General features: G+C 61.8%; 88 protein-coding genes and 1 tRNA gene. 54 read left to right on the top strand and 35 right to left on the bottom strand.

Translation table 11 applies throughout. The features are described 5' to 3' along the window. Nucleotides 1-365, top strand: a 365-nt coding sequence (locus HMPREF2734_RS11555) for an HNH endonuclease signature motif containing protein (RefSeq protein ID WP_141750432.1), incomplete at its 5' end; no start/stop codon positions are given. 23 nt (nucleotides 366-388) lie between these two features. Here the strand turns inward: HMPREF2734_RS11555 and HMPREF2734_RS05355 are convergent. The 5 genes from HMPREF2734_RS05355 to HMPREF2734_RS05375 all read right to left on the bottom strand — a co-directional run bounded on the left by HMPREF2734_RS05355 (nucleotide 389) and on the right by HMPREF2734_RS05375 (nucleotide 5,651). Continuing rightward, a complete protein-coding gene (locus tag HMPREF2734_RS05355; protein ID WP_083308094.1) occupies nucleotides 389-898 on the bottom strand; it encodes a GNAT family N-acetyltransferase in 510 nt (169 codons plus the stop codon). Continuing rightward, entirely contained in the window at nucleotides 888-1,862 is a 975-nt protein-coding gene (dapD, locus tag HMPREF2734_RS05360; RefSeq protein WP_070569796.1) for a 2,3,4,5-tetrahydropyridine-2,6-dicarboxylate N-succinyltransferase, read from the bottom strand. Before dapD ends, HMPREF2734_RS05355 begins: the two co-directional genes overlap by 11 nt. Nucleotides 1,863-1,867: 5 nt before the next feature. Then, nucleotides 1,868-3,226, bottom strand: a complete 1,359-nt coding sequence (locus HMPREF2734_RS05365; RefSeq protein ID WP_070569798.1) for an amino acid permease — start codon at nucleotides 3,224-3,226, stop codon at nucleotides 1,868-1,870. Then, nucleotides 3,226-4,647: an amino acid permease gene (locus tag HMPREF2734_RS05370; RefSeq protein WP_070569896.1), complete on the bottom strand. Its 1,422-nt coding sequence runs from the start codon at nucleotides 4,645-4,647 to the stop codon at nucleotides 3,226-3,228. Before HMPREF2734_RS05370 ends, HMPREF2734_RS05365 begins: the two co-directional genes overlap by 1 nt. Before the next feature lie 62 nt (nucleotides 4,648-4,709). Continuing rightward, entirely contained in the window at nucleotides 4,710-5,651 is a 942-nt protein-coding gene (locus HMPREF2734_RS05375) for a 2,3,4,5-tetrahydropyridine-2,6-dicarboxylate N-succinyltransferase (protein WP_070569898.1), read from the bottom strand. Nucleotides 5,652-5,680: 29 nt separating this feature from the next. Between HMPREF2734_RS05375 and dapE the strand changes: the two genes are divergently transcribed. From dapE to HMPREF2734_RS05410, 7 genes are read left to right on the top strand one after another with little or no spacing between them, the layout of a single operon-like run. Continuing rightward, nucleotides 5,681-6,769 carry a succinyl-diaminopimelate desuccinylase gene (gene dapE, locus HMPREF2734_RS05380; RefSeq protein ID WP_070569800.1) on the top strand — a complete coding sequence of 363 codons (1,089 nt, stop codon included), beginning with the start codon at nucleotides 5,681-5,683 and terminating at the stop codon, nucleotides 6,767-6,769. Nucleotides 6,770-6,774: 5 nt separating this feature from the next. Then, the gene (locus HMPREF2734_RS05385) at nucleotides 6,775-7,560 is read left to right on the top strand and encodes an LOG family protein (RefSeq protein WP_070569802.1); all 786 of its coding nucleotides are present in this window, start codon (nucleotides 6,775-6,777) and stop codon (nucleotides 7,558-7,560) included. A 4-nt stretch (nucleotides 7,561-7,564) separates the two neighbouring features. Beyond that, nucleotides 7,565-8,392, top strand: a complete 828-nt coding sequence (gene folP / locus HMPREF2734_RS05390; protein WP_070482826.1) for a dihydropteroate synthase — start codon at nucleotides 7,565-7,567, stop codon at nucleotides 8,390-8,392. Next, nucleotides 8,389-9,138 carry a glucosyl-3-phosphoglycerate synthase gene (locus tag HMPREF2734_RS05395; RefSeq protein WP_256375545.1) on the top strand — a complete coding sequence of 250 codons (750 nt, stop codon included), beginning with the start codon at nucleotides 8,389-8,391 and terminating at the stop codon, nucleotides 9,136-9,138. The genes folP and HMPREF2734_RS05395 overlap by 4 nt, the downstream gene beginning before the upstream one ends. Before the next feature lie 10 nt (nucleotides 9,139-9,148). Next, nucleotides 9,149-9,454 (top strand): hypothetical protein, encoded by a 306-nt coding sequence (locus HMPREF2734_RS05400; protein WP_070421784.1) that lies wholly within the window; start codon nucleotides 9,149-9,151, stop codon nucleotides 9,452-9,454. Between the two features lie 12 nt (nucleotides 9,455-9,466). After that, entirely contained in the window at nucleotides 9,467-9,637 is a 171-nt protein-coding gene (locus tag HMPREF2734_RS05405) for a DUF3117 domain-containing protein (protein ID WP_070421785.1), read from the top strand. 28 nt (nucleotides 9,638-9,665) lie between these two features. Further along, nucleotides 9,666-10,526 (top strand): methyltransferase domain-containing protein, encoded by an 861-nt coding sequence (locus tag HMPREF2734_RS05410; protein ID WP_070421786.1) that lies wholly within the window; start codon nucleotides 9,666-9,668, stop codon nucleotides 10,524-10,526. A gap of 106 nt (nucleotides 10,527-10,632) precedes the next feature. Here HMPREF2734_RS05410 and HMPREF2734_RS05415 read toward each other — a convergent pair whose 3' ends face one another. After that, nucleotides 10,633-12,057, bottom strand: a complete 1,425-nt coding sequence (locus HMPREF2734_RS05415) for a GH32 C-terminal domain-containing protein (RefSeq protein ID WP_070569806.1) — start codon at nucleotides 12,055-12,057, stop codon at nucleotides 10,633-10,635. Then, on the bottom strand, nucleotides 12,057-13,211 hold the full coding sequence (glgA, locus tag HMPREF2734_RS05420; protein ID WP_070569808.1) for a glycogen synthase: 1,155 nt from the start codon (nucleotides 13,209-13,211) through the stop codon (nucleotides 12,057-12,059). Before glgA ends, HMPREF2734_RS05415 begins: the two co-directional genes overlap by 1 nt. Before the next feature lie 67 nt (nucleotides 13,212-13,278). Between glgA and glgC the strand changes: the two genes are divergently transcribed. Beyond that, nucleotides 13,279-14,496 (top strand): glucose-1-phosphate adenylyltransferase, encoded by a 1,218-nt coding sequence (gene glgC, locus HMPREF2734_RS05425; RefSeq protein WP_070421858.1) that lies wholly within the window; start codon nucleotides 13,279-13,281, stop codon nucleotides 14,494-14,496. Here glgC and HMPREF2734_RS05430 read toward each other — a convergent pair. Next, nucleotides 14,493-15,146: an O-methyltransferase gene (locus tag HMPREF2734_RS05430; RefSeq protein ID WP_070421859.1), complete on the bottom strand. Its 654-nt coding sequence runs from the start codon at nucleotides 15,144-15,146 to the stop codon at nucleotides 14,493-14,495. The genes glgC and HMPREF2734_RS05430 overlap by 4 nt on opposite strands. 111 nt (nucleotides 15,147-15,257) lie before the next feature. On the opposite strand from HMPREF2734_RS05430, the gene sigE reads away from it, so the two are divergent. Genes sigE through tatB form a run of 3 tightly spaced genes read left to right on the top strand, consistent with a single transcriptional unit; the run spans nucleotide 15,258 to nucleotide 16,585 of the window. Then, nucleotides 15,258-15,848, top strand: a complete 591-nt coding sequence (gene sigE / locus HMPREF2734_RS05435) for an RNA polymerase sigma factor SigE (RefSeq protein WP_070569810.1) — start codon at nucleotides 15,258-15,260, stop codon at nucleotides 15,846-15,848. A gap of 19 nt (nucleotides 15,849-15,867) precedes the next feature. Then, nucleotides 15,868-16,188 carry an anti-sigma factor family protein gene (locus HMPREF2734_RS12340; RefSeq protein WP_070569812.1) on the top strand — a complete coding sequence of 107 codons (321 nt, stop codon included), beginning with the start codon at nucleotides 15,868-15,870 and terminating at the stop codon, nucleotides 16,186-16,188. A gap of 10 nt (nucleotides 16,189-16,198) precedes the next feature. Next, nucleotides 16,199-16,585, top strand: a complete 387-nt coding sequence (tatB, locus tag HMPREF2734_RS05445; protein ID WP_070569814.1) for a Sec-independent protein translocase protein TatB — start codon at nucleotides 16,199-16,201, stop codon at nucleotides 16,583-16,585. Here tatB and HMPREF2734_RS05450 read toward each other — a convergent pair. After that, nucleotides 16,578-17,714: an Mrp/NBP35 family ATP-binding protein gene (locus tag HMPREF2734_RS05450; protein ID WP_070569816.1), complete on the bottom strand. Its 1,137-nt coding sequence runs from the start codon at nucleotides 17,712-17,714 to the stop codon at nucleotides 16,578-16,580. The genes tatB and HMPREF2734_RS05450 overlap by 8 nt on opposite strands. 59 nt (nucleotides 17,715-17,773) lie before the next feature. Here HMPREF2734_RS05450 and HMPREF2734_RS05455 point away from each other — a divergent pair, with 59 nt between their 5' ends. After that, entirely contained in the window at nucleotides 17,774-18,301 is a 528-nt protein-coding gene (locus HMPREF2734_RS05455) for a YflT domain-containing protein (RefSeq protein ID WP_070421793.1), read from the top strand. Between the two features lie 6 nt (nucleotides 18,302-18,307). After that, nucleotides 18,308-19,018: a type 2 periplasmic-binding domain-containing protein gene (locus HMPREF2734_RS05460; protein WP_070421794.1), complete on the top strand. Its 711-nt coding sequence runs from the start codon at nucleotides 18,308-18,310 to the stop codon at nucleotides 19,016-19,018. Between the two features lie 63 nt (nucleotides 19,019-19,081). Here HMPREF2734_RS05460 and HMPREF2734_RS05465 read toward each other — a convergent pair whose 3' ends face one another. The 3 genes from HMPREF2734_RS05465 to HMPREF2734_RS05475 all read right to left on the bottom strand — a co-directional run bounded on the left by HMPREF2734_RS05465 (nucleotide 19,082) and on the right by HMPREF2734_RS05475 (nucleotide 27,458). Further along, nucleotides 19,082-22,816, bottom strand: a complete 3,735-nt coding sequence (locus tag HMPREF2734_RS05465) for a multifunctional oxoglutarate decarboxylase/oxoglutarate dehydrogenase thiamine pyrophosphate-binding subunit/dihydrolipoyllysine-residue succinyltransferase subunit (protein WP_070569818.1) — start codon at nucleotides 22,814-22,816, stop codon at nucleotides 19,082-19,084. A gap of 123 nt (nucleotides 22,817-22,939) precedes the next feature. Beyond that, nucleotides 22,940-26,566 (bottom strand): ABC transporter ATP-binding protein, encoded by a 3,627-nt coding sequence (locus HMPREF2734_RS05470; RefSeq protein WP_070569820.1) that lies wholly within the window; start codon nucleotides 26,564-26,566, stop codon nucleotides 22,940-22,942. Further along, nucleotides 26,553-27,458, bottom strand: a complete 906-nt coding sequence (locus tag HMPREF2734_RS05475; RefSeq protein ID WP_070569822.1) for a hypothetical protein — start codon at nucleotides 27,456-27,458, stop codon at nucleotides 26,553-26,555. The genes HMPREF2734_RS05470 and HMPREF2734_RS05475 overlap by 14 nt, the downstream gene beginning before the upstream one ends. Nucleotides 27,459-27,558: 100 nt before the next feature. Here HMPREF2734_RS05475 and HMPREF2734_RS05480 point away from each other — a divergent pair, with 100 nt between their 5' ends. Continuing rightward, nucleotides 27,559-29,088, top strand: a complete 1,530-nt coding sequence (locus tag HMPREF2734_RS05480; protein WP_070569823.1) for a carboxylesterase/lipase family protein — start codon at nucleotides 27,559-27,561, stop codon at nucleotides 29,086-29,088. Between the two features lie 88 nt (nucleotides 29,089-29,176). Then, entirely contained in the window at nucleotides 29,177-29,995 is an 819-nt protein-coding gene (locus tag HMPREF2734_RS05485) for a hypothetical protein (RefSeq protein ID WP_070569825.1), read from the top strand. Here HMPREF2734_RS05485 and HMPREF2734_RS12025 read toward each other — a convergent pair. Next, complete coding sequence (locus HMPREF2734_RS12025) at nucleotides 29,992-30,519, bottom strand: hypothetical protein (RefSeq protein ID WP_141740789.1); 528 nt, start codon at nucleotides 30,517-30,519, stop codon at nucleotides 29,992-29,994. The genes HMPREF2734_RS05485 and HMPREF2734_RS12025 overlap by 4 nt on opposite strands. 95 nt (nucleotides 30,520-30,614) lie before the next feature. On the opposite strand from HMPREF2734_RS12025, the gene HMPREF2734_RS05495 reads away from it, so the two are divergent. The 5 genes from HMPREF2734_RS05495 to HMPREF2734_RS05515 all read left to right on the top strand — a co-directional run bounded on the left by HMPREF2734_RS05495 (nucleotide 30,615) and on the right by HMPREF2734_RS05515 (nucleotide 35,575). Beyond that, nucleotides 30,615-31,814: an MFS transporter gene (locus tag HMPREF2734_RS05495; protein WP_070453095.1), complete on the top strand. Its 1,200-nt coding sequence runs from the start codon at nucleotides 30,615-30,617 to the stop codon at nucleotides 31,812-31,814. Continuing rightward, on the top strand, nucleotides 31,811-32,806 hold the full coding sequence (locus HMPREF2734_RS05500; RefSeq protein ID WP_070569827.1) for a nucleoside hydrolase: 996 nt from the start codon (nucleotides 31,811-31,813) through the stop codon (nucleotides 32,804-32,806). Before HMPREF2734_RS05495 ends, HMPREF2734_RS05500 begins: the two co-directional genes overlap by 4 nt. Before the next feature lie 91 nt (nucleotides 32,807-32,897). Continuing rightward, nucleotides 32,898-33,704, top strand: coding sequence for a glycosyl transferase family 9 (locus tag HMPREF2734_RS05505; RefSeq protein WP_070421802.1), 807 nt, complete (start codon nucleotides 32,898-32,900; stop codon nucleotides 33,702-33,704). Between the two features lie 39 nt (nucleotides 33,705-33,743). Beyond that, nucleotides 33,744-34,421 carry an energy-coupling factor transporter transmembrane component T family protein gene (locus HMPREF2734_RS05510; RefSeq protein WP_070569829.1) on the top strand — a complete coding sequence of 226 codons (678 nt, stop codon included), beginning with the start codon at nucleotides 33,744-33,746 and terminating at the stop codon, nucleotides 34,419-34,421. Continuing rightward, nucleotides 34,412-35,575, top strand: coding sequence for an ATP-binding cassette domain-containing protein (locus tag HMPREF2734_RS05515; RefSeq protein ID WP_168163604.1), 1,164 nt, complete (start codon nucleotides 34,412-34,414; stop codon nucleotides 35,573-35,575). The genes HMPREF2734_RS05510 and HMPREF2734_RS05515 overlap by 10 nt, the downstream gene beginning before the upstream one ends. On the opposite strand, the gene HMPREF2734_RS05520 is transcribed toward HMPREF2734_RS05515, so the two are convergent. From HMPREF2734_RS05520 to HMPREF2734_RS05535, 4 genes are read right to left on the bottom strand one after another with little or no spacing between them, the layout of a single operon-like run. Further along, on the bottom strand, nucleotides 35,553-36,455 hold the full coding sequence (locus HMPREF2734_RS05520; RefSeq protein ID WP_070569831.1) for a hypothetical protein: 903 nt from the start codon (nucleotides 36,453-36,455) through the stop codon (nucleotides 35,553-35,555). The two genes, HMPREF2734_RS05515 and HMPREF2734_RS05520, sit on opposite strands and share 23 nt — an antisense overlap. Before the next feature lie 33 nt (nucleotides 36,456-36,488). Continuing rightward, a complete protein-coding gene (locus HMPREF2734_RS05525) occupies nucleotides 36,489-39,617 on the bottom strand; it encodes a DEAD/DEAH box helicase (protein ID WP_070569833.1) in 3,129 nt (1,042 codons plus the stop codon). 7 nt (nucleotides 39,618-39,624) lie between these two features. Beyond that, the gene (locus HMPREF2734_RS05530; RefSeq protein ID WP_070569835.1) at nucleotides 39,625-40,020 is read right to left on the bottom strand and encodes a (deoxy)nucleoside triphosphate pyrophosphohydrolase; all 396 of its coding nucleotides are present in this window, start codon (nucleotides 40,018-40,020) and stop codon (nucleotides 39,625-39,627) included. A 52-nt stretch (nucleotides 40,021-40,072) separates the two neighbouring features. Next, entirely contained in the window at nucleotides 40,073-41,032 is a 960-nt protein-coding gene (locus HMPREF2734_RS05535) for an L-lactate dehydrogenase (RefSeq protein ID WP_070569837.1), read from the bottom strand. A 134-nt stretch (nucleotides 41,033-41,166) separates the two neighbouring features. On the opposite strand from HMPREF2734_RS05535, the gene hisD reads away from it, so the two are divergent. Further along, nucleotides 41,167-42,465: a histidinol dehydrogenase gene (hisD, locus tag HMPREF2734_RS05540; protein ID WP_070450196.1), complete on the top strand. Its 1,299-nt coding sequence runs from the start codon at nucleotides 41,167-41,169 to the stop codon at nucleotides 42,463-42,465. Between the two features lie 21 nt (nucleotides 42,466-42,486). On the opposite strand, the gene HMPREF2734_RS05545 is transcribed toward hisD, so the two are convergent. The 4 genes from HMPREF2734_RS05545 to HMPREF2734_RS05560 form a co-directional block, all read right to left on the bottom strand. Further along, a complete protein-coding gene (locus tag HMPREF2734_RS05545; protein WP_070569839.1) occupies nucleotides 42,487-43,896 on the bottom strand; it encodes an amino acid permease in 1,410 nt (469 codons plus the stop codon). A 413-nt stretch (nucleotides 43,897-44,309) separates the two neighbouring features. Continuing rightward, complete coding sequence (locus tag HMPREF2734_RS05550) at nucleotides 44,310-45,269, bottom strand: hypothetical protein (protein ID WP_070450190.1); 960 nt, start codon at nucleotides 45,267-45,269, stop codon at nucleotides 44,310-44,312. A gap of 40 nt (nucleotides 45,270-45,309) precedes the next feature. Beyond that, nucleotides 45,310-45,903 (bottom strand): hypothetical protein, encoded by a 594-nt coding sequence (locus HMPREF2734_RS05555; protein WP_070569841.1) that lies wholly within the window; start codon nucleotides 45,901-45,903, stop codon nucleotides 45,310-45,312. 13 nt (nucleotides 45,904-45,916) lie between these two features. Then, nucleotides 45,917-47,266 carry a CitMHS family transporter gene (locus HMPREF2734_RS05560; RefSeq protein WP_070569843.1) on the bottom strand — a complete coding sequence of 450 codons (1,350 nt, stop codon included), beginning with the start codon at nucleotides 47,264-47,266 and terminating at the stop codon, nucleotides 45,917-45,919. Nucleotides 47,267-47,365: 99 nt separating this feature from the next. On the opposite strand from HMPREF2734_RS05560, the gene HMPREF2734_RS05565 reads away from it, so the two are divergent. The 3 genes from HMPREF2734_RS05565 to HMPREF2734_RS05575 all read left to right on the top strand — a co-directional run bounded on the left by HMPREF2734_RS05565 (nucleotide 47,366) and on the right by HMPREF2734_RS05575 (nucleotide 51,559). Next, on the top strand, nucleotides 47,366-49,507 hold the full coding sequence (locus HMPREF2734_RS05565) for a DEAD/DEAH box helicase (RefSeq protein ID WP_070569845.1): 2,142 nt from the start codon (nucleotides 47,366-47,368) through the stop codon (nucleotides 49,505-49,507). A 109-nt stretch (nucleotides 49,508-49,616) separates the two neighbouring features. Beyond that, complete coding sequence (locus HMPREF2734_RS05570; RefSeq protein ID WP_070569847.1) at nucleotides 49,617-50,432, top strand: chymotrypsin family serine protease; 816 nt, start codon at nucleotides 49,617-49,619, stop codon at nucleotides 50,430-50,432. Between the two features lie 98 nt (nucleotides 50,433-50,530). Next, nucleotides 50,531-51,559 carry a chymotrypsin family serine protease gene (locus HMPREF2734_RS05575; protein ID WP_070569849.1) on the top strand — a complete coding sequence of 343 codons (1,029 nt, stop codon included), beginning with the start codon at nucleotides 50,531-50,533 and terminating at the stop codon, nucleotides 51,557-51,559. 70 nt (nucleotides 51,560-51,629) lie between these two features. On the opposite strand, the gene HMPREF2734_RS05580 is transcribed toward HMPREF2734_RS05575, so the two are convergent. Genes HMPREF2734_RS05580 through putP form a run of 3 tightly spaced genes read right to left on the bottom strand, consistent with a single transcriptional unit; the run spans nucleotide 51,630 to nucleotide 54,333 of the window. Continuing rightward, nucleotides 51,630-52,115: a DUF2269 family protein gene (locus tag HMPREF2734_RS05580; protein ID WP_070421817.1), complete on the bottom strand. Its 486-nt coding sequence runs from the start codon at nucleotides 52,113-52,115 to the stop codon at nucleotides 51,630-51,632. A 16-nt stretch (nucleotides 52,116-52,131) separates the two neighbouring features. Beyond that, complete coding sequence (locus HMPREF2734_RS05585) at nucleotides 52,132-52,752, bottom strand: HNH endonuclease family protein (protein WP_070569851.1); 621 nt, start codon at nucleotides 52,750-52,752, stop codon at nucleotides 52,132-52,134. Between the two features lie 6 nt (nucleotides 52,753-52,758). Then, entirely contained in the window at nucleotides 52,759-54,333 is a 1,575-nt protein-coding gene (gene putP / locus HMPREF2734_RS05590; RefSeq protein ID WP_070569853.1) for a sodium/proline symporter PutP, read from the bottom strand. 118 nt (nucleotides 54,334-54,451) lie between these two features. On the opposite strand from putP, the gene HMPREF2734_RS05595 reads away from it, so the two are divergent. The 6 genes from HMPREF2734_RS05595 to HMPREF2734_RS05620 all read left to right on the top strand — a co-directional run bounded on the left by HMPREF2734_RS05595 (nucleotide 54,452) and on the right by HMPREF2734_RS05620 (nucleotide 63,039). Continuing rightward, nucleotides 54,452-57,580 carry a DEAD/DEAH box helicase gene (locus HMPREF2734_RS05595; RefSeq protein ID WP_070569855.1) on the top strand — a complete coding sequence of 1,043 codons (3,129 nt, stop codon included), beginning with the start codon at nucleotides 54,452-54,454 and terminating at the stop codon, nucleotides 57,578-57,580. Beyond that, nucleotides 57,573-58,388: an SWIM zinc finger family protein gene (locus HMPREF2734_RS05600; protein WP_070569860.1), complete on the top strand. Its 816-nt coding sequence runs from the start codon at nucleotides 57,573-57,575 to the stop codon at nucleotides 58,386-58,388. The genes HMPREF2734_RS05595 and HMPREF2734_RS05600 overlap by 8 nt, the downstream gene beginning before the upstream one ends. Nucleotides 58,389-58,446: 58 nt before the next feature. Continuing rightward, nucleotides 58,447-59,595, top strand: a complete 1,149-nt coding sequence (locus tag HMPREF2734_RS05605) for a metallophosphoesterase family protein (RefSeq protein WP_070569862.1) — start codon at nucleotides 58,447-58,449, stop codon at nucleotides 59,593-59,595. 2 nt (nucleotides 59,596-59,597) lie between these two features. After that, nucleotides 59,598-62,267 carry an AAA family ATPase gene (locus HMPREF2734_RS05610; protein WP_070569865.1) on the top strand — a complete coding sequence of 890 codons (2,670 nt, stop codon included), beginning with the start codon at nucleotides 59,598-59,600 and terminating at the stop codon, nucleotides 62,265-62,267. An 11-nt stretch (nucleotides 62,268-62,278) separates the two neighbouring features. Further along, nucleotides 62,279-62,752 (top strand): MarR family winged helix-turn-helix transcriptional regulator, encoded by a 474-nt coding sequence (locus HMPREF2734_RS05615; RefSeq protein ID WP_070569867.1) that lies wholly within the window; start codon nucleotides 62,279-62,281, stop codon nucleotides 62,750-62,752. A 71-nt stretch (nucleotides 62,753-62,823) separates the two neighbouring features. Further along, the gene (locus HMPREF2734_RS05620) at nucleotides 62,824-63,039 is read left to right on the top strand and encodes a PspC domain-containing protein (RefSeq protein ID WP_070421825.1); all 216 of its coding nucleotides are present in this window, start codon (nucleotides 62,824-62,826) and stop codon (nucleotides 63,037-63,039) included. An 84-nt stretch (nucleotides 63,040-63,123) separates the two neighbouring features. On the opposite strand, the gene HMPREF2734_RS05625 is transcribed toward HMPREF2734_RS05620, so the two are convergent. The 10 genes from HMPREF2734_RS05625 to HMPREF2734_RS05670 form a co-directional block, all read right to left on the bottom strand. Further along, nucleotides 63,124-64,737, bottom strand: coding sequence for an alpha/beta fold hydrolase (locus HMPREF2734_RS05625; protein WP_070569871.1), 1,614 nt, complete (start codon nucleotides 64,735-64,737; stop codon nucleotides 63,124-63,126). Nucleotides 64,738-64,809: 72 nt separating this feature from the next. Next, entirely contained in the window at nucleotides 64,810-65,268 is a 459-nt protein-coding gene (locus HMPREF2734_RS05630; protein WP_070569873.1) for a hypothetical protein, read from the bottom strand. A gap of 17 nt (nucleotides 65,269-65,285) precedes the next feature. Then, the gene (locus HMPREF2734_RS05635; protein WP_070421828.1) at nucleotides 65,286-65,819 is read right to left on the bottom strand and encodes a YceI family protein; all 534 of its coding nucleotides are present in this window, start codon (nucleotides 65,817-65,819) and stop codon (nucleotides 65,286-65,288) included. 63 nt (nucleotides 65,820-65,882) lie between these two features. Then, nucleotides 65,883-66,689 (bottom strand): CPBP family intramembrane glutamic endopeptidase, encoded by an 807-nt coding sequence (locus HMPREF2734_RS05640; RefSeq protein WP_070482763.1) that lies wholly within the window; start codon nucleotides 66,687-66,689, stop codon nucleotides 65,883-65,885. Between the two features lie 130 nt (nucleotides 66,690-66,819). Continuing rightward, nucleotides 66,820-67,089 (bottom strand): hypothetical protein, encoded by a 270-nt coding sequence (locus HMPREF2734_RS05645; RefSeq protein ID WP_070569881.1) that lies wholly within the window; start codon nucleotides 67,087-67,089, stop codon nucleotides 66,820-66,822. A 149-nt stretch (nucleotides 67,090-67,238) separates the two neighbouring features. Further along, a tRNA-Arg gene (locus tag HMPREF2734_RS05650) sits at nucleotides 67,239-67,312 on the bottom strand. Nucleotides 67,313-67,554: 242 nt separating this feature from the next. Then, nucleotides 67,555-68,235 (bottom strand): LutC/YkgG family protein, encoded by a 681-nt coding sequence (locus HMPREF2734_RS05655; protein ID WP_070569883.1) that lies wholly within the window; start codon nucleotides 68,233-68,235, stop codon nucleotides 67,555-67,557. Further along, the gene (locus HMPREF2734_RS05660; protein ID WP_210384737.1) at nucleotides 68,236-69,786 is read right to left on the bottom strand and encodes a LutB/LldF family L-lactate oxidation iron-sulfur protein; all 1,551 of its coding nucleotides are present in this window, start codon (nucleotides 69,784-69,786) and stop codon (nucleotides 68,236-68,238) included. It lies immediately after the preceding gene. Further along, entirely contained in the window at nucleotides 69,783-70,568 is a 786-nt protein-coding gene (locus tag HMPREF2734_RS05665) for a (Fe-S)-binding protein (RefSeq protein WP_070421832.1), read from the bottom strand. Before HMPREF2734_RS05665 ends, HMPREF2734_RS05660 begins: the two co-directional genes overlap by 4 nt. Before the next feature lie 88 nt (nucleotides 70,569-70,656). Continuing rightward, nucleotides 70,657-72,339 (bottom strand): L-lactate permease, encoded by a 1,683-nt coding sequence (locus tag HMPREF2734_RS05670; protein WP_070421833.1) that lies wholly within the window; start codon nucleotides 72,337-72,339, stop codon nucleotides 70,657-70,659. Between the two features lie 205 nt (nucleotides 72,340-72,544). Here HMPREF2734_RS05670 and argS point away from each other — a divergent pair, with 205 nt between their 5' ends. The 4 genes from argS to thrB all read left to right on the top strand — a co-directional run bounded on the left by argS (nucleotide 72,545) and on the right by thrB (nucleotide 77,950). After that, nucleotides 72,545-74,206, top strand: a complete 1,662-nt coding sequence (argS, locus tag HMPREF2734_RS05675) for an arginine--tRNA ligase (RefSeq protein WP_070421834.1) — start codon at nucleotides 72,545-72,547, stop codon at nucleotides 74,204-74,206. Next, entirely contained in the window at nucleotides 74,206-75,570 is a 1,365-nt protein-coding gene (gene lysA, locus HMPREF2734_RS05680) for a diaminopimelate decarboxylase (protein ID WP_070421835.1), read from the top strand. The genes argS and lysA overlap by 1 nt, the downstream gene beginning before the upstream one ends. 83 nt (nucleotides 75,571-75,653) lie before the next feature. After that, nucleotides 75,654-77,006 (top strand): homoserine dehydrogenase, encoded by a 1,353-nt coding sequence (locus tag HMPREF2734_RS05685; RefSeq protein WP_070482789.1) that lies wholly within the window; start codon nucleotides 75,654-75,656, stop codon nucleotides 77,004-77,006. A 14-nt stretch (nucleotides 77,007-77,020) separates the two neighbouring features. Continuing rightward, complete coding sequence (gene thrB / locus HMPREF2734_RS05690; protein WP_070569884.1) at nucleotides 77,021-77,950, top strand: homoserine kinase; 930 nt, start codon at nucleotides 77,021-77,023, stop codon at nucleotides 77,948-77,950. A gap of 62 nt (nucleotides 77,951-78,012) precedes the next feature. Here thrB and HMPREF2734_RS05695 read toward each other — a convergent pair whose 3' ends face one another. Continuing rightward, complete coding sequence (locus tag HMPREF2734_RS05695) at nucleotides 78,013-79,743, bottom strand: long-chain fatty-acid--CoA ligase (protein WP_070421864.1); 1,731 nt, start codon at nucleotides 79,741-79,743, stop codon at nucleotides 78,013-78,015. 320 nt (nucleotides 79,744-80,063) lie between these two features. Here HMPREF2734_RS05695 and rho point away from each other — a divergent pair, with 320 nt between their 5' ends. The 19 genes from rho to HMPREF2734_RS05785 all read left to right on the top strand — a co-directional run bounded on the left by rho (nucleotide 80,064) and on the right by HMPREF2734_RS05785 (nucleotide 96,480). Continuing rightward, nucleotides 80,064-81,890, top strand: coding sequence for a transcription termination factor Rho (gene rho / locus HMPREF2734_RS05700; protein WP_070569903.1), 1,827 nt, complete (start codon nucleotides 80,064-80,066; stop codon nucleotides 81,888-81,890). Beyond that, nucleotides 81,890-82,969 (top strand): peptide chain release factor 1, encoded by a 1,080-nt coding sequence (gene prfA / locus HMPREF2734_RS05705; protein WP_070569885.1) that lies wholly within the window; start codon nucleotides 81,890-81,892, stop codon nucleotides 82,967-82,969. Before rho ends, prfA begins: the two co-directional genes overlap by 1 nt. Next, a complete protein-coding gene (prmC, locus tag HMPREF2734_RS05710; protein ID WP_070569887.1) occupies nucleotides 82,956-83,819 on the top strand; it encodes a peptide chain release factor N(5)-glutamine methyltransferase in 864 nt (287 codons plus the stop codon). Before prfA ends, prmC begins: the two co-directional genes overlap by 14 nt. Before the next feature lie 23 nt (nucleotides 83,820-83,842). Continuing rightward, the gene (locus HMPREF2734_RS05715) at nucleotides 83,843-84,499 is read left to right on the top strand and encodes an L-threonylcarbamoyladenylate synthase (RefSeq protein ID WP_070421840.1); all 657 of its coding nucleotides are present in this window, start codon (nucleotides 83,843-83,845) and stop codon (nucleotides 84,497-84,499) included. 18 nt (nucleotides 84,500-84,517) lie between these two features. After that, on the top strand, nucleotides 84,518-85,711 hold the full coding sequence (locus HMPREF2734_RS05720; RefSeq protein ID WP_070421841.1) for an MraY family glycosyltransferase: 1,194 nt from the start codon (nucleotides 84,518-84,520) through the stop codon (nucleotides 85,709-85,711). Nucleotides 85,712-85,717: 6 nt separating this feature from the next. Continuing rightward, complete coding sequence (locus HMPREF2734_RS05725; RefSeq protein WP_070421842.1) at nucleotides 85,718-86,149, top strand: Cg1360 family ATP-synthase-associated protein; 432 nt, start codon at nucleotides 85,718-85,720, stop codon at nucleotides 86,147-86,149. 356 nt (nucleotides 86,150-86,505) lie between these two features. Next, complete coding sequence (gene atpB / locus HMPREF2734_RS05730) at nucleotides 86,506-87,300, top strand: F0F1 ATP synthase subunit A (protein ID WP_070421843.1); 795 nt, start codon at nucleotides 86,506-86,508, stop codon at nucleotides 87,298-87,300. A gap of 101 nt (nucleotides 87,301-87,401) precedes the next feature. Continuing rightward, nucleotides 87,402-87,647 carry an ATP synthase F0 subunit C gene (locus HMPREF2734_RS05735; RefSeq protein WP_042406503.1) on the top strand — a complete coding sequence of 82 codons (246 nt, stop codon included), beginning with the start codon at nucleotides 87,402-87,404 and terminating at the stop codon, nucleotides 87,645-87,647. Between the two features lie 46 nt (nucleotides 87,648-87,693). After that, complete coding sequence (locus HMPREF2734_RS05740) at nucleotides 87,694-88,266, top strand: F0F1 ATP synthase subunit B (protein ID WP_070569889.1); 573 nt, start codon at nucleotides 87,694-87,696, stop codon at nucleotides 88,264-88,266. Between the two features lie 5 nt (nucleotides 88,267-88,271). Further along, complete coding sequence (locus tag HMPREF2734_RS05745) at nucleotides 88,272-89,105, top strand: F0F1 ATP synthase subunit delta (protein WP_070452223.1); 834 nt, start codon at nucleotides 88,272-88,274, stop codon at nucleotides 89,103-89,105. A gap of 8 nt (nucleotides 89,106-89,113) precedes the next feature. Next, the gene (gene atpA, locus HMPREF2734_RS05750; protein WP_070421846.1) at nucleotides 89,114-90,778 is read left to right on the top strand and encodes a F0F1 ATP synthase subunit alpha; all 1,665 of its coding nucleotides are present in this window, start codon (nucleotides 89,114-89,116) and stop codon (nucleotides 90,776-90,778) included. A 47-nt stretch (nucleotides 90,779-90,825) separates the two neighbouring features. Further along, complete coding sequence (locus HMPREF2734_RS05755; RefSeq protein WP_070421847.1) at nucleotides 90,826-91,794, top strand: F0F1 ATP synthase subunit gamma; 969 nt, start codon at nucleotides 90,826-90,828, stop codon at nucleotides 91,792-91,794. A 3-nt stretch (nucleotides 91,795-91,797) separates the two neighbouring features. Next, a complete protein-coding gene (gene atpD, locus HMPREF2734_RS05760) occupies nucleotides 91,798-93,315 on the top strand; it encodes a F0F1 ATP synthase subunit beta (protein ID WP_224212800.1) in 1,518 nt (505 codons plus the stop codon). 8 nt (nucleotides 93,316-93,323) lie between these two features. Beyond that, nucleotides 93,324-93,692: a F0F1 ATP synthase subunit epsilon gene (locus HMPREF2734_RS05765; RefSeq protein ID WP_070569891.1), complete on the top strand. Its 369-nt coding sequence runs from the start codon at nucleotides 93,324-93,326 to the stop codon at nucleotides 93,690-93,692. 164 nt (nucleotides 93,693-93,856) lie between these two features. Then, nucleotides 93,857-94,318 carry a DUF2550 domain-containing protein gene (locus tag HMPREF2734_RS05770; RefSeq protein WP_083279365.1) on the top strand — a complete coding sequence of 154 codons (462 nt, stop codon included), beginning with the start codon at nucleotides 93,857-93,859 and terminating at the stop codon, nucleotides 94,316-94,318. A gap of 31 nt (nucleotides 94,319-94,349) precedes the next feature. Further along, entirely contained in the window at nucleotides 94,350-95,042 is a 693-nt protein-coding gene (gene nucS, locus HMPREF2734_RS05775; RefSeq protein WP_070452226.1) for an endonuclease NucS, read from the top strand. Beyond that, on the top strand, nucleotides 95,043-95,330 hold the full coding sequence (locus tag HMPREF2734_RS11560; protein WP_070421850.1) for a hypothetical protein: 288 nt from the start codon (nucleotides 95,043-95,045) through the stop codon (nucleotides 95,328-95,330). A gap of 21 nt (nucleotides 95,331-95,351) precedes the next feature. Continuing rightward, nucleotides 95,352-95,654 (top strand): MTH1187 family thiamine-binding protein, encoded by a 303-nt coding sequence (locus HMPREF2734_RS05780; protein ID WP_070452229.1) that lies wholly within the window; start codon nucleotides 95,352-95,354, stop codon nucleotides 95,652-95,654. Nucleotide 95,655: 1 nt separating this feature from the next. Continuing rightward, entirely contained in the window at nucleotides 95,656-96,480 is an 825-nt protein-coding gene (locus HMPREF2734_RS05785) for a tetratricopeptide repeat protein (protein ID WP_070482814.1), read from the top strand. Nucleotides 96,481-96,591 lie beyond the last annotated feature (111 nt).

Consider the following 96,591-nt stretch of genomic DNA (forward strand, 5'->3'; position numbering starts at 1 on the left):
TGGAAGTCGCGGCGTTTCACCCGACCGAGGGTGCGGTAAACCTATACCGCACCCAGCGGTTTGCCAATAGCAAGCAACGCGCATTGGCATCGATGATGTCGCCAACCTGTCCGGTGCCCGATTGCCGGCATGGAGCTGACAACTGCGAAATGCACCACATCCAGGCCTGGCGGCATGGTGGGGAGACCAACCTTGCCAACTTAGTGCCGTTATGTCGGTTTCATAACGGGCGCAACGACGATGACCCGCGTGAAAACCGCTACGGGCGGATACAGATACGCGATGGGATACCGGTGTGGGTATCGCCGGGAGGGTCGGTCGTCGAGAAGCATCCGCCCGGAGCCATGCAACAACTCTTTAACTAGCCAATAACCCGCCAGCGAGCGGGCTATTCGGCATGCTTGACATACTCCACGCGGCCGTCGCGCTCGCCGGAAAAGGCGAAACCGTTAACTTCCGCGACATGGCGCGAAGCAGCATTGCCCGGCAGCGCCCGAATAATCAGCAGGGGAGCCCCCTCGGCGAAAGCGTGATCGGTCACCAGGCGCACGGCACGAGTCATCAGGCCACGCCCGCGCGCCCACGGGGCAGTGTTGTAACCAAAATCGGCACCACCGGAATCGTCGAGGCGCAGCTCGATGCTGCCGCAGTACCGGCCATCGACGACAAGCGCCCACCGTGCACACCCGTCACCTGAGTCGCCGAGGAACGCCTCGGCCATCTCGACGGTGTACGGCGATGGCACCGTGGTCCACTCAACCATCCGTGGGTCAACCGACGCGGCGAACAGGTCGTCGCGCACGCCCGGAACGGTTTTCACGCGCGACCACGGCAGGAGCGTCAACTCGCCGTCGGTGAGAGTGTCGTTGGCGGGTGGGAACCAGGGGTTAGTTGGCATGGAGGGCTTCGTTGAGTTCGATGCCCTTTGCGGGGACGGCTTCGACGGAGCCGGTGACGGAGTTGCGACGGAATTGCAGGCCGTTGGCACCGGAGAGTTCGAGGGCCTTCACCTCGGTGCCGGCGTCCTTGCCCAGGGCTTCGGCGACGGGTGCGGTGAGGACAACCTTTGTGCCGGCGGTGACGTAGAGGCCGGCTTCGACGATGCAGTCGTCGCCAAGCGAGATGCCCACGCCGGCGTTGGCGCCGAGGAGGCAGCGTTCGCCGAGGGAGATGACTTCTTTGCCGCCTCCGGACAGGGTGCCCATGATGGAGGCGCCGCCGCCGATGTCGGTGCCGTCGCCGATGACAACGCCTGCGGAGATGCGGCCTTCGACCATGGATGCGCCGAGGGTGCCGGCGTTGAAGTTAACGAAGCCTTCGTGCATCACGGTGGTGCCTTCGGCGAGGTGGGCGCCGAGGCGGATGCGGTCGGCGTCGCCGATGCGCACGCCGCTCGGCACAACGTAGTCGACCATGCGTGGGAATTTGTCCACGGAGAAAACGACGACGGGGCCGTTTTCGGCGAGGCGGGCGCGGGTCATTTGGAAGTCGGCGACGGCGCAGGGGCCGTAGTTGGTCCAGACGACGTTGGACAGGAGGCCGAACACGCCGTCCATGTTGGCGCCGTGTGGGCGGATGAGGCGGTGGGATAGCAGGTGGAGGCGCAGGTAGACGTCGTATGCGTCGATGGCTGGTGCGCTTAAGTCGGCGATGGTGGTTTCGACTGCGACGCGTGCGACGCCACGTGCCTCGTCGGGGCCGACGAGGTTGGCGAAGCGGGCATCGGGCTCTTCTAGTCGACGAGTGCCGGTTTCCGACACCGCCTCGTCAACCTTGGGGGCGGGGTACCAGACGTCGAGGACTGTGCCGTCGTGGGTGATGGTCGCGATTCCGCGTGCAATTGCAGTCGTGGGGGTAGTCATGGCGACTACCTTACGACACTGCGTTTCTTGGTCAGTAGCGACAAGCCGACCAGGGCGAGGGAGAGGATGGTGACGGAGATGACTTGGGAGCGGGCGGCGTCGTCGAAAAGCATGAGCACCGTCAAACCGACGAGGGCGGCGAGCGTGACCCATGGCACCCAGGTGGCGCCGTGGACGCGGACGGCGGATTCGCGGATGCGTGGGTGGAGTTTGATGAAGCTTAGGGTGATCATGATCCAGGTGACGATGAGGCAGCCGCCGGTTGCGGACATGATGAAGTCGATCATTCCGGGCGGGTTCCACCATTGCAGGCCGACGGCGAGAAACGCGAAGACTACGGAGACGAGCACGGAGTTCATGGGCACGTTGTTGGCGTTGGTTTTTGCCATCCATTTTGGTGCGTCGCCTTCGAGCGCTTGTTGGTAGCCGAGGCGGGAGGTGCCGTAGAGCTGTGCGTTGAATGCGGAGAGTAGTGCGAGCACGATGACGACTTCCATGAAGGCTGCGGCGCCTGGGATGTTTGCCATTTCGAGCACGGCGGTGAAGGGGGAGTCTGCGGCGGAGTCGGCGCCGTCGATGGTGGCGTATGGCAGCAGCAGGGTGATCACGGCGACGGAGCCGAGGTAGAAGATCGCGATGCGCCAGATGATGGAGTTGACGGCGCGTTTGACGTTGTCGGCGGGGTCTTCGGATTCGGCGGCTGCGATGGTGACCACTTCGATGCCGCCGAATGCGAATGCCACGGCGAGGAGGCCTGCGGCGATGCCGGCGACACCGTTGGGGGCGAAGCCGGATTCGCGCACGTTGTCAAAGCCGACGAAGTCGCTGGCGGGCAGCACGCCGAGCCACAGGAGAACGCCGATGAGGAGGAAGCCGACGATGACGGCAATTTTGATCATGGCGAACCAGTACTCAAATTCGCCGAAGCCCTTCACTTGCGCGAGGTTCACCGCGGTGAGTACGACAACAACGATGAGGCCCGGCACCCATTGGGGGACGTCGAACCAGGAGGCCATCATGGCGGAGGCGCCGGTGAGTTCGGCACCACACGCCATGATCAGCAGGAAGTAATACAGCCAGCCGAGGAGGAATCCTGCCCAGTGGCCGTACGCCATGCGTCCGTAGGTGGCGAATGAGCCCGATGATGGGTGGGCGGCGGCCATTTCGCCGAGCATGCGCATCACGGCAATGACGATGAGTCCGGCGATGGCGTATGCGACCAGAATCGCGGGGCCGGCGGCACGAATGCCGACGCCGACGCCGAGGAACAGGCCCGCACCCACGGCAGTGCCGAGCCCCATGAGTGTCAGGTGGCGGGACTTCAGCCCGGTGCCGAGCTCGCTATTGCTTGTCGACGACCCCATTACCGCACCTCCTCAATCTCTGCCACGTTCTTCTTCGCCGGTTGCTTTCCTGTCGCGCGGGTCCACAAAATTCCCGCGAGGGAAACAACACCGACGACGACGGCGACGGCGAACATTTGGAAACGCCCGTCGGGGTCGGCGAGCATCAGGGCGATAACTCCGCCGGCAAGCGCAACCATGACCCAGGGCAGGACGTTTGGTGCCCACATGCGGACGTCGGTGATTTCGCCGTTTGCTTCGAGTTGTGGGTGCAGACGCACGAACGAGAGGGCGACGACGATCCACAGCACGATCAGGCAGCCACCGACTGCGTTGAGGAGGAAGGCGAGCAGCCCGGGCGGGTTCCAGTACTGCAGGGCAACGGCGACGAAGCCGAAGAACACGGACACGATCACGGCACGGACGGGCACGCCGCGGGGGTCGGTTTTAGCGAAGGTCTCGGGGGCGTCGCCACGCACAGCAAGGTTTTGCATGAAGCGCGAGGAACCGTAGATCTGCGTGTTGCAGGCGGACAGCAGGGCGACGACGATGACGGCCTCCATGATGCCGACGGCACCCGGGATGTTTGCCATTTCGAGCACTGCAGTGAACGGGGAGTCGGCTGCGGAGTCCGCGCCGCCGATTTCGTCGAAAGGCAACAGCAGCACGATCAGGAGCACGGAGCCGATGTAGAAGATGGAGATGCGCCAGATGATGGAGCGGATCGCGGAGTGGACGCCGGCTTCGGGGTTTTCGGATTCGGCGGCGGCGACGGTGACCAGTTCAATGCCGCCGAACGCGAAGGCGACCGCGAGCAACGCGGTGGCAACGCCAGCCCAGCCGTTGGGCATGAAGCCGACCTCGCTGATATTCGACAGGCCTACGAACCCGCCGGTGGGCAGCACACCGAGCCACAGGGCCACACCGATGCACAGGAACGCCACGATCACAACGACCTTGATCAGGGCGAACCAGAATTCGAACTCGCCGAAGTTTTTCACCGCGGCGAAATTGATTACGGTGAAAAACCCAATGGCGATCAGCGCCGGGATCCAGGGGGAAATGGCGAACCATTGGGCGACGATCGCGGACGCGCCGGTGATTTCGACGGCCATGATCATGATCATCATGAACCAGTACAGCCAGCCGATGGCGAAGCCGGCCCAGCGGCCGAAGGCTTGCTCGGCGTAGGTGGAGAACGTGCCCGACGACGGGCGTGCGGCGACCATTTCCGCGAGCATCTGCATGAAGCACACGGTGATGAAGCCTGCGACGAGGTAGGCGAGGATGACGGCGGGGCCTGCGGCTGCGATGCCAACGCCGGTGCCAAGGAAGAGCCCGGCACCGATGGCTGAGCCGAGGCCCATCATGGTGAGGTGGCGCGTTTTCAGGCCGCGTGCGAGCGCGGTGGAATCGGCGACGGGGGAAACGGGGGTTGACATGTCGAACACCTTAAACCTCGACATGCAGTGAAGTGCATTCTTTTCCGGTTTATATGCGTGTGTTACGTGCGCGTGGTTTCTGCGGGGCGCAGCACGGGGGCGGTGGTGTAGGGCTCGTGTTGGATGCGCAGGTTGTTGCGGCCGGTGAGTTTTCCCGCGGGAAAATCTTCTCCGGTGGCGGGGTCGAAGATTCGGGTGTGGGGTTCGAGGGTGATGCCGGCACCGATGTCGCAGTTGTTGCCGAGGGTGATGCCGTTGATGCTGGCGGTGGGGTGGAGGTGGCAGTTGGCGCCGATGCGCATGGGTTGGCGGGCGAGGGCGTTGTTGTTGGTGGGGGTGGCGATGAGGGCGGTTCCGCGGGCGAGGGTGGTGTTGGCGCCGACGGCGACTGCGGAGGAGATGGTGCCTTCGATGCGTGCGGGGCCGAGGGTGCCGGCGTTGTAGGAGATGTAGCCTTCGCGGACGACGGTGGTGCCTTCGGCGAGGTGGGCGCCGAGGCGGACGCGTTCGGCTTCGGTGATGGTGACGCCGGTGGGGACGACGTAGTCGACCATGCGGGGGAGTCGGTCGATGCCGTAGACGTGGATGGGGCCACGGGCGCGGAGGTTGGTGCGTACGGTTTCGAAGTTGTTGGGGAGGCAGGGGCCTTTGTTGGTCCAGGCGACGGGGGTGAGGTGGTTGAGGGCGCCGTCGAGGTTGATGGTGAGTGGTTCGACGAGGCGGTGGGAGAGGAGGTGGAGGCGGAGGTAGACGTCGTGGGCGTCGATGGGTGGGGCGTCGAGGTCGGCGATGGTGGTGCGGACGGGCACGGTTTCGACGAGGCGGTCGCGGTCGGCGCCGATGAGGCGCAGGAACTCCGGGGAGAGGTTGTGGGCGGAGGTGCGTTGGGTGGTGGTGGGGTGGTCGTCGTTAAGCGTGAGTTCGGGGTTGGGGTACCAGGTGTCGAGCACTGTGCCGTCTATGGCGATGTTGGCGATTCCGAGGCCGTGTGCTCCCAAAGACATGGCCGTCATTGTAAACGTAGGATCGCGGTGTGACTTCCTTAGATCTTTTTGCGGACCCTGTTGTTTTGTCGGCTGCGTTGGTGGATATTGAGTCGCCGTCGCACCATGAGGAGGCGATCGCGGACGCCGTTGAGGCTGCGTTGCGTGGCCTTGAGCATGCGGAGGTGCAGCGCTTCGGTAATACCGTGGTGGCGCGTACGAGTTTCGGGTTGGATTCGCGGGTGGTGTTGGCGGGCCATATTGATACGGTGCCGTTGGCTGATAACACGCCGCATCGGCTCGCGGACGGTATTTTGCACGGCTGTGGCTCAGTGGATATGAAGTCGGGGTTGGCGTGTTATTTGCATGCGTTTGCCACGTTGGCGCAGCCGGGGAAGGCGGCGCATGATTTGACGCTGATCGCTTATGAGGGCGAGGAGGTGGCGCAGGAGTTCAATGGCTTGTACCACCTTGAGCGTGATCATCCGGAGTTGCTGCAGGGTGATATTGCGTTGTTGGGCGAGCCGTCGGGTGCGATCATTGAGGCGGGTTGTCAGGGTACGATCCGCGTGTTTGTGGATGCGCATGGCACGCGTGCGCATTCGGCGCGTTCGTGGCTTGGCCATAATGCGGCGCATGATCTTGCGGGCGTGCTCACCCGTATCGCGGCGTATGAGCCGCGCGCTGTGCGTATCGACGACTGCGAGTACCGCGAGGGTTTAAACGTCGTCGGGCTGGAGGGCTTCGTGGCGACGAATACGATCCCGGACCACGCGCGACTGATCGTGAATTTCCGCTACGCGCCGGATCGCAGCGTCGAGGATGCGAAGGCGCACTTGGAGGAGACGCTCGCGCTGGAGGAGGGCCTCGAGCTCATTTACGACGACGTCGCGCCGGGGGCGTTGCCTGGCCTGGGTGACTCGGTCGCGGCTGGGCTGGTCAAGGCTGTGGGCGGGAACTTCCGTGCGAAGTTCGGCTGGACGGATGTGGCGCGCTTTTCTAGCCTGGGTGTTCCTGCGGTGAACTTTGGGCCTGGCGATCCGGGGTTTGCCCATAAGAAGGACGAGCAGTGCCCGGTCGATGAGATTCGTCAGGTGGCGGCGCAGTTGCTCGATTACCTGAGTGCTGAAAGCGAGTAAGAGATATGGCTCCGTTGAATTTCCCCCGCCCGGACCGTGACCGGAAGTTGCGTGGGCCGATGGCGCTGCGCAACGAGGCCGAGCAGGCCACGACTTATGACCAGCGTTTGTTGGAGTCCATGGGGCAGTCTGATGGGTATTGGAAGCACCAGGATCCGTGGCGTGTGATGCGGATCCAGTCGGAGTTTGTGGCTGGGTTTGATGCGTTGTCGGAGTTGCCGAAGGCTGTGACGGTGTTTGGCTCCGCACGTCTTGGCGAGGGCACGCCTGAGTACCAGTTGTCCTACGAGGTCGGCCGCGCGCTGGTGGAGGCGGGCTACGCCGTGATCACCGGCGGTGGGCCGGGTTTGATGGAGGGGCCGAACCGGGGTGCTCACAACGCGGATGGTTTGTCGGTTGGTTTGGGTATCGAGTTGCCGTTTGAGCAGGGCCTGAACGACTGGGTGGATCTGGGTCTGAATTTCCGGTACTTCTTCGCTCGCAAGACTATGTTTTTGAAGTACTCGCAGGCGTTTATTTCGCTGCCCGGTGGTTTCGGCACGATGGACGAGGTCTTTGAGGTGCTGTGCATGGTGCAGACTGGCAAGGTGACCAACTTCCCGATCGTGCTGATGGGCACGGAGTTTTGGTCCGGGCTCGTGGATTGGATTGAGCAGCAGTTGCTCGGCCGCGGGTTGATTTCGCCGGGGGATGAGAAGTTGTACCTGGTTACCGATTCGGTGGAGGAGGCCGTGGCGCACATTGTGGAGGCCCACAAGGTGATGACGGATCAGCGCCTGCGCGATGAGTGAGGTCATGGCGATCGTGAATCGCACCCCCGACTCGTTTTATGACAAGGGTGCGACGTTCGCGATTGAGAAGGCGCTTTTGCGTGTCGACGACGCCGTTTCCGCCGGGGCCAGCATCATCGACATCGGCGGCGTGAAGGCAGGCCCGGGCGACGACGTGTCCGTTGCCGAGGAGATTGACCGTGTCGTGCCGCTTATTGCCGGGGTGCGTGAGCACCACCCGGACGTGACGGTGAGCGTGGACACCTGGCGCGCCGCGGTGGCCGAGGAGGCGATCGCAGCCGGCGCGGACCTGATTAACGACACGTGGGCCGGCTTCGACCCCGAGTTGGTTGAGGTGGCAGGCGCCCACCGCGTGGGGTACGTGTGCTCGCACACCGGCGGGGTCACGCCGCGCACGCGCCCGCACCGGGTGCACTACGACGACGTGGTCGCCGACGTGATTGCGGAAACCACCGCCTTGGCCGAGCGCGCCGTCTCGCTGGGCGTGCCGGAGGAAGCGGTGTTCATCGACCCCACGCACGACTTTGGCAAGAACACCTACCACGGGCTGGAGATCCTGCGGCGTATCGACGAAATCGTCGCCACCGGCTGGCCCGTCCTCATGGCCCTGTCCAACAAGGATTTCGTGGGCGAGACCGTCGGGCGTGGCCTCAACGGTGCCGACATCACCCAGCGCGTGCCCGGCACCCTCGCAGCAACCGCGTGGGCGGCCGCGCGCGGGGTGGCGGCGTTTCGCGTCCACGAGGTCGAGGCGACGATCGACGTCATCCGCATGATCGAGGCGATCCAGGGCACCGCGGCACCGCTGGCAACCGTGCGGGGGCTCGCGTGAGTGCCGACACGCTCGCCGGCATGCGCACCGATGTACGAATCAGTGTGGTGATTCCTGCGCTGGATGAGGAGGCGACGGTGGGTGGGGTCGTCGAAAAGTGTGTGGCTTCGTCAGCGGACGAAGTCATCGTCATCGACTCAGACTCCACCGACCGCACCGCCGAGCGCGCCGCCGCAGCCGGGGCAACCGTGGTGAACTGGCGCGACGTCGACCCACGCACACCCTGGCCCGGCAAGGGCGAGGCGCTGTGGCGCGGCGTGAAGGCCGCATGCGGCGACGTGGTGGTCTTCGTCGACGCCGACGTGACCTCACTCGAACCCTGGTGGGTCGACGCGCTCGCCGAGCGATTTATCGACGACACCGTCCACCTCGTCAAAGCCTCCTACACCCGCGAAGGCGCCGGCGGTCGCGTGACCGAACTGACCGCGAAACCCCTCCTGCGCGCCCTCTTCCCGGAGATCGCCGTGGACCAGCCGCTCGCCGGCGAATACGCCATCCGGCGCTCAACCGCGCTTTCGCTGCCATTCGTCGCCGGCTACGGGGTGGAAGCGGGCTTGCTCATCGACGTCGCCCGCGCCCACGGCCCAAAAGCCATCCAGCAAGCGCAACTGAGCCCCCGCACCCACCGCAATAGGCCGCTGTATGAACTTGCCGGGATGGCTGATGTCGTCGCAAAGACGATTCTCGCGCGCGCGGGAAAATTCCCCGTCGAGGTCAGCGAGCGCCCCGCCTGGGCCGACAGCTAAACTAACCCGCATGCTTTCCTGGATCATCCTCATCCTGGTGCTCGCACTGCTGAGCATCATTGGCCTCAAACTGTTCGCCACCGTCTTCGGCCGCGGCGAGGCCCTGCCGCCCATGCCACCAACAGAAGAGGTGAAGGAAGCCAACCGCCGCGCGGTGGAAGAAGGCAACTTCGGCGACATTCAGCTCGAGGTTGTGCACCGCGGTTACCGCATGGATCAGGTCGATGCGCTCATCGAACAGTTGGCGGGCGGCAACCTTGCGCCGGAAACACGGGTAGAATCTCCGGAAGAACACGTTTCGGAAACAAAGCAATAAGGAGTGTTGACGATGGCAGCAATGAAGCCGCGTACCGGTAGTGGCCCGATGGAAGCGGTGGAGGAGTCGCGCAAGATCGTCATGCGTATCCCGTCTGACGGTGGCGGACGCCTCGTCATTGAACTGAGCAAGGAAGAGGCTGGCGAACTTGGCCGCTTGCTCACGGAGGCTGCTGGAGAATAGTTCCGGCCAAACGCGGTAGTATCACCACATGCTCAACGAGATCGTGGATGTACTCGCGGACCCGGTAGACCTGACCCCGCTTCGGGGCGAGGACGATTTTGGTCGTCTCGTCTCCGAATCGGGGCATTCTTATGACGTAGCCAAGCAGGGTTATGTCACGCTCGCGTCGGGGCGCGGGCTGAATCATGAGGGCGATTCGCTGGAGATGATCAACTCTCGCGAAACGTTCCTGTCGAATGGCCATTTCGCGCCGTTTGTGGAGGCGGTGTCGGATCGTGTGGCGGATGTTGTGGAGCATGCCGCAGGCGATCATGATCCGGTAATTCTGGAGGCTGGCGCCGGAACCGGCTACTACCTCGCGCACACGCTGGACCTAATTGATGGCGCGCGTGGCGTGGGGTTGGATATTTCGGTGCCTGCTGCGAAGCATTTGGCTAAGGCGCATCCGCGTTTGGGTGCGATTGTGGCGGATGTGTGGGAGCAGCTGCCTATCCGCACGGGGGCGGTTGATGTGGTGACGGTGGTGTTCGCGCCGCGCAATCCTGCGGAGTTTGCGCGTGTGCTTAGCGACGACGGCGAGGCCGTCATCCTCGTCGCCGACCAAGGCCACCTCGATGAGCTGCGCGAGCCGCTCGGCATCCTCGGGGTGGAGGACGGCAAGGTGGCGCGACTGATCGAGCAGTCGGCGCAGTGGCTGACCCCGGTGGCTGATCCGGAGTTGATTTCGTTCCCGATGACCCTGGGCCGTGACGCGATCGCCGCGCAGGTGGGTATGAGCCCGTCGGCGCGTCACCTGGATAAGGACGTGCTGCACGCGCGACTCGAGGACCTCCCGGAGCAGATGGAGGTCACCGCCCGCGCCCAGCTGATCCGCCTGCGCAAGAAGTAGCGCGCCGGCGCTTCGCTCACGACGCGCTAAAGAAACGGAGAAGGCCCGCGTGATGCGGACCTTCTTGCTGTGCCTAGCTCATGTGCCGGCTCACGCGCCGGCTGGCTTAGAAGCGGGCGGGGTATCCGCGGCGCCACTCGCCGCTGATGGATGCTTCGCCGGTGGCGCGGCTGCGGATGCCGTTGCAGCCGCCTTCGGGCCAGATGCGCGACGACATGACAACGCTGCCGCCGCCGGCGTAGACCTCGAGGGTGCAGCCGTCGACGATGACGGTGACGTTGTCTTCGTCGTCGTCGTGAAGCGGTGCGGTTGCGGGGGAGCCGTCGAGGCGGTCGAGTGTGAGCTGCTCGCCGTTATGAGTGATCACCGCAGCCGGTTCGTTGTTGCCGTCGAGCACCTCGAGGGTGACCTGGGAGCCGGCCGGGATTTCGCACAGGCCGGCCCACATGCGGGCGCGGTCGGTGGCGCTGACGGCGTCTGGCAGGCCTGGTGCGGGCACTTGGAAGAGGCGGCCACCCTGCAGGGTGGCGCGGCGCGGGAGGGTGAGGGCGTTGGCCCAGCCTTCGGTGGCCCAGTTGGGTTCGAGGGTGGGGTCGCCGGCGCGGTCGGTGTTGGTCATGAACCCGAGCAGGTAGGCGCGCTCGTAGCGGTTTTCCGCAGTGGTTTCGTCCAGCGGGTAGTTGGTGTTGCGTGGGCGGGTGAAGTCGTGGCCGTAGTCGAGAAGCGTAAACGGCGTGGTGATGTCGAAGACGTTGCCCCGCAGCCGGCCCACGGCGTAGACGGCGGTGTCTTTGCCGTCGCGTTCGAGGGTGATGAACAGGACGTCGCGGATTTCGCCGTCGACTTCGTCGCGCAGGCGCACGATGCGTGGGGCAACGAGGGAGGCATCGAGGGTGATGCCCGTCTCGCCATTGAACTCGAGCGGGCCTTGCAGCTCCCAGTCTCGGCCGTCGGGGGAGGTGAGGACGACCGGCTTGGGGTCGGTGACAGGCCCGGTCACGGCGAGCATAAGCCAGCCGTCGTGGCCTTGATTGCGGTCGGCTTCCGTGTCCCAGGCGGGTACGACGCAAGGCGAGCGGAAATTGGTGTCGCCGGCGGTGTCGTCGACTGCGGTGCCGGTGCGCTCGGCGGCATCGGAGACGTCAGTGTCGTCAGCGTCAGCGTCTTCGGCGTCGAGGTCGTCGTAAAGCCTGTCCACGTGCGCAACGTGGGCGATCTGGATGGTGTTTCCTGCCGGGGTTTCGGAGGAGAAGTACAGGTTGACGCCGTCGCCCGCGGAGGTGACGGACCCTGCACGGATGTTGGTTTCGTCGCCGGAGGGGACGATGACGTCGTTGCAGTCGAGCCAGTTGAATGCGTCGTCTTCGCTGACTTCGTGGCCCCAGCGGCTCGGGGTGTCGGGGGTTGGGCGGTACTGGTAGAACATGTGCCACAGGCGGTTCTCGCGGCTGCCGATGCGGAATACGCCAGCTGGGCCTTCGAGAATGCCGCGTTCTGCGGTGACGTGTAGTTCGGGACGGTAGACCGTCATCAGATCAACCCCTTGTAGATGTCTACGGTTTGTTTCGCGATTGTGCGCCAGGAGAAGGATTCTTTGGCTCGGGTGAGTCCGGCGCTGCCCATGGTGGCGGCGCGGTGTTTGTCGCCGGCGACGGCGTTGACCGCCTCGGCGAGGCGTTGTTCGAAGTCGGTGGTGTCGTCGGGCGTGTAGTCCACAAGCACGCCGGTTTCGCCGTCGACGACGACTTCGGGGATGCCGCCGACGCGCGAGGCTACCACCGCGGTGCCGCACGCCATGGCCTCCAGGTTCACGATGCCCAGCGGTTCGTAGACGGATGGGCAGACGAAGACGTCGGCGATGGTGTAGACCTGTCGTACTTTTTCGGCGGGCAGCATGTCTTGGACCCAGAACACGCCGTCACGCTGCGCTTGTAGCTTTTCGACGAGCCCACGCGTCTCAGCAGCAATCTCCTCGGTGTCGGGGGCGCCGGCGCAGAGGATGAGCTGGACGTCGTCGTCGAAAAGCTGTGCTGCTTTGAGCAGGTGGGCGACACCTTTTTGGCGGGTGATGCGCCCGACAAACGCGACGACCGGCCGCGAGGTGTCTACTCCGAGTTCTTCGGCGATGGTGCCGGTGTCCGGGTACCAGTTGGCGGGGTCGATGCCGTTGAGGACGACGTGGACGCGGGAGTCGTCGATACGCGGGTAGGCGCGCAAAATGGCATCTTTCATTCCGGCAGATACGGCGATGACCGCGTCGGCGTTTTCCATCGCGTTTTTCTCCGACCAGGAGGACACGTTGTAGCCGCCGCCGAGCTGTTCGCGCTTCCACGGGCGGTCCGGCTCGAGCGAGTGGGCGGTGACCACGTGGGGGATCTCGTGGAGCAGCCCGGCGAGGTGGCCGCCGAGGCCCGCGTACCACGTGTGCGAGTGCACCACGTCGAGCCCGGCTGCGGCATCGGCCATGCGCAGGCCTGTGGACAGGGTTTTGATCGCGCTATTGGCCCCCTCGAGTGCGGGGTCGACGCCGTGGACAAAGACACCGGCGCCGTCGCGTGGGGCGCCCATGCAATGGACGTCGACGTCGGCGAATTCGCGCATGAACCGCGTGAGTTCTGTGACGTGCACCCCGGCGCCGCCGTAGACCTCCGGCGGGTATTCGCGCGTGAGCATTCCTACCTTCATGTCCGCCGAGCCTACTGACGTTGCGGAATCCCTGCACGAGCCTTGAATTGGCATTAGCCTTGCGGTTATGAAAAGCCAGCCTCGAGTTCTCGCCATTGTCCTGGCCGGCGGGGAAGGCAAGCGCCTGTTTCCCCTGACGGCTGACCGTGCCAAACCCGCCGTTCCGTTCGGCGGCAACTACCGTTTGATCGATTTTGTGCTGTCGAATTTGGTCAACGCCGGCTACATGCGTATTGCGGTGTTGACGCAGTACAAGTCGCACTCTCTGGACCGCCATGTGGCTACGGCGTGGAACATTTCTGGCCCAACACAGCAGTACATTGCGTCGGTGCCGGCGCAGCAGCGTCGCGGGAAGCGTTGGTACAACGGGTCGGCGGATGCGATTGTGCAGTCGCTGAATCTCATTTACGACGACATGCCTGACTACGTCTTGGTCTTTGGCGCGGACCACGTCTACCGGATGGATCCGTCGCAGATGGTTGAAGATCACATCGCTTCGGGTAAGGCTGCCACCGTGGCAGGCATTCGCGTGCCGCGTGCGGAGGCGAGCGCGTTCGGTTGCATCCAGGCCGACGATGACGGCACGATCACCGAGTTTTTGGAAAAGCCGGCCGACCCACCGGGTACCCCGGACGATCCGGAGATGACGTTCGCATCGATGGGCAACTATTGCTTCTCTACCGAGGCGCTAATCCAGGCGCTGCTGGAGGACGAGCAGAACGAGGATTCCAGCCACGACATGGGCGGCGACATCATCCCGTACTTCGTCGCGCAGGGCGAGGCGAACGTGTATGACTTTTCCAACAACGGGGTGCCGGGTGCCACGGACCGCGACCGGGGTTACTGGCGTGATGTGGGCACGATTGATTCGTTCTACGAGGCCCACATGGATCTGATTTCCTCGCACCCGGTGTTCAACCTGTACAACAAGGCGTGGCCGATCCACGCGACTGACGACGACAACCTGCCCCCGGCAAAGTTCGTCCTCGGTGGTATTGCGCAGGAGTCCATTGTGGCGTCCGGCTCGATCATTTCCGGTGCGACGGTGCGTAACTCGGTGCTGTCCACCGACGTGCGCATCGAAGAAGGCGCGACGGTGGAGGGCTCTGTGCTCATGCCGGGTGTGCGCGTGGGCAAGGGCGCGGTGGTGCGCCACTGCATCCTGGACAAGAACGTTTACGTCTCCGATGGGGAGACGGTCGGTGTGAATACGGAGCGCGACCGCGAGCGGTTCACGGTGTCCGACGGCGGTGTTGTCGTCGTCGGTAAGAGCGAAGTTGTTTAGCCGATTTTGGTGATCAGCGTCAGGCCGCCGTCAAGCGGCAGACGCGCCACCGCGGCGCCGCGCTCGGCTGTCAGCGTATCGACGAACTCATCCGCCTCACGGGCGGCCTCTGTTTCGCGGTCGCGGCGGGTGGGGTCGGCCACGGTGCCGTCGAGAAGCGAACCTGCAAGCACCAACGTGCCGCCCGGGGCCAGCAACGGCCAGGCGGCCTCGATGAGCGGGCGCAGTTCGACGGGGGAGACGTCTGCGTAGACGATCTGGTAGGCGTCGTTAGCCAAGCGCCCCATTACTTCGAGGGGACGTGCGGTGAGGAAACGCACACGCGACGGGCTAAACCCTGCGTTGCGCACCGCTTCCTTCGCGCCGGCCTGCAGTGCGGCTTCCGGCTCGATGCAGGTCATGGTGGCCTTCTCCGGCAGGCCTGCGAGCAGGTGCAAGCCCACAACACCGGCGGCCGGGGTCACCGCAACCGCACCCTGGGATGCGTTCGGGGTTGCCGCCGCGAGCACCGTCAACAGGTCGCCGACCACCGGGCTGGGTGCCGGGGTGCCGTTTTCGGCAGCGTCCTCGCGCGCTGCGCGCAAAGCTTCCGCAACCTGGTTGGAAAGGTGGCCGCCTTCGGTGGAACGGGCGGCGAGGTACGAGTTCATCTGGGTAAATGCGGTCTCACTCACACGCCACATCATAGCCGTGTTGCGTTCACAGGATTCTGTTAACTGGTTGGCTGGCTTTGGGGCAGTGAGTCTGCGAAACTGTTGCGCATGAGCACTGACGTTCCACTCACCGGTACCGCAGCGTTTGACGCAGGCCAGGCAGCAATGCCGACCTGGTCTGAACTGGTGAAAGAACATGCCGACAGTGTCTACCGCCTGGCGTTTCGCCTCTCCGGTAATCAGCACGACGCGGAAGATCTTACGCAAGAGACGTTCATGCGTGTGTTCCGCAACGTGAAGCAGTACCAGCCTGGAACGTTCGAGGGTTGGCTGCACCGCATCACCACGAACCTGTTTTTGGACATGGTGCGTCGTCGCGCCAAGATCCGCATGGAGGCGCTGCCCGAGGATTACGAGCGCGTGCCCGGCACCGACATGACCCCGGAAGATGCGTACTCCGTGACCAACCTGGACCCTGCGTTGCAGAAGGCGTTGGACGATTTGAAGCCGGAGTTCCGCGTGGCCGTGGTCCTGTGTGATGTGGTGGGGATGAGCTACGAGGAGATCGCTGAAACCCTCGGAGTGAAGATGGGTACTGTACGATCGCGTATCCACCGCGGTCGCGCGCAGATGCGCGAGTCGTTGGAGAAACAAGCCCTCCACAGCGCCGCCGCGAAGGAACTCATCCGCGCCCGGTAGTAGGGAAGGAGTCGGCGCCGTGACTAGGTTTAACTCCACGGATCATCTCAATCCGGAGGCGATTGCCGCCTATGCGGACGGCGAGTTGTCCAAGGCTGCCACGCTGCGCGCCGAGCGGCACCTGCGGTTGTGTGGGGAGTGTTGTGAGGAAGTTCAGGCGCAGCGTGGGACGTCGCAGCGTCTGCAGGTGTGTAATTCCTCCGACATGCACGCCCCGGCGTCGCTTGTGGAGCGACTGGCGATGCTTTGCGACGAAGACGTGACCGACACCCCCGAAACCCCCAAGGGGATCCGGAGCCGAGTGGAGTCTGCGATTCGCTCGCTGACGCACCGTGAGTAAGGTGAGTTAGGTGTTTTCTAGCATCGGTTGGGGCGAGATTTTCTTCATCCTGATCATCGGGTTGATCGTGATCGGGCCCGAACGCCTGCCTTCTGTCGTCGAGGATGTGCGCGCCGCGATCTATGCGGCCAAGAAAGCGATCAACAACGCCAAGGCGGAACTCAACGGCGAGCTGGGGGAGTTCGAGGAGTTTAAGAAGCCGATCGATACTGTCTCGCGCTATGCGGCGATGGGGCCGAAGCGGGCGATGGCGAAGGTGTTGTTCGAAGACAACGACCCCAGCGAGCCTCCAGCGCCGAAGACACCACCACAGGCGCCGCCGCAACAACAAATGCGCCCCGAGCCGCGCGGTACGCAGCCGGAGCGCAAAGGGTTCTCCTGGGAGGACGTTATTTAACCTGCGGGTTCAGGCTCTTGCCTGCCAGTGAGTTCGGGCGCACCTTTAGCTTGTCGACGATCTCAAGCACCGCCTTGGCCGCCGGCGACTCCGGATCGGAGATGACAACCGGGGTGCCGGTATCGCCGTGTTCACGCAGCTTCGGGTCCAGGGGTACGGAGCCGAGTAGTTTCACATCGGAATCGGTCAGCTGGGTCAGGCGCTCGGCGACGTGCTCGCCCCCGCCCTCGCCGAAGATGTTGAGTACCGTGCCGTCCGGCATGGTCATGCCCGACATGTTCTCAATCACGCCGGCGATCTTCTGGTCAGTCTGCTGCGCAATCGTGCCGGCGCGCTCCGCGACTTCGGCTGCCGCAGCCTGCGGGGTGGTGATGATCAGCAGCTCCGCATTCGGCACCAACTGCGCGACGGTGATTGCCACGTCACCCGTTCCCGGGGGCAGATCCATGAACAGCACGTCCAGATCACCCCAGTAGACGTCGCCCAAGAACTGCTGGATCGCACGGGTAAGCATCGGGCCACGCCACACGACAGGGGCGTTGCCTTCCACGAATTGTCCCACCGAGATGTGGCGCACGCCGTGGGCGATAGGAGGCATGATCATTTCGTCGACAAGCGTGGGGCCCTGGTCCTCAGAACCCATCAACCCCGGCACCGAGTGGCCGTAGATATCGGCATCAACAATGCCCACCGTCAGGCCCTGGGCGGCCATAGCGGTGGCCAGGTTCACGGTCATCGAGGACTTACCCACACCACCCTTGCCGGAGGCCACCGCGATAACACGCGTGCGCGTATCCGGATCCGCAAATGGGATCGCCGGGCCGGTCTGCTCGCCGCGGAGTTTCTGGGCAAGCGCACGGCGCTGCTCGTCGCTCATCGTGTGGAGAGTGACGCTCACGTCGCCCACGCCGTCGAGCTCCTCGACTACAGCGCGCACATTTGACTCGATGGTGTCGCGCATCGGACAGCCAGCGATTGTGAGATAAATACCGACCGCAACATTGTTGCCGTCGATGGTGACCGATTCCACCATGTTGAGCTCCGTGATCGGTTTGCCGATCTCCGGGTCATCAACGCGCGAAAGCGCTTCGTGGACATCGCTTTCCAAAATCTGATGTTCAGTAGCCATTGCCACGCGATTATACGGCCGTTCCTGGGGGATTTTGGAATCCCGATAGACTACCCAGCATGACTGAACCTATGAACCCATCGTTGAATAAGCGTATTGGTGTCACAGAGGTGCCCACCGGCTGGCCTGTGGGCAGCTTTTCCACCTACGCCGAGGCGCAACGCGCCGTGGACAACCTGTCCGACAGGGAGTTTCCTGTAGAGAAGCTTTCCATCGTTGGTGTGGACTTGATGCAGGTGGAAAAGATTACCGGCCGGCTTACATGGCCGAAGGTGCTGGGCACCGGCGCGCTGTCGGGTTTGTGGATGGGCCTGTTTTTCGGCCTGCTGCTTTCCCTCATCTCGGTTCCGGGTGCTGGCCTGACCATGTTCGTGTGGGCGGTTGTTATCGGTGCGATCTTCGGCACGGTGGCCTCCGCTGTGGCCTACGCGTTCACCGGCGGCAAGCGCGACTTCGCGTCTGCAACCACGATCGTGGCTGGCCGCTACGACGTGCTGTGCGAGCCGGATGCTGCACCGCAGGCCCGCGACATGATCGCACAAGCAGGCGGTCGCACTCCCGCCTCTGAAAACGTCATCGGCGAGTAACCGACCATGAAGGCACACCACCAGTTTGTTGCAGCCGCAGCCCTGTGCACGGCCGCGGTTGCGCTCTCTAGTTGCGCGTCGGAGGACAACATCTACACTCAGGCGCGGCCGGAGAAGGCCGATATCGCCATCGCCATCGACGGCGCCTCCAACGAACAAGTCGTACTTGGGGAGATCTACAGCCGCGTACTTAAGGGCCAAGGCCGGCCGACGAGCGTGACCTCAGTGACGGGGCTGGATGACGCGCCGACGCTTGAGGTGTTGCGTGAGCAGCCGATTGACTTCGTCGTCACGTGCACTGGGCGTCTGCTCGAAGAGTCGGACCCTAAGGCCGCCAAGGAGCTAGCGGGCGGCGATGTGACCGATGGCGCCTATACCGACGAGGTCTATGGGGCCGCTGTCGCCGCTATGCCGGGGGATATGCGCACCGTCGACCCGTCACCCGCCCAAGCGTGCGGAGAGAGTGAGCTGCCGCAAAACGTCATTCCGGTGTTTCATAAAGGCACGTTCGATCACGGTGAGATCAACCGCCTGAACTTCATCACCCGCGTGCTGTCCACTGACCGTCTCGAGGAGATGGCGGAAGAAGTGGACAAGGGTGCCACGGTGGAGGATGCGATTGCGGAGTGGATGATCGAATACGCCCACATCGACGTCCACCACGACACCCCGGCAGACCCAGAGGATGTGATCGACCCGGACTCTGCGTCCAAATAACCGAATAACAAAAACTCCGGCCCGGCTTTTCACAAGCCGGGCCGGAGTTTTTAGGTGTGCAGGTTAGTCAGCGAATGCTTCCTCAAGCAGCTGCTTTTCTTCCTGCTGGTGCACCTTGGCCACACCGGTTGCGGTGGTGGACTGTGCACGACGGGACACGCGGACCATCTCCGGCATGTCCGGGATCAGGGTGCGCAGGTGCTCGTTGTAGAACGGCCATGCGCCCTGGTTTGCCGGCTCGTCCTGCACCCAGCGGATCTCCTTGGCGTTCGGGTAGTTCTTGAACGCATCCGACAGGCGGTTGAACGGGATCGGGTGGAGCATCTCCACGCGGACGATCGCAATGTCGTCGCGGCCATCCTTCTGACGCTTCTTGTCCAGCTCCCAGTAGATCTTGCCGGAGCACAGCATGATGGTCTTCACCTTGTCGGTGTCGCCGATCTTCTTGTTGCCGCGCTCGACGAAGTTCGGGTCGTCGATGACGGACTGGAAGCGGTTGACCTCGGTGAAGTCAGACGGCTGGGACACTGCAGCCTTGTTGCGCAGCATGGACTTCGGGGTGAAGACGACCAGCGGACGCTTCATCTCGCCGAGAGCCTGGCGGCGCAGCAGGTGGAAGTGGTTAGCCGGAGTGGACGGCTGGGCGATGGTCATGGAACCTTCCGCGACGAGCTGCAGGTAGCGCTCGATGCGTGCCGACGAGTGGTCCGGGCCCTGGCCCTCGTAGCCGTGCGGCAGCAGGGAGATCAGGGAGGACACTTCGCCCCACTTGGTCTCGGAGGAGGACAGGTATTCGTCGATAATCGTCTGGGCGCCGTTGGCAAAGTCGCCGAACTGTGCTTCCCAAGCGACGACGGCGTCCTTGTTGCCAAGGGTGTAGCCGTACTCGAAGCCCATGCCTGCGTACTCGGTCAGGGCGGAGTTGAAGACCTGGAACTGGCCGCCGTTGCCGGCTTCCTGCGCGTTGTGGTCGAGCGGGTTGAACGGCTCGGCGTTGTCCGGGTTGTACAGCACTGCGTGACGCTGGGTGAAGGTACCGCGCTGGCAGTCCTCACCGGCGAGGCGGACAAACTTGCCCTTCTCAGCCAGGGAACCGAAGGCGAGCAGCTCGCCCCAGCCCCAGTCGATGTCGCCGTCGGTGAACGAACCGCCTCGCTTGGACAGAACGGACTTCAGGCGCTTGTTCGGGGTGAAGTCCTCCGGCAGGTTGGCGTATGCATCTGCGAGGCGCTTGAACTGCTCCTCGGTGATGTTGGTGTCCAGGCCGCGGGTGAGCTCCTGAGAATTGGTAATACCGGTCTGCTCGCTCGGCTGGCCCTTCTCGGATTTCACGTCGGTGAAGACCGCGTCGAGCTGGTCGTGGAAGTCCTGTGCGGCCTTCTCTGCGTCTTCCTTCGTGATGTCGCCACGACCGATGAGGTCCTGGGTGTAGCGGGTACGTACCGACGGGTGGTTGTTGATGCGCTCGTACATGACCGGCTGGGTCACGGTCGGGTCATCGGCCTCGTTGTGGCCACGCAGGCGGTAGCAGATGAGGTCGATGAAGACGTCCTTGCCAAACTCGCGACGGTATTCGGTAGCGAGTTGGGCGACCCAAGCGGCTGCCTCCGGGTCGTCGCCGTTGACGTGGAAGACCGGGCAGTCGAAGCCCTTGGCCAGGTCGGTGGCGTAGTAGGAGGAACGGCCGGAATCCGGGGTGGTGGTGAAGCCGATCTGGTTGTTCACCACGATGTGGATGGTGCCGCCGACGGTGTAGCCCGGCAGTCGGGACAGGTTCAGGGTCTCCTGGACAATGCCCAGGCCGGTAAACGATGCGTCGCCGTGGAGCATAAGCGGAACCACCGGGTGGTCTTCGCGGCCCTTGGTAGCCTTGATCTGGTCTTCCTTGGCGCGTGCCATACCGACGAGCACCGGATCGACTGCCTCAAGGTGGGACGGGTTAGCAGCCAGGGAGACCTTGATCTCGCCGTCGCCGAACATCTGGATGTGCTCGCCCTCGAAGCCGAGGTGGTACTTCACGTCACCGGAGCCACCCTGCTGGGCTGCACGCACGTTGCCTTCAAACTCGTTGAAGATCGTTGCAACAGGCTTGCCCACGATGTTGAACAGGACGTTCAGGCGGCCACGGTGTGGCATGCCGATGACAACCTCTTCCAGGCCCTGGCCTGCAGCGGTGTCGATGATGGCGTCCATCAGCGGGATGAGGGTTTCTGCGCCCTCGAGAGAGAAGCGCTTCTGGCCGAGGTACTTCGTCTGCAGGAAGTTCTCAAAGGCCTCAGCGGCGTTGAGCTTCTGCAGGATGTACTTCTGCTCTGCACCGGTCGGCTTAGGCATGCCGGCTTCGACGCGGTCGCGCAGCCATTCGCGCTCGTCCCGGTCCATGATGTGGGAGTACTCGGAGCCGACCTTGAGGGTGTAGGCGGAGCGCAAACGCGACATGACCTCGCGCAGGGTCATCTGTTCCTTGCCGCCAAAGCCGCCGACGTGGAAGGTGCGGTCCAGATCCCACAGGGTCAGGCCGTGGGTTTCCATGAGCAGGTCACGGGAATCCGGCTTCGGCAGACCAGGCTGGTGCCACTGCAGCGGGTTGGTGTCAGCGATGAGGTGGCCGCGGGAGCGGTATGCCTCGATGAGCTGCATGACACGGGTGTCCTTGTTGATGCCCGTGTTCGGAAGATCCTGTGCCCAGCGCAGCGGGGAGTACGGGATCTGCATGGACTGGAAGATTTCGTCCCAGAACTTGTCGTCGATAAGCAGCTGCGAAATGTCGCGCAGGAACTCGCCGGACTCTGCACCCTGGATGACGCGGTGGTCGTAGGTGGAGGTCAGCGTGACCAGCTTGCCAACGCCGAGCTCAGCGAGGCGGTCCTCGGACGCGCCGGCGAACTCTGCCGGGTAGTCCATAGCGCCAACGCCGACGATGGTGCCCTGGCCCTTGGTCAGGCGCGGGATGGAGTGGCGGGTGCCGATGCCGCCCGGGTTGGTGAGCTGGATGGTGACACCGGAGAAGTCATCCATGGTCAGCTTGCCGTCGCGTGCACGAGCGACGATGTCCTCGTATGCGTCAACGAACTCGGAGAAGGACTTCTTCTCGCACTCCTTGATCGCAGCGACGACGAGGGAGCGGGAACCGTTCTTGCCCGGAAGGTCGATAGCCAGGCCGAGGTTGACGTTCTCTGGCTGGATGGCGAAGGACTTGTTGCCGTCCTCCTTGTAGTTCTTGTTCATGTCCGGGTGCAGCTTCGTCGCCAGGACGATGGCGTAGCCCAGGATGTGGGTGAAGGAGACCTTGCCGCCACGGGTGCGCTTGAGATGGTCGTTAATCAGCGCGCGGTTCTCAAACATGAGCTTGACCGGCATGTCTCGCACGGTCGTCGCCGTCGGCACCTCGAGCGACTCGTTCATGTTCTTCGCAATCGCACGGAATGCGCCCTTGAGCTGGAACTCGCCCGGCTCGACCTCGACCTGTGCGATCTTGTCCAGCGGGGAGGCCTTCGGCTTCGGCAGGGTGCGCTGCGGGCGGTTAGAGACCTTTGCTGCGGCCTCGTCGACCTTGGTCTCGCGACCATCCTGCGAAGGTGCGCCGGTGGAACGGGCAACCTTCGGGTCGGTCTTCGCCTGGCTTGCACCTGCCTGCGAAGGGGTGACGTTGGACGTGCCATTAGCGGTCTTCGGTGCACCCTTTTTCTCAAACAGTTCACGCCATTCGGCGTCGACCGAGTTCGGGTCGTCCTTGTACTGCTGGAACATCTCGTCAACCAGCCAGCTGTTCTGGCCGAACGTGTTTTCGCTGCTCACGGCAGGTTCTCGCCTTCCTTCTGTTTCGATTTCGCGGAACGTTTCTTTGACTGTAATCGTCCGCGCTGATATGGCGCGAACTTGGGTTGTTCCTGTCCACGGGGTTTCCGTCTTTCACCCCCGTTAGCGGTTGGCAGCCCACATTTGGGCATACCTACCGCCGGCGGTGAGGAGGTCCTCGTGGCAACCGTCCTCAATGATACGTCCTTCGTCGATTACGAGTATTCGGTCGGCCCGCGCAGCGGTTGCGAGGCGGTGTGCGACGACCACTGACGTGCGGCCCGAGGTTGCGCGGTCGGCGGCGTCGAGTACCGCGCGTTCGGTTGCGGGATCAAGGGTGGCGGTGGCTTCGTCGAGAAGTAGCACGGCAGGGGAGAGCATCTCCGCGCGTGCGAGCGCGATGATCTGGCGTTGCCCGGAACTCAAGCCTCGGCCGCGTTCACCGACGCGCGCGTTGAAGCCGCCGGGGATCGTATCGACGACACCGAGCGCGCCAATGCGGTTCACCGCTGCCTCGATCTCTTCTGGGGTCGCGCCCGGCGCGCCGTAGGCGATGTTGTCCGCGACGGTGCCGGGGAACAGGTAGGACTCCTGCGGGACCTGGGCGAGTGCGCGGCGCCAGTCTGCAAGCGGGAATTCCACGATGTTTGTGCCGGAGGCGCGCACCTTGCCCGAGGTGGGGTCGTAGAACCGGGCGAGCAGTTTGACCACGGTGGATTTGCCCGCACCTGTTGGGCCGACGAGTGCCACGGTGGTACCTGGCTCGATGGTCAGGTCCATGTGGTCAATCACGGGGGAGGCGTCTGTATCGGTGGAGGCTGAGTAGGAGAAGGTGGTGTCGTCGAAAAGCAATGGCCCACTTGCGGCGCTGTGAGCACCCGGGTTGGTGCCGGTATCGGGGACGGTGGTGCGTTGGGCAAGCAGTGCGCGGATGCGGTCGAAACTGACGGTGGCTTGCTGCCAGGAGTCGAAGATTTGGCCAAGCTGCTGGATGGGGCCGTAGAGCTGGCCGAGGTACATGGTGAATGCGACGAGCACACCGACGGACAGCGATCCGTCGGCGATGCGTCCCGCACCAAAGCCGACGATGACGGCGGTCATGGTTTGGGAGATGAAGTGCATGCCTGGGAAGTACAGCGCGACCAGGGTGACAGAGCGCATGCGCAGGCGGCGGTATTCGTCGCTTAGGGCCGTGAAGTGTGCTTCAAAGTGGGGCTGCGCGCGGTGGGTTTGGGTGGTGCGGATGCCGCCGATGAGTTCTGCGAACTCGCCGTTGACCGTGGAGATCTGTTCGCGTGAGGCCTGGTAGTAGCGCTTGGAGAAGACTCTGAACGCCCAGGTAGCGACGACAATCACCGGGACGGCGGTCAGCGCGATGAGGGTGAGTTCGCCGTCTGTGGCAACGAGCATAACGATCACGCCCACGAGAGAGCCGACGGCGACAATCGCCTGTGCGAGTCCGGTTTGTAGGAAGCTCGACAGGGTGTCGATGTCCGTGGTCATGCGCGTCATGATCTTGCCGGACAGTCGCGATTCGAAGTAACTCAACCCCAGTTGCTGCAGGTGCGCGTAGGAGCGCAGGCGCAGCCCGTAGAGGAGGCGTTCGCCGGAGCGCGACGACAGGACAGTCATCAGTGCATCCGAGGCCCAGGCGATTGCGACTACGCCGAGTGCAATGAGCCCCGCGTTGATCAGGTTCTCCTGGTTACTTGGGGTAATGCCGCGGTCCACGGCGGCGCGCACGATGGTGGGGAAGGCCAAGTCCGCCAGCACGCCCACAATCAGTAGGGCGACGGTGCCAGCGATGAGCCAGCGCACGGCCTTGAACATGTCGCGGATGTGGAATTCGCTTGACGGGGTGCGCAGGCGGGTCAGTGTCTGCTCGGCCAGATCCGGCAGTTCGCGCGCTTCCGGGAGGCGCTCCACACGCGCGAGCAGTTCCGGGGTGGCGTTGATGGTGGAGGCGCGCCCGCTCGTCGGCACGATCACGCGTTCCTGGGGTTCGGTGTCCACTTCGGGCCACAGGTCGCCAATCTCCTCGTACAGCGTTTCGGACTCGGGATCCATGGAGGCGCGATACTCGTCGGTTGCCATGACCTCGTCGCGGCGCCCTTGCTTGACGACGACCCCACCGCGCACCACCGCTACCCGATCCGCATGATCCACCGTTGATTGGCGGTGCGCCACGGTCAGCACTGCGATGTCGCTGAGTGCCTCGCGCAGGTTGGCCAAGATGTGGGCTTCGTTGATGGAGTCGATGGCGCTGGTGGCGTCGTCAAGCACCAGCACATCTGGTTGTGACATGAGGGCGCGGGCGAGCGCGATGCGCTGGCGCTGGCCGCCGGACAGGGTGAGACCGCGCTCACCGACTTGGGTGTCGTAGCCGTCGGGGAGACGCTCGATGAACTCGTCTGCCAGGGCGAGACGTGCCGCCTCACGCACCGCGACATCAAGTTCGTCCGGCGACATGTAATCGGCAGCCCCCATGGCGATGTTGTCGCGCACGGAGGAAGAGAAAAGGAAGGCGTCGTCGAAAACGCAGACCACATCGCCACCGGTGACCGTGCCCGTATCCGGGGCGTAGAACCCGCCAGCTAGCTGCACCGCCATGGTTTTGCCCGCGCCGGGCGGGCCGACCATTGCAACGGTCTCGCCCGGCGCGACCGAAAGGGTGAAGCCGTTTAAGACGTTGTGGCCGCCGGTGGAAAAGTGCACGTCGCTAAAGTGCAGGCCGGGTTCGGCAGGCAAGTTTTCGGTGGAATTCACGGTGGAATTCACGGTGGAGTTTGCGGTGGACTCTTCAGGTGCGAGTGCCAGCACATCCGCGAGCCTGTCGAAGGAGCTCATACCCATCTGCATGCGGACGTACTGGTTGGTCAGCATGGAAAGGGTGGACGTCATCGTGGTCAGGTACGCGGTGAATGCGACGAACTGGCCGATGGAGATCCTTCCGTGGATGGCGAGCATGCCACCGGCGATGATGGTGACCACGAGTGCAACCTTGGGCAGCTGGGACAGTACCGGCTGGAAGCGTGCGGTGAGTTTTGCTGCGCGCATCTTGACCGCGTAGAGGTGGCGGCCAAGGTTGTCGAGCTGGTCGATCTCGCGCTGTTCCTGCCCGAACGCCTTGACCACGCGCACGCCGGAGACGGTTTGTTCGACGTGCTCTGCAAGTTCTGCGGTGGCGTGCTGGTTGACCCACGTTGCTGCGTAGAGCGTTTTGCGCGACCGGTTGGCCTCCCATAGGAGCACGGGCAGCAGCGCCAGCGACATCGCGGTCAGTGCGACGTCCATGCTCAGCATGACGATCAAGGTGGCTACCAGTTGCACGATGCGCGTGAGCATCATCTCCAGGGTGTCCAGGACCATCTGGTACATGTTCAGATCCGAGATCGAGCGCGAGACAATCTGGCCGGTCACGATCTTGTCCTGTCCTGGCCCGTCCAGGCGGTGCAGTGTGCGCAGGATCTTGGTGCGCAACCAGTGTTGCGAGGTCGTGGCAAGGCGACCGGAGGTGGTGCGCCGGATGATGCTTAGGACGTAGGTGGCCGCTGCGACTGCCACCATCAGCCATGCCACGCGGGCAACGGAACCGTCCGCATTCCCGGTGGCAATATCAATCGCTTGGCCAGTAAGAGCGGGCTCGGCCACGCGGGTGAGCGCCGCCAAGATGGCAGCGGCGAACGCGACGGCGGCAGGCGCGCGGTTCGCCTTGAGCGATTGGGTAAGAAGTGGGCTAGTGGTCCTCATGTTCCTTGTCGTTGCTGTCCTTCCCGCTACTGTCCTTACCGTCGCGGAAGATCTTCAAAATCCATGCAGCGAATTCCTTCGGGTTGAAGCCACCCTTGATGCGACCGGTCTCATCGGCCGTGTCTTCGGGCTCGAGCGGGGTGGCAAACTGCAGCGGCACCGGGCCGAGGGCCTGCTGAATGTTATCGATGATGTTGCCGGCCAGCTTGCGGTTCACCGTCGTACCGGCAATCGCACCCAGGCCGAGCGGCAGCATCTTGCCCAGCCAGGCGCGACGCATGGAACGACGCAGCGAACGCATAGCCATGCGCTGCAGCACGTTGTTGGTCTCATTGAGCGTCGGGCCAGAAAAGCGCGACAGGGTGGCCTTGCCAGGCAGCTTGCGGGAGTTTTCGCCGAGCAGCGTATCCACGATTGCTAGACCCTTCGTACCCATCAGCGTGGTCAGCACGATGGCGCGGCGGTGCTCGGGGTCGGAGATGTCGTCGCTACGCAAATATGCCGATGACATGGCGTAAAACGCCGCGATATCCAGAAAGAGGGCGGACTCGCCGGCCACAGCAGCAGCACCTGTGAACAGGCCAACGCCTGGTACTGCCGCAGCGGCACCCACACCGGCACCGGTGCCCGTGACGGTGTTTTTCAGATGCTTATCCATAATCGCCTGGATCTGTGCCGGCGACTTATCCGGGTTGTCGCGGCGCAACCAATCTACATATCCGCGGATCACAGAGGTCTGCAGTCGCACGGCCTTGTCCACCGCGCCGATGAAAACACGACCGAGTTTGCCCGCGTCCTTTTCCAGCTGCGCTGAATTTTCCTGCAGCGCGACCTTGATTTCCTTGCGGAGCTCCGTCTCGTCGATCTGCGTTGATTTCTTCTTACCGAACACGTTTATCCTCCTGCCGTGAACTGGCGATGGGTAATTGGTACAGCATAGAACGACTTCATATCCCGGGAAGACCGGGCGGAAACGCTCTAGGCTTGAACGCATGAATGCGCGCCGCCAACCAGTCGTACAGACAACGGCCGGAGCCGTGCGCGGTCAAGTCGACCCGCACACCGGAATGCGCACCTGGCGTGGCGTGCCATTCGGCGCCAACACCGCTGGTACTCACCGGTTCCGCGAACCGAAACCCGTCCAACCCTGGCCTGGGGTGCGCGACTGCACACGCTTCGGCCCACCCGCCATGCAAGGCACCTTCGGCATCCGTGGCACGGTGCTAGGTTCGGAGGACTGCCTCAACTTAGACATCGTCAGGCCCGACACTGATGAGGTCTTGCCTGTCGTTGTCTGTTTCCACGGCGGCACTTTTGTCACCGGCGCCAGCCACGAAAAAGTCCTCCAAGGTCATCGCCTCACCGCCGCGACGAACATTGTCTACGTCTCCTTAAACTTCCGCCTCGGCGTGCTCGGCTACCTCGATGTGCGATCGCTTGGCGACGACTGCGTGGCCAACCCCGCTATCCGCGACCAGATCCTCGCCCTGCGGTGGATCCGGGACAACATCGCAGCCTTCGGCGGCGACCCAGATGCTGTGACCATCATGGGCGAATCGGCAGGCGGTGCTGCCGTGCTGCATCTCATGTGCGCACCCGATGCCCGCGGCCTGTTCCACCGCGCAATCGCGCAGTCCCCGCCACCGGCCAGCGTCCACTCGAGGCGCCAAGCCGCCAGGTGGGTCCAAGCCCTCATCAGGAAACTCGGGCTCGCACCAGACACCACCCTTGACCAGCTGCGCGACATCCCCGCAGAAACCCTCGTGCGCGCCGGGCAATCACTGATGTTTAACAGCAAGGAAGCGCTGCAATTCAACATCAGCTTCATGCCCACCCTGGACAGTGCCAGCCTGCCCCAACACCCCATTGACACGTTCAACGCCGGCGAGCAAGCCCGCGTGCCACTGATCGTGGGAACCAACTCCGACGAAGCCAGTTTCACCAAAGCCATCTACCAAACCTCCCGCCAGCGCCAACGTGCTGCGCGCCGGGCGTTGAACGTGTTTGACCCGGACAATGCGCTGGATGTCATCGAGGCGTACGACGATGTCGGCGCACGCGGCGATTTTGCGGAGTTGATGGCAGACGCCGTGTTCTGGGCCCCGAGTGTCATCCTGGCCACCGCGCACCGCATGGTTGCGCCGACCTATATGTATCGGTTCGCCTACGCATCTGCCGCGATGCGCAAGTTGGGCCTCGGCGCGATTCACGCAGCTGACCTTGTGGCGGTCTATGGCGATCCCTTTGCCACAGTGACCTCCAAACTGGATCGCTTCGGGCCGCGGGACACGTTCCAAGAGGTCAGCCGGCTCATGCAGTACCACTGGGGCACGTTCTTCCACACCGGCACACCTGGTACGGAGTGGCCCAGCTACGGGTTTAAGCGTGGCGACGACCCGGGGCGTGCGACTGCGGTGTTTGAGTACGGCATGCGTGTGGAATACGACCCGAAAGCCGAACAACGCACCGCGTGGGAGTCGTTTGACATGCGCGAGTGGGGAATTAGCCGGACGGATTTATGACATCCGCGATGATAATTCCAGGCACGCGCCAGCGAACGTGGCTAGGCTGAAGCCAGTCTGAAGGTCAATGCGGAAGGAACCCACTGTCATGAGCTTTTTCGAGGACATCGCGGCCGCGTTGGACCGCGACGGTATTGAGTCGCGCGTAGGCGGGGACACGATGTTTGTCCCCATGTCTGCGGCGTTGGAATTGCAGTTTGTGGAAATTGATCCGCACCTGCCGGCAGCGAACGTATACATCGCCGCGGCTGACGTGGACGAGGACGACGAAGAGTTTGAGGCCGTCTTAGTCGCTGTGGTGTTCTCCGTGGAGGCAGCGGTGACTGCTGTTGCTGAGCACATGGCGACCGACCAGGTGGTAACAGTGCTGCGCGACCTGCTGGAAAGCACGGACGAGCGCATTGGGGATCTCGAGTTCTTCCAGGACCACGTCAACCCGCAGCAGGTGCGCGCCGAAGTGGGCGCGAATGCCGAGTTGCAGGTCGTCGTCGAAGCCGTCAACGGCGTGCCGAGCGCCACAGTGACCTTCGTTGCACTCCCGGATGACTACGACGATGTCATCGAGGACGCCGAGGGCGAGTTGTGGGAGTCCGACGGCGATGCGGAACTGTCTGAGGAGGACCGCGCACGTCTGTTTGACGTCATCCATGATGAGGCAGTTGCCGACGCTGAGAAGCTCGAGCTGGGCAGCTTCACCGACTTCGACCGCCTCTTTGACGTGCTGTCGCTCGCCGCCGACCAGGCAGAGGAATGGGAGGCGCAGCTGCTTCCAGTCGACGACGAGATTGACGAGCCGGACGTCTACGACATCTTCGGCCAAGACGACGAAGACTACGACGAGGACCTCGATGATGAGGATGATGAGGACCTCGACGACGAAGACTTCGACGAGGACGACGAGGACTAAGCCGCGCTGAGTCCTTCGAACATGGAGGAGGGCGACTCGATCGGGGTGAACGCCCCGTCGACGAGCCAGACGTAACTTGCTGCCTTCGCCCCCGGAATTTCGTGGACGGTGTGGGCAGCATCATCGGGGATGACCGCGCGCACCCAGGACTCGGCAAGCAACGTGTCCACGGGAACCCCAGCGGAATCCGTAATGCGCAATTCGATCAGGTATGCCGGGATGTGGCGCTGCCCGTAGCCCTGGATACGTGCGCGAGCGCGCGGGCCAACGCGCCGCCGCGTGACCGCCAACGACAACGTCGGACCGTTGTCTATCCGGGGTAGCGATATCACTGGTGGCCTCCAGGTCGCAGCCGGGCGAGACAGTGAGCGCGGGTGGTGGATCATCGCGTTGATGGCGTGCAGCTTCTCGGGGAAGAGGTCTCGGATTTCAGCAGCCAAGGAATCGGCACTGGCGTATGCATCGGCATCCACAGTGGGGGAGGTGCGGAACATGGACAGGGCATTCTTTGCGTTCAACTTCATGGCTCAAACACTAAAAGTCGCTCCGACACCACCCGGTACATATTCGAACATATGGGCGATACGGCTATTTGACGCGTTGTGTAACCTTGCTGTTTATGAGTGCGAATAAGGTGGTGAAACCGTCGATACCCCGCACCATTTGGGTGCTCACGGGCGCCGCCTTCATTGTTGCGCTCGGGTACGGGTTAATCGCTCCGGTTCTCCCGCAGTTTGCGGGAAGTTTCAACGTATCCATGGCCGCAGCAGGTGCGGTCGTGTCTGTGTTTGCTCTTGCCAGGTTGCTTGGTGCGCCCGGCGCGGGTGTGCTGGTGGACAAACTGGGCTCGCGCCCGATCTACCTCACAGGCTTGAGCATTGTGGCTGTCTCCACGTTCTTCGTGGCGTTTGCTCAGGCGTATTGGCAGATTCTTGCATTGCGGTTCATCGCGGGTTTCGGCTCGACGATGTTTACGTTGTCGGCGCAGGCACTGATTGTGCGGGTGACGCATCCTTCGATCCGTGGCCGCGCGAACGCGTTGTACGCTTCGGCATTTCTTGTGGGCAATGTGTTCGGTCCGATCGTGGGCGCAGCGTTGTCGTATTTGGGTTTCCGTATCCCGTTTGCCATTTATGGCGTGGCGGTCGCGATTGCGGCCGGCCTCGTCGCGTGGCTTACACAGCCGCGTCCAGGTGCGAAGGCGTTGCCGAAGGCGAAGCCCGCGATGCGGCTGCGGAGCGCCTGGAAGGTGCCCACCTACAGGGGATTGCTGGTCGCGGCGTTTACCAATGGGTTTGTGAATATGGGTGCACGCGTGGCGGTGTTGCCGCTCTTTGCCGCCGCGGTGTTTGAGCAAGGCGGGGCAGCGGCTGGTTTCGCGCTTACGGCGTTCGCGCTCGGCATGGCGATCATGCTGCAGTTTTCCGGGCGTATGTCGGATCATTTTGGCAGGCGCCCGATGATCTTTGCGGGCATGGCAATGTCTGCAGTGTTTACGGTGGTGCTTGGCACGGCGACGAGTTTCTGGCCGCTCATGATCTGGTCGGTGCTGGCCGGCGTGGCTTCCGGCACGATGAGCCCGTCCATTCAGGCAGCGTTGGCGGACATCATTGGCAATGAACGCTCCGGCGGTAAGGTGTTATCCACATTCCAGATGACGCAGGATGCGGGCCAGATTTTCGCACCTGTGGTTGTCGGTGCGATTGCGCAGACCGCAGGCTTTACTGCCGCGTTCGGCGTATGCGGTGCAATGTGTGCGGTGGCGGCTGTGGTGTGGCTGATCATCGGTAAGGAAACGATGGTGAAGGAGCCACGATGAGAGTAATTCTGGACTGCGACCCGGGTATCGACGACACCTTAGCCCTCATCTGGCTGACCGCAGCCACGCAGGCGGGCATCCATGAGTTGGAGTGTGTGACTACGACTGCCGGCAACGTCGACGCCGACCAGTGCGCCAAAAACGCCGCATGGATCCTGTCGTTGTGCGGTTTGCCGATTATCTCTCTCGCCGCTGGAGTACCGGCACCGCTTGAGGTGGAGCTGACCACCACGCCGGAAACCCACGGCGATACGGGGCTTGGGTATGCCACCGCACCGGAGCGTCACGTTGAGCACGATTGGGAGGCGCTGTGGATCGACGCGATTGAGCGTGGCACAGACGATCTTCACCTCATCGTCACCGGACCCATGACCAACTTGGCGTTTTTCGCTCACGCCCACCCGCAGCACTTTGCGCGCCTGAAGCACATCACGGTGATGGGTGGTGCGGTGAACTATCCGGGCAACACCACGCCGACGGCGGAGTGGAACTTCTGGGTTGATCCGCACGCCGCCGCCGACGTCTTCGACATGACACCGACTCCGATCACGTTGTGCTCACTTGGTGTGACGGAGAAGATGCTGCTTGAGCCTGAGCGGTTGGAGGGGGTCGTCGCAAAGCTAGGCGCGAGCCCGATTGCCCAGCACTTGGGTGACATTGTGCGGTTCTACTTCGAGTTCCACGAGGAGGTCGGGGAGGGCTACCGCGCGCAGATCCACGACTTGCTCACGGTGCTCATCGCGCTTGGTGCGGTGGACGTTGAGCATTGCTTGACGACGATCGCCGTCGAGGCCGATTCCGACCTCACCCGCGGCACCTCAGTGGCGGATCTGCGCGACATTTGGGAGCGCGAACCCAACGCACGCTTAGTCACCGACGCGGACATTAACGCCGCGTGGCAGTCCTTCGACTGGGCCTGCGAGATCCATGCACGCGTGGTGGCGGGTGATGCAAGTCTTATGGAACTGCGCCACCTCAAAGCGGACGACTAACTGCTACACTGCCTGATCTGGACGTTCCTGCCGAGGTGACATAGGCAGGGGCGCAATTGTTCATTTGCCCGTGAGAATTACGGAAAGTTCCATGTCACACACCACTTCTCAAAACTCGCAGAAGGCGCAGTGGACCCCGCTGCGTCGCGTTCTCGTTGCCCTTGGCGCGCTGATTATCGCGGCGACCTGGCTCTACTTCGTTCTTGTCCGCCCCGCTGACTGGGATCAGGTCACTGGCTCCGGTCCTGGCATCACGTTGCTGGCGGGCTACGGCGTGGGCACCCTGCTGCTACTCGTGGCCATCGTCCCGGTGTTGCCGGCGCGCACGCTTGGGCTGATTCCGATTGCGATCATCATCAACTCCGTCATCGGCGAGATCGTCGGCTCGATTGGTCTGCCGCTGTACCTCGACTCCGTGGGTACCGTGCTGGTCGCAGCCCTGGCCGGCCCGGTTGCGGGCATGGCCACCGGTGCGCTGAACAACGTGGTGTGGGGTCTGGTCAACCCGGCCGCTCTGCCGTTCGCCGCCGGTGCGGCCTTGGTCGGCTGGTTGGCGGGTGTGTTCATTCACCGCTTCAACGCGTTCCGTAACCCTGGCACCGTGGTTGGCTTTGGCCTTGTGCTCGGCGTGGTGGGCGGCATGGTTGCAGCCCCGGTTGCCGCATATGTCTACGGCGGTACCGCCGGTGTGGGCACCGGTGCGCTGGTGAGCCTGTTCCGCGAGATGGGTGGGTCCCTGATCGCATCGGTAACCACCCAGGCGTTCATCTCTGACCCGGTGGATAAGCTCATCGTCCTGTTCATCGCCTATGCCACGGTCAAGGCGCTGCCGAAGCGCACTGTGGCTGCGTTCGCACCGCAGGAACCCGTCGCGCCAGCATCGACACCTGAGGCGTAAAGCACTTCCGTGGCAGCCCGGCTGAGTTCTTCAACCCGTATGAACCCGTTGACCGCTTTGGCCATCGGGGCGTCGGGCTGGATTCTGGTCCTTGGGTTGAACCGGCCAGAAGTTTCACTCGCAGTGCTGGCCATGGCGGTGGTGCTGGGCACGTGGCGGACCCGCAACGTCGCCCTCATCGCGGCCACCGCGTTACTTGCAGCTCCGGTTGCCGCATCCATGGTGCTCATCCATGCGCCCTACGGGGAGCACCGCATCGCGCCGCTGCTGACCAGCGACGGACTTGCCACAGCAGGGGAGTTAGCCGCACGCTTCACCGCACTGATCGCCAGCCTGCTCGCGGCCGTCGCATGGTCGCGCACCCCGGACCTGGCCAAGGCGCTGCAGGCAGCACCGGGTGGCAACCGGATCGGATACATCGCCGGCACGACACTGCAACTCGGCCCCCAAGGTGCACACCGCGCCCGGATCGTCCGCGACGCCAACCGGCTCAAAGGCGAGCGAATCACCGTAAAAACCGTGGTCCCGAACCTGATCATGCCGGTGCTTACCGAGCTGCTCACCCAAGCCGGTGCTCGCGGCCAAGCCTTAGAGACCGCAGGTTACGACCTCACCGGCCCTCGCACCGTGCTGCGCCCTGTCCACGACAGCCGCATCCAGCGCGTCGCCCGCATCCTCATCCCGCTTGCGTGTTTGGGGGTTGTGTTGTGGATCTGACATTGCTCACACAGACGCTCAACGAGCACCGCGCGGTGCAGGTGGTCGGGAACTCCGGCGCTGGCCTGACCACGTTGGCAGCGCAGGTGCACCACGAGTGGGACCACGCCGCAGTAGTCCAGCAGGACGCCACTGCGCACGTGTCGTACCTTCGAGATACCGTCATCGAGGAAGTCGCGCTAGGCCTCGAACAGCACGGCGTACCTGCCGACGAGATGCGTGAGCGTTGCCAGGCAATCCTCCACGCTGCAGGGCTGAGCGATCTCGCCGAGCGCAACCCAGCGCAGCTTTCCGGCGGTCAAACGCGTCGCCTTGCCATCGCAGCCGTTGCGGTGCTCGAGCCGGGCACTTTGCTTCTCGACGACCCCTTCGCCGGCCTCGACCCAACCTCCTGCACCCGCATCACCGAACTGCTGGCTTCGCTGCCGTCGAAGGTGGTCATCCTGGGCACACGGCTTCGCAACATCGACTCGGCCGCACTCGGACTTGTCGGTGGCGTTCTCCAGCCGGACGTCCCACCCAACCCGAATCTGCAGTTGCCTGACCGCGTCACAGCAACTGATGAACCGATCGACCTTGGCGAGGTCTCCGCAGCGCGCGGCGAAACATCCCGCAAGTGGTGGCAGTTTCGCACCACGTCAGAGCCATCGTTCACCGCCGGGCCAGTGCACCTGACCGTCCGCCCCGGCGAGGCCGTATGGCTACGTGGCGACAACGGCGCCGGCAAGACAACGCTCCTTCGCGCGATGGCTGGCCTCGACGACAACCCGGGCCTGGAACAGACTCGCGGCGTGACCGTGTCGCTGGCACTGCAGCGCGCCGCAGACCAGCTCGCCGAATCCACCGTGGAACGGTTCATCGGCAACGATGACGCCGTCGCAGCATTAGGCCTAAACCCAGACGCCCACCCGCTGGACCTGCCGTCAGCGCACTTCCGGCTCGCGCAGATTGCCCAGGTGTTCGCCCAGGGGCGCGACCTTGTGCTTCTGGACGAGCCCGACGTCGGCCTCGACATCCCCTCCCGCGAGCGTGCCCACGCCCTCATCGCAGCAGGCCTGGCACGCGGTCAGGCGGTGATCTTCACCTGCCACGACACCAGCTTCGCCGCGGAGGTAGGGGAGTACGCGGTGGTTAGAGCAAGTCTTCTTCGATGATCACAACGGAGCCGGCGTCTCCCTTGCACACCGGACGGGTATTGATGTTGTTCCACGGCTGCCCCGGGGGGTGATGTCCACGGGCGCACTCCCATCCATTCGGTGCGGTCCAATCGAGGCTGGTGCTTGTCGCCGCGCCTCCCGTCGGGTTAGGTGACGTGTAGTCATTGACTACTTCCATAGCCGCCACGCAATCGGTGTCCTTTTTCAGCGCGATGACTGCTCGGTCCGGTCCCTCGGTACTGGTCACGGTTCCACATCGAGTGCCTTCAGCGGCGGAAGTAACCGCTGCATCTTCTCGGTTCGGGTCGGGATTCTCCTGGACAATTTCACCGTCTTTGATGGTGATTTTGCTCAGGCCACGTTCCACGATCAGCGTTTCATCGTCCACACGAGTGAAGGTGAAGTCGGTGAGTGTGACGCGCTCACCAGGGTTGAGTTGTGGAGCGTCCATAGCGAAGGGATCTGTTTTCGAGCTAAACGTGTAGAAGCCGATGACCGGGTCATATCGCACTGCGGTGGCTACGTTGCCTTCAGCGGGGTAGCCAAGGTCAGCCAGTGCAGTTTCGGGCACGTCGAGCTCGATCTTGCATCCGAACGCTGGCCCGTTTTGAGCGTCTTCGCGGGTAGGAACCACACAGCCACGCTCGGAGGAGGCTGCACCGAAGAAGGCATACGCGAGGGGGTCCACCTCGAACCTGTCAGCAGAAACATCCGTGTAGGACGGCTCCGCATCTGGCGCAGGTGAGGCATTCTCAGCAACAGAATCCGAAGCGGAAACGGGCGGCTCTGGAAGGTCTTGTGGTTCACCCGAGCAAGCAGTTAAGGCCAAACCGAGCGAAGTAAAAATCGCGACTGTGCGCGTCACGTGGCGAAACATGAATTCGATTATGGCATTAAGGCTAGAGCCCTCCTACACCACCGCTCGCCCTTGCTCGTACAAACCTGCGGGCATCGGCCTGTGCAGCTGCCACTCGAAACGGATTGGCTTTTCGCCTGAGTGGCGTACGTGTGACACGTCGCCAAGGAGCGTGAATGCACGTGCAACTCCAGCAGCATCGAGTCGGGTGTTGCGTACACACAAATAGATCGAGTGGTTGTTCTCCAAGTGGTGGATGTATCGCTGGCCAGCTTTGGAATCCAACTTGGTTGTCGATTGTGATTCCCACTGGAACAGATCAGGAGATATTGGGTAGTCGGCGTAGCGGGTGGTTTCGGAGAAGTCCGCTTCGTTCTTGGAAAGAGTGACGAAGAACAGGTCCAGATCGGATTCGGTGGCGTGGTACACACCTTCGCGCGGCAAATGGAGAAGCTTCTTCAGGGGAGCGGTACGTACAGCAGCAGTCAGCTCAGCGGTGGAGTAGTCCGCGTGGGTGAACAGCACAGGTGCGCCGGGGCCAGTAACGGGTTTTGGAGTCACGCGTGATTGGTCAAGGCGGTAGTCGAAAATCTGCTGAAGTTCATTCCTAAAGGAAGGGACGCTTCGGATAGCTGACAGTGCGTCGTCGAAAGTCTCCGGTGGTTGGACTCCCGATTGGTTTGCCCAAATCATCGTGACCAACATGCGGGTAAACGTCTGGTACTCAGGCGACATTGCGTCGTACGTCGGCCCGTTCGCATCCACAATGGCAAGGTATCGTTCTGCTCGAAGCGGGTCGTTGACGTGCAACATTGAGCGAATCCGAGTGAGGAAAAATTCTTCGCGCTCGGAAACTGTTTCGGGGACAGGGAGAAGATCTTGGCTTCGCAACAACCGTGTCCATCCACCGTCGGCCCGGTTGCGGTAGAGATCTTCGAGTGAAAGACCAGTGTTAGCTAGGAATGACGAAAGATCCGTCGTCGCTTCTTGCTGTACAAGCTCACGGATCTTGACGATTGAATTGCCTGCAACACGCTTGACGTTTTGAAGTACCCGTTCTTGTGTGACTCGGTCGAGTTGAATATGGGTGCCACCAGGAAGGGAGGGAAACTCTTGCTCAATCTCCGTCTTTAAGCGTTTGCCACGCCGACCGGTGAGCGCTGCATACCTGCGTTCAAAGTCGAAGTTTGTGTGTTGTTCGCCGATGAAGTCAAGTACGGTACACACCTTGCCTGGCATCTTGCGCAAGCCGCGGCCGAGCTGTTGGAGGAAGATGATCGGGCTCTCAGTCGGGCGCAGCAGCAACAAGGTGTTGAGCTCGGGGATGTCGACACCCTCGTTAAACAGGTCGACGGTGAACAGCACTTTGAGCTCGCCGTCGCGGAGGCGTTGGATAGCCTGGTCACGGTCAATTTGTGGTGTCTTTGAAGTAACGGCTGCAGCCGGAATACCAAAATGGTTAAACCGTTCCGCCATGAATCGTGCGTGATCGATGCTGACGCAGAAGCCGAGAGCCTTGAGCTCCGCGAGGTCGAACACACGTTTTTGGAGTTCGCTGAGGATGAGTTTTACGCGGGAATCTCCAAGCCGAACGTAAAATTCGCTCAGTGAAGCGGTGTCGTAAGCGCGGCTTGAGCGCGACCATTTCACGCTTCGGAGGTCCGTCTCGTCGTTGATGCCGAAGTAGTGCATTGGTGCCACGAGGCCGAGTTGCAGTGCATCCCAGAGACGCAGTTCGTAGGCGACGCGATAGTCGAAGAAACGCTGGACGTTGACGCCGTCGCCGCGCTCGGGTGTGGCGGTAAGACCGAGGAGTTCCTTCGGCTTGAGGTAGTCGAGCACCTTTTTGTATGTGGAGGCTTCGGCGTGGTGGAACTCGTCGATAGCCACCACGTCGAACTTCTCAGGAGGGAAGCTTTCCACGTGTTTATGCAGCGTTTGGATAGTGGCAAAGATGTGTGTGCCCTGCCGTGGCGTGTGCGTTCCATCAAACAGTTCGCCAAAGTTATTGTCGCGAAGTACCTCCCGGTACGTGCGCATCGCCTGTCGTAACAATTCGCGCTGATGCGCGACGAAAAGGAGCGAAGGCTTGCTTTTCGACGCCGCAGCCAACCCCTTGTAATCCAACGCCGCAACAACGGTCTTTCCAGTGCCAGTTGCTGCGATGAGAAGGTTTCGGTGACGGTCATGTACGTCGCGCTCTGCCTCCAGTGCCTCAAGCATTGCCTGTTGGTACGGCCAAGGCTGCACCTCAAGGCCGGAGAGCTCAATGCGGTCGGATGGGGTAGTGCCAAAACGTTCGCGCTTGAGGGCTTCGAAAAGCCGGTCGTGGTCAGCCTTCGGTTCGTAGGTTGCGTAGTGCTTGTCGTTCCAATACGTCTCAAAGACTGCCTCGAACTTGCGCAGGATCTCAGGCGTGGAGGTTCGCGATGCGCGGACGTTCCACTCCACGCCATCGATGAGCGCAGAGTTGGACAGGTTTGAGCTGCCGATATATGCGGTGTCGAAGCCTGAATTACGACGGAACAACCAGGCCTTGGCATGCAGTCGCGTATCGCGTGACTCATAGCCCACCTTGACTTCGGCACCGAACTCTTCGACAAGCCGGTTAATCGCCTCGATATCGGATGCGCCGCAGTAGGTCGATGTGATCACGCGCAACGGAATGTTGTTGTCGCGGAGATACTCGAGCTGGTCACGGATGACTGCGATGCCGGAGTTTTTGATAAACGCGCAGAGTAGGTCGACGCTGTCGGCGGTTCGGATCTCGCGTTTAATTTCTGCCGCCATGCTGAGATCACTACTGGCGTTCGTGAGCAGAGAAGCACCTGTCAGTGATGTTGGTTGGAAGCGCGGAGGCTCACCGAGCGACGCCTCGTACACCGCGTGGAGCAGTGTCTCTGACTCAATCGCATCATCGGGGTCGATGAGTTCCGCAAGCGTGTTAATCAGTTCGACGCGTTGCAGCGGCTCGCGAGTATTCAAAAGCTTCTGTGTCAGATGATCTGCGAGAACCCGAGTGATGGCGTCGGTATAGCGTTCGCGGTGCTGATCTGTGGCGTCCTCCAATGCGGGGCGCAGAAAACCATGTTCTGCTTCCGTAGCAGCGAGCCGCTCAAGAAGGCGCTTGGTTACGGGGGTCTCATATGCGCCGAGGGGAAGCGAGGCGTCGTCGATAGGCATTGGTGCTCTACCCAAACCTTTCTGCCAGTAGCTCGACAGTTGGAATGTCTGCAGGCGCCCAGGTGAGGTCTGAGAGCTTGTTGGCCGCAACCCAGCGGACCTCTTCGTGCTCGGTGAGTATGGGTGTTCCGGAGACGAGCTCGCAGATGTAGGTAGACAGTTCCACAACAACATCACCAGTGTCATGCCTGGTAGTCACAACAAACTCGCCGACTTCCGCTTCGATCCGGAGTTCTTCCTCAAGTTCGCGTGTAAGCGCTGCTTGTGGGCTCTCTCCGGGCTCGATCTTGCCGCCAGGAAACTCCCAAAATCCCGCCATCGACTTACCCGGTCCGCGTTTGGCAGCGAAAATGCGGCCATCTTGAATGATGACCGCACCGACGACCTCGATCGTTTTCACCATGGGGTCAGTTTAAACAGAGTGTCGACGTGGGGTCGTCGATACGCAAATGCTCTTAGATCTCTGCCTTGTCGATGACGTCACGCAGGGTTTGGGCGGAGTGGTGGAACTTGGCGGTTTCGTCGTCGTTGAGACGAAGTTCGACGACGTTGCGCACGCCGCCGCGGTTGAGCACGGTTGGGGTTCCGATGTAGATGTCGTTGAGGCCGTATTCGCCCTCAAGAAGCGCGGAGACCGGCAGGACGACGTCCTCGTTCCGCAGGATCGCTCGCGTGATGCGCGCGAGCGCGTTGCCGATGCCGAAGGCGGTGTTGCCTTTGCGTTTGATGATGTCGTAGGCGGCGTCGCGGGTACGCACAAACATCTCGTCGATTTGTGTGTAAATATCCGGGTTGCGGGCGGCTTCCGACTCAAGCAGAGCGGGGAGGGGAACACCACCGATGGAGCCGGAGGACAACACCGGCAGTTCGGTGTCGCCGTGCTCGCCGATGATGTGGGTGTGCACCGCAGAGGGCGCGATGTCGAAGTACTGGCCCAGGTTGTGGCGCCAACGCGCCGTATCTAGCACGGTGCCTGCGCCGATGACCTGATTCGATGGCAGCCCGGTCTGCTTCCAGGACACGTAGGTCAGCACATCTACCGGGTTGGTGGCTACAACGTAAATGCCGTTGAAACCGGCGGCCATGACTTGTTTGTTGATGGACTCGAAAATCTTCACGTTGCGCGCCACAAGATCCAGACGCGTCTCGCCGTCGCGCTGGGCAACGCCGGCGCAATTGACCACGAGTGCAGCATCCTTGCAGTCCTCGTAGGTGCCAACCGTGACATCCATGTGGTGGCCAGAAAACGGGATAGCGTGGCTGAGGTCTTCTACCTCTGCCCAGGCGAGGTCCTCGTTGATGTCGATGATGGCCAGGTGGTCTGCCAGCCCTTGGTTCAAGGCTGCGTAGGCGTATGCGATGCCGACAGCGCCTGCACCGATGATGACAACTTTCGAACCTTGAGTGACAAACATATGACCATTATTCCATGTGTTGATTACGGGGAGTGGGGTGGGTTGGTGGCTTCGAGGTTACTTCGGTAAACCGCTTTTTAAAGGGCGAATGCTGGATAACATCTATTGATGTCCAAGACAATCAAAGGAGCATCATGCTAAACGTGACAGACCTGCGAGGGCGAGAGACCTCGGTACGAGAACTGCGTGCAATTCTTCCTCGTGCGGGCACGGATGTTGGCTCCGCAGCAGAACAGGTCGCGCCGATTGTCGACGACGTCCGTAGCCGCGGTGCCGAGGCAGCACTCGAATACGGGGAACGTTTTGACGGCGTACGCCCGGAAGCGGTTCGAGTTTCTGCGGATGCCATGCGGGCTGCATTGGATGGTTTGGACGCTGATGTTCGAGCTGCACTGGAAACCTCAATTCGCCGGATCCGACAGGTGCATGCTGAGCAAAAGCCAGCTACACGCAAAACCGAACTCGCGACAGGAGCAGTTGTTACGGAGGTGTTCCGCCCGGTACGTCGTGTGGGGCTTTACGTGCCAGGCGGCAAGGCGGTGTACCCGTCGAGTGTGCTGATGAATGTGATTCCGGCCCAGGAGGCGGGCGTGGAGTCCATGGTGGTGTGCACCCCGCCGCAGGCAGACTTTGACGGTCAGCCGCACCCGACGATCCTCGCCGCATGTGCGCTGCTTGGTATCGACGAGGTCTGGGCCGTTGGCGGCGCACAGGCGGTGGCGCTGATGGCCTACGGTGACGATGACCTCGAGCCGGTCGACATGATCACCGGCCCCGGCAACGTGTTCGTTGCAGCGTCTAAGCGCCTGGTCAACGGCGTAGTTGGCATTGACGCGGAAGCCGGTCCGAGCGAGATCGCGATCATTGCCGACGACACCGCCGACCCCGTCTACCTGGCCTACGACCTGATCTCCCAGGCGGAGCACGACGAGCAGGCCGCATCGATTCTGATTACGGATTCTCCGGAGCTGGCTGGTCTCGTCGATAAGGAAATTGCGAGCCGCTACGGCATCACGCTCAACGCTGACCGCGTGCGCGACGCGCTGGAAGGCCCGCAGTCCGGGATTTTGATTGTGGACGATATTCAAGCCGCGGTGCGCGTGACCAATGTGTACGCGCCGGAGCACTTGGAAATTCATACCGCGAATGCGCAGGCTGTGGCGCGCGAGATCAACAATGCCGGCGCTATCTTCGTCGGACCGTACTCGCCGGTGCCACTGGGGGATTACTCAGCAGGTTCGAACCACGTGCTGCCAACGTCAGGTACCGCAAGGTTTGCCGCGGGGTTGAGCACGCACACCTTCCTCAAACCGATGAACATCGTCGAGTACTCCGCTGAGGCACTGGAAGAGGTCGCGGATGCCGTGATCACCCTTGCAGACGAAGAAGGCCTCCCCGCACACGGGGAGGCCATCAAGGCAAGGCGGGGCTAGCCGCCAGAGGCGAGGTACGTACTACTTCGCCTCGTACTCATACTCAGTCTCGGCGACAGCCTGTGGACGACCGGTGACGAAGTACAGGATGGTCATCACGATCAGGAAGCCCACACCGACGGCGAGTGCTACGTGGTATTCAGGCAGCCACACCATCGTGCCAAAGGTGAAGAGGATAAACGCCACCGCGAACCACTGGCCATAAGGCCAGAACGGAACCGGGAACTTCAACGCCTTGACCTCTTGGGCGGTCATCTCGCGGCGGGAAGCGATGTGTGCGATCAGAATCATCAACCAGACGAAGATGGTGGCAAAGGTTGCAAGTGCTGCAATGGTGCCGAAGATGTCCGGGTAACGCTGGTTCAGGTACACACCGACGATCAGGGCGACGATAAGCATGGCCACAGTCATCACCGGAACATCGCGGTAGGTCTTTGCCATGGACTTCGGCGCCAGGTTTTCCTTGGCCAGACCTGCAAGCACACGACCGGTGGAGAACAAGTCAGCGTTAATCGCCGACAGGGAAGCGCTGAGCACAACCACGTTCAGCAGAGCTGCGGCCCAGCTCACGCCGAGGGTGTCAAAGATCTGGACGAACGGGGAATCATCACCGTTAATCGTGCGCCACGGGTTGATCATCAAGATGACCAGAATGGACAGTACGTAGAAGATCAGGATGCGCATCGGGACAGTGTTGACTGCCTTCGGGATAGAGCGGTCCGGATCCTCAGCCTCAGCGCCCGCGACACCGATGATCTCGGTGCCACCGAAAGCGAAGAGGACGAGGATGAACGAGGCTGCCATGCCGGAGAAGCCGTTAGCGAAGAAACCACCGTCGTTCCAGAGGTTGTCAATGCCCATTGCCTCCGGGGACTCACCAAGGTTGAAGATCAGGATTGCGGCACCGCCGACGATCATCGCGATCACGGCACCGACCTTGATCAGGGTGAGCATGAACTCGAGCTCGCCAAACAGGCGGACAGCGGCCAGGTTAGCTGCACTGATGATCAACAGTGTGACGGTGATCCAGACCCATGCGGGTGTTGTGGGGAACCAGAACTTCATATAGATCGTGATTGCCGTTAAGTCAGCCAGACACACGATCATCATCTCGAAGGCAAACATCCAACCGGTGATGTAGCCACCGAGGCCGCCCAGGTACTCGCGGCAGTAGACCGCGAAGGAGCCACGCACTGGGTGACGGACGCTCATCTCGCCGAGAGCTCGGAGGATGAAGTACATCACCGCGCCACCCAGGAGGTAGACGAGGAGCACAGAAGGACCAGCCGCCTGGATTGCGCCGGCGGAGCCGTAGAACAGGCCGGTACCAATCGCTGAGCCCAGAGCGATGAAGTGGATGTGGCGGGCCGTTAGGCCCGGCATTTTCGGTTTGGGAGTGTCTTGTTGCGTAGGTGCAGTCATGGTGGACATTAACTGTGCTCTTTCAAATGACAATGTGCGAATCGAAGTGCGAATCGAATCGCTACGGGAAAATATTGGTGATGACATTGCCCATGGCTGGGCTGCGTCTTCCCGGTTTGACCTTCCGGCGGTGGCACAGTGATTGGGGGCTCGCCGCGGGGGAGGGTCTCCGGGTGCGCGGCGTGTTCCGACGAATCCTTGACGCTAACGAAAAATCCCCCGCGCTTTGCTGCGAAGGGCAGTTAGCGCAGGGGCGAAAAAGTCGGCCGACACCGCGCTACAGATGATGATGCAGGCGGGCCGGCTGGGTATTCGGCAACGCGAAAGCGACGGCCTGGTCGGCCGTGGCGGAAAATGCGTTGCGGTTCATCACGTGGAGAACCATAACACGGCTGTCTTGAGTTTGGGGCGAAAATGCCAAATTAATTTTTCAGGCGGTGTGCTTCGGAGGGGTTGAGCAGGATCACGCCGCCTGAGCCCTCGAACGCTTTAGCGCCGTTCATCTGCGAATCTGTGCAGGCGGTTCTGCGGTTTTCGGGAAGGTCCTCGTCGTCGCCAAGTCGGTAACGGCCAATGCAACCCCAGCCGTTCTTCTCATTCGTCCATGCGGACACACTGCCTTGGATCTCACCGTTCTTCGCGGCTTCCTTGTATCCCTCAAGCGTCATCATTGCGACATCGCACGTGGTGTTGTCCTCCAGGGCGTACACGCCCATCTCAGTGCCAAGAATGTCGGAGGTGCCGCACTGTTCGCCCTTTGCCACCGTGTGTTCTTCGGTGATGCTCTGGGTCTTGCCCGGGCGGGAGTACACGCCGTCGTGGACCTCGAAGGTGTCGTTGCCATACTCGACGCGGACACCGCCACCGTTGAGGTTGGTGATCACGACGTCATTGATCGTGACACGCTCGCCTTCGTTGAGATGGTTCGGCTGGATGTCGTAACCCTGGGAGCCGGGAGAGACTGCGGTGATGAATCCACCGCGGTCCGGCTTGTACCAAATGACATTGGGGATTTTGGTGTTCGGATCGCCACCGGTGTGCTCTACGGGAGGAATCGGATCGACGAACGCGGCCTGGCAGAACACTGGAGTGTCATCCGGGTTCCTGCCGATCCGACACCCGAACACCCCTGAGTCGAGCCCAACAACATTGTGTTCGAACCGCGAAGGATCGACATCCGTGTAGTTGTCTTGAGTGTCCTCGGCCGACGTTTCCGGTGCGTCGGAAGCGGTCGTCGTGGATTCGGTGTCTTGTGCCGAATCCGAAACGGTTGGCTCAGGCAGGGCCTGCTCAGAGCTATCGCCGCAACCGGTCAAGGTTGCGGCGGTGACGAGTACTGCGGCGAGAATCGATGTGGTGCGGTGTGCGCGGGAAAACTGCATACCGCCTAGTTTAGGAACACCACGTGGTGCTCATAGGGAATTACGCCCCTGGTGTGAAGTGGTCGGAGGAGTATTGCCCGTCGGGGGAGATCTCAAACCAGGAGTTGTCGCGCTCGCCGCGAATTGTGCCGTCGGCCCCGTGGGTGAAGGTGTAATAGCTGATGGTCACCTGTTCACCGGGGTGAAGCACGTCGCCCACGGGTTGTGCGTCACCGCCGCCGACATCGTGGGTCGTGGCAAAGCCAATCTCTGACACCCACATCAACCGGTCAACGGGAGTGCCCTGGCTGTTGTCAATGTCTAAGGGCGGCATCTGCCCAGCCGGTGCGATTACGCACCCCAGATACCCGTCGTCATCTCCGCCGGCGGGGAAGTACGAACAGGTGGTTTTGGAGTCGAACTCCACGACGTACGCCGGGTACTCGCCGCCTTCTGTGAAGTCGGCGGGATCACGCTCGACGAGGGCAGCTTCTGTTGCTTGGGCAGCTTCTGTTGCTTGTGCGGAGGGGTCCACTGAAGATTCGTTCAGTTCCGCCTCCTGGACGTCGTCGCTGGTGGAGCATGCAGAAAGCGCCAGTGAGGCAACAAAAGCAGCGGCGAGGGCTGTTGCAGGCGTTGCGCGTTGTGTGTTCATGCACACGACCCTATTAGGCGAAGACGCCCACCGCCCAGGAACCGAGCACCAAAATCACCGAGAACACCCAGCAGATCGGGAAGGCGATGCGCAGGTACTTGCCCATCTCCGCACGCGCCAGGCCGAGCGCGAGCCACAGTGCAGGGGAGAACGGGCTGACGAAGGTGCCGATGACGTTACCCACGATCATGGCAGACGCTGCACCCATACCGGAGACGCCGAACGCCTCTGCGGTTTGCTGCACGATCGGCAGCACGGAGAAGTAGTACGCGTCCGTCGACGTTGCCAGATCCAGCGGCACGCCGAGCAGACCGATGATCACGTGGATGTACGGACCGACAGACGCCGGCAGGATGGCGATCAGCGACAGTGCAATCTGCTCGAGCATGCCAGTGCCGTCCAGGATGCCGAGGAACATCGCGGCTGCGAGGATGACGCCGGCCATGGACAGGGCGGTGGGGGCGTGTCGTCGTAAAGCATCGCTCTGATCTTCCAGCGTCGGGAAGTTCAACGCCATGAGCAGCGCAGTGCCGACGAGGAACGCGGGCGCCGGCGAGGCCAAACCCGCCACCAGCACGCCGATGAGTGCGAGCGTGATCAGGGTGTTCGCCCACGTCACCCACGCGCCGCCGCGCTGGGTGAACTCCAGCTTGGAGCGCTCTTCTGCTTGACGACGAGAAAAGTCTTCTGCAACCGCGTGAACATCCACCAGCTGGTGGTCACCATCCTGCTTGGCAGTACGGCGCTGTTCGATGATGCCGAAGATCGCGGCAACGACGAACACGAGGACAATGGCCACACCCTGGACCGGCAAGAGGTGGGCCCAGATCTCGTTCGGGGAAGGGCCGATGACGGAACTTGCGCGGCCAACCGGGCCACCCCACGGCAGCATGTTCATCACCGACGCCGACAGAGCGACGAGCGTGAGCAGGACGTAGCGCGACATACGCATCGCCTCGTAGAGCGGCAGCAACGCGGGGATGGTGAGCAGGAATGTTGTGGAGCCAGAGCCGTCCAAGTGCGCGACGATCGCGATGGCAGCAGTGCCGAGCGTGACCAAAATCGGCTTGCCGCGAGTCGCGCGGATCAACGCCTTAATCACTGGTTCGAACAGGCCGACGTCCGAAAGAATGCCGAAGTAGATGATGGCGAAGATGAACATCACCACGACCTTCATGACTCTGTCGAGTCCGTCGAGGTAGAAGTCCGAAATCTCTGCAACGCCTGCGCCGGTGAGTATCGCACCGACGATCGGGATCAGCGTCATTGCGACGATCGGATGGGTTTTGCCTTTGAGGAGTAGGCCGACCGTCACCACGATGATGGCAAGGCCAAGCACTGTCAGTGCGAGGGGAGAAGTCATGGCTGGATACTAAATGATTGCTGAGAAAAAGCGGGTTTGATTCTTTAAAAACCGTTGAAATAGCAGATTGAGGGGGTAATGCCGTAGTGTTGGCAGGCGATGAGCATTTCCGAAAACGCCACCGGCGGCGAGAACGAGCCGGATATGAATGTGTCGGAAAATCAGGAAAACCCGCAGGATGTCGCGGCCGAGATTGTTGAGGCCGTAGTAGAGGACACCAGGGATGCGGAGATTTCTGAGGTAACCGGCGCCGCACAAGAAGAAGCGGCCATTGAAATTGAAGACAACGTGGTAAAGATCGCGGATACGGACGAAGAGTCCGACAACGGCGATAACGCTGCAGATACCGCAGAGGAAAAGGCAGAAGAGGTAAAGCCGGAGAACGGCTTTGAAACCCTCGGCCTGCCAGACAAGGTTGTGGAGGCCGTCAAGCGCGTCGGTTTCGAGCAGCCCTCGCCGATTCAGGCACAGACCATCCCGCTGCTGATGGAAGGCCGCGACGTCGTCGGCCTGGCACAGACGGGTACGGGTAAGACCGCAGCATTCGCGCTGCCGGTGCTGTCCCAAATTGATCCCAAGAAGCGTCACCCGCAGGCACTTGTGCTCGCCCCGACGCGTGAGCTGGCACTGCAGGTGTCGGACTCCTTCCAATCGTTTGCCGATCACCTGGGCGGCATCAACGTGCTGCCGATCTACGGCGGCCAGGCCTACGGCATTCAGCTCTCGGGGCTGCGCCGTGGCGCACAGGTGATCGTCGGTACGCCGGGTCGCGTCATCGACCACCTGGAGAAGGGCTCGCTGGACATCTCCAACCTGCGCTTCCTCGTGCTCGACGAGGCAGACGAGATGCTGAACATGGGCTTCCAGGAGGATGTCGAGCGCATCCTCGAGGACACCCCGGATGAGAAGCAGGTTGCGCTGTTCTCGGCGACGATGCCGAACGCGATCCGCAAGATTTCGCGCGACTACCTGAACAATCCGGAAGAGGTCACCGTTAAGTCGGAGACCCGCACCAACACGAACATCACCCAGCGCTACCTGTTTACGGCGCACCGCAACAAGCTCGACGCGATCACCCGCATTCTTGAGGTGACCGAGTTTGAAGCGATGATCGTGTTCGTTCGCACCAAGAACGAGACCGAGGACGTTGCAGAGAAGCTGCGCGCACGCGGTTTCTCCGCCGCTGCCATTAACGGCGATATTCCGCAGCAGCAGCGCGAGCGCACGGTGGATCAGCTTCGCGACGGCCGCCTGGACATCCTCGTGGCCACCGACGTCGCAGCCCGCGGCCTGGACGTCGAGCGCATCTCGCACGTGCTGAACTACGACATCCCGAACGATACGGAGTCGTACGTCCACCGCATCGGCCGCACCGGCCGTGCAGGCCGTACCGGCGAGGCGATCCTGTTCGTCACCCCGCGTGAGCGCCGCATGCTGCGCTCGATCGAGCGTGTGACCAACGCGACCATCGAAGAGATGGAACTGCCGACTGTTGACGAGGTCAACGAGAGCCGCAAGACCAAGTTCATGGACTCGATTACCGAGTCGCTTGAAGCTTCTGATCTGCAGATTTTCAAGACCATGGTGCGCGAGTACTCCGCGACCAACAACGTGCCGATGGATGACATCGCTGCAGCGCTTGCTACCCAGGCGCTGGCTGGCGACGAGTTCCTGATGAAGGAACCACCGCGCGACAAGCGTGACCGTCGTGATCGTCGTGACCGCGATCGTTTCGACCGTGACGACCGTCGTGGCCGTGACCGCTTCGATCGTGGCGAGCGTGGTGGTCGTGGCCGTCGTGGTGACAGCGAGAACTTTGATACCTACCGTCTCGACGTGGGTAAGCGCCAACACGTGCGCCCGGGTGCCATCGTGGGTGCCCTGGCCAACGAGGGCGGCCTGAGCTCCAAGGACTTCGGTCGCATCACCATCGGCGGTGACTTCACCCTGGTGGAACTGCCGAAGAACCTTGACCGCGCTGTGCTGGACCGTCTGGAAGACACCCGCATTTCCGGTCAGCTGATCAACATCCAGCGTGACCATGGTGCACCGCCGCGTGATCGTGGCGGCCGTGGCCGTGGCGGCTACCGCGGTGGGCGCGACCGTGACGATCGTGGGTACGGCGGCCGTGGTCGCGGTGACCGTGACCGCGGTGGATACCGTGGCGGGCGCGACCGTGATGACCGCGGTTACGGCGGCCGTGGCCGTGGCGACCGGGATCGCGGTGGATATCGCGACTAGTTCTTAGCGCGTCAACGGCACGGGGCCACCTTGGTACCGGGTACAGTGTGGAAAGCATTTGCCCGGCCGGGGTGGCCCCGTTTTTGTTTTGTAAAGAGAGCACGCCTTCATGCTTCAACCGCGCTTGTTGTCCACCATCGCTGCATTCGTGATTGCGCTCGTCGCTGGGGTTGGGGTGCTTCCAGTGGAGGCGTCAGCGCAAACCCGCACTGTCACGCAGGGTGGATCTGTAGTGGTGCATGGCACCGGTGTGTGCACGGTGGGTTACAACGATCCGGCACGTCACCGCAGTTTTGTTGCGGCGCACTGCGGACGGAACGGAGCACGAGTGGAAATCGTCGACCCCGCTACCAATGCACGCAGCGGGGCAGTGGGCACCTTGTACCGTTCGCGGGCGTACGACGGCCACCTGGGTAACGACTGGGCTGCAATCCAGTGGGACCCAGGTGTGCGCCTTGACGGCAACCGCATCACAGGCGATGCCTGGGTGCACCCCAACGACATTCGAATGGGTGAGACTGTGTGCTACTTCGGTCGAACCTCGCATGCGGGTGGCGGACGCACCTGCGGTTCTTTTGGCGGGTCGGCGGATAACACGTTTCTCCTTAACGCACCTTTGACTCGCCCCGGTGATTCGGGCGGACCCATGTGGGTGCCCGGTCGTGGTTTCGTTGGAGTGGTTTCCAGCATGTGGACCTCGCGTCAGTTGCCGCTCGTGCAAGGCAAGAACTTCGTCGTCGGGGTCGTGCCGCAGGACGGTCCGCCGGTACCAGATGCGCGCCTTGTCGGACTGTGGGCGCAGAACACGTTCCTACCGGGGCTGACTGGTCCTGTCGCTGAGGGGATCCGGGCGGTTATCGACGCCATCTTGCGCCTGTTCACCGGGCTTGGCTTTCATGGTCCTGCGTCGCTGCACTACGGCTAGGTGTTTCGCCGCGCGATTGAACGTGGAATTTGCCTGCGTGATGCGGTGTGCGCAGGTAGTCTAATGCGCGTCACCCATGCCATAGGAAAGTCATACAAATGAGAAAATTGGGATTCGCCGCCACTGCGAACACCGAGATCCGTAGCCTCGTAGCCGCCGCTGGTGCAGCCGCGCTGGTGCTGAGCCCAGCGGTTGCAACCGCGGCAACGCCGACCGTTGTCGAGCAAGGCAAGGCCATCTACATCGAGGGCCACGGGGCCTGCACCATCGGCTATAACGATGTGGCAAACCGAAAGAGCTACACCGCTGCACACTGCGGCAGCGAGGGCGCGCGTGTGTCCCTCATGGACCGCGCGACAATGGAATTTAGCGAAGAGATGGGCACGTTCCACCCATCAAAGAACTTCACCCGCCTGCCTTACAACGACTGGGGCTGGATCGAATGGGACGCCGGTGTGGCAATTGCCGGTAACTCGTATTCCGGCGACAAGGTGCTGACCAAGAACGACGTGAAGATCGGCGACGAGGTCTGCTCACACGGCGAAACCAGCCACATGGGCACACGCAACATCTTATGCGGCACGTTTGCCGGATGGTCTGCGGAATCCTTTGGCGTGCAGCTCGAAGGCTGGCAGCAGGGCGATTCCGGCGGACCAGTGTGGGTACCGGGACGGGGCTTCCTCGGTGTGATGTCGGCTGCGGCACTAGGAGAGGCCAAAGCACCTTCGATCGTGATTGGCGGGAAGAGGCAAACGGGCAAACCGGTGGGCTGGGCCGCGTCAATCCACGACGGCGAGACGCTGTCGGATCGTCAGTTCCAGATTGATTTTGCCAAGGCAGGCGGGCTGGACACCAGTATGTTTGAGGGCACCCCCGGAACACCAGGCACTACACGCCCGCCGATTGCTGTGCCGAATCTGCCAACGAAGCCAGCCCCGGCCCCAGTGCCTGGGCATCCAGGCGCCCAACAGGACAACCAGGCAGGCACCCCGCCGGGTGCGCAGCAGGATGTCCAGGGGGAAAAGGGGTCGTCGACAAGCAGTAGCTCGCTGTCTACCGGCGAGATCATCGGTATCATCGTCTCTATCTTGATCGCCGCCGTCCCTGTTGCGATGCAGTTTCTCTAACCTGCGCACATGAAAATCGCCCCGGATCCGCGCAGTACGGATGCGGGGCGATTGCTTGTGTCGAGGAGGTTTAGAACAGGTCCGTCGGCAGGAACATCAGGACAAGCACCAGAACCCACAGCACGTTGAACACGCCGGCACCAGCGTTGGCCTTCGCCTTGGACTTCTCAAAGTCCTCGGTGACATCAGTCGGATCGGCCTCATCAGGAGAGAGCGCCCCGATCGTGCCCAGCATCTTGCGCTGCTGCGGGATCACCATAGCCAGCAGGATCGCCCATGCGATCACGGACAGGATAATGGCCGAGTGCAGCCAGTAGTTGGTGCTGTAGCTCGCCCAATCTGCAAACATGACAACGCCGCCGAGCAGCGGAACAAGCGCAGAAAGCAAGCCGTAGGTCTTCGTGATGCGGTAAAGCACCGACGCGCGCCCCATCGCTTCTTCGCCACCGTTACGGGCTTCTTCAGCCTGGCGAGGGAACATGGAGGCGGAAACGACAACTGGGCCGAGCAGCAAAATGGCAGAGGCCACGTGCAGGAAGACAAGCAATGTATTCATGTGGCGCTACTCTACCTCACAGTTGTTGATTGGCGACGAGTCCCATAACGCCAGAACATGCACGTTTGATCACCTTCACGTCTTCTGCCGGTAGCGGAAGGCGGTATTGGGTGGCCACCTCCACGATGCGGGTGCCGTAGGCGCAGCGGGCTCGGCGATTCGGCGGCATCCACTCGGAGGGCAGTTTGTCGGACTTGGCCTGGTTCGCTGCGGAAGATACGGCGATGAGGTTGAGCGGGTCGTTGTAGAACGCGATGCGGGTGGCGTCGTCCCAACGGTGCGCGCCGAGGTCCCAGGCGGCGGAAACAGGGAGGATGTGGTCGACCTCGATGTCTTCGCGACGCATCACGTCCCCGGTAAAAGGGTCGACACCGGTAGCGGTGGCTCCGGCACGCGCTTGGGCGACGGGCAGCATATCCGGTGAGCATTGCGCGCCGTCGAGGTCGCGGACCACGATGCGCTCGCGTGTCGTGCACCCGGTGCCATCAATGGCCCAGCCGGGGCCAAACGCGGTGCGGTCGTAGCCCAGCACGGTCGCGCGCTGAGGGAGAGTCGGGATAGAAAAACGCGATCGTGCCGTGGGAAACGGCACGATCGCGAGGGTGAGAATCACCAGGATTGTCAGGTAGGTACGCATACCTCCTTAGACGGCGGTTGAGCCTGCCTGGTTCCCACGGGTTGCCTCGAGGGCCTCCTGGAAGGTCGCGTCTGGGTGAGCAAGGGCGTAGTCGGTAGCAGCGATAGCCTGGTTGAACTCTTCTGCCACGCCCTCCTTCGGGCGGGTAGCCAGGGACACGCCGACCATGGCGATGGTGGCAAAGGCGACGCCCGGGACGATCTCGTAGATGATGTCGCTGAGGTAGGTACCCCACACAAACACGGTGACAGCACCGACGATCATGCCGGCCAGTGCGCCCGGCGCGGTGAGCTTGCGCCAGTACAGCGACGCCAGGATTACCGGGCCGAAGGAGGCACCAAAGCCGGCCCATGCGAAACCGACAAGGCCCAGAATCGTGTCGGACGGGTTGAGCGCCATGACCATGCCAATCGCGGCGACCACGATGACCATCGTGCGCGAGAGCACGAGCAGGGTGGTGTGGTTCGGGTTCTTCTTAAAGATGCGGTAGAGGTCCTCGATCAGCGCCGAGGAGGTCACCAGGAGCTGCGAGGACATCGTGGACATAATCGCTGCCAGCACAGCGGTGAGCACGATACCTGCGATCAGCGGGTGGAACATGATGCGAGCCAGGTCGAGGAAGACCGTTTCAAAGCCGGACTGGTCGGTCACCGATGCGGACTTCTGGCCGAAGTAGGCGGTGCCCACCAGGGCGGTGAGTGTTGCACCTGCGAAGCAGATGAATACCCAGATGCTGCCCGTGCGGCGAGCAGTTTTGGCTTGTGCCGGGGAGCGCAACGCCATGAAGCGGGTGACAATGTGGGGTTGGCCGAAGTAGCCAAGACCCCACGCCAGGTTGCCGATGATCGTTGCCACGGACACGCCAGCGATCATGTTGAAGTAGTTCGGGTTGCCGTTCTCCCACGGGCCGTACGGCTGGGAGGTCGCCCACGAGAGAACGTCGGACGGGCTATTGAGCGAGAACAGAGCGAGCACCGGCACGATCAACAGAGCCAGGAACATCAGGGTGCCCTGAACAGCGTCGGTGTAGCTCACAGCCAGGAAGCCGCCGATGAAGGTGTAGAGCACGGTGACAGAACCGACGATCAACACACCGGTCAGGTAGTCACCGTCGAAGGTGGACTCGTAGTAACGGCCACCGGCGACCATGCCGGAGGAGACGTAGAACGTGAAGAAAACGATGATGATCACTGCGGAGGTGAAACGCAGCGCGCGAGACTGGTCGTGCGTGCGGTTTTCGAAGAAGCTCGGCAGCGTGATCGAGTCGTTGGACACTTCTGTGTAGGCGCGCATGCGGGGTGCGACCCACTTCCAGTTCGCCCACGTGCCAAGGAAGAGGCCGATGGCGATCCAGAGCTCACTGAGGCCGGAGACGAACAGCGCGCCGGGCAGGCCCATCAGCAGCCAGCCGGACATGTCCGAAGCACCGGCAGAAAGCGCCGCGACGAACGGATTGAGGCCACGGTCGCCTAGTACGTAGTCGTCGTACTTCTCGGTCTGTAGCCATGAGTAGAATCCGATGGCTACCATGACACCGAAGTAGAGGACGATCGCGAGGACAAGCCAGAAACTCTCTGACATAGTTTCTCCAATCTTCTTGTAACGTTCGCCACACTTTAACGTAAGGGTGCTCTACGTTGCACATAATCCTTAAAAACTTTTAGGGGTCAATTTCGGGGTGGGGGGTATAAGGGTGGGTATGCCTAAATACGTTTTGCACGGGCTCTGGACGTCCGACGCTGGACTTGTCATTTGGGCTGAGCAGGTAGAAGGCCACAAAATTGTGACGATTGGCCAAATTCCGGAGGGGACTTTTCCGCCAATTGTGCATTCGCTTCTCGACGATTCCCGGTTCCGTCATCGAGAAATCCTGCTCCTGCAAACTCCGAAAGGCCGCCAAGTAACACTGCGTGCTCCGGTGGCAAAGTTCGCGCCCGAGGATGCGATCAGGTTCTTGGAGAGCATCGCGCATCTCGACGGGCCATCACCGGCAGCAACCCCGTCGCAGCGCCAATCGATCGCACCTGACCTGTATTGGCTCATTCGTATGTATGCGGGGTTGACCAAGTTCATCCGCGCCGGGCGGGTGTCGATCCATGTGCCGTACCGGGAGAACCAGTGGTTTGCACAGTGGCAGTTGGGCACAGGTCTTGAGGAGCGTGGCTGGCTCGCGGAGATGATCGCCGCAGCGCCGGGCGTGCTCACGGCCAATAACCACAAGTTAAGCGAGGATTGTGCGACGACATTTACGCACTGGATTGCCTCGACTCGTCTGCGTGATACTGCGACGTCAGAAGCCGGGCGTCCGTTTCCACGCCACGACTTTGTGCTGTCGCTGATGTTCGATACTCCACTTCGTCGCGGCGGACCGAGCCTGGCGCAGCAGGTCGGTGATTGGAACGGCACGATCACCGCCGCGAATCTGCAGCTGGTCTTCATTGCTGAAGACCCGCAAGAGCCGATGACAGATCTTGACGACGACCGCGACGGCGACGGCAGTAGCAACAGTGACGCCGCTGCAGCGGAGCCGTTGTGGCCGGTGCGGATCCAGGTCCGCTCGCAGGCGGATTCACCCCGCCCGGTTCGCATGGCGGATTTTGATAGCGCGTCGGCGGATCACCTTCGTGGCCAGTTGCGCTCCGCGATCGCAGTGTCGGAGCTGCTCGATCCCTCACTGCATGGTGCCCAAGGGCGTACTGACGGTGATTGGGATGTGCTGCTTACGGCTGATCAGATCGTCGAGTTCGTCCAAAACGTTGCGCCCAAGTTGCGTGCGGAAGGCTTCGTCGTCATGCTGCCGCGAACGTGGGCGACGGCGGAGACGTCGTCGCAACTGAAGCTTGCCCGTCACGAGGACCCGCACGATTCCGCCACGGTCACTCGCATGGGCTTTGACACGCTGGTCAAGTACGACTGGCGCCTTTCCATCGGCGGAGTGGAATTGACTGACGATGAGATGGCGGAACTTGCGCGCTCCAAAACCGGGCTGATCAAACTGCGCGGGGAGTGGGTGCTGGCCGATACCAAGCATCTGTCTAAGTCCGCGAAGTATCTGAACAAGCTCAAGGAAAGCACGCTGAAGAACGCGCTCGCCGAGGCGGAAGCCGCCGAGATCCACGCGCGTCTTGCAGAAGCCGGTGGCAGCGAAGATGCCGAACAACTTGCAGAGATCGCACGTGCGGCTCGCGCGGAGTACGAACGGCTAAAAGAAGCGCAGGGCGAGGGTGTGGTCTCCGCTGCGGAGCTGCGTCAGCTCGCCTTGGAAACTGGCGACGATAGCCCGATCGCGTTTACCGGCTCACCCTGGTTTACCTCGCTTGTCGGCGGCACCGACCGCCCCGCGCCTGAGCGCGTAGAGGTCCCTGAGACTGTCAACGCCGAGCTGCGCGAGTACCAGCGCCGCGGTGTGGACTGGCTGTACTACATGTCCCGCAACAACCTTGGGGCTGTGCTTGCGGACGACATGGGGCTCGGCAAGACCCTCCAACTGTTGTCCCTGCTCGCGGTGGAAGAGGCGAACGGCAGGAAGACCGGACCGACGCTTGTGGTTGCGCCGACCTCAGTAGTGGGCAACTGGGCGCGCGAAGCAGCCCGCTTCGTGCCGGGTATTAAGGTGCGGGTCCACCACGGCACGGGACGGCTCAAAGGTGACGAGTTGTTCGCTGCGGCCGAAGAAGCGGACATTGTCATTTCCTCCTACGGCACGGTTGCCCGCGACGTGAAAGACCTGGCCAAGGTGCGTTGGGATCACGTGGTGCTGGATGAAGCGCAGGCGATTAAGAATTCGGGCACGCAGGCGTCGAAAAGCGTGCGCGCCCTGCCAGCACGCCACCGCATCGCGCTGACCGGCACGCCGATTGAAAACAAACTGTCGGAGCTGCGTAGCATCCTCGACTTTGTTAACCCCGGCATGCTTGGCTCCCAGTCGTTTTTCCGCAACCACTTTGCCAAGGTCATCGAGGCCCACAGCGAAGATCCTGTCGCGCTCGAGATGAGCGAGCGGCTTCAGCGTCTCACCGCGCCGTTTATCATGCGCCGGCTGAAAACTGACACGGCGATTATCAGCGACCTGCCCGAAAAGGCCGAACATGTCATCGCCGTAGACATGACAGCCGAGCAAGCCGCACTGTACAAGGCGCTCGTGGACACGATGCAGGAAGAACTGCAGAACCGAAAAGGCATTGCGCGCAAAGGCCTGGTGCTGTCCACCATCACGCGCATCAAGCAGATTTGTAACCACCCGGCGCACTTTCTTGGCGATGGCTCCCCAGTCACCATCAAAGGCGTCCACCGCTCCGGCAAAGTACAAAAACTCATGGAACTGCTGGACAACGCTATCGAAACCGACCAGCGCGTCCTGATCTTCACCCAGTACAAGGCCTTCGGCGACATCCTCCAGCCCTACCTTTCGGAGCGCCTCGGCGGGAAGATCCCATTCCTCCACGGCGGCGTGGGCAAAACCGCGCGCGACAAGATGGTGGAAGATTTCCAAACTGAAAACGGCCCGCGCGCCATGATCCTGAGCCTGAAGGCCGGCGGCACAGGACTCAACCTCACCGCGGCCTCTATGGTCATTCACCTCGACCGCTGGTGGAACCCAGCCGTAGAAAACCAGGCGACCGACCGCGCATTCCGCATCGGACAAGACAAAAACGTTACCGTGTACAAAATCATCACCCGCGGCACCATGGAAGAATCCATCCAAGACATCCTCGACGGCAAAACCCAACTTGCAGGCGCAGTTGTCGGCCAAGGCGAAGGCTGGATCACCGAACTCGACACCGATGACCTGGCACAACTGATCAGCTACAGGGGGCAAAATGACTAAACGCCCACGCGAAGACAACGTCATCTACGCCAACTTCGGCGCACGCACACGCGTCTCCAGCCCAGCCGAAACCGGGGCGCAGACCAGCGAACCCTCGCGCGTCAACAGGCTATCCGCACCAGCGATGCGCATATTCAACGCTGCAGTGCGACAAACCGACGTCGCGCGCGCCAAACGCGGCCGCACCTACGCCGACGGCGGGCATGTCCTTGGGCTGACCGCCGTAACTAATGGAATGCACGCAGACGTTGTTGGCAGCCAAAACGAGCCCTTCCGCACCACACTCGTCCTGTCACACCGCAGCCGCGAAGACATCGAAACAGCCATCGGATCGCTTGTGCGCGAAGCAGGTTCCCTCGAGCGCCTCCGTGCCGGGGAACTCAATGACGACGTCCTTGACATCCTGCTCTGCTCCTCACCCGACGAGGTGCGGTTTTACTGCGACTGCCCGGACAACGCCCAAGTTTGCAAGCACGCTGTCGCGCTCGCGCAGTGCGCAGCCGAACTTATCGACGACGACCCGAGCCTCATCCTCTCCATGCGTGGCATCACGCTTAACGCGCTCGAAGACCGCAAACGGCGCGAATCACACAACATGGCGCTCGAGAACTCCGCGCCGGGTTCGCCGTACTTCTGGGATGGCCACGACCTGCCCGATCTGCCACGCCCGAAGATCGCGCCGATGATCGAGGACTCGGACATCCACTTGCTGCACCGTGCGATGCAATCTGTGTCGTTTACCAACATCGACCAATTGCGCGCGGTAGCAGATATCGAGGATCTTTACGACGACCTCACGCGTTCATAGTTCATATGTTCGAGTATATTGTGTGCTGTGTCGTGATGGGGTGGTAGTTGTTGTGGGTATGACGCGCACGACATTCATTCACACCTCCGACCTGCAGTTGGGCATGACAAGGAAGTTCCTGTCCGCCGACGCCCAATCGCGTTTCAACGAAGCCCGGCTCCGCGCGGTAACGCGCCTCGGCGAGATCGCCGAAGAGCGCGGAGCTGAATTTATCGTGGTTGCAGGCGACGTGTTCGAACACAATTCGCTCAAGCGCGAAACGCGGGGGCGCGCACTCGAAGCATTGCGGCATCTCCCGGTGCCGGTGTATCTGTTGCCGGGAAACCACGATCCGTTGGTGGCGGATTCCATCTTTAATTTCACCTCTGACATTGATGGGGTGACGGTCTTGGGAGACTCCACGCCCGTGGAGGTCCGCGAAGGCGTGGAGATTGTCGGTGCGCCACTGCTGGCCAAGCATGCCTCCGAGGATTTGTGCGCGAAGGCGATTCGGAATCTGGAGCCGACAGAAAACGTGCGCATCTTGGTCGGCCACGGCCAGGCAGAAGGCTATGGCACCGAGGAGACGGCGGCGCTTATCGACATTGCCAAACTAGATGCGGCAATCGATCGCGGCGTGATCGATTACGTGGCGTTGGGAGATACCCACTCCACGCAATCACTGTCGGACTCAGGTCGAGTGTGGTTCTCCGGCTCCCCGGAAACCACCGACTACTTCGACCGTTCACCTGGCGCGAAGGGCGGGGAAGTGGATTCCGGCAACGCGCTAGTCGTGACCGTGGAGAAGGACAGTCTGACATCCACAGTCGAGGTTGAGAAGGTTCCGGTTGGCACCTGGACGTTCGAAGCACGCTTCTGGGAGGTCAACGATGCCGACGATGTTGCCGCGGTTATCGACGATCTGAAGGCCTATCCTGCGAAGGATCGGACTGTGATCAAGTATGCGCTCTCCGGCACGCTTGGCCTGGAAGCAACCCGTACGTTGCAACGAGAGTTAGACGAGTTAGAGCCGGTCTTTGCCGCTCTCTACGAGCGGGAGCGGTTGATGAGCCTGCACCTCGAGCCAGACGAGGAAGAGCTAGAGAATTTGCCGCTGACGGGTTACGCCAAGGAGGCGATGCGCGAGCTTATAGGTGTTGCTGGCGATGAGGCTACAGCGCGCGATGCCGTGAACTTGTTGTTCCGTCTGTCTAAGGAGGTCCACTAATCATGCGTATCCATTCGCTGACCCTCGACAATGTTCGTGCGATTGAGCACCTGGAGCTGCGTGACCTGCCGGATACAGGCGTCATCGTTGTCCACGGACGCAACGAGGCCGGCAAGTCGACCATCTTGGACGCGCTTGATGCAGTACTCAACGAGCGTCACACTGGCGGCGGCAAGAAGATTCGCGCTCTTGCACCCGCAGGACGTGACGAATCACCAGAGGTAGAACTCAACGCCACGATTGGCGGCACCACGTTTACCGTGCGCAAGCGATGGCTCAAGGGAAAGAAATCAGAGCTGACGGTGCACACGCCGGTCCGCGCTAACTTCACCGGCCGCGAAGCCGACGATGAGCTTTTGCGGATCCTGGACGAGCACCTGGATACAGCGCTTACTCAGACGCTGTTTCTCCGCCAGGGGGACCTCGATCCAGCGATCGCTGCTGCCGGTATCCCGACGATCTCTCGTGCCCTTGACGCGGAAGCCGGAGAAGGCGAAACCGGTGAGGAAGATTCAGACCTCGCCCGCGCCATTGATGCCGAATACGGAAAATATTGGACCAACGCGCAGCCACCGAAGAAGAAAGCACCCTATGCGGCGTTGTTTACCGCCGTAGAGGATGCCCGCGAGAAGCTGCGAACACACGAAGCGGAAGTGCAGCAGCTGTCGCAGTACGTCGATGAGGTTGAGCGACGCAAGAGTGAGATCGACAGCATCGACAAGGAACTGCCTGATGCCGAGCAAGAGTTGCGTGAGCGCGAGCAGGCAAGCGCTGCGGCGAACCAGGTCCGCGATAAGGCAGCTACCGCCCAGGAGCGCCTCGAGCGAGCGACGATTACTCGCAAACGTGCTGAGCAGGATGTAGCAGACCGCAACGCCCTGAAGAAGCGCGTGGAGTTGGTCAAACATGAGGAAGCTCAGCTCCGTGAAGAGATTGAGCCTGCACGAAAAGCCCGTAACGAGGAAGGGGAGAAGATAGCAACCCTTCTTGCGGATGTCGAGGGCGCGAAGACACGACTTACAGACGCACGCACTGCATCCAAACATGCAGAGACCTTGCGGGATCTTGCACGGGCGAAGCGTCGCCTCAAGACCATCGACGAGCAGCTCGAACGCATTGGCACGGTAGAGCAGGCATATAAAGAACTGCTCTCCAACGCGCCAGAGCGCGACGTCACTGACAAACACATTCGGGACCTTGAACAGGCGGAGAACGAAGTTACGCTACAACGTCGCCTGCGCGACGCATCGTCGGCAAAACTAGAGATCACCGCAGATAATGCGACGATCACTGTCGATGGCGATGATCGCCCCATCAACGGCACGGAAACCGTCGCGGTCTTCGAGGGCTCCACGTTGCAGTTGGGTGAATTCGGCGTGGTGTTCCGCGCAGCCCAAGGCACCGCAGATCCCCAAAGCGCCGTAGAGAAGGCAGAACGCGCATTTGCTGATGCACTTGCCGCCACCGGTTGCGACAGCGTTGATGAGGCCCGTGCCACCCGCGACGCCACGCAGGAGTACGCCTCCGAACTCAAGGTGGCGCGCCAGCGTCTCGACGACACCCTCGCCGGTGCATCCGCCGACGAACTGCGTGCCGAGCGGACCAAACTGTCGGCACAGGCTGAAGAGCTTGCGGCAGCGCTGAAAGACACTGCTGCATCCGATGCCGTAGCGGAGGCGGACGAAGCCGACGCAGAGGAAGCGTTGCGCGAGGCGCAAAAGGCGCTCGCTAGCGCAGAACGTGACGTGGACGCTGCCGAAGCCGCACTGAAACCCTACGCAGACAAAACCGCAGCACACACGCTGACCGTCCTGGAGACCCGTCTGGAGGCAAAAACAGCAGAAGCCTCTGCAGCAGCCGCGGAACTGTCCCGTGCGGAGGAAACAACACGTGCCGAAGATTTGGACAAAACTCTCCAGCAAGCGCGTGAAGACGAAACCGAATCCCAACAGGTTGTTGACGCGCTAAAGGTGGAATTGGCGGAAGCGGATCCCGAATTCGCCGCATCCCTGCTGGAGGGAGCCACCACACGTCTGAGCAATCTAGAGAAGCGCAAGAACGATGCGCAGAACCGAATCCGCGAGCTCACCGGATACATCGACATGGCCACCGGTACTGCCGAGCAAGCCGACCATGCTGCTGCGGAGCTCGAGATCGCCCAAGCCGCCCTTGACCGTGCAACGCGACGGGCAGAGGCGGTGAAACTCCTACGCGAGACTATGCACCGCCACCGCGACGTTGCCCGTTCGCGCTACGCGGCGCCGTTTAATGCCGCAGTGCGCGAGCGTGCCCGAATCCTGTTCGGCCCGAGCGTAGATTTCAACTATGGCGATGACCTGACGATTACGGACCGCACCGTCGATGGCGTCACGGTGCCACTCGATCAACTCTCGGGAGGCACCAAGGAGCAGTTAGCAATCCTGACCCGCTTTGCCATCGCAGACCTGGTGTCCGGAGAGGGGACAGGTGCTCCTGTGCCGGTAGTTGTTGATGACGCGTTGGGTGCGACCGACCCGGAGCGCCTCGCTCGCATGAACTCGCTATTTAGCCAGGTAGGCAAGCACTCACAGGTGCTCGTGCTCACGTGTTTCCCGCAACGATTCGACCGCGTATCGGCTGCACGGACCTACGCAGTGGATGACTTAAAGGGGATTCATAAGGGGATTGGATAACATCATCGGTTATGGCTACTCAACCGCGCTGGCTTACTGAGGACGAGCAACACCTCTGGCGACTGATCCTGGCTGCCTCGAAGAAGGTAAATAACGCCATCGATGAGCGGCTGCAGGAAACCGCAGCCATGTCTGCTCCCGAGTTCTCAATCCTGGTGGTGCTTTCCGAAGCCCCAGAACGGACAATGCGACTGCGCGAACTGTGTGCCGAGCTGCAATGGGACCGCTCGCGTGCGTCGCACCAGGTCACACGCATGGAAAAGCGCGGATTGGTGTCGAAGAAGGTGTGTCCGGGCGATGCGCGCGGCGTATTGGTGACTATCACCGATGAAGGCTTCACACGCCTGGAATCTGCAGTGCCGGATCACGTCGAAACCGTCCGCCGTCTGATCTTTGATCAACTGACAGACGAGCAAAGGGACGTGCTTCAAACCTGGCTGAACGATGTCATTGCGGCCGACCCACGAACCCCTGACGGTTCGTAAAAATATCGCAACATGTTTCCAGAACCATTGCCGGAGCGAGGGAAGCGGAGTTTGATGGAGGCATGTCTTATATGAATAGCTCCCAGAACTTTAGTAACACTCCGAAACGACTTGAACGGTCGATGACTGATAAGTACATCGCGGGCGTATGCGGTGGCATCGCGAAATACTTCGGGGTGGACTCCACCCTCGTTCGCGTGGTCTTCATCCTGCTGGTACTCGCCGGGGTAATGCCGGGCCTGTTGGCATACATCGTTGCTTGGATGATCATGCCGGCAGAGTTCTAAAACACAGAGTTTTAGAAAATAATGCAGCCCGTGATGTGGTTCGTCGCTACGAACTCCATCACGGGCTGACGCCTATGCGCGGGGCTATCCCTGGTTGAAGTACCCCGGTTGATCAACCGGTCCAAGGTTGCCGGTGCGCAGGTATTCGACAACCTGACGGTCGACAGCCTGGTTGCCGCGCCCGACGTGACCGTGGCCCGGGCCGTGGACCGTCACCACGTGCGAGCCCATCGGCTGGGCGATGCCGAAGCGTCCCGCATACATGGTTTGCGGATCACGCGTGGCGTTGATCTGCAGTGGACGAGTCTTCAGCTTCGAACCGTTGAGCGCCACCTTGCCCGTGACTGGCGCTGCGCCGTTGCAGGTCACACCAGAGCCGAACTGCAGAGCAGGGGCGGTGATGACCTCGCCGGTCTGGTTGGCCCACATCGCGGCCGGGATAAGGCCGTAGTCCGGCGCAGCGATGCTCTCGTTGCAGGTCTGCACAGCGAGCAACTCGTTGCGGGCGATGGACTCCTCTTGCAAGAACTTCATCAACTCAGGCGCCGGCTTGGCCTGGTCTTGCTTTAGCGAGCCATTGGTGAGCCGTGCAAGCGAGTCCCAGTCCGCTGGCGAGGGCAGCACATTGCGAGTGGCCAGCAGCAGCGGCGAAGACACCTGGTTCGCACCCGGGTTGAGCATGCGGGAGATAATGCCTTCGCCCTCTACACGGGCCTTGCCGGCAGCCGACATAGCGTCTGCGCCCGCCTGGCCGGCAAACGCGAGTGCGGGCGGAAGGTCGCCCACACGGGCTGGCGGTGGGGTCACGGTCGGGTTGGTGCCGGACTGTGCGACGACCACGTTCGACCAGTACTGGTACGCCTTCAGCGGGGTATTGCCCATGCGGTACTTTGCGTCGTTTGCAGCGACCCACGCGAAGTACTCGTTCAGCGCACGCTCGTAGCCGCCCTTTTGGTCCAGCAGGATCTTCGACCACTGGTCGTTCGGGTTCATCGCGGAGTCGAGGACGACCTTGTCGGTGCGGTTGGGGAACATCGACGCGTACGCCGAGCCCAAGTACGTGCCGTACGACAAGCCCATGATTGAGATGGTGTCGTAGCCAAGCGCCCAGCGGACCATGTCCCAGTCACGGGCGTTGTTGTAGGTGGTGATCGTCTTGGTGTAGCCCGGGCGAGGCTTCTCGCACAGTTCGCGGGTGAGTGCGCCCTGGGTGACCGTGGCGTCCCATGTCAGCTTCGCTATGTCAGCAGGGCCGTTCATTGCAGGGTCAGCGCACTTCAACTGAGTAGAACCAATCAGGCCACGCGGTTGTACCGCCACGAGGTCCCACTCGTTGCGCATCTCTTGCGGCCACTTCATGCCTTCGTTCATGCCGAAGAAGCTGTAAGCATCGCCACCTGGCCCACCTGGGTTGCCAAAGATCGCGCCACGACGTGCACCCGGATTTTGAGCCGGGATCTTGATAAAGCCGACGGAAATGTCGCCAGCCTTGGGGTTGTCGTAGTGCATGGGCACCAAAATGCGGCCGCACTGTGCGCCCTTGGCATCGACGTAGAACGGGCACGATTCCCACGTAATGACGGGGGAAGCCGGCTGCGCGTGAGCAGGGGTTGCGGTCAGTGGTGACAAGGTGAGTGCCAGCGCGCCGAGTGCTGCAGCACTTCGCTTGACGACGCGTCTCGTGACCGACTTCAACATAGCCAGGCTCCTTTTCTCCATACCTAAGGTTTCGCTTAACCGAATCTACCGGAGATGTGAGCCGCTGCAGGGCTACGCGCCGGTCTTAGAGCGAATCGCCTGGATTACGTGTTCGCGGTCCGCCACGGCAACGAGGCAGTCATCTGCATTGCGGACACAGATGCGCACCGTGGGCCCGCCGAGGGTGAACGCGTCCGCTTCGGCGTAGCGGTCCGGCTGGTCGGTCAGCATGGCAATACCGGTGAAGTGGATCAGGCTGGGTTCTTCTCCGGGGCGAACGTCCTTGATGTCCGAATATGCGATGGTTCTGGATCGGCTGCCAAGGGTGGTGGTGAGGGAGTCGTGGTCAAGAACCAGCTCCACTTTGCGGGAGAAAATCCAGAGCCCCCAAAGCACCACCACGAATCCAAACAACAGCGCACCGTAAAGTTCGCCGCTCAACGCTGCAACGACGACTGCCACAATGACAAAACCCGCGACGAATGCCGCGGGTAGACCGCCTGGATGGCGGGTAAACACTTTCCGCTCCATGGCGGCGAGTATAAGGCCTACTGCTTGATGCCGGAGCCTTCGATCTCGATGCCGACCTTCTCGCTGACCAGCATGCCGCCGGAGTTCAGCGGTGCCTGGAAGTCGATGCCGAAGTCCGTGCGGTTAATGGTGGTGCGAGCTTCGAAGCCGATGCGTGTGTTGCCGAACGGATCCTCTTCGACGCCAAACGTCTCGACGTCAAACGTGATCGGCTTGGTGGTGCCCTTGATGGTGAGGTCGCCAGTGACGGAGCCGTTTCCCGACTCATCGATGTTGAACTCGGTGGCGGTGAACGTCATTTCCGGGTGCTTGTCGACGGCGAAGAAGTCGTCGCCACGCACATGCTCATCACGATCAGCGTTGTTCGTATCGACGCTCGCGGTGCGCACAGTGCCCGTCGCGGTGCTCTCGGCCGGGTTCTCGGCGATGGTTAGTGTTGCATCGAAGTCGGTGAACTCGCCGCGGACTTTGGTCACCATCGCGTGGCGCACGGTGAAGCCGATGGTGGAGTGGGCAGGGTCGAGGTTGTAAGTACCGGTCAGGTTAGTCATTGCGTCTCCTTTATTCGATGTCGTTACGTGTGGCGCCGACTGTAACGGAGTAATGGTGACACGTCAGCAATTGTTTGACCGGCAATTTGCTGGTTGAGAAGTAGCTCGCTTAATGAGCAGATACGCTCCGGCGGTCGCCGCCACGGTGGCCACTACAGAGATCGCAAGATCGCTTGACGACGACACCGCCAAGTCAACCCCGTCCACACCGAATGCGTCCGGCGCGTAGGCGAACGTGTTGCCAACGGCGTGCACCGCAGCCGCCGCTTCAATACCACCGGTTGTGTGAGTGAGGAAGGTGGCGCACAGCGCGAACACGGTAACGCTGACCATGCCTTGCCATTCGTAGTGGTGGCCTGACAAGAAAAACAGCAGCGGAATCAAGTACGCAATCACGGCGGGGGAGAACCACTGGCCGGTGATCTGCACAAGCGAGCCGCGGAAAAAGAGTTCCTCGGACAGCGACTGGAGCGGTGCCATCGCGACGATGACGGCCAGTGCAGCGACATTCATAGGAGTAAAAGTCGCCTGGGACCGGTCCGAGATAACCACCGCGTAGATGCCCTCGGCGCCAAGGAACAGCAGGGCGGGTAGCAAGGCGAGCCCGAAATTTCGCCACCTAAAGCGCAGTTCCCTGGACCACAGCGCCCGCGGGTCGCGGCCTGTCACTCGGGCAGCGATGAACCCCGCGGGGATCATCGCCACCCACCCAATAAATGTTGCAGCTGCGAGATACGGATGCTCCAAAAACGAGTATTCCGCGAACGCGCTGACCTCAGGATGGGCGATCTTCTCGTACAGGTAGAACAGGCCGATCGCCGCGCTCGTTAGCGTGACCAAAAGCACCAGAGCGATGACGAGTTCAATCAACGGACGCCACCATGCCGGCCGGGGTGGAGTGGGGTTGTCAGTGTTGGGCGGTGTGGCGGGTCGTCGATACGCGCGTCCGAGGAGGTGGTAGGCGGGGGATAGCGAATCGTTCATGATGTCACCTTTATTGCTACTCGTCGTGTTTCTTATCCCAGCGATACCTGCGGAGGTCAAAGATTGGCAAAATGACGATGTAGTAGACCCCCAGTGTCCACGCGGCCGGTTTGAGTAAGTTGCTTAGGTTGAAATTATCCCTGTCAACAGGAAACACGATATACATGGCGAGGACGGCCAAGGGGACGATCACGAATCTCCGCCACCATGGCGGAACCCATGGCGCTCCATTCTCTTCTCTTGCGGCAAGTGCGCCGCCAAAGCCCATTTCGAACCGAGAGCCCATTCCGAAGCCTCCTTACAACAAAAAATTTAACACCGCCCGCGTGACAACGGGCGCGACAAGGAGAGGGCTGCGAACTTGCACTCCCGGAACGACCCCACAAACAAAAATCTCGAGACACCGAAGGAACGATGTCTCGAGATAACACAGCGTGTCCCCGACAGGATTCGAACCTGCGACCTTTGGTACCGGAAACCAATGCTCTAATCCACTGAGCTACGGAGACAATGCCGATCACACTAGCACCCCGTGTGTGGGCAGAAGAAATTGGTGCAGCGCTTCACGACGAAACCCTCAGGACACTCTCAGCCACACGCCATGGTTTCTCAACACCGGTGTTTCATAATGATTGTGCGCCGCGGGAACGGCGTGACACGGGAAACAATGACAGCGAAATGGCCGGCCCCAAATGGGACCGGCCATTTCGTGTATCTCACCCCGGCGGAGACGCCGGGAAGTTGGAGAGTGTTACTTCACGACCATGACGATGAGGTCACGCGGGCCGTGCACGCCCTCGACGCGCACGAGCTCGATGTCAGAAGTAGCGGACGGGCCAGAAATCATCGTGGCCGGGTGCTCCGGGTTGATACGGGCGATCATCTCTGGCACACCGTAGACCACGGAATTTGCACGCACGATGCAGATGTGGCGGTCCGGAACCAGAGACAGCGCGCGGCGGCCGCACACGTCGCCAGCCTCCAGCACGATCGAGCCGGTCTGCGCGGAGGTGACGTGGGAATCCGTCACCACGGCGTCCACATCGCCCAGCGCACGCGGATCCGACGTGACGTCATCCGGACGGGCAGTGCCGGAGAAACCGTCGAACAGGGAGGCATCCAGGCCCGGTGCGTAGACAACGTCCTTGCACTTGCGGTCTGCAAGCACCTTCAGCAGGTCGTCGCCAAGCGTCTGCTCGGTGGTTTCCACAACGTCAGCCTTGTAGTCCACAAGACGATCGATGAGGATCTCGCGCAGCTCCTCGCCCTTGATGTCGGACGTGGTGCGGTACTCGCGGACAACCTCGACATGCTCCGGAACGTTGGAGAGCTTGTGCGCGTTGCGGATGCGCTTGAGAATCTCGCGCTTCGCAGCCTCGTTACGGGAGTCGCGGGCGGGGGAGCCTGCAGCATTACCAGTTGCGGTAGACATTTACTTCTCCTCCTCCATTGGCTCGGTGTTGACCTTCTGGCCATTCGGAATGCCCTGCTCACGTGCCTCGGACAGCAGACGCTTCGCCTCGTCCGTCTCCCACCACTGGCGGAAGGACTTCTTCGGCGGCACCGCAACATCGCGGTAGCCAGTCCAGCCGGAGATTGGAGGCGGCATGGTCTCGATCTTGCCGTTAAAGCCGCCGAGCACACGACCAAGCGCAACCATGCGGACCAGACGGTTCCACACGTTGCTGCGGCCCCACACCTGAGCCAGCGACGCGAACGCAGCCTGCTCCATGCGGTTCGGCTCGTTCTTTGCCTTCTGGTAGCGCAGCTCCAACAGAATGTCGGTGATCGGGATCTTCACCGGGCACACCTCGTTGCAGCGACCGCACAGCGAGGACGCGTACGGCAGGGAACCGTTCGGGTCGTCCGAAGAATCGATACCTGTGAGCTGCGGGGTCAGGATTGCACCAATCGGGCCCGGGTAGGTGGAGCCGTAGGAGTGGCCGCCGGCACGCTCGTAGACCGGGCAAACGTTCAAACAAGCCGAGCAGCGGATGCACTTGAGTGCCTCGCGGCCGATCTTGTTAGACATTGCGGCGGTACGACCGTTGTCCAGCAAAACAATGTGGAAGTTCTGCGGGCCGTCGCCCTCGGTCACACCGGACCACAGGGAGGTGTACGGGTTCATGCGCTCACCGGTAGAGGAGCGCGGCAGCAGCTGCAGGAACACACCGAGGTCATCGAAGCTCGGCAGGAGCTTCTCAATGCCCATCACGGTGATAAGCGTCTCCGGCAGCGTCAGGCACATACGGCCGTTGCCCTCAGACTCGACGATGGAGACGGTGCCGGTATCGGCGCAACCGAAGTTGGCGCCGGAAATGGCAACCTTTGCCTCCATGAACTGCTGGCGCAGGTACTGACGTGCAGCCTCTGCGAGTTCGGCAGGTTCCTGGGTCAGCGTCTCGTCCGTGTTCGGCATCTTCGCGGCGAAGATGTCGCGGATCTCCGCGCGGTTGCGGTGGATCGCCGGGACGAGAATGTGGGACGGGAAGTCCTCGCCGAGCTGCACAATAAGCTCAGCCAGGTCGGTCTCCTGAGCGAAGATGCCGGCTTTTTCCAGCTCGTCGTTCAGAGCGATTTCCTGGGTTGCCATGGACTTGATCTTGACGACCTTGTCCTCACCAGTCTCCTTGATCAGGCCCTGGATGATCTCGTTGGCTTCCTTGGAGTCGCGAGCCCAGTGGACGTGGCCACCGCGCTTGGTCACGTTCTCCTCGAACTGCTCAAGCAGCTCGGGCATACGTGCCGCAACGTCGCGCTTAATGGTGGAGCCTGCTTCGCGCAGCTGCTGCCAGTCATCCAGCTCGTCGACAACGTTCTGACGCTTCACACGAATGGTCGTGGTGGCGTACTGGTAATTACGGCGCTTGGTGACGTCGTTAAGTTCGTGGTGCGCAGCCTTCTGGAACTTCTCCTTGCCGCGCAGGTGAGCCGGGCCGTTGGCAAACGGCGGCATCGTGGGCTGTCCGAGTGCAACCTTCACAGCATCTTCTCCTTCGTGTACACCGCAGACGTCGGGGTCAGCGGGTGCTCCTTGGTGGAGGCGAGGATCTCAGCCATGTGCACGGCACGAATGCCTTGGTGCTGGCGAGACAGTGCACCACCAATGTTCATCAAGCAAGAGGAGTCACCAGCGGTGACAAACTCCGCCTGGGTCTCCTTGATGTGGCGGACCTTGTCGGACACCATCGCGGAAGACACCTCAGGCATCTTCACAGAGAATGTGCCGCCGAAACCGCAGCACTCCTCGGAGTTCGGCAGATCCACAAGCTCAAGGCCTTCAACGTGGCGCAGCAGCTCGGTCGGACGGTCGCCGACCTTGAGGAAGCGCAGGGAGTGGCAAGAGGAGTGGTAGGTCACGCGGTGCGGGAAGAATGCGCCCACGTCGTAGGTGCCGGCGACATCAACGATGAATTCGGAGAGATCGTAGGTCTTCTTCGAGGCGATCTTTGCGCCGTCGACAAGCGCCTTGGAGCCGAAACGCTCCGCAAGCTCGACGTGCTGCTCGCGGACAGCTCCCGCGCAGGAGCCCGAAGGAGCCACAACGTAGTCAATCGACGAGTCTGCAAAGGCATCGACGTACGTCTCAATGATTGGGACGGCTTGTTCTTTGTAGCCAGTGTTGACGTGCATCTGGCCGCAGCAGGTTTGTTGCTCGGGGAAGACAACCTCATAGCCGAGACGGGAAAGCACAATGGCCGAGGCCTTATGCGCGTCAGGGAAGAGGGCGTCGCCGATACAAGTAGAAAACAGAGCTACTCGCATTTCGGGCTCCTATCGTGGGAAATCTCAGGGAAAACGACGAAACTCCCGAGGTCACTTGGACCTCGGGAGCACCGTAAAAGGATGGCAGTTACGGAACGACCGGAGCAAGGACCTCTAGAACGTTCGACTGCAGAAAGACTATCACGCACACTGCGAGCAAGAAGCCGAAGGACCAGCCCACGACCTTCTTGAAAATCTCGGACTCCTTGCCCTCCATGCTCACCGCGGTAGCGGCAATTGCGAGGGACTGCGGGGAGATCATCTTGCCCACAACACCACCGGTGGTGTTAGCAGCCAGCATGAGGTCCGGGTTGAGGCCAAGGTTGTTCGCGGCGGTGACCTGAAGGTTGGCGAACAGGGCGTTGGCCGAGGTGTCGGAACCAGTCACAGCCACGCCGACCCAGCCAAGCATCGGAGCGAAGAACGCGAATGCCGGGCCGAGGTTGGCAAAGAACTCACCAATGGTCACGGTCTGACCCGAGTAGTTCATCACGTATGCCAGTGCGAGCACCAGCATGATGGTGACGGCAGACCAGCGCATCTTCCATGCGGTGTCCACGAACTCCTTACCAACTTGGCCCCAGGTGAGGCTGTAGCGACCGTTGTCGTTGAACACCATGTAGGCGATGGAGACGATGATGGCGGAAATGACCATCAGCGAGCCCGGGTTGTTGATGTAGGCGAATGAGTAGTCGGTGTTGACCGGCTCGCCCGCAGCGTTGAGCAGCTGGCCATCGATGACTGGCCACGGGAACGAGATCTTGAACTGCTTGAGCCAGGTCGGAATCGTGGTGCCCAGGTTTGCCAGGCCGAACACGACAACGACGATTGCGTACGGCATGAGTGCCATCCAGACGCGGCTGCCGGTGAGCGCTTCAGTGTCGCCATCTTCGTCGGTGTACGGCTCGAGGCCGAGGCGCTCACGCATGGCTTCCACACCGCGCGGCTGCCAAAAACGCAGCAGCACAAACGCGGCGCCAAGTGCGACGATGCAGGCAATAACGTCGGTGAGCTGGTAGGCGAAGTGGTTGGAGGTCCACCACTGGGCGATCGCGAAAGCCAGACCGATGACACCTGCGGCCGGGGCGGTCTCCTTGACGCCACGGAAGCCGTCGATAAGCAGTGCAATGATGAACGGCACGAAGAACGCCAGAACCGGGGTCTGGTGGCCGACGATGGCGGCGATGTTCTCGGTCTGCTCCAGCGTACGACCACCCACGTCACCTGCGGTGGTAATCGGAATGGCGACCGCGCCGAATGCCACCGGAGCGGTGTTCGCAATAAGCACCACGGTGGCGGCCTTCAGTGGCGGGATGCCGAGCGCGAGAATCATCGTCGCGGTAATAGCAACCGGGGCACCGAAGCCGGCGAGGGCTTCAAGCAGGCCACCGAAGCAGAAAGCGATGAGCATCGCCTGGATGCGAACGTCACCGTTGCCCATCTTGTCGAACACAAGACGAAGGTCCTCGAAACGACCCGAAGCGACCGTGATCTGGTAGAACCAGATGGCCGTCAGGATGACGAATACGATGGGGAACAGGCCGAAGAGGCCACCGCGGAACGCGGAAGAGATGGCAAACGCGGTCGGCATATGGAAGCCGAAGATGGCCACGAGAATTGCAACGATAAGTGCAACAAAACCCGAGGTGTGAGCGCGAGCTTTCACGCCGAGCAGCATGATGAAGAAGGTTAACAGCGGCAGGGTAGACACCAATGCCGACAGACCAGTGCTGCCACCGACTGCGTCGGTGAAGATTTGGAATTGGTCCATAAAACAGGGCTCTTTCGAGACAGGAACGGAAAAAGAAACGGGTGACCGTGGCCTCGGCGTGCGAGACCCGATGGGCTAAATATGCCAAACAAGGCAGCGAAGTGAAAAGATTTGCCCCTCAAGGGGGATGTGAATTAGCGCACTTTGCGTATCGACGACCATCCGTATGCGCCCGTGTCAAAGCCCTCAATTACACTGCATGCCCATGACGCCAGCAGAACTTGCCACCACCGTAAAAGCCGCCGCAGAGCGCGTGCTTGCAGACCATGATCTCGACGCCTCTGTTGTCCCCGACACCGTGACTGTGGAGCGCCCGCGAAATCCGGAGCACGGCGACTACGCCACCAACATTGCACTGCAAGTGGCGAAGAAGGCGGGCACGAACCCGCGCGAACTCGCAGGCTGGCTTGCAGAGGTCTTGGCAGAGGACCCAGCCATCGCCGCCGCTGAGATCGCAGGGCCCGGCTTTATTAACCTGCGCCTCGCCGCAGACGCCCAGGGCCAGCTGGTAGCCAAGGTGCTCGAGGAGGGTGCCGCGTTTGGCAACTCCGACATCTACGCCGGCGAGAAGGTGAACCTGGAATTCGTCTCGGCGAACCCGACCGGCCCGATTCACCTCGGCGGTACCCGCTGGGCTGCGGTGGGTGACTCGCTGGGCCGCGTGCTTGAGGCTTCGGGCGCGAAGGTGACCCGCGAGTACTACTTCAACGACCACGGTGGCCAGATCGACCGCTTCGCGCGTTCGTTGGTTGCTGCTGCCAAGGGGGATCCAACCCCGGAGGATGGTTACGGGGGCGATTATATTCGCGAGATCGCTCAGGCGGTCGTCGAAAAGCAGCCCAATGCTCTCGAAGGCACTGATGCTGAAGTGCAGGAGACCTTCCGCGCTGCTGGCGTGGAGATGATGTTCGCGCAGATTAAGCAGTCGCTGCACGATTTCGGCGTGGACTTCGACGTGTACTTCCATGAGAACTCGCTGTTCGAGTCGGGTGCGGTGGATAAGGCGATTGCCACCCTGAAGGAAAACGGCAACCTGTATGAGGCTGACAACGCGTGGTGGCTGCGCTCCTCTGACTTTGGCGACGACAAGGACCGTGTGGTGATCAAGTCCGACGGCGACGCGGCATACATCGCCGGCGACATCGCCTACGTTGCGGACAAGTTCGACCGCGACCACACGCTTGCCATTTATATGTTGGGTGCGGACCACCACGGCTACATCGCACGTCTGAAGGCTGCGGCGCAGGCGCTGGGCTACAACGCGGACGCCGTCGAAGTGCTCATCGGTCAGATGGTCAACCTCGTGCGCGACGGCCAGGCGGTGAAGATGTCCAAGCGTGCAGGCACCGTGATCACGCTTGAGGATCTTGTCGACGCCATTGGCGTGGATGGCGCGCGCTACTCGCTGGTGCGCTCCTCTGTGGACTCCTCGCTGGATATCGACCTAGATCTGTGGACGAAGCAGTCCTCCGACAACCCCGTCTACTACGTCCAGTACGGCCACGCGCGCCTGTGCTCGATTGAGCGTAAGGCCAAGGAAGCCGGCGTGACGCTGCCCGACGTCGCGGACATCGACTTGGGCCTGCTGACCCACGAGAAGGAAGGTGACCTGATCCGCACGATCGGTGAGTTCCCTGCAGTCGTGCGCGCCGCCGCAGAGCTGCGCGAGCCGCACCGCATTGCCCGCTACACCGAAGAGTTGGCCAGCGCCTTCCACAAGTTCTACGACTCCTGCCAGATCCTGCCGAAGGCCGGCGAGGCGCCGGAGCCGATCCACACGGCACGTCTCGCACTTGCGATGGCGACACGCCAGGTGATTGCAAACGCGCTGGGCCTGATCGGCGTGAGCGCCCCGGAGCGGATGTAATGACTGTTTTCGTATCCACCCCGTACAGCACCGACGAGGGCGACTTCAACGAACTGCCCACACACGTTTGGCCGCGAAGCGCCAAGCGTGAAGAAGACGGGGTAGTGACCATCGCTGGTGTGCCACTGCCTGAGATCGTCGCCGAATACGGCAGCCCGGTTGTCGTCGTGGATGAGGACGATTTCCGCTCTCGCTGCCGCGACATGGCGGAAGCATTCCGTGCGCCGGAAAATGTGCACTACGCGTCGAAGGCCTTTTTGACCCGACACATTGCACATTGGGTGGATGAGGAAGGTCTTGCCCTCGATGTGGCGAGTGAAAACGAGCTCCGCATCGCACTTGCAGCCGATTTCCCGCCGGAACGCATCACTGTTCACGGCAACAACAAGTCCGACGAGTTTCTGCGCCTATGCGTGGATTCGCGCGTGGGGCATGTGGTCATCGACTCTCACCAGGAGTTAGCGCAACTGGAAGCTGTCGCCCGCGAGGCCGGTGTCATCCAAGATGTGTTCATCCGAGTGAAGCCCGGCGTGGATGCGCACACGCACGAGTTCATTGCGACGAGCCACGAAGACCAGAAGTTCGGCATTTCCCTGGCCACTGGCGACGCACTTGCTGCGGCCGTGGCAGCAATTGACTCAGATTCGCTGCAGTTGACCGGCCTGCACTGCCACGTCGGCTCCCAGGTCTTCGACGCTGAAGGCTTCAAACTGGCTGCAGAGCGCGTGCTCGGCCTGTACGCAGAAGTGTGGAAGACCTGCGGTGTCGCGCTTGGCTACCTTGATCTGGGCGGCGGTTACGGCATTGCTTATATGTCAGGGGAGCAGCCGCTCGACGTCGCAGCGGTTGCGCGCGACCTGCTTGCCTCCGTGCAGGATGTCGCTGACGAGCTCGGCATCGCCGCGCCGACTGTGGTTGTGGAGCCGGGACGTGCGATTGCTGGTCCTTCTGCGGTGACGGTGTACACCGCGGGTGTGATTAAGGACGTCGATACTTCGTTCACTACATCTCGTCGCTACATCGCGGTCGATGGTGGCATGAGCGACAACATTCGCCCTGCGCTCTACGGGGCGCTTTACGACGCCCGCGTGGTCAACCGCTTCGTCGACGGTGACAACACCGATACCCGCCTGGTTGGTTCGCACTGTGAGTCCGGCGACATTCTCGTAGAGAATGCGAAGTGGCCGAATGATATTTCCTCCGGCGATCTCATTGCGTTGGCTGCGACTGGCGCGTACTGCTACTCCATGGCTTCGAATTACAACGCGTTTGGACGTCCGGCTGTCGTGTCCGTGCGCGGCGGACAGATCACCCCGATGGTGCGCCGCGAGACTGTGGAAGACCTGTTGGCCCGCGAATATTAATTGACCTGAGTGCTTGCTTAAGCGATAGTAGACCAAGCGGTTCAAACCTGTACTTTGCAGCAACGAAAAGGAGCATCCTGACCATGACAGTTGCCAGCGCTGAAGGCATCAACGGAAACTACCCCGGCAAGGGCATCGGCACCCCGGTGGGTATTGCCGTGTTGGGTAAGGGCACCGTGGGCACGGAAGTGCTGCGCCTGCTCAGCGAATTCTCTTCGAACTTGGAAAATCGCATCGGTGGCCCGATCGAGGTCCGTGGCGTGGCTGTCTCCGACGTGGACAAGCACAAGGACGCGCCTGAAGTCCAGGGACTTTACTTGACTGCGGATGCGAGCGAACTGGTCACACGCGACGACGTAGACATTGTCGTCGAACTTATCGGTGGCATTGACTACCCGCGCCAGCTGGTCCTCGAAGCACTCAACGCTGGAAAGTCGGTGGTGACGGCAAACAAGGCGCTCGTCGCAGCGCACGGTTCCGAGTTGGCTGATGCTGCGAACGCAGCCGGCGTCGACCTGTACTACGAAGCAGCCGTCGCTGCCGCGATCCCCGTGGTCGGCATGCTGCGCCGTTCGCTCGCGGGCGACCAGGTGCAGCGCATCTCCGGCATTGTTAACGGCACCACGAACTTCATCCTGGACGCGATGGCTTCCACCGGCGCGAGCTACGAGGAGGCGCTGGCTGAGGCAACCCGTTTGGGCTACGCCGAGGCTGACCCGACTGCGGACGTCGAAGGCCACGACGCGGCCTCCAAGGCAGCGATCCTTGCGTCCATGGGCTTCCACACCCGTGTGACGTTCGACGACGTCCACTGCGAGGGCATCACCAAGATCACCGCAGACGACATTGCGGCAGCGAAGAAGTCCAACCAGACGATTAAGCTGCTGGCCATCTGTGAGCGTCTCTTGGACGAAAACGGCAACACCACCGGCATTAACGCACGTGTGCACCCGACGCTGGTGCCGAACGAGCACCCGCTGGCAACGGTGGACAAGAGCTACAACGCCATCTTCGTCGAGGCAGAAGCAGCCGGCCGCCTGATGTTCTACGGCAACGGCGCCGGCGGTGCCCCAACCGCTTCCGCCGTGTTGGGCGACCTGGTCGGTGCAGCCCGTAACAAGGTCCACGGTGGCCGCGCGCCAGCGGAGAACCCGTACGCGGACTACCCGATTGTGGCGTTTGACGATGTGACCACGCGCTACCACATCAACATGACCGTCAACGACCGCGTCGGCGTGCTCGCAGACCTCACGGCTCGCTTTGCTAAGGCAGGGGTGTCGCTTTCCGCGGTCCGTCAGGAGGAGTCTGGCGACGAGGCACACCTGATCGTCGTCACGCACGGCGCACGTGAAGCTGCCCTGAACGGCATCGTCGAAGAGCTCACCGGCCACGATGATGTGAAGGCCGTCAACTCCGTCATCCGCCTCGACGCTTAAAGGAGCACTCCGTCATGGCAACCGATCTTGAAGTAGGCCTGAAAGCACGAGTGAAGGTGCCAGGTTCGTCCGCGAACCTTGGTCCCGGCTTCGACACCCTCGGCCTGGCGCTGAGCATCTACGACACGCTCGAGGTAGAAGTCATCGAGTCTGGCCTCGAAGTGGAGATCTTCGGCGAGGGAGCCGACGATCTGCCGCGCGATAGCTCGAACCTGATCGTCAAAGCGATCAACTCTGGCCTGATTGCCGCGGATGTGCGGGCGCCGGGTCTGCGCGTGGTGTGCCACAACCAGATCCCGCAATCGCGCGGTCTGGGCTCGTCTGCTGCCGCGGCAGCCGCAGGTGTCGTCGCTGCGAATACGCTCGCGGGCTCGCCGCTGGATGAGGACACCGTCGTGCAGCTCTCGTCCGAGTTTGAGGGCCACCCGGATAACGCGGGTGCATCCGTGCTCGGCGGGGCAGTGGTGTCCTGGACCGACATTCCGGTCGATGGGCGCTCGAAGCCGTCCTACCGTGCCGTGCGCATTCCTGTCGACGAGTCCATCAAGGCCGTAGCCCTCGTCCCGGACTTCCACGCATCCACCAATGCGGTGCGCAAGGTCCTGCCGAGCCACGTCACCCACACCGATGCGCGGTTCAACGTCTCGCGCACCGCTGTGATGACGGCTGCGCTGCAGCACCACCCGCACCTCCTGTTTGAAGGCACCCGCGACCGCCTGCACCAGCCGTACCGCGCCGACGTCCTTCCGGTGACTGCGGAGTGGGTCAACCGCCTGCGCAACCGCGGCTACGCGGCATACCTGTCTGGCGCAGGTCCGACCGCGCTCGTGCTCATCACCGAGTCCATTGAGCCTGCGCTTCTCGACGACGCCCGCGCCGCCGGCCTCCGCGTCATCGAACTCGACGTCGCAGGGCCGGTGACCGCAGAACTGCTGCGCGACTAGCGCAAATGCTTTGATGCCCCGGGGTGCACATGCGTACCCCGGGGCATCGTTTTTGTGCGGCATTATGATGTCGCCTTCGGCCGGCTGCCTGGTCCGGGCAAGGCGATGATGTCGAACTCCTCGCGCTGCAGGTGCTTGCGCAGGTCCTTCTTGTCAAACTTGCCTACGGACGTTTTGTCGATTGAATCCACAAACGTCCAATACTCAGGCGCCATCCACTTCGGCAACGTGTCTGCGAGCGACTCGCGGAGTCGTGCCGCAGTCTCCTTTGTGGGCTCAATGCCCGAGAGAAGCTTGGTCACCGCCAGCGGTCGCTCACCCCACTTGGGGTCCGGGATTCCGATCACTGCGCATTCGACGACTTCCTCGGACTCCATAATGAGGTTTTCCACCTGTGCGGAGTAGATCCACTCGCCGCCGGAGCGAATGACATCGCGGGCACGGTCGTAGAGCGTCATAAACCCGGCGTTGGTGACTGTGCCTACGTCGCCGGTACGCAGCCAGCCGTCGGCAGTGAAGTGTGCGCGCACGTCATCAACTTCTTCGCCCCGGAAGGTGGAAGCGATCTCGCCCGGTTCTTGCGTGGGTGAGTGGTAGTAGCCTGCGGCGACCATATTGCCACGGACCTGAATCTCACCCTGGGTCAAGTCGTTAAACGCCATGACTTGGCCATCGTTGACCACGCGGTATTCCAGTGACGGGGCAAAGCGTCCCTGGGAAATGCGGTAGGACCAGCGTGCCTCACCAGAAGCGCCCGATGGCGGACGCGCCACTGTGCCGACCGTGGTGGTTTCCGTCATGCCCCAGCAGTGGACGATATCCACGCCGTAGCGTTCCTCCCACACCTTGATCAGCGCCGGTGGGGCAGGGGAACCGCCGACGAAGATCTCCTGCAGACTCATTCGCTCTGGGCGATTGTGCAGGTAGTGGACCATCAGCTGGATCCACAAGGTGGGCACGCCGTGTGCCACGCGCGGGTGCGTGCTTGCGATAAGTTTTGCCAGCGTCGGGGCAGACACGTCTGAATCTGGAAGGACGAGGGGAGTGCCCGCGAGAAATGCGGCGAAGGGTACGCCCCAACTGAGCACGTGATAGATCGGGATGCAGCACAAAAACGTCTCACCGTGCGTGACCGCCAGTGAGTCCGTTGCGCGAAGGCCGGTCGCTTCTAGCCACAACGCGCGGTGGGAGTAGGCGACGCCCTTCGGTGCGCCGGTCGTTGCTGTTGAATAGACCAAGGCAGCGGCGGTGTTCTCCGGGAGTTCGGGCCAGTCGTACTTTGTCGAGCGGCCGTCGAGAAGCTCCTCGTAGCTGTACACAGCGACATGCTCTGGCAGATACGCCGCGGCGTCTGTAATCGGTTCGGCACCTGTAAATGCCACCGCGCGAACCTTGGGGCAAAGCTCCACAACGTTGCCTAACTTCTCCGCAAGACGCGGATCGGCAACGATCAGTTCAGCCTCAGAGTGGTTGGCAACGTAGGCAATCTGGTCCGTCATCAACTGGATATTTAGCGGCGTAAACACAGCGCCCTTGGCGGCGACAGCGAACATCACCTCGAGGTGCTCAGAGCAGTTGTACAGCATGGTGGCGACGCGTTGATCGCTATCAATGCCGAGGTCATCATGCAGGGCGTGGGCGAAGGCCGAAGCGCGGGCGCCGATTTCGGCGAACGTCGTTTCTTCCGCGCCATCAGTGCGCCATGTGGTGCACTTCGTTGTCGCGTGCGCAGTCCTGCCGTATTCGAGAATGCGTGCGACGGAAAAGGGCACTTCCTGCATCGTTGAAAGCATGTTGGCAATGTTAGCGAAGCAATGCGACACGCCCCGGATTAAACCGCGGACGCAAATGCGCTACACTTTGCGCAGGATCGTGCGAACCGCACCCGGCAGGGGTTGTCCCAGGTGGGGATGCGATGGCGGGCACAGCGGCGATTTTTGCTCCCGCACCCCGTGAGATCCGGCAGGGCTACAAAGTTTTACTTCAGTCCAATCCCGATGAAACGCACCGCTTCCAGCATGCACCGTCGCGTGTTAACTACGCGAGAACCTGCTGGTTGAGCGACGAAAGGACACACGTGACCGACACCGGTACCGCGGCAGACTTGGCCGCTATGAAGATTCCGGAGCTGCGCAAAATTGCCGCCGAGAAAGGCCTGAAGGGCGTTTCGGGGCTGCGTAAGGGGGAGTTGATCCAGGCAATTACTACCGGCCAGGTTCCCAAGAAGGCTGCACCGCAGAAGGCGGAGGCCGATAACGCGGAGGCGCCAGCTGCTTCCGAGCGTGCAGAGCGCAAGGCCGACAAGGCCGACAAGACCGACAAGCCTGCAGAAAACGCTGACAAGTCGGCCGACAATTCTCATGACGACGATTCGCGGGGAGCTTCGCGTTCCGCAGCGCGCCGTGCTCGTCGAAACCGTGCGCGTCACCAGCATGAGGACAATGCGCAGGGTGGCGACGCGAGCGACGCGAAGGACGGCAAGGACGGGCAGTCCGAGATCACGGACAACCGCGACGAGAACCGCGAGAACCGCGACAATCGCGATAACCGCGACAACCGTGACAATAACGACCGCGGTGGCCGTAACAATGGCAACAACGGCAACAACCGTGGCGGCCGCAACAACCACCGCGACGATAACGATGACGACCACCAGGGTGGCGGTCGTCGTGGGCGTCGCGGTCGTCGTAACCGTAATCGCAACCGTGACAATCACGGCGGCAACAACAACCAGGGTGGCGGCAACGAGCAGCACTTCGATCCGGAGGACCTGCAGGAGGTTGCGGGTATCGCGGATGTGCAGGACAACGGCTCCGCGTTCATCCGCACCACCGGCTACCGTCAGTCCAATTCGGACGTGTACGTGCCGCAGCGCCTGGTCCGCCAGTCGGGTCTGCGCTCCGGCGACGCGGTAACCGGTCAGGTTCGCGCCAACGGACAGTCGCACCAGCAGGGCAATGGCCGTAACCGTCGTAGCTACAACCAGGTTGTTCGCGTCGACACGATCAACGGCCAGACTCCGGAGGATGCGAAGGGACGCAAGGAGTTCCACAAGCTCACCCCGCTGTACCCGAACCGTCGTCTGCGTCTGGAAACTGAGCCGAAGATCCTGACCACGCGTGTGATCGACCTGGTCATGCCGATCGGTAAGGGTCAGCGCGCACTGATCGTGTCGCCGCCGAAGGCTGGTAAGACGACGATTCTGCAGAACATCGCCAACGCGATCGCCACGAATAACCCGGAGTGCTACCTCATGGTTGTGCTTGTCGATGAGCGCCCGGAGGAAGTTACCGACATGCAGCGCAGCGTCAACGGCGAGGTCATTGCCTCGACGTTCGACCGTCCGCCGTCAGAGCACACTGCTGTCGCCGAGCTTGCTATCGAGCGTGCGAAGCGTCTGGTGGAGATGGGCCAAGACGTTGTGGTGCTGCTCGACTCGATTACTCGCTTGGGTCGCGCATACAACAACTCCTCGCCGGCATCGGGTCGCATTCTCTCCGGTGGTGTGGACTCCAACGCCCTCTACCCGCCGAAGCGTTTCCTCGGCGCTGCCCGAAACATCGAGGAGGGTGGCTCGCTGACGATTATCGCAACGGCCATGGTGGAAACCGGTTCCGCTGGCGATACCGTCATCTTCGAGGAGTTCAAGGGCACCGGCAACGCCGAGCTCAAGCTCGACCGCAAGATCGCGGAGCGTCGGGTGTTCCCGGCTGTGGACGTCAACCCGTCTGGCACCCGCAAGGACGAGCTGCTGATGAGCCCGGAGGAGGCGCGCGTCATGCACAAGCTGCGCCGCATCCTGTCTGCGCTTGATCCGCAGCAGTCCATTGACATGCTGATCAAGCAGTTGAAGAAGACGAAGACGAACGGCGAGTTCCTCATTGGTGTGGCGAACTCGGCGCCAATGGCGCAGGCCGAAACTGAGGAGGACTACTCCTAATGGCAGAAAAATCGCATGTTTCGCTTGTCGACGACTACGTCGCCGAATACGAGGGCATCCAGGCCCAAATGGGCGATCCGGAGGTCGCTGGTGACCAGGACCGCTTCCGCAAGCTCTCCAAGCGCTACGCGGAGCTGCAGCCGATCATCAACGTCAATAACGCCCTGAACCAGGCGCGCGATGACCACGAGGCGGCATCCGAAATGGCCTCCGAGGACAAGGAGTTCGCGGAGGAGGCCAAGCGCTTAGAGGACGAGATTGTGCGCCTCGAGGAGGAGTTGGCTGACCTGCTGGCGCCGCGCGACGAGCACGATGGTGATGACATCATCATGGAGCTCAAAGCAGGCGCAGGCGGTGAAGAGGCCGCGCTGTTCGCTGGCGATTTGGCTCGCATGTACCAGAAGTACTGCGAAAAGCACGGCCTGACCTGGGAGGTCCTCGACGTTGCAGAGTCTGACCTGGGTGGTGTGAAAGACATGACCGTCGCGGTGAAGGCGAAGACCCCGTCGCGTGACGGTGCGTGGTCGATGCTGAAGTTTGAAGGTGGTGTGCACCGCGTCCAGCGTGTTCCGGTGACGGAATCGCAGGGCCGCATCCAGACCTCCGCTGCAGGCGTGTACGTCTTCCCAGAGCCAGACGAGGTTGAAAGCGTCAATATCGATGAGAAGGATTTGCGCGTCGACGTGTACCGCTCCTCCGGTAAGGGCGGCCAGGGCGTGAACACCACCGACTCTGCCGTGCGTATCACGCACCTGCCGACTGGCATCGTCGTGACCTGTCAGAACGAGCGTTCTCAGATCCAGAACCGTGCTCGTGCGATGCAGGTGCTGCAGGCTCGTCTCGACCAGATTGAGCGCGAGAAGCAGGAAGCCGAAGAGGCCGAGGGCCGCGCATCGCAGGTGCGCACGATGGACCGCTCGGAGCGCATCCGCACCTACAACTGGCCGGAGAACCGTATTTCGGATCACCGCATTAACTACAAGGCCAACAACCTTGACTCGGTGCTCGACGGCAACATGGACGATCTGATCACGGCGCTGCAGACGCACGAGCGCCAGGAGCGCCTTGAAGCCGAATAGCCTCCGCGACACCATCGCCCGCGCCGCGCAGACCCTTGCTGGCGCGGGCGTTGCGTCGCCTGAAGTCGACGCACGCCTGCTCGCCGCGCACTTGATCGGGGTGCCGCCGATGCAGCTCATGTTCGCCGACGCGCCTACGGACTTCGACGAGGCCTACGCCAAACTCATTGCCCGACGCGCGGCTCGCGAGCCGTTGCAGCACATCATCGGCACAGCACCGTTTGTTGACATCGACCTCGCCGTCGGGCCCGGGGTATTTATCCCGCGGCCAGAAACGGAAGTGCTCGCTCAGTGGGCGGTGCGTTTGCTTAGCGACGACACCACCTCGCCCGAATCCCCAACCGTCGTGGACTTAGGCTCCGGCTCGGGTGCGTTGGCCATCACGATCGCCCGGGCGTGCCCGCGCGCACAGGTGATCGCGGTCGAGCGTTCGCCTCAGGCGCGGAAGTACTTGGAGCGAAATGTGGGGGACTACGCGTCGTCGATACGCATTGTCCCAGGGGATATGACCGATCCGGAGTTGCTTCGGGAACTCGACGGTGCCGTTGACCTCGTCGTCACCAACCCGCCGTACGTGCCAGAAACCGGTGACTTAGACGTGGAGGTCTACGCCGACCCCCATGAGGCGGTGTTCTCCGGCGCGGACGGGATGCATGCAATTCGAGGGCTCGTTCCGGTTGCGGCAAGGCTGCTGCGTCCGGGAGGGCACCTCGGCATTGAGCATGATGATTCCACGTCGGAGGCCGTACAAGATGTGGTGCGCGACCACGGCGCATTCGGCCCGCCGAGTGTGGTCGAGGACCTGACCGGCCGAGCCCGGTTTGTCACGGCGAGTAAGCTAGCCCGGTAACTTTCAGAACATGAAGGAGCACTATGTCCGCGATCTATAACTGCCTTGATCCGCAGGTTCGCGACGACGCGGTGCGCGCGGCCGCGGACGCTGTGCGAGCCGGCCGTTGCGTCGTCCTGCCGACAGACACCGTCTACGGAATCGGCTGCGACGCCTTCAACAACGACGCCGTAGCCACGCTGTTGGCTACCAAGCGCCGTGGCCCCGACATGCCTGTGCCGGTGCTCGTGGGCAGCTGGTCGACCATCCAGGGGCTCGTGCGGGAGTTTTCCGACACCGCGAAGACACTCGTGGAGGCGTTCTGGCCAGGTGGGTTGTCCATCGTCGTGCCTGAGGCGCCGAGTCTGCCGTGGAATCTTGGCGATACACGTGGCACCGTGCTGCTACGCATGCCGAACCAGCCGCTCGCACTTGAACTGTTGCAAGAAACTGGACCGATGGCGGTGTCGTCTGCCAACATCTCTGGCAACCCGCCGGCACAGACCGCAGCAGAGGCCAAGGCGCAGTTCGGCGATGCGATTGGTGTGTACCTCGACGGGGGAGAGGCCGAGGTTGGCACTCCTTCGACCATCATTGATATTTCGAAGCCTCAGCCGGTGATTTTGCGCGAAGGCGCGATCCCGGTCGAGCGCATTGGTGAAGTCTTAGGGCTTGACCCAGAGTCGTTGCGTCGAAAGTAGCGGGGGAGTTTTCAGGGGATGTCCGGAGCTGGTGTGCCACTTCGCGAGCTCGCACTCGTGCTACTCGTCGCGGCTGCGATCACGTACCTGGCCACAGGTGTGGTGCGTTCAGCTCTCGTGCGCACAGGACGCGTCGCGGAGATCCGCCAGCGCGACGTTCACACCCAGCCAACACCGTCGCTCGGTGGGCTGGCCATGTTTACAGGGTTTGCTGGCGCGTTTGTTCTCGCGCAGCAACTGCCCGCACTGACCCGCGGGTTCGCTCCAGTCACCCCAGAGATGACTGCAGTGCTCGTCGGCGGTGCCGCCGTCGTTGCTGTCGGGATTGTGGACGACCTCTACGAGCTCGGCGCGTTACCCAAACTCATCGGGCAATTCGCTGCTGCGATCATCATGTCCATCTTGGGGATTGCCTTTACGGTGTTTTACGTACCAATCGGGGAGGGCACCACCCTGATTTTGGACGAAGTCCAGGGCATGGTCTTGAGTGCGCTGTTTACTGTGCTGCTGATCAACGCAGTGAATTTCGTTGACGGCATCGACGGACTCGCCGCAGGGCTGGGCATGATCGCCGGGATGGCGATCCTCGTCTATTCGCTGTCAGTTCTCCATGACCAGGGCGGGGCGGTCTCCGCGTACCCGCCGGCGATTATCTGCACGTTGCTCGTCGGTATCTGCGCCGGCTTTTTGCCCCACAACTTCGAACCGGCGCGCATCTTCATGGGGGACTCCGGTGCCATGCTCATCGGGCTGCTGCTTGCCGCAGCGTCGATCTCCGCATCGGGCAAGATCAACATGTCGCTCTACGGGGCCGCAGACCTGGTAGCACTCATTAGCCCGATCATCGTCGTGCTCGCCGCGATTGCCCTGCCGGTCCTCGACCTGATTTGGGCCGTTGTGCGACGAACAGCCCGCGGCCAAAGCCCGTTCCAGGCAGACGCAGGCCATATCCATCACCGTTTGCTCCGCCTTGGGCATACGCACCGCCGCACTGTTCTGGTGCTGTACCTGTGGGTCTCCGCCGTCGCCTTCGGCGCGGTCAGTTTTTCCGTCGTGCCGGTGCGCATCGCAGTGATCTTCACCGTTGTCGCGCTTGTTTTTTCTTTCGTGCTCACTCTGGTTCCACTTGCGGAAGGCAAGATTGGCCCGCGGCGTGGTGGGGACGGTGCGGTGGCGTCGTCGAAAAGCAACCCTGCTCAGTCTGTAGGATGACCCAGCATGGAACCGCTCGAAGTCAATGACACGTCCCAGGTCAGTGATCATCGTCAGCCGCTCATCCGCGCACTGAAGGTCGCGGGATGGGCACTCGTCGTGCTTACGGTCGTCTCGCTCATGGCATGGGGCGCGACCCGCGAACTGCCCGGCATCTGGGCCGCGCTGATGGGAGTCGCCGTCGGCGGTGCGTTCGTACTCGCAACCACGGTGTCTGTCCTCGCAACCTCAAACTCATCCCCAAACACCACCATGGCAGTTGTCCTCGGCGGCTGGCTACTGAAGATGGGGCTGCTCGCAATCTTCCTGCTGTGGATCCGTGGATTCGACTTCTACGACCATCGAGCATTTGGCGTGACGACGATCGCAGCACTCGTCGTTGCACTCGCCGCCGAAGCCTGGGGTGTGCTCACCACACGCACCACGTACCTCAACTAACACAGAGTGTGGGGACCCTGTGACAGACCTAACAATCCGCTAGAAAGCCGTGCAAGCTGGGTGATTAGGGGTAAAAACCCTTAAAAGTCACCTTGGTGGGGGGACAATGGCACAGGTAAAACCCACATTCTCCTGATGTCCTGTTAGGATATCCGCTGGGTTTGTTCCAGGCTGGCGTTACCCCTGATGTGCAGGCGAAACCGGCCGGGGAACGACATCCCCTGCCCCGCGGAAGCAGATGTGCGACGGAGTCCGCCGCGGAGGCAGCCTGATGAAGACGTCCATCGCACCGCCCTCCGGGGAACCGGGGAGCGGCCCGAGAACGGGAGAGAACGCTGAGCGTTACAACTTTGGCCATGAAGGGTGAGTTTCACGCACCTGCGCTTGGTCCAGAATTTTTCCCGGGGCAAACGTACGGCCATATCATTGGTGAGGAATTTGCCAATGGGTGGTTCGCACTGGACCGCATCATGCTCGTCCGCCTCCTAATTGCGGCGATCCTGGTGCTCCTCTTTGTTATCGCCTTTAGGAACCCGAAGCTGGTTCCGAAGGGCCTGCAGAATTTCGCCGAGATCGGCGTCGACTTCGTCCGCATTCACATCGCGGAAGACACCTTGGGCAAGAAGGACGGCAAGCGGTTCCTGCCGCTGCTGTGCACCATCTTCTTCTCCATTCTGTTCATGAACGCGGCGACGATCATCCCAGGCCTCAACATCTCGCCTAACGCGCGTATCGGCATGCCGGTCGTGCTGGCAGTTGCGGCCTACATTGCAATGATTTACGCCGGCGTCAAGCGTTATGGCGCTGCGTACTTCAAGCACTCGACCGTCATCCCCGGCCTTCCGCCGGCGCTCCACATTCTCGTGGTGCCGATCGAGTTCTTCTCGACGTTCATTCTGCGTCCGGTCACCCTGGCGCTTCGTCTTATGGCGAACTTCCTGGCTGGCCACATCATTCTTGTCCTGCTCTACTCCGCCACGAACTTCTTCTTCTGGCAGCTGAACGCATGGACGACAGTGAGTGGCCTGACCCTGATCGCAGCACTGCTGTTCACCGCATACGAGTTGATCATCATCTTCCTGCAGGCGTACATCTTCGCGCTGCTGACTGCGGTGTACATCGAGCTGTCGCTGCACGCGGATGCGCACTAACAAAGCGCGACCACACACGGCCAACTGAATAACCCCCAACATCTGTCACACGCTTTCCCGCGGCCTAGCGGGGAGGCACCTAGAAAGGGAACGACTTTCACATGAACGACATCATTCTTGCTCAGGCAGCGGAGACCGTGAACCGCTACGAGGGTCTCGGCACCATCGGCTACGGCCTTGCAACCATCGGCCCGGGCCTCGGCATCGGCATCCTCGTCGGCAAGACCGTCGAGGGCATGGCACGTCAGCCGGAGATGGCTGGCCAGCTCCGTACCACCATGTTCCTGGGTATCGCCTTCGTTGAGGCACTTGCCCTGATCGGCCTCGTTGCCGGCTTCCTGTTCTAAAAACAAGAACGAGTAACCCCGTCCATTTTTAGATCAGGAGCAACCAATGACTAACGTCACTGCATTCCTCGTAGCCGCAGAAGGCTCCGAGACGCTGCCGCTCGAGAATGAACCATCCATTCTCTTCCCGGCCGCGTACGACGTGGTTTGGTCTCTTGTCGTTTTCATCATTATCGGCCTGCTTTTCTGGAAGTTCGTTATTCCGAAGTTCCAGGAAGTGCTGGCAGAGCGCGAAGACCGAATCAAGGGCGGCATTGAGCGTGCTGAAGTCGCCCAAAAGGAAGCCAAGGCTGCCCTGGAGAAGAACAACGCTGAACTTGCGGAGGCGCGCCATGAGGCCGCCGAGATCCGTGAGGCAGCGCGTGCCCGCGGCAAGGAAATCGAGGCAGAGTCCCGTGCCCGTGCCGAGGAGGAAGCCCGCCGCATCATCGAGGCTGGCGAAAAGCAACTGCAAGCAGCTCGCGACCAGGTTGTCGCAGAACTGCGCAACGAGATGGGCCAAAACTCCATCTCGCTGGCAGAGCGTCTGCTGGGCACCGAGCTGTCGGACACGACCCGTCGCTCGAACACGATCGATGAGTTCCTCTCCGAGCTCGATCACGTCTCGACGAGAAAGTAGGCGAGATGAAGGCAGCTAGTCGCGAAGCACAGTCGCACGTCACCGGTCAGCTCGAATCGCTGATCGGCAGCGCCGACAACGCAGTCGCCACTGCAGCACAGATCGGTACCGAACTGTTCCTCATCGTGGACCAGCTCGATACCGAACGTGCCCTGCGCGTGGCAATCGCCGACACGTCGCTTGAAGCAGGCCAGCGCGCCGGCATTGTCAAGGACGTTTTCGGTGGCAAGGTGGCGGAGCCCACCCTGAACATCCTCACCGCAGCAGCGGAGCAGGAGTGGTCGACCCCGCGCGAATTCCGCGCAGGTCTGATCAACCTGGGCCGTTTCGCACTGCAGAAGGGTGCACAGGAACAGGGCCAGTTGGAGCAGGTCGAAAACGAGCTCTACCAACTGTCGGTCCTCCTTGAGGACGAAAAAGAGCTCACCCAGCTCCTGTCCGACCGCACCGCAACCGCTGCGCAGAAGCGCGGACTGCTAGCTAGCGTGATTTACGGCAAGGTGACAATGTTCACCGAGGCCCTGGCCCTGCAGGTCATCGGCCGGCCGCACCACAACCCTGTCGACGATCTCGCCGCACTGGCGGAGAACGTTGCAGAGATGCGCGGCAAGTCGGTTGCACGTGTGAAGACCGCTGAGGCGTTGAACGACACTCAGCGTGACGCACTGGCCCGCAAGCTGGAGCAGATTTACGGCCGCGAGATCGCCATCCACTCTGAGGTTGACCCCAGCCTCCTCGGCGGAATGGTGGTTCGCGTGGGCGATGAAGTCATCGACGGTTCGACGCGCGGCAAGATCGAGCGTCTCCGTACCGATATGGCAGCCCAGGCGGCTAAATAATTAACAATATGCTGGATAAAACTACCGAGAGCAGGAAGAACATGGCGGAGCTGACGATCTCCTCCGATGAGATCCGTAGCGCGATAGCGAACTACACCTCGAGCTACTCTGCGGAGGCCTCCCGTGAGGAGGTCGGCGTGGTGACTTCGGCCGCAGACGGTATTGCCCAGGTTTCTGGGCTGCCGGGCTGCATGACGAACGAGCTGCTCGAGTTCCCCAACGGCGTCATCGGCGTCGCCCAGAACCTTGAGACCGATTCCATCGGTGTCGTGGTGCTGGGTAACTTCGAGACCCTTTCCGAGGGCGACGAAGTCAAGCGGACCGGCGAGGTCCTCTCCATCCCGGTCGGCGAGAACTTCCTCGGCCGCGTGATTAACCCCCTGGGTCAGCCGATTGACGGCCTTGGCCCAATCGAATCCGACGAAGAGCGTGCACTGGAACTCCAGGCCGCAGGCGTTCTCGACCGCCAGCCGGTCGAAGAGCCGCTGCAGACGGGCATGAAGGCGATTGACGCCATGACCCCGATCGGCCGCGGCCAGCGCCAGCTCGTCATTGGTGACCGCAAGACCGGTAAGACCGCGGTCTGCATCGACACCATTTTGAACCAGAAGGAGTTCTGGGAGACCGGCGATCCGTCGAAGCAGGTGCGCTGCATCTACGTCGCCGTCGGCCAGAAGGGCTCCACCATCGCTGGCGTTCGCCAGACGCTGGAGGAGGCCGGTGCGCTGGAGTACACCACGATCGTGGCTGCTCCGGCATCCGACTCCGCAGGCTTTAAGTGGCTCGCACCGTTCTCCGGTGCAGCACTGGGCCAGCACTGGATGTACCAGGGCAAGCACGTCCTGGTGATCTACGATGACCTGACCAAGCAGGCAGAGGCATACCGTGCCATTTCGCTGCTGCTTCGCCGCCCGCCGGGCCGCGAGGCATACCCGGGCGATGTGTTCTACCTGCACTCCCGCCTGCTGGAGCGTGCCGCAAAGCTTAACGACGAGCTCGGCGCAGGCTCCCTGACCGCACTGCCGATCATCGAGACCAAGGCGAACGACGTCGGTGCCTTCATTCCGACCAACGTCATCTCGATTACCGACGGCCAGGTCTTCCTCCAGTCCGATCTCTTCAACCAGGGCGTGCGCCCGGCTATCGACGTGGGTATCTCCGTGTCCCGTGTCGGTGGCGCCGCACAGACCAAGGGCATGAAGAAGGTTGCCGGTAACCTGCGTCTGGACCTCGCGGCATACCGTGACCTCGAGGCCTTCGCTGCGTTCGCTTCCGACCTCGACGCCGCTTCCAAGAAGCAGCTCGAGCGCGGCCAGCGCCTGGTCGAGCTGCTCAAGCAGTCCGAGCACGCGCCGCAGCCGGTGGAGTTCCAGATCATCTCGATCTGGGCTGCCAACGAAGGCGTCTTCGACGTCGTTCCCGTTGAGGACGTCCGCCGCTACGAGACCGAGCTGCACGAGGCCATCAAGGCCAATGCACCGCAGGTCTATGACCAGATCGCTGGTGGCAAGCAGCTTGACGACGACTCGCAGGCCGCAATCCGCCGCGTCAACGAGGACCTGGCACGTAACTTCCAGGCATCCTCCGGCGAGCGCATTGTCCGCGAGGCCGAGCACGAGCCGCTCGACTCCGGCCAGGTTGCGAAGAACCAGCTCAACGTCAGCCGCTCCTAGTGCCAGTCGGTTCTAGGACTACTACATAAAGGAAGGGAGGAAACACCATGGCAACGCTTCGCGAATTGCGTGACCGCATCAGGTCCGTCAACTCCACGAAGAAAATTACAAAGGCCCAGGAACTGATCGCCACCGCGCAGATCACCAAGGCCCAGCAGCGCGTCGAGGCGGCTAAGCCGTACGCCGACGAGCTCAAAGACGTCATGGAACGCCTCGCGTCCGCGAGCTCCCTGGCCCACCCCATGCTCCACGAGCGTGAGAACGGCCGGGTCGCGGCAATCCTCGTGGTCACCTCTGACCGCGGTATGGCCGGCGGCTACAACCACAACGTGCTGAAGAAGGCTGCGCAGCTTGAGCGCATGCTGACCGAGGCAGGTTACGAGGTGGTTCGTTACGTCACCGGTAATAAGGGCGTGACGCACTTCAAGTTCCGTGACATGGATGTCGCGGGATCATGGACCGGATTCTCGCAGCAGCCGTCTTGGGAGGACACGCACGACGTGCGCCACCAGATCATCGACGGCTACATGGCTGGCTCCGAAGCCACCGTCCCGCTTCGCCAGAACGGCGAAACGGGCGAGTCTGTCCGCGGGTTCGATGTTGTCCACGTTGTCTACACCGAGTTCGTATCCATGCTTTCCCAGGAGGCACGCGTCGATCAGCTTCTGCCGATCGAGCCGGTCCTGGAAGAGTTCAAGTACGAACAGGAAGACATGCTGACCAACTCTGGTGAAGTCAGCCCGGACATGAACTTTGAACCGGACCCGGACACGCTCATGGATGAGCTGCTGCCGGTCTACGTTTCCAGGTTGCTCTACTCGATCTTCCTGGAAGCAGCGGCCGCCGAGTCGGCATCGCGCCGCACGGCAATGAAGAATGCGACCGATAACGCCACCGAACTGGCCAACGATTTGTCTCGCGAGGCAAACCAGGTCCGTCAGGCGAAGATCACCCAGGAAATCACCGAGATTATCGGCGGCGCTGGTGCGCTGTCCGGTAGTGGAGAAAGTGACTAAATCATGACTACTGCTCACTCTTTTGATGAGCGCAACGACGATCTGGCGGGTGCGGCGCTTCCTGAGGCCGACACCCAGACCGCAGATCGGGTCGAGAACACTCAGAACCCGCGCGGTTCTGAGAACGGCCGTGTCGTGCGCGTCATTGGTGCAGTCGTCGACGTGGAGTTCCCGCGTGGCGAGCTGCCCGCTCTGTACAACGCTCTCGAGGTCGACATTGACCTCGGCGAGATGTCCCGCACCATCGTGCTCGAGGTCGCCCAGTTCCTGGGTGACAACCTCGTCCGCACGATCGCCATGGCCCCGACGGACGGCCTCGTCCGTGGCGCCAAGGTGTCGGACTCCGGCAACCCGATCTCCGTTCCGGTCGGCGACCAGGTCAAGGGCCACGTGTTCAACGCACTCGGCCAGTGCCTGGACGACCCGTCGGTCGGTCAGACCGGTGAGCGCTGGGGCATCCACCGCGAGCCGCCGGCCTTCAAGGACCTCGAAGGTAAGACCGAGATCCTCGAAACCGGTATTAAGGTCATCGACCTGCTCACCCCGTACGTTAAGGGTGGCAAGATCGGCCTGTTCGGTGGTGCAGGTGTTGGTAAGACCGTTCTGATCCAGGAGATGATTACGCGTATTGCACGCGAGTTCTCCGGTACCTCGGTCTTCGCCGGCGTCGGCGAGCGCACCCGTGAGGGCACCGACCTGTTCCTCGAGATGGAGGACATGGGCGTGCTTCCGGATACCGCGCTTGTCTTCGGCCAGATGGATGAGCCGCCAGGGGTTCGTATGCGCGTGGCCCTGTCCGGCCTGACCATGGCGGAGTACTTCCGCGATGTGCAGAACCAGGACGTGCTGCTGTTCATCGACAACATCTTCCGCTTCACCCAGGCAGGTTCCGAGGTATCGACCCTTCTGGGCCGTATGCCTTCCGCCGTGGGTTACCAGCCGACTCTTGCCGACGAGATGGGTGTGCTCCAGGAGCGCATTACCTCGACCAAGGGCCGTTCGATTACGTCGCTGCAGGCTGTTTACGTGCCGGCTGACGACTACACCGACCCGGCTCCGGCAACCACCTTCGCCCACCTCGATGCGACCACCGAGCTTTCCCGTTCGATCGCGTCGAAGGGCATCTACCCGGCAGTGGATCCGCTGACCTCCACGTCGCGCATCCTTGAGCCGGGCATCGTTGGCGAGCGTCACTACAACGTCGCTCAGAAGGTGATCGGCATTCTGCAGAAGAACAAGGAACTGCAGGACATCATCGCCATCCTCGGTATGGACGAGCTCTCTGAGGAAGACAAGATCACCGTGCAGCGCGCACGTAAGATCCAGCGCTTCCTGGGCCAGAACTTCTTCGTCGCTAAGAAGTTCACTGGCGACGAGGGTTCCTACGTCCCGCTCGAAGAGACGATCGACGCATTCGACAAGCTCTGCGAGGGCGAGTTCGACCACTACCCAGAGCAGGCATTCAACGGCCTGGGTGGCTTGGACGACGTCGAGGCTGCATACAAGAAGCTGCAGGCGTAGGAGGAAACATGGCTGAACTTACCGCTCAACTGGTCTCGGTTGACCGCCTGCTCTGGAAAGGTCCGGCAAGCATCGTCACCGCTCAGACTACGGAGGGTGAGATCGGTATCCTTCCTGGGCACGAGCCGCTCTTGGGGCAGCTCAAGGACAACGGTGTGGTAACCATCCGCCCGATCGGCGGCGAGCGTATCGTCGCGGCCGTACAGGGTGGGTTCCTCTCCGTTGTCGGCGACAAGGTGACAGTCCTCGCGGACTACGCCATCTTCGCCGACGAGGTTGACTCCGCCGTCGCAGAGTCCAACCTCGACAACGAGGACAGGGTCGTACAGGCTCGCTCGGAGGCGGAGCTGGCGGCCGTTCGTCGCAACGCGCACTAGTCGCTGCGCCGAGGAAGGCGTAACGCCGGCCTGACCAGCGCCCCCATCCGGATACACATTCGGATGGGGGCGTTTTTCTATGCCCCCACTCGCGCAGCGTGCGCATAAAAGACACAAAGGGCGTTAAGATATTGCGCATTACCCGCTGTCTGGAGGTTGAAACAATGGTGTTCGTCGTTGCCGTGGCTGTGCTTGTGGTGGCCACGTTTGCGGCGTCTGCCATTTGGCGGTTCAGCATGGTCCGCGGTAGCGGTTCCCGTGCCATGATCCGCCAGATGCCGGCTGAAGGCATCCATGGCTGGCGCCATGGTGTCTTGAGGTACGACGGGGAGCGCATGCTGTTTTACAAGCTGCGCTCTTTGTCGTTTACGCACGATATGGTCGCGGACCGACGCCTGCTGCAATTCACAGGCTTGCGGGACGTGACGGCAGATGAGCGCCAGTTTATGCCCGATATTGCGAAGATTCTGCAGGTCGATTCGCCCGATGGCGGTATCGAATTTGCTGCTGATCGTCGCACGCAGATGGGTTTTATCTCGTGGATTGAATCGGCCCCGGACGTACGCGCCGAGCGCACCGATATGCGCTCACTTGAGGAGCGCGCCCAGCGAGAGACCGAGCGTTAGCGGCGTTCGTCGCAACGGTACCCTTGGGCGCATGCGTCTAGTCATCGCCCGTTGTTCTGTTGATTATGTGGGTCGCCTCGATGCCCACCTGCCTGAAGCGCTGCGTCTCATCCTGGTGAAAGCGGACGGCTCTGTGTCCGTCCACGCCGATGACCGCGCGTATAAGCCGTTGAATTGGATGATGCCGCCGTGCACGCTGCGGGTGGAAAACGTTGTTGATATGGATGGCGATGACACTGGTGAGGAGCTGTGGATCGTCGAGAATTCGAAGGGCGAGCAACTGCGTATCACCATCGCAGAGGTGCTTCTCGACGAATCACGTGACCTCGGCGTCGATCCCGGCCTGGTCAAGGATGGCGTCGAGGCACACCTGCAGGAGTTGTTGGCTGAGCACATTTCGACGCTCGGCGAGGGCTACGAACTTGTCCGCCGCGAGTACCCAACTGCGATCGGCCCGGTCGATATTTTGGCCCGTGACCCGCGTGGCGGAACGGTTGCGGTGGAGGTGAAACGTCGCGGTGGCATCGACGGCGTCGAGCAGCTCACCCGTTACGTCGAGTTGCTCAACCGCGACGAGTTGCTGCGGCCTGTGCGTGGCGTGTTCGCCGCCCAGGAGATCAAGCCGCAGGCGCGCACGCTTGCCAGCGACCGCGGATTCGATTGCGTGACCCTCGACTACGACGAACTGCGCGGCATCGAGTCGAACGAACTGCGATTGTTCTAAATGCCACGCAAGAATCGCCGCCAGTACCAGTCGCCGCGCTACGTCCTGCCACGTGACGGGTCGACCTTTATCGGCACCCAGGAGATGGAGGGGCCGAAATGGACTAACGGCGAGATATTCAAGGTCCGCCAGATCGGCTCGGCAGCCGCAACGAAGTTCTACATTTGTCCAGGGTGCAACCAGAACATTCCTCCCGGTGTGTCGCATGTGGTGGCATGGCCGCGGGATTCCGGCAGGGGAGTCGATGATCGGAGGCATTGGCATAAGCATTGCTGGGGTCGTCGATAAGCGGGCGTTAGACTGGGCCGCATGATTGCAGCGTTTTCGGTCGCACCGACCTTGACGGAAAATTCCAACGCCGAAATGTCCGACATCGTGGCACGCGCCGTGAAGGTCGTCCGGGAGTCCGGGCTGCCGCACGAGACCACCGCCATGTTCACCACCATCGAGGGCGAGTGGGACGAGGTCATGGACGTGATTAAGCGTGCCACCCAGGCGGTGGAGGAGGTTTCTCCACGCGTGTCGCTCGTGGTCAAGGCTGATATTCGGCCCGGCTACACGGACATGTTGCACCAGAAGATCGAGTCGCTGAACAAGCACCTGGAGGATTAGCATGACCAACCCGCAGTTCACCGGCGGCGCTATTGACTTAGGCGCGCTGGCGCAGCAGCCTGAGCCTGGCGACTTCCAGCCGTTTGTCACCGTCAACGCCACCAACGTCGAGGCGGTTGCGTTTGAGCGCTCCAAGCAGATCCCTGTGATCCTCATGGTGGGTACGGACCGTTCTGAAGATTCTGTCGCGCTCAAGGCCACGTTCGAGCGGCTCGCGGCGGGGCAGCAGCAGTTTATGGTCGCCTACATCGACGCGGATGCCACCCCGCAGGTGGCACAGATGCTCGGCGTGCGTGTGCTGCCGACCGTGGTTGCGCTTGCCGCAGGACGCCCAGTGGCCAACTTTGAGGGCAATCAGCCGGCCGACCAGTTGAAGCAGTGGATCGGCCAGATCGTTGCCCAGCTTGGCGGCCAACTCCAGGGGCTTGGTGGCGAGGAGCCTGCGCAGGATCCGCGTCTCGACGACGCCACCGCCGCCCTCAACGCCGGCGACTTCGATCGCGCAACTGCGCTTTACGACGCCATCCTTGCCGACGACCCCACCAACTCCGATGTCAAACAAGCCAAGAACACCGTCGCCGTGCTCAAGCGGCTCAACGACCAGGACGGAGACGGCGACGCGGTGGATGAGGTGGAGCAGCAGCTGCTCGCCGCGGATGCGCAGTTTGTAGGTGGGGACCCAGAAGGCGCCTTCGATCAGTTGCTCGGCATGGTGAAGACGGAGCCGCGTGCGAAGGAGCGTCTGCTTGAACTGTTGACGTTGCTTGCTCCCGACGACCCGCGCGTGATTTCGGCGCGGACGAGGCTCGCTAGCTCGCTGTTTTAGAGTTATCCACAGGGGCGAATTCGCAAATTTCACAGGCTCGCGGGGGTGGGTTGCGAGTTTGGTCTAGCGTCTTGGGCATGAATTCGTTCGAGGTGTTAGTGCAGGCGATGT

It is taken from the genome of Corynebacterium sp. HMSC055D05 (assembly GCF_001810365.1).
Lineage (GTDB): Bacteria > Actinomycetota > Actinomycetes > Mycobacteriales > Mycobacteriaceae > Corynebacterium > Corynebacterium coyleae.

What these genes read in the sequence shown, in the direction of transcription:
- thrB (WP_070569884.1), top strand. Translation starts at nt 77,021, where the DNA reads ATGGCAACCGATCTTGAAGTAGGCCTGAAAGCACGAGTGAAGGTGCCA.
- HMPREF2734_RS05415 (WP_070569806.1), bottom strand. Translation starts at nt 12,057, where the DNA reads ATGACGGTCTACCGTCCCGAACTACACGTCACCGCAGAACGCGGCATT.
- atpD (WP_224212800.1), top strand. Translation starts at nt 91,798, where the DNA reads ATGACTACTGCTCACTCTTTTGATGAGCGCAACGACGATCTGGCGGGT.
- HMPREF2734_RS05645 (WP_070569881.1), bottom strand. Translation starts at nt 67,089, where the DNA reads ATGGGCTCTCGGTTCGAAATGGGCTTTGGCGGCGCACTTGCCGCAAGA.
- HMPREF2734_RS05455 (WP_070421793.1), top strand. Translation starts at nt 17,774, where the DNA reads ATGACTGAACCTATGAACCCATCGTTGAATAAGCGTATTGGTGTCACA.
- HMPREF2734_RS05385 (WP_070569802.1), top strand. Translation starts at nt 6,775, where the DNA reads ATGGCTCCGTTGAATTTCCCCCGCCCGGACCGTGACCGGAAGTTGCGT.
- HMPREF2734_RS05530 (WP_070569835.1), bottom strand. Translation starts at nt 40,020, where the DNA reads ATGGTGAAAACGATCGAGGTCGTCGGTGCGGTCATCATTCAAGATGGC.
- atpA (WP_070421846.1), top strand. Translation starts at nt 89,114, where the DNA reads ATGCTGGATAAAACTACCGAGAGCAGGAAGAACATGGCGGAGCTGACG.
- lysA (WP_070421835.1), top strand. Translation starts at nt 74,206, where the DNA reads ATGACTGTTTTCGTATCCACCCCGTACAGCACCGACGAGGGCGACTTC.
- HMPREF2734_RS05625 (WP_070569871.1), bottom strand. Translation starts at nt 64,737, where the DNA reads ATGTTGAAGTCGGTCACGAGACGCGTCGTCAAGCGAAGTGCTGCAGCA.
- HMPREF2734_RS05615 (WP_070569867.1), top strand. Translation starts at nt 62,279, where the DNA reads ATGGCTACTCAACCGCGCTGGCTTACTGAGGACGAGCAACACCTCTGG.
- HMPREF2734_RS05620 (WP_070421825.1), top strand. Translation starts at nt 62,824, where the DNA reads ATGAATAGCTCCCAGAACTTTAGTAACACTCCGAAACGACTTGAACGG.
- HMPREF2734_RS05355 (WP_083308094.1), bottom strand. Translation starts at nt 898, where the DNA reads ATGCCAACTAACCCCTGGTTCCCACCCGCCAACGACACTCTCACCGAC.
- HMPREF2734_RS05545 (WP_070569839.1), bottom strand. Translation starts at nt 43,896, where the DNA reads ATGTCCACCATGACTGCACCTACGCAACAAGACACTCCCAAACCGAAA.
- HMPREF2734_RS12025 (WP_141740789.1), bottom strand. Translation starts at nt 30,519, where the DNA reads ATGAAGTTGAACGCAAAGAATGCCCTGTCCATGTTCCGCACCTCCCCC.
- HMPREF2734_RS05745 (WP_070452223.1), top strand. Translation starts at nt 88,272, where the DNA reads ATGAAGGCAGCTAGTCGCGAAGCACAGTCGCACGTCACCGGTCAGCTC.
- HMPREF2734_RS05405 (WP_070421785.1), top strand. Translation starts at nt 9,467, where the DNA reads ATGGCAGCAATGAAGCCGCGTACCGGTAGTGGCCCGATGGAAGCGGTG.
- HMPREF2734_RS05695 (WP_070421864.1), bottom strand. Translation starts at nt 79,743, where the DNA reads ATGCTTTCAACGATGCAGGAAGTGCCCTTTTCCGTCGCACGCATTCTC.
- HMPREF2734_RS05785 (WP_070482814.1), top strand. Translation starts at nt 95,656, where the DNA reads ATGACCAACCCGCAGTTCACCGGCGGCGCTATTGACTTAGGCGCGCTG.
- nucS (WP_070452226.1), top strand. Translation starts at nt 94,350, where the DNA reads ATGCGTCTAGTCATCGCCCGTTGTTCTGTTGATTATGTGGGTCGCCTC.
- HMPREF2734_RS05535 (WP_070569837.1), bottom strand. Translation starts at nt 41,032, where the DNA reads ATGTTTGTCACTCAAGGTTCGAAAGTTGTCATCATCGGTGCAGGCGCT.
- sigE (WP_070569810.1), top strand. Translation starts at nt 15,258, where the DNA reads ATGAGCACTGACGTTCCACTCACCGGTACCGCAGCGTTTGACGCAGGC.
- putP (WP_070569853.1), bottom strand. Translation starts at nt 54,333, where the DNA reads ATGTCAGAGAGTTTCTGGCTTGTCCTCGCGATCGTCCTCTACTTCGGT.
- HMPREF2734_RS05500 (WP_070569827.1), top strand. Translation starts at nt 31,811, where the DNA reads ATGAGAGTAATTCTGGACTGCGACCCGGGTATCGACGACACCTTAGCC.
- HMPREF2734_RS05735 (WP_042406503.1), top strand. Translation starts at nt 87,402, where the DNA reads ATGAACGACATCATTCTTGCTCAGGCAGCGGAGACCGTGAACCGCTAC.
- glgC (WP_070421858.1), top strand. Translation starts at nt 13,279, where the DNA reads ATGAAAAGCCAGCCTCGAGTTCTCGCCATTGTCCTGGCCGGCGGGGAA.
- HMPREF2734_RS05525 (WP_070569833.1), bottom strand. Translation starts at nt 39,617, where the DNA reads ATGCCTATCGACGACGCCTCGCTTCCCCTCGGCGCATATGAGACCCCC.
- HMPREF2734_RS05580 (WP_070421817.1), bottom strand. Translation starts at nt 52,115, where the DNA reads ATGAATACATTGCTTGTCTTCCTGCACGTGGCCTCTGCCATTTTGCTG.
- atpB (WP_070421843.1), top strand. Translation starts at nt 86,506, where the DNA reads ATGAAGGGTGAGTTTCACGCACCTGCGCTTGGTCCAGAATTTTTCCCG.
- HMPREF2734_RS05725 (WP_070421842.1), top strand. Translation starts at nt 85,718, where the DNA reads ATGGAACCGCTCGAAGTCAATGACACGTCCCAGGTCAGTGATCATCGT.
- HMPREF2734_RS05410 (WP_070421786.1), top strand. Translation starts at nt 9,666, where the DNA reads ATGCTCAACGAGATCGTGGATGTACTCGCGGACCCGGTAGACCTGACC.
- HMPREF2734_RS05495 (WP_070453095.1), top strand. Translation starts at nt 30,615, where the DNA reads ATGAGTGCGAATAAGGTGGTGAAACCGTCGATACCCCGCACCATTTGG.
- HMPREF2734_RS05685 (WP_070482789.1), top strand. Translation starts at nt 75,654, where the DNA reads ATGACAGTTGCCAGCGCTGAAGGCATCAACGGAAACTACCCCGGCAAG.
- prfA (WP_070569885.1), top strand. Translation starts at nt 81,890, where the DNA reads ATGGCAGAAAAATCGCATGTTTCGCTTGTCGACGACTACGTCGCCGAA.
- HMPREF2734_RS05715 (WP_070421840.1), top strand. Translation starts at nt 83,843, where the DNA reads ATGTCCGCGATCTATAACTGCCTTGATCCGCAGGTTCGCGACGACGCG.
- HMPREF2734_RS05600 (WP_070569860.1), top strand. Translation starts at nt 57,573, where the DNA reads ATGACTAAACGCCCACGCGAAGACAACGTCATCTACGCCAACTTCGGC.
- HMPREF2734_RS05470 (WP_070569820.1), bottom strand. Translation starts at nt 26,566, where the DNA reads ATGAGGACCACTAGCCCACTTCTTACCCAATCGCTCAAGGCGAACCGC.
- HMPREF2734_RS05595 (WP_070569855.1), top strand. Translation starts at nt 54,452, where the DNA reads ATGCCTAAATACGTTTTGCACGGGCTCTGGACGTCCGACGCTGGACTT.
- HMPREF2734_RS05510 (WP_070569829.1), top strand. Translation starts at nt 33,744, where the DNA reads ATGAACCCGTTGACCGCTTTGGCCATCGGGGCGTCGGGCTGGATTCTG.
- HMPREF2734_RS05720 (WP_070421841.1), top strand. Translation starts at nt 84,518, where the DNA reads ATGTCCGGAGCTGGTGTGCCACTTCGCGAGCTCGCACTCGTGCTACTC.
- HMPREF2734_RS05740 (WP_070569889.1), top strand. Translation starts at nt 87,694, where the DNA reads ATGACTAACGTCACTGCATTCCTCGTAGCCGCAGAAGGCTCCGAGACG.
- HMPREF2734_RS05780 (WP_070452229.1), top strand. Translation starts at nt 95,352, where the DNA reads ATGATTGCAGCGTTTTCGGTCGCACCGACCTTGACGGAAAATTCCAAC.
- HMPREF2734_RS05630 (WP_070569873.1), bottom strand. Translation starts at nt 65,268, where the DNA reads ATGGAGCGGAAAGTGTTTACCCGCCATCCAGGCGGTCTACCCGCGGCA.
- HMPREF2734_RS05560 (WP_070569843.1), bottom strand. Translation starts at nt 47,266, where the DNA reads ATGACTTCTCCCCTCGCACTGACAGTGCTTGGCCTTGCCATCATCGTG.
- HMPREF2734_RS05670 (WP_070421833.1), bottom strand. Translation starts at nt 72,339, where the DNA reads ATGGACCAATTCCAAATCTTCACCGACGCAGTCGGTGGCAGCACTGGT.
- HMPREF2734_RS05570 (WP_070569847.1), top strand. Translation starts at nt 49,617, where the DNA reads ATGCTTCAACCGCGCTTGTTGTCCACCATCGCTGCATTCGTGATTGCG.
- HMPREF2734_RS05505 (WP_070421802.1), top strand. Translation starts at nt 32,898, where the DNA reads ATGTCACACACCACTTCTCAAAACTCGCAGAAGGCGCAGTGGACCCCG.
- HMPREF2734_RS05370 (WP_070569896.1), bottom strand. Translation starts at nt 4,647, where the DNA reads ATGTCAACCCCCGTTTCCCCCGTCGCCGATTCCACCGCGCTCGCACGC.
- HMPREF2734_RS05575 (WP_070569849.1), top strand. Translation starts at nt 50,531, where the DNA reads ATGAGAAAATTGGGATTCGCCGCCACTGCGAACACCGAGATCCGTAGC.
- HMPREF2734_RS05365 (WP_070569798.1), bottom strand. Translation starts at nt 3,226, where the DNA reads ATGGGGTCGTCGACAAGCAATAGCGAGCTCGGCACCGGGCTGAAGTCC.
- HMPREF2734_RS11560 (WP_070421850.1), top strand. Translation starts at nt 95,043, where the DNA reads ATGCCACGCAAGAATCGCCGCCAGTACCAGTCGCCGCGCTACGTCCTG.
- HMPREF2734_RS05610 (WP_070569865.1), top strand. Translation starts at nt 59,598, where the DNA reads ATGCGTATCCATTCGCTGACCCTCGACAATGTTCGTGCGATTGAGCAC.
- HMPREF2734_RS05565 (WP_070569845.1), top strand. Translation starts at nt 47,366, where the DNA reads ATGAGCATTTCCGAAAACGCCACCGGCGGCGAGAACGAGCCGGATATG.
- glgA (WP_070569808.1), bottom strand. Translation starts at nt 13,211, where the DNA reads ATGAAGGTAGGAATGCTCACGCGCGAATACCCGCCGGAGGTCTACGGC.
- HMPREF2734_RS05485 (WP_070569825.1), top strand. Translation starts at nt 29,177, where the DNA reads ATGAGCTTTTTCGAGGACATCGCGGCCGCGTTGGACCGCGACGGTATT.
- HMPREF2734_RS05480 (WP_070569823.1), top strand. Translation starts at nt 27,559, where the DNA reads ATGAATGCGCGCCGCCAACCAGTCGTACAGACAACGGCCGGAGCCGTG.
- HMPREF2734_RS05430 (WP_070421859.1), bottom strand. Translation starts at nt 15,146, where the DNA reads ATGAACTCGTACCTCGCCGCCCGTTCCACCGAAGGCGGCCACCTTTCC.
- HMPREF2734_RS05585 (WP_070569851.1), bottom strand. Translation starts at nt 52,752, where the DNA reads ATGCGTACCTACCTGACAATCCTGGTGATTCTCACCCTCGCGATCGTG.
- HMPREF2734_RS05770 (WP_083279365.1), top strand. Translation starts at nt 93,857, where the DNA reads ATGGTGTTCGTCGTTGCCGTGGCTGTGCTTGTGGTGGCCACGTTTGCG.
- hisD (WP_070450196.1), top strand. Translation starts at nt 41,167, where the DNA reads ATGCTAAACGTGACAGACCTGCGAGGGCGAGAGACCTCGGTACGAGAA.
- HMPREF2734_RS05460 (WP_070421794.1), top strand. Translation starts at nt 18,308, where the DNA reads ATGAAGGCACACCACCAGTTTGTTGCAGCCGCAGCCCTGTGCACGGCC.
- HMPREF2734_RS05655 (WP_070569883.1), bottom strand. Translation starts at nt 68,235, where the DNA reads ATGTCTACCGCAACTGGTAATGCTGCAGGCTCCCCCGCCCGCGACTCC.
- HMPREF2734_RS05450 (WP_070569816.1), bottom strand. Translation starts at nt 17,714, where the DNA reads ATGGCTACTGAACATCAGATTTTGGAAAGCGATGTCCACGAAGCGCTT.
- HMPREF2734_RS05400 (WP_070421784.1), top strand. Translation starts at nt 9,149, where the DNA reads ATGCTTTCCTGGATCATCCTCATCCTGGTGCTCGCACTGCTGAGCATC.
- HMPREF2734_RS05605 (WP_070569862.1), top strand. Translation starts at nt 58,447, where the DNA reads ATGACGCGCACGACATTCATTCACACCTCCGACCTGCAGTTGGGCATG.
- argS (WP_070421834.1), top strand. Translation starts at nt 72,545, where the DNA reads ATGACGCCAGCAGAACTTGCCACCACCGTAAAAGCCGCCGCAGAGCGC.
- HMPREF2734_RS05755 (WP_070421847.1), top strand. Translation starts at nt 90,826, where the DNA reads ATGGCAACGCTTCGCGAATTGCGTGACCGCATCAGGTCCGTCAACTCC.
- rho (WP_070569903.1), top strand. Translation starts at nt 80,064, where the DNA reads ATGAAGATTCCGGAGCTGCGCAAAATTGCCGCCGAGAAAGGCCTGAAG.
- dapD (WP_070569796.1), bottom strand. Translation starts at nt 1,862, where the DNA reads ATGACTACCCCCACGACTGCAATTGCACGCGGAATCGCGACCATCACC.
- HMPREF2734_RS05665 (WP_070421832.1), bottom strand. Translation starts at nt 70,568, where the DNA reads ATGCGAGTAGCTCTGTTTTCTACTTGTATCGGCGACGCCCTCTTCCCT.
- HMPREF2734_RS05520 (WP_070569831.1), bottom strand. Translation starts at nt 36,455, where the DNA reads ATGTTTCGCCACGTGACGCGCACAGTCGCGATTTTTACTTCGCTCGGT.
- folP (WP_070482826.1), top strand. Translation starts at nt 7,565, where the DNA reads ATGGCGATCGTGAATCGCACCCCCGACTCGTTTTATGACAAGGGTGCG.
- HMPREF2734_RS05550 (WP_070450190.1), bottom strand. Translation starts at nt 45,269, where the DNA reads ATGCAGTTTTCCCGCGCACACCGCACCACATCGATTCTCGCCGCAGTA.
- HMPREF2734_RS05555 (WP_070569841.1), bottom strand. Translation starts at nt 45,903, where the DNA reads ATGAACACACAACGCGCAACGCCTGCAACAGCCCTCGCCGCTGCTTTT.
- HMPREF2734_RS05375 (WP_070569898.1), bottom strand. Translation starts at nt 5,651, where the DNA reads ATGTCTTTGGGAGCACACGGCCTCGGAATCGCCAACATCGCCATAGAC.
- HMPREF2734_RS05635 (WP_070421828.1), bottom strand. Translation starts at nt 65,819, where the DNA reads ATGACTAACCTGACCGGTACTTACAACCTCGACCCTGCCCACTCCACC.
- HMPREF2734_RS05765 (WP_070569891.1), top strand. Translation starts at nt 93,324, where the DNA reads ATGGCTGAACTTACCGCTCAACTGGTCTCGGTTGACCGCCTGCTCTGG.